Genomic DNA, 115,343 nt, shown 5'->3' with positions numbered 1-115,343 from the left:
CGAGACGCTGAGCTACCACATCGACGCCTTGGCCACCGGTGCTTCGCTCAGCTATACCGGCAACGAAGGCACCCTGGTGCACAACACCGATGGCAGCTGGGACTTCAACGTCGACTCCAGCCACTATGACGGCGCCGCGTCGCTGAACCTCAATGTGGCCCAGGGGACCACCGGCTTTGACGTCCACATCACCGCAAATGCCACCGAGACGTCCAACCTGGATGTGGCGGGTGTCGGTGATGTTGTCCATTGCGACGGCGCCATCGGCGGCGGCTCGGCCATTCCCGGCATCACCCTGGTGGGTAATTCCGGCAATGACGACCTGTTCGGCACCGACGGCAACGATCTGCTGCTGGGCGGCAAGGGCGGCTATACCTACCGCTATTCGGGCGGCAGCCATGGCGGCAATGTCGGGGGCTGCGGCTACAGCCTGGTGGATAACGGCACCAATGACGTGATCAGCGCCGGGGCGGGCGACGATATCATCTACGGCGACGCCAAGATGGTGAACGGCAGTATCCAGGTCACCGGCGCAGGCAACGACATCCTGGATGGTGGTGCGGGTAACGACCAGATCCATGGCGGCGGCGGCAACGACACCATCACCGGCGGGACCGGTGACGATGTCATGTTCGGCGATCAGGGCAGCGACACCTTCCTGTTCGACTTCGGCTTCGGCCACGACGTGGTGGATGGCGGCCGCGGTTCCAACTGGACCGATACCCTGGATCTGACCCACGATAACCAGATCTCTGCGGTCAATATTGAAGGCGTGTCGGGTTGGGCGGTTTCGGTGGATGCCCAGGGCCATCATGTGGCTCAGGCCACCAACGGCGCCCACGATGCCAGCGGTACGGTCATCGTCACCAACCATGACGGCAGCCAGGACACCATCGAGTTCCACAATGTGGAAAAGGTGGTCTGGTAGTCCAAGGTTTGGGATTAGGATCGGGGGCCGTCCTTTGGGGCGGCCCCTTTTTCTTGGAAAGGGGCGGATATGGAGACGATCGGGCGATACACCGTCACCCGCCATCTGATCGACACGGTGTTTTCGCGCCTGTATCTGGCCTCGGATCAGGCTCTGGGCCGCCCTGTGGTGATCAAGGTCTTCGCCGTGGATGCGGCCAAACCGGAACCGCCTTTCAGCCGGGCCGAGTGGCTGCGCCGTTTCGTGGCCGAGGGGCGGATCATGGCGTCGCTGGACCATATCAATATCCTGCGGGTCCATGAGATCGGACGCATGCCCGACGGCGCGCCTTATCTGGTGTTGCCCTTCATGCGGGCCAATCTGCCGCGTCTGACCGGCTTTGACACGGACGAGCCCGGCATGGCCGAAGACGAGAGGCCGCAGCGGCTGGCCGTCTCCGTCGCTTTGCCGATCCTGTTCCAGGTCCTGTCGGCCCTGGCCTATCTGCATGGCCGGGGCATCGTTCACCGCGATATCAAGCCGGCCAATATCTTGCTGACGGCGCGGCAAGAGGGCGTGGTCAAGCTGTGCGATTTCGGCATGGCGCGCCAAGGCGCCGCCACCGATGCCGCCTCCAATGCCTGGTTCGGAACCTTGGACTATATCAGCCCGGAGCAGCGCGGCGGGACGGGGGCGGTCGATGGGCAGACGGATATCTATTCCACGGCGGCCATGGCCTATCGCCTGCTGAGCGGGCAATTGCCGGGTGACGAGGCCAGGCCGCCCCTGACGGAGCTTGTTCCGTCCTTACCAGGGGCCCTGGCGGACTGGGTGGCGGACGGAATGGCCCGCGACCCGGCGGCGCGTCCGACCGCCCCGCAATCCCTGGCGCGGATCGCTCCTCTGCTTGGCAGGTGAGAAGGGTTCGTGGATCGGCCCTATCTCGTGCTAAACTCTTCCGGGCGGAAAAATTTATCGCTTTCGGCTCCTTATTCGTGAGCCAGAGAGGGCAAGCCCCATGGTCGCGATCAAAGACAAGGTTCTTTCGACAGCGTCCTCGCTTTCAGCCGATGAATTGCCTTCGGCGGAGAGTCTCCTCCACGAACTGCGCGTTCATCAGATTGAACTGGAGATGCAGAACGAGGAACTGCGCCGGGCCCAACTGGCCTTGGAGGAGTCCCGTGACCGCTATGTGGATCTCTTCGATTTCGCACCGGTGGGATATGTCACCCTTTCCGAAAAGGGTCTGATCGAGGGGATGAACCTCACGGCCGCCAGCCTTCTGGGGCGCGAGCGCGCCGCGATGCATCAAACGCGCTTCAGCGTCCTGGTGGCGCCCGAGGATGGCGATGATTGGCACCGCTTTCTGCTGTCCATGATGCGGGACGGCGAACGCAGCCGACGGACGATCGAGCTTCATCTTGTCCGGGGCGATGGGCTTTGGTTTCCCGCCCAATTGGATTGCGTGCGCATCACGGGCGATGATCACGAGGCCAATCTCCGTCTGGCGCTCATCGATATCTCTGTGCGCAAGCAGGCCGAGGCGGAGCAGCTTGCCGCGGTGCGCATGGAGTATCTGCGCCAATTGGCGGTGGAGGAAATGCTGACCGAGCAGAGGGAGCGCCACGCCATCGCCACCGACCTGCATGACGGTCTGGGCCAGACACTGCATGTGGCCCGCATCAAGTTGGAGACCCTGGCCAAGGGATTGCCGCCCGAGACTCCTTCCCGCGCCCTGCTCGATGATCTGAGCGGCCTGCTGTCGGAGGCAAGCCGGGACGTGCGCGCCCTGACCTCCAAGCTCAGCCCCCCGGCGCTGATGGATTTGGGGCTGGTGCCAGCGCTTTCCTCCCTGGCCGCCGAGATGGAGCGGGTCTACGGCCTGGAGGTCGCGGTGGAGGATGACGGTGCGCCAAAGCCCCTGACCCCATCGCAGGCGGCCATATTGTTCCGGGCCGTGCGCGAGCTTCTCATCAATGTGTCAAAGCATGCCGGGGTCGGTACCGCAACGGTCAAGGTCAGCGCCGCCAAGGGACGGCTTGTCATCGCGGTGGCGGACAAGGGGCGCGGAATCGGCGATTGGCGTGATACGGCCCTGGCCGGAAAAGGTTTCGGACTGCCCAGCGTCCATGAGCGGCTGGTCTTTCTGAAGGGTGCCATGGGGATCTCGAGCGGTGTTCGTGGCGGCACCACGGTTATCTTGGAAATGCCCATGGACACCTAGGAGGTGGCGCAATGACCATTCATGTGATGCTGGCCGATGACCACCGCATGTTCCGCGAGGCCCTTCGGGTTCCGCTTGAGGCCGAGTCGGATCTGGAAATCGTCGCCGAGACGAGTACGGGATCGGACACCCTTGCCGCACTGGAAAATGTTCGTCCCGATGTTTTGGTCCTCGATATCGCTCTTCCCGATATCAATGGCATCGAGGTGGCGCGCGCGGCCCTGAAACGTCATCCGGGTCTGCAGGTCGTCGCCTTGTCCGGTTTCGCCGACCGGATCTATATCGAGGAGATGCTGAAGGCCGGGGCTCATGGCTATGTGGTCAAGTCGGCGGGGGCGGATGAACTGGTCTCGGCCATCCGCGCCGTGGCGGCGGGGCGCAGTTTTCTGTCTCCGGACGTCACCCATACCATGCTTCGTCACGTCCAGCCCGGCGAGATCAGCGCCGCCCCGCCGCCCAGCGTGCTTGGCAAGCGCGAGCGGGAAGTGCTGGGATTGCTGGCCAGCGGCAAACGGTCTTCCGAGATTGCGTCCCTGCTGGGCATCGCCGTGGCGACCGTCGAAGTGCATCGCCGCAACATCAAGCAGAAGCTTAAGTTGAGCGGCACCGCGGACCTGACCCGTTATGCCGTTCATGAAGGTCTCATTCCCCTTGTAATTTAAGCGGTTCCCCGTATCGGGCCTAAGGGGTTGAGGGAATTTGTGGGGGGGCGCCGTTAAGATAAGATCATTCCCCGTATCAGCGATCCGCAGCCCAGGAACGATCGCTTCATGCATCTGCTTTTGATCAATCCGAAATTCCCCGAAAGCTTTTGGAGCTTCCGTTGGGCCATCGATCAGGTTCTGCCGGGCAAACGGGCGGTCAATCCGCCCCTTGGTCTGGCGACCCTGGCCGCCCTTTGCCCGGCCCACTGGCATGTGGAAATCATCGACGAGAATATCGAGCCGGTTCCGCTCGAGACCAAAGCCGACATCGTCGGCATCTGCGGCATGGGGGTGCAGATGCCGCGCCAGCGGGAGTTGCTGGTCCATTTCCGCCGGCAGGGGCATTACGTGGTGGCGGGTGGCAGCTATGCCTCGCTTTGCCACGGGGACTACGCCGAGGACGCCCATACGGTGGTGGCCGGAGAGGCCGAGTATGTGTGGAAGGAATTCTGCCGCGACTTCGAGGCGGGATGCCCGAAATCCCTGTATCACGAGACGGGGACGGTGGCCTTGGCCGATTCGCCGGTTCCCCGCTTCGACCTGCTGAAGCTGGGGGTCTATTCCAATGTCACGCTGCAGTTTTCGCGCGGTTGCCCGTACCGCTGCGAATTTTGCGACATCATCGTCATGTTCGGCCGCCGCCCAAGGGTCAAGGGTCTGGATCAGATCGAGCGGGAATTGGATCAGTTGCGCCGCTTTGGCGCCCGTAGCGTCTTTTTCGTCGACGACAATCTGATCGGCAACCCCAAGGAGGCCAAGGAGTTGTTGCGTTTCCTGGCCGCGTATCAGCGCCGCCACGATTATTTCTTCAGCTTCGGCACCGAGGCCTCGCTCAACATGGCCCAGGATGACGAATTGCTGGACCTGTTTAGCGCCGCCAATTTCGGCTGGGTGTTCATCGGCATCGAGACCACCGATCCCGAAGGCCTCAAGGAAACCGGAAAGGTCCAGAATCTGCGCGAGGACCCTTTGACGGCCGTCCGGCGGATCTATGCCCACGGCATCGATGTCCTGGGCGGGTTCATCATCGGTTTCGACCACGACACCATGGCGACCTTCGAGCACCAGTACCGGTTCATCACCGATGCGGGAATCCAGTCGGCCATGATCGGTCTGCTCATGGCATTGCCGCGTACGCCGCTGCACGAGAGAATGCAGCGCGAGGGCCGCCTCCTGCCCCTGGACGGCCATGCCGACAATACCTGTCTGACCACCAATATCGCGCCCAGATCCATGAATATCGACGCCATGGTGGCAGCCTATCAGGAGCTTTACCGCAGGCTGCTCACCGGGCCCGAGATCGGGCGGCGGATTCGCAACAAGATGAAGTACCTGCAGGCACCGGTCTATGGCAGCGGCTATTCCATGGGCCAGAGGGCAGGCATCCTGGCCCGCCTGATGGTCCGGGGGATTGGGGCGGGCGGACTATCCACCCTGGTGGCGTTTCTGCGCAGCTTTCCCTTCCTGACCCCGTCGCGCATTCCCATGGTGATTTCCGATTGGATCATCGGATTGTCCATGAAGGCCTTTGCTGAAACCAGCCTCCTGGGTCGATCCACCCAGGGCTTGAACAACGCAGCGACCGGCATTTCTACTGGATTGCGGGATCCGTGACGAAAGCGATCTTGGTGAGGCCGGAGCGCTGAGCCCCCGCCATGACCTCCGCCACCCGCTCATAGCGGGTCGCCCGGTCCGCCCTGAGATGGAGTTCCGCCTCCCTGCCCGCGGCGACGGCCGTGCGGCAGCGGGTCTCGAATTGCTGGCGGTCGCTGGGCTGTCCGTCGAGGATGAGGGTTCCGTCGGCCTGCAGGTCGGCGTGCACCACATTCGGCTTGTCGTCCAGGGCCGTGGCATCGACCTTGGGCAGATCCACGGGAACCGCCTGGTTGAACAGCGGGGCGGTGATGATGAAGATCACCAGCAGGACCAGCATCACATCCACCAGCGGCGTGGTGTTGATATCGGCCATGGGGGCATTGCCCGCGCCTTCCCCGAAAGATCCGAACGACATGATCCGCCTCCTCTTCTCCGTTCAGTGGCCGCCCGCGACCCGCGCGCCCGTGGTCAGGAAGGCGTGCAGGTCATGGGCAAAGCCGTCCAGATAGGCCCCGATCAGGCGGTTGGCGCGATTGAGCGCGTTGTAGGCCAGGACGGCGGGAATGGCCACGAACAGCCCGGCGGCGGTCATCACCAGGGCTTCGCCCACCGGTCCGGCCACCTTGTCCAACACCACCTGGGTGGCGCCCGACAATCCGACCAGGGCGTGAAAAATTCCCCAGACCGTTCCGAACAATCCAATGAAGGGCGCCGTCGATCCCACCGAGGCCAGGAAGGTCAAACCGCTTTCCAGCCGGGCCTGGGAGCGGACCATGTAATTGCGCATGGCCCGCGTCAGGAATTCACTGCTGGAAACACCCGAGCCGATGCCGCGCTCTTCGTGCTGGGCATGGATGCGGGCGGCCTCGACCCCGATCCTGGCGAGGCCCGCCAGGATGCCGGAATAGTCGCGCCGGGTCATCCGCTCCACCGCCTCTTCCAGCGTGGGGGCGGACCAGAAGGTTTCCAGCGCGCCGTCGACGCTTCGGTTGACGCGAATCTGCGCGACGAAGCGAAGGGCGATGACCGACCAACTCGCCACGGAGAGAAAAGCCAGGATGATGGCCACGGTGTGGCTGACGATGTCGCCTTGTTCCCAGAAATGAGCCAATCCGATTTCGGTTCTCACGTCGTCATTCTCCAATGGATCAATTCAGGTTGAACTCGATGGGCACCACCACCCAGCTTTGCAGCGGCGTTCCACCGCGATGGGCGGGCTGGAAGCTCCACGTCCTGACCGTCTCCAACGCCGATTGGTCCAGGCGCGCCGAACCGGAAGAACGCTTCAGCATGACCTCGATGGCCTTGCCGTTCTCGGAGACCAGGACCCGCAGGAAAACCGTTCCCACCTCGCCCATCCGCCGCGAGGCGACGGGGTAGGGGGGCTTGGGGTTATTGAGATAGGCGGCGTCGAAACGCGCTTCGACCACGGGCGATGGTGCGGGCTCGGCCACAACGGAAGCCGCCGGGGCGGCAGGAGAAGCCGGAGCCGCCTCGGCAACGGGCAAGGTGACGGTGGGAACCGGTGGAGACGGAGCCTTCACCACTTTCGCCGCGGGCGCCTTGGGGGGCGGCGGCGGAAGCGGCTTTTGCGGGACGGCCTGCGGGGCCTGGGGCGGAACGGGACGTGGCGGCGCGGTGAAGCGGACCTCGATCATGGAGGCTGCGGGCGGCTTGGGCCGTTCCGCCGTCTCGAAACCCATCATCAGGAGTCCGGCCAGCACAAGATGGGCGAGGGCGGCGATTCCGGTCGAGGCCGGTCCGCCGAAACCCCGTGGCGATCCCAGACCCAAGCTTCCCATGGTGAACATGTCCGGCGCTCCCCTTCTTAAAGGCCCAGGCCGCGCCAGATGCCCAGCAGACCGGAACCGATCAGCAGGGCGGCGCTTGTCCTCTCGATGCCGGTTCGCCAGCGACCCAGGGCATTGCGCAATTGCGCGCCGATGAAGGCGCCTCCGATTCCATAGGCAATGGCCGGAACCGTAATGGCTCCGAGGCCGAAGCACAGGCCGAGAACGCCTCCCCAGACCGGGTCCGAGGAGGCCGCGGCGGACACCAGGACGGCTCCCAGGGGTGCGCAGGGCGTCATGCCCAGTCCCAGCCCCATGAGGACCAGCCCGGCGGGCCGCGTCGTCTCGGCGGCAAGCGAGCATAGCCGGTGCCCCTTGCGTTCACCGGCCAGCAGGGCAACGCCCATAAGAAGCGCGGCGCTTCCGACCAGGAAGCGGATGGCCGCGATGCCAATCATGTCCTCGGCCAGATGACCCACCAGACCCGAAGCGATTCCCAACCCGCCATAGCTTCCCAGCCGCCCCAGCGACAGGGGAAGCATGATGCGCCACGATCTGGCGACGCCCTCGTCCGAGCCGAGGAAGACCGGGCCGAGATAAGGCAGGCACGACAGCAGGCAAGGCCCCATTCCGAACACCAGCCCCATGGCCATGGCCATGGGCAAGCCGATCGCCAGGGGGGATTCGGGGCTCACGCCTCGTCTCCCTGTTCGGCCAGGTACTCGCTGCGGGCCAGGATGGCGGCACCGAAGGCCGTGGTGGTCTGGGGATGTTCGGGCACCACCAATTGGCGGCCCAGTTCGTCCTCGATGGCCGCCACCAATCCCTTGTTCAGGGCCGGGCCGCCGTCGAAATAGACGCGGTCCTCGATCCCCACCCGCTTGGCAAGGCGCACGGTCCGGCGCGCGATGGAATAATGGATACCGGCGACGATCTCGCCTTTTCCGTGGCCATTGGCCAGCAGCCCGATGATCTCGGATTCGGCGAACACGGTGCAGGTGCTGTTGATGGAAAGCGCCGCCCCGGCTCCGTTGAAGTGGATGTCGCCCAAATCCTCCAGATCCAGATCCAGGTTGCGGGCGGCCACATCGAGGAAACGCCCGGTTCCGGCGGCGCATTTGTCGTTCATGGCGAAGTTGACCACACCGCCTTCGCCATCGATCTGGATAGCCTTGGAATCCTGGCCGCCGATATTGATGATGGTGCGCACGCCGCCGAACGCCTTTCCGGCCTCGTGCGCGCCGATGGCGTTGGCGGTGATTTCGCTGATGGAATCATCGGCCTCCTTGAACAGCTTGCGGCCATAGCCGGTGGCGATCAGGTAGCGGACCTGTTCGCGGCGCAGGCCATGGCGGTCCAGCAGGCCTTGCAGCGCCTCCTTGGCGTTCTTGTGGAACAGGCTTCCCGAGGCGGTCACATGCGCCCCGGCCAGGGTGCCGTCCCCATGGACCAGCGCCACCTTGATGGCGGTCGAGCCGATATCGATCCCGGCGAAATAGGTCATTTCCGGTTCCTCTTGCGCGTCTTGATGGATTCGAGGAAGGCTTCGATGCGGGTGGACAACTGCCCCATGTCGTCGGGGCTGTAATCGGTCTCGACGTAGAGCATGGGAATGCCCTGGGCGTTCAGCAGGTCGGCGATGGACTTCTGCTCCATCTCGTAGACCTGGCAACCGGCGAAGGACTGATAGACCACGCCATCGGCGGAGAATTTGGCGGCCAGTTCCAGCAGGCGGCGCTGACGGTCCTCGTTGCGGGTGAAGATGGGGCAGGTGCAGGGCTTCAGGTATTTGTCGGCCAGACTGTCCACCATGTCGTTGACCAGCCATTCATCCACCGCCGTCATGTCGTAAAGCATGCGGTTGGCCGAGCAGGTCTCGTCGGCCACCACCACGCCGCCCGCCTGCTCGATCAGGATCGGCAGTTTGAGATTGGGAAAGATCGGCGGCGACCCGGTGAACACGATGCGCGGCGCCTTGCGCTGGGCGGCGGTGACGCCCGATTCGGCGCGTGCGGCCAGTTCCTGGTTCAGCGCCTCGACGGCCTCGGTCCAGCGTTCGATATCGTCGAAGAAGAAGGCGTTGGTGACCAAGAAGACATCCTTGCCCAGCAAGACGGCCGGTTGCCGCTGGCGGAAGGTGTCCATGGTTCGAAAGGCCATCTCGGCCCGCCTAGTCTTGGCCATGGCGGCCAGGAGGTTCTTGCGGGTCAGGCGCTTGCCGGTCAGCGCCCGCAGACGCTCGGCGAATTCGCGCACCGACCGCTGCCAATAGACGCGCGACGCCTCGCTTTCCTTGACGTTGGGAAGCTCCAGATCGAAGACCGTATGGCCCATGCCTTCCATCATGGCGCTGGCCTTCTTCTTCTGGTCGCAGGTGGTGGGGTTGACGACCAGATCCAGCTTGCCGACGCGAGGAACCGGATTTTCCGAGCACAGCATGCCCAGCGTCGCCTTGACCAGGGAGCACGACTTGGCGGGCATGAAATCGGCGCCGATCTGGTCGTAATGATACGAGCCATTGCACAGCCGCACCGGATGGGCGCCAAAGGCGTGGATCAGTTCCTCGGGGGCCTGGATGCAGGTGGTGCCCACCTGAATGCCTTTTGGCCGGATGTCCTCTCCCTGGATGTAGACGCGGCGGAACAGGTCGTAGAAATAGGTCATGCTGGCCAGGTTGTCGTCGAAGTCATCGACGATGTGGTCCAGCATGTTCTCGGCTTCACGCGCCTGCTTGCTGCGCGCGAAATCGTTGGGAGCGGCGGCGGTCATGCCTTGCATCCTTTGTTCATTCGCTTGATGAAACCGGCCTCGGTCGCCTCGAAGATCGCCCGGCCGGCGAAATTCGCCTTCAAGGCCCCGGTCTCGGGGCAGGCGGCCACGCATTTCAGGCATAAGGTGCAGTCGTCCATCATGATGTCGCCGACCCGGATATCGTCGGCGATCTCCTTGATCTCCATGTCGCAGACCCGGTAGCAGTCGCCGCAGCGGGTGCACTTTCCGCCGTCCTTGACCAGCCGCAGGACGGCCAGCTTGGAGAACAGGTAATGCAGCGCGCTCATGGGGCAGTAGAAGCACCAGAAGCGCTTCTTGACGAACGAGCCCACGAAGAACAGCCCGGTGGTCAGCATGCCCAACGCGCTCATCACCATGGCCGTCTTTGTGGAGAAGTCGACGGTGAAGTACTGGGTGTTACCAGTGAGCAGGGGAATGATCATCTTACCGGGGCAGATGGAGCAGAAGGGCAGCTTCATGTCGTTGTGGAACCAGCCGCCGCCGACACCCAGCGGGATCAGCACGGCCAGGGCCAGCAGGACGTATTTGATCCGGGTCAGTTGCTTGAACTGGCCCAGCGTATAGCGGGAATAGCGGATTCCCAGTCGCCGCCGCAGGGCCGTCATCCAGTCCTGCAGCGTGCCCAGCGGGCAGACGAATCCGCACCAGCCCTTGTTGATGGCCACAAACCACAGAACGAATACGGCGAAGGTGGTCAGAAGCGAGGTGATGGCCCAACTGAACAGCTTGGCCCAGGTCCAGCCCAGCTCGTGCTGCAACGGCATCAGGAAGCACATGCCAATGCGGCCTTCATTGTTGTAGCCGCATGACAGCATGGGCAGGGAATTGCCCAGTTCGATGCCCAAATAGCCGCCATAGATCACCAGGACGAAGAAGAACGCCTGGAGCCAGAAGCGGAAGCGGTTGAAATTGACGCCGTCGACGGCGGCCTTAAGCCTGCTCATTGAACCGGATCTCCTGGAAGGGCTTCACCCGGCGTCGGCGGTACAGGTAGATGGCCGTCCCGAGAAAGAGGGCGATTCCACCGCTGATTCCCAGCCCGAAGGCGTAGGAGCGGTAGTCGTAAGGCGAGGGCGAATACTTGCCTGACAGCGTGGTGCGCAGATGGGCCGAGCGGTATTCCTGGCCGTTCCACATGCCGGGCGTGTCGGTTTGCGCCTCGGCGGTGATCAGGAAGGTCTGCTTGGTCAGCCGTTTGAAGTCGTCCCAGCCGGGGAAATAGTCGCGGATCAGGGTGAACTGGACGCGTCCCTGGTCGTCGCTGGTGACGGTCTTGCTCCAGCCCTGCTGACTGCAGAAGGTTACCTTGGCGCCCGCCAGGGGTTTGCCGAAACTGGTGACGGTGAAGTTGATCTTGTCGCCCGACACCAGACGGGTGAACAGCTTTTCGTCGGGCATGTGGTCGCGGACCAGCTCCATGGGCTGGGTCGGATCGCTGATCGCCTTTTCCTGTTCGGGATCGACGCCCTTCTTGCAGCAGGTTCCCTTCAGCACCTCCGCCTTGGCGACCTGCGCTTCCAGGCGGTCGCCGGTAAGCGCCGCCTGTGTCAGATAGGCGTTGTAAAAGCCCATCATGGCGATGGGGATCTCGGCCAGATAGCGCCCGCCATCGGAAACCGGGGCAACGGTCCAGCTTTCGCCATCGGCGCCCAGAACCCGGATGGTCGAGGCGATGGTGGCGACGCCCATGGCGGCGGCCCGCGCGGGGTCCGCTCCGGTCCTCAGCCACAGACGCTTGTTGTTCGTGCTGTTCTGAGCCCGCTCGCCCAGATCGACGACCGCGGCCTCGACGCTTTGAGCGCCCTGGGCCCCCGGTTCCGGCGCGGGGGCTGCAGCTGCCGCCTTCTTCTGGAAGGGTGGCGAATCCGAGAACCAAAGCACATCGGGAACCGGATGGGACACGACCGGCGCCACCAGGGCGACAGCCGGCTTTGCGCTTGGCTCGCCACCGTCGTGGTTGTGCGCCGCCATGACCATGGACGGCATCGCCATCCACGGCAAACCGCCAAGCAGCGAGAGGGCGAGAGATATGGGCTTAGGCATGGCCATCTCCTTATGCGGGTTAGAATTGGGCGCGCAGCGAGCCGAAGAAGGTTCGGCCCGATGCGGCGTAATAGCTGAAGTACTGCTTGTCGGTGATGTTGTTGACCGCCAGGCTGGCCTGGTAGTTCTCGGTGATGTTGAAGCCGAGCTTCAGGTTGGCGATCGTGTAGGGGTCGTAGGCGCCGAAGACGTTCTTGGCGGTATCCGCGCTATTGTTCGTTCCGAACTGCTTGGCGACGTGCTGGATGTTGAACGAGCCGAAGGCGCCCTTGTATTCACCGTCGAGGCCGATATTCCAGATCTGGTCGGGCATATAGGTGACCCGATGGCCCACCGAACTGGGGACGCTGGGGTTGTTGACCACATAGGCGTCCTGATAGATCAGATTGGCAAACGCGGTGAACCGGCCCAGGAATTTCTGGCGGATTTCCCCCTCATAGCCCTGGATATGGACCGATCCCGCATTGACCCGGTTGGTCACCGACGGGCTGCTTCCCGTCGAGTAGGAATAGATCATGTCGGTGATCTGGGTGTTGAAATAGGTGCCGCGCAGGGTCGTTCCTGTGTCGAAGGCCTGTTCCGCGCCGATTTCCCAAGACCGGGCCTTTTCCGGCTTCAGGTCGGGATTGGCGTTGGTGGTGCTGGAACTGGTCTGGGTGGTCGAATAGAGGTCCGACAGATTGGGCGTGCGGAAGGCGCGGCCCCAGGCGGCGCGCAGCACCGTTCCGGTATCGAACTTGTAGACCGCCGCCAGTTTCGGACTGAGCGCGCCCTTGGTCCGCTCGCGATAGCCCTTGTTGTACGCGGTATAGGTGGTGCCGCTTTGAGTATAGGCCGAGCCGCTGGTGGCGCCATTGGTGGACCAGATGTCGTAGCGGAACCCAGCGGTCAGGGTCAGCGGAGGAATGGGGGAATATTCGTCCTGGGCATAGGCGGCCTTGGTGGTGGTGGCGCCGCGCATGATGTTGACCACGCGGCCCAGGGTGCCGACCTCGCGCCAGCTCCCCATGAGGTAGTCCTGCTTGTACAACTCGTTGCGATTCCAGGCGATGCCGCTGATCAGGTAATGCTGTGTGCCGATGGGCATGCCGATATTGGAATCCACGTCCAATTTCGTCGTGGGGATATCGCTGTACTTTCCGCCACCCAGATAGTCGTTGGACGTGGTCGTGTCCGGCGTGACGTACCAGTAATTGTTCCGCTGGTGGTTGACCGTGATCTTGGTGGTGACGTCACTCCAGATCTTGGTCTCGTAGCCGATTCGGTAGCGCTGAACCTCCTCGCCATTGGGACCGGCGACGAAATCGCCAGCCTTGGTCTGGACATTCGCGCCCGCGCCGCCGAGCGTCAGATTGTTGGTGGCAAGTCCGCTGGGATAGTGGTTCCCTGCTGCATCCGTCAGGTAATAATTGCTTCTGTCGAAGATGGTGAACGAGTTGTGATAGGACCCTTCGAGGGTCAGTTTGCTGTCGTCGTCAAAGTCGAGGAACAGCTTCAGTCCCGCATTGTCCTTGTTCCAGCCGCGCCGCCCCTTGTCGCCGATCGTGTACTGGGCCGCCCCGGTATTGCTGGTGGTCGCGGCCCATCCGGTCACATTGGTGCCGCCAGCGCCCGCTGCCGACTTGTTGACGTATTCGTTGACGTAGCCCCCGCTGGCCTCGTGATCCAGATTGGCGACAATTCCCAGCTTGGCGCCGCCCAGCGTCCAGAGGTCGCGGTAGGTGCCGCTTTCCAGGTGATGATCATTGCTGCCATAGCCCAGGCGGCCGATGACTTCGCGCTTGGTGGGGGCCTTGGTGATGATGTTGACCACACCGCCCATGGCCGATCCGCCATAGAGGGACGAGAAGGGGCCGGGAACCACCTCGATCTGTTGGATGTTGTCGATGGGGACCACCGACATATTGGCACCCTGGCTGAAGCCATCGGTCATGCTGACGCCGTCGATCATCACGCCGGTCCGGCTATAGCTCGGCACGCCACGCATGGTGACCTGATTGCTGAAATTGCTGGTCTGTCCGTCGCCCAGCCCCTTGACGTAGACGCCCATTGTGCTGGTCAGCGCTTCATCGATGCGCCTGACATTGTTGTGCTCGATCTGCTTGTCGGTCACCACACTGACCGTCGCGGGCGCCTCGGATACCGGCTTTTCCGTCTTGGTCGCGGTCACCGTGACCGGAGCCAGATCGACGTCATTCTCCTCGGCCTGCGCGGCCATGGCGCACGGCAGCACCGCGGAGGCCGCGGCGGCGATCATCCAAACTTTGTTCATCACGACCCCTGAAGTCCCAACCGGCTATCCAAAGCCGGACATATCCCGAGCGTCCCGTCCGCCGTGAAAAGGCGGGCGGGGACTGACAATCCGTATTCGGGCTTCAGATGGCCGGGGGGGCCCGAGGGGGCTGGGAGGTCCAGGGGCGCAGAGGCGAGACGAGCCCGACCACCGGGGGAGGGGCCAGCCGCTGGATGATCGTGGGGGTGGGCGAGACGGAGGATACGGAGCGCGCCACGTCCACGCCGCCATGCAGCGACGGCAGGCAGCACAGGCAATGGGTGGGGGTGGAGTGTTCCGCCGCCGGGAATTGCTGGGTGGCGCCGGGATCGACGGTCACCATGCCTTGCGACGTGCATATGACGATCTGGTCGCCATCCCCGGCGGGGAGTGTCCCCGAAACGGTCGTGGCGCCGAACAGCAGACCGAGAGACAGCACGACGCAGATCAGGCGGGAGAGAAGGGTCTCTCCCGATTTTCGCGTTGTGAAGATCCGGACTGCTTGCCGTTGACGTGCCATGGGCTAAAGCAGATGCCCCAGCCGCCCCCCCAGCGTCAACGCCGAGACTCGGGGTATTACCCTAGAATCGACATCGGCTTGACTTTTGTAAATTCTCCCCCGTTTCATGAGGGGGAGGTGTCGGCATATGCGGTGGGCCATGGCGTCCAGGAAAAGCGGAACAAGGACGGCGGGGTTGGGTCGGGCGGCCTGGGGGATGGCCATGGCCTTCGCCCTGCTTTTGCAAGGCCTGCTGCCCTTCGCCGTGGTTCCGGCCGAGGCCGCCTTCGTCTTGGATGCCGCGTCCATTTGCTCGGCCAAGGGCAATACAGTTCCCGACGGGCCGGTCAAGGTCCATTGCCCACTATGCCAGAATACCGCCGTTTCGCCCGCAATGGTCCCGCCAGGGAATTTCTGGGAAGCGGTGGCGCCCGTTCCGGTCCGGGTTGCCGCAATCCCCACGGCATGGCCGGAATCCACGCCCCGTCCGGCAGCTTTTCGCTCCCGCGCACCTCCTGTTCCCGTCTGAGCCCTTTCGTCGACACAGCGTCCGCGGACTTCATGGAAATCCGCCGGTGCGCCGAATCCTCACGAATATGTTCCGGGGAGCCGCAAGGACATGCGCGATTCCATTTCCGTTTCCGGCCGCGCCAGGGCGCGCCGGGCCGAAACTCTCGACCAGACCAGCCTGGCGATCCTTTCTAGAATTCCCCTGCTTGCCGAAGTGGCGCAATGGCCCGCCGCGCAGGTGGACAGGGCCATAACACCGCTGCGCCAGAGTCTTGGCGGTATTTTATACCGGCAGGGCGAGGGGGGAGGCCGTCTATACGTGATCGTCTCGGGCGGGGCGATCATGACATCCTCGGTCGTCGCCGGGGGGGCGGCCTGCATCATCGAAATCCTGCGTCCCGGCGACTGCTTCGGGGAAGAGGCGCTTCTCGGCGTCGAGCGGCTCAGCACGGCGACCCTTTTGCCGAAAAGCCTGCTCCTGGCCGTGGATGCGGCACTGTTACCCATCGGGGGACAACGCGTTCTCAACCATGTCTATGGCAGGCTTTCTGCCCTGACAGCGGAAGTCGCGGCCCTCAAATCCCTGTCTCCGGCCCAGCGCCTGGCCCGGCTGTTGTTGTCGCTGACCGACGCCACCCTTGGCCCCGCGGTGATTGTCCTGCCGCCCAAACACAAGATTCTGGCGGGATGGATCGGAGTCAGGCCCGAGACGTTTTCGTCACGGGTGTTGCCGAAACTCCGCTCGGTCGGCGTCAGTTTCGACGGCAACCGAATCGCCATCAATGATGTGGCTGCCCTGGACGATTTTTCCCGTGGCCGGGGGCGGGAATAGTCCCACGAAGTTTCTCGACGCCATTGAGCGGGTCAGCGATATTCGCGCCGAACCCTTGCTGATATACGATATCCGAGCGCCTTGTCGTTATCTGAGGCTTTCGGGGACGTAATCCGGGGGGACGATAGTGATGCCTGGCAATTTTCCGATCCGCACTTGGACATCGAGGATTTCATGACCGACCGCCCCCTAACCGTCTACAGCGATGCCTTGCTGCGGCGGATTCTTGCCGATACGCGGACCATCGCCATGGTGGGGGCCAGCACCAACTGGAACCGTCCCAGCTACTTCGTCATGAAGTACCTTCAGACCAAGGGATATCGGGTGATCCCGGTCAACCCGGCCGCCGCCGGACAGGAGATCCTGGGCGAGACGGTGCGGGCCAGCCTGTCGGAGATCACCGAGCCGGTGGACATGGTCGATGTCTTTCGCCGCTCCGATCAGGTGGGGCCGGTGGCTGATGAAGCCATCGCCATGGGCGCCAAGGTGCTGTGGATGCAGTTGGGGGTGCGCAACGACGAGGCCGCCGCCAAGGCCGAGGCGGCGGGGCTTCAAGTGGTGATGGACCGCTGCCCCAAGATCGAATACGGCCGCCTGGGCGGCGAGTTGGGGTGGAGCGGGGTCAATACGGGGCTGATCCGCAATCAGGCGCCCGAGGCGCCGCGCGCCCAGGGCCGCAAGGACCGCCCCATGCCGCCGCGCAATCAAAGCTATGGCTTCGAGACCCGCGCCATCCATGCCGGAGCCGCGCCCGATCCGGCCACGGGGGCGCGCATCACCCCCATCTACCAGACCTCGTCCTATGTGTTCGAGGACGCCGAACAGGCGGCATCGCTGTTCAACCTGCACACTTTCGGCAACATCTATTCGCGGCTGACCAATCCCACCGTTTCGGTGCTGGAGGAGCGGGTGGCGACCCTGGAAGGCGGGCGGGCCGCCGTGGCCGCCGCCTCGGGCCATGCCGGGCAGTTCCTGACCTTCTTCACCCTGCTGGAGCCGGGTGACGAGTTCCTGGCGTCGCGCAATCTCTATGGTGGCTCGCTCACCCAGTTCGGCCTGACCTTCCGCAAGTTGGGCTGGACCTGCCATTTCGTCGATCCCAAGGACCCGGACAATTTCCGTAAGGCGATGACGCCCAAGTGCAAGGCCATCTTCGTGGAAAGTCTGGCCAATCCCGGCGGCGTGGTGGTGGATCTGGAAGCCATCGCCGCCGTGGCGCACGAGGCCGGTATTCCCCTGGTGGTGGACAACACCCTGGCCACGCCCTATCTGTGCCGCCCGTTCGATTGGGGTGCGGACATCATCTGCCATTCCACCACCAAGTTCCTGGCCGGGCATGGCAATTCATTGGGCGGCGTGGTTGTGGAATCGGGGCGTTTCGACTGGGCGCAGAACGACAAGTTTCCGTCCATGACCAAGCCCGAGCCCGCCTATCACGGCCTGACCTTCTACGAGACCTTCGGCGATTTCGGCTTCACCACCAAGGCTCGCGCCGTGGCGCTCAGAGATTTTGGCCCGGCCATGGCGCCCATGAACGCCTTCCTGACCATCACGGGCATCGAGACCCTGCCGCTGCGCATGGAGCGCCATGTGGAGAATGCCCGCAAGGTGGCCGAATTCCTGGAAACCCATCCCAAAGTGGCCTGGGTATCCTATGCCGGGCTGAAATCCAGCCCCTACTTTGATCTGGCGGCCAAATACCTGCCCAAGGGCGCAGGTTCGGTCTTCACCTTCGGGGTCAAGGGCGGTTACGAGGCGGGGATCAAGATGGTGGAAGGCGTGCGGCTGTTCTCCCATCTGGCCAATGTGGGCGACACCCGCTCGCTGATCCTGCATCCGGCCTCGACCACCCACCGCCAGCTCAGCGACGAACAGCGGGTGGCGGCGGGCGCCGGTCCCGACGTGATCCGCCTGTCGGTGGGATTGGAAACCGCCGACGACATCATCCGCGATCTGGATCAGGCCCTGTCGGCCATTTCATAGACCGAGGGCTTGGCTCAGGTCATTGTAAAGGTCGTCCACCGCCTCGAGCCCCACGGACAACCGCAACAGGTCATCCGGCACGGGCGAGTCGGCCCCTTCCATGCTGGCGCGGTGTTCGATCAGGCTTTCCACGCCGCCCAGGGATGTGGCCCGAGTCCAGACCTGGGTGGCGGCGGCGGTGGCGATGGCGGCCTCGCGGCCACCCTTGACCCGGATGGACAGCATACCGCCGAAGCCGCCTTTCATCTGGCGGCTGGCGGTCTCATGGCCTGCGAAGCCGGGAAGACCGGGATAAAGCACCTCAGCCACATTGGGATGGGCGGACAGGCGCTGGGCCAAATCCAGGGCCGAGGTGCACTGCCAGCGCACGCGGGCAAACAGGGTGCGCAATCCGCGCTGCAGCAGCCAGGCTTCGAACGGTCCCAGCACGCCGCCGATCTGGGTCTGGACGGCCTTGATCCTGGCCCAGGGATCGTCCTTGACCTTGGTGGTGAGCGTGCCGGCCACCACGTCTGAATGGCCGTTGAGGTATTTGGTGGCCGAATGCATCACCAGATCGGCGCCCAATTCCAGCGGCCGGGTCAAGACCGGCGTGGCGATGGTGGAATCCACGGCCAGGCGGGCCCCCGCTTCGTGGGCCAGTTGGGCCAGGGCAGCGATGTCGCTGATCACCCATAGCGGATTTGCCGGGCTTTCCACCCAGATCAGCCGGGTGAGGCCGGGCCGCAAGGCGCGGCGGACCTCGTCCAGATCGGAGGTGTCCACCGCCTCCACGCGCAGCCCCCACCGCGTGGCAAAGCCGTGCAGCCAGCCGCGCAGCGCCCAATACATCACCTCAGGGATCAGCACATGGTCACCGGGCTCCAGCGCCTGGAACACCGCCGTGGCGGCGGCCATGCCGGACGCGAACAGCAGGGTCTGGGCGCCACCTTCCAACGCGGTCAGCGTGTCGGCGGCAGCGTCGTAGGAGGGATTGTCGGCGCGGGAATAGCAGCGGCCTCTGGAGTAACCCAGATCGGCGTCGCGCTCATAGGTGGCCGACGGATGGATGGGGGGAATGACCGCCCCCGTCGCCCCGTCGATCCGCCCCATGGCGTGCGCCGCCAGGGTCTCCGGCCTCCTGCTGTCCTCAGCCATGGCTTTTCACGGTCAACGCCAGGACCGGCGGCTTGGCCAGGGTCTGGAACACCACGCAATAGCGTTCGGTCAGCTTGGTCAGTTGGTCGATGCGCTCCTTGGACTCGGAGGTCTCCAGGTCGAAGGTCAGACGAATCTCGCCAAAGCCCACCGGCGCGTCCTTTGCGACGCCCAGTGTGCCGCGGAAATCCAGGTCGCCCTCGGCCGAGACGGTGCCGCCTTTCAGGTCGAACTCGATGGCGATGGCCACCGCCTTCAAGGTGACGCCAGCGCAGGCCACCAGGGCGTCCAGCAGCATATTGCCGGAACAGGCGAAGGCGCCGGTGCCGCCAGTGGCCGGGTGCAGCCCGGCTTCCACCAGGGCGCGGCCAGTCTCGACGCGGCAAACCACATCGTCGGAATCCAGCTCGCCCTTGGATTTCAGGGTGATCTTGGCCACGTCAGGGGTGGATTTGTAGCTGTCCTTGAGCGGTGCCTGAAGGCTGCGCAATTCATCGGCGTTCATACCTGTTCCCTTTCAAGAGTGTCCTTACGGCTTTGAACAATGTCGCCGACGACGGCGGGGTCGGCAACGGTGGAGGTGTCACCGAAATTCTCGAAATCGTTGGCGGCCACCTTGGCCAGGATGCGGCGCAAAATCTTGCCCGCCCGGTTCTTGGGCAGGGCTGGGGCCCATTGGATCACATCGGGGCTGGCGATGGGGCCGATACGGGCGCGGACCCAGGCCACCAGTTCCTTGCGCAATTCCTCGGACTCGGTGATGCCGTCCTTGAGTGTGACATAGGCGAACACGCCCTGGCCTTTCAAGTCGTGGGGAAAACCGACCACCGCCGATTCCGCCACGGCCCGGTGCGACGAGATGGCGCTTTCCAGCTCCACCGTACCCAGCCGGTGGCCCGAGACGTTGATGACGTCGTCCACCCGGCCGCTGATGCGGTAATAGCCGTCCTCGTCACGGCGCACCCCGTCGCCGGTGAAGAACAGGCCCGGATAGGGGGCGAAATAGGTCCGGATGAAGCGTTCGTGGTCGTGGAGAATAGTGCGCGCCTGTCCCGGCCACGAGCCTTCGAAGCACATATTGCCCTCGGCCACGCCGTCCAGGCGGTTGCCTTGCGCATCGACCACCACGGGGCGGATGCCGAAATAGGGCTTGGCCGCCATGCCCGGCTTGTTGGGAATGGCGCCGGGAATGGGCACCAGCAGCACCGCTCCGGTCTCGGTCTGCCAATAGGTGTCGACGATGGGGCAGCGCCCGGCGCCGATCACCGAATGGTACCAACGCCAGGCTTCCGGGTTGATGGGCTCGCCCACCGAACCCAGGACCCGCAGGCTGGAGAGGTCGTGGCGCCGCACGGGCCCTTCGCCCTCGCGCATCAGGGAGCGCAGCGCGGTGGGCGCGGTGTAGAAGATGGCGACCCGGTAGCGCTCGATGATCGACCACCAGCGCGAGGAATCCGGCCATGTGGGCACGCCCTCGAACAACACGCTGGTGGCACCGTTCAGCAGCGGTCCGTAGATCTTATAGGTGTGGGCCGTGACCCAGCCTACATCGGCGGTGCACCAGAACACATCGCCCGGATGCCAGTCGAAGATGGTCTTCCAACTGGTGCCCGCATGAACCAGATAGCCGCCGGTGGTGTGGACAAGGCCCTTGGGTTTGCCGGTGGAGCCGGAGGTGTAAAGGATGAACAGCGGGTCCTCCGCTCCCACCTCCACCGGCTCGCACCAGGGCTGGGCGGCGGCCAGGGCGTCCTCGTACCAAAGATCGCGGCCCGGCGAGAAGGGCACGGGGGCGCCGGTGCGGCGCACCACCACCACATGGGCGACACCGGGCTGAGAGGTCAGAGCCTCATCGGCATTGCGCTTCAAGGGCACAGCCCGCCCGCCGCGCTTGCCCTCGTCGGCGGTGATCAGCACTTTGGCACCGGCATCGGCGATGCGGTTGGCCAGGGCCTCGGCGGAAAAACCGGAAAACACCACCGAATGGACGGCGCCGATGCGCACGCAGGCCATCATGGCGACGAAGGCCTCGGGGATCACCGGCAGATAGATGGTGACCACGTCGCCCTTGGCCACGCCCAGGCTCTTCAGCACATTGGCCAGCCGGTTGACCCGGTCGGACAATTGGCCCCAGGTGACGGTGCGGCGCTCATCCGACGCGTCACCTTCCCACAGAATGGCGGGCAGGTCGGCCTTGGCGGGAAGGTGGCGGTCGATGCAATTGACCGAGGCGTTCAATGTGCCGTCGGCGAACCAGCGGATGCGCAGATCATCGGGATCGAATCTGGTGTCGCTGACCTTCGTAAACGGCTTGATCCAGTCGAGGAAGCCCGCTTGTTCGCGCCAGAACCCCTGGTTGTCGTCCAGGGATCGCCCATAGAGATTTTCATAGGCCGCCGCATCCACATGGGCGCGGGCGGCGAAATCCGGGGGAACCGGAAAAAGATCGGACATTCTTCTCTCAGATGGCTACGGCGGGGAAGGATTCGTCGCCGGTGGGCGGACGGCTGGCATGGTCCAAATCGCCCAAGAGTTTATACTTCCACTGCAAGAACTCGGCATCCAGGCGATCGCGCGGCCGCGCCAGGGGCGGCGTGACCTCGATCCGCACCCGGCCGGGATTGGGCTGCATCACCACGATACGGTCGGCCAGGACCAGGGCCTCCTCGATGTCGTGGGTCACCAGGATCATGGTGGGGCGGTCATAGGCCCACAGATCCAGCAGATGGTCCTGCAAATCGCCGCGGGTCAGCGCGTCCAGCGCCGAGAACGGCTCGTCCAGCAACAGCACCTTGGGCCGTCCCACCAGGGCGCGGGCCAGGGCGACGCGCTGGGCCTGCCCGCCCGACAATTCGCGCGGCCAGTGCCCCACATGCGACGCCAGACCGACGCGGGCCAGCGTCTCCGACACGCGGGCTTTCTGCTCCTCGGCGGGCAGATGGCGGATGCCGAAGGCGACGTTCTGGTCGATGGTCAGCCAAGGCATCAGGCGGGGTTCTTGAAACACCATGCCGATCTCGGGACGCGGCTCCTTGACCGGGGTGCCGTCCAGGGTGACGGTTCCCGTGGTGGGCGTGTCCAGCCCGGAGATGAGGCGCAGCAAGGTGCTCTTGCCGCAGCCCGACCCGCCGACGATGGCCAGGATCTCGCCCTCGGCCACGTCGAGATTCAGGCCGGACAGGGCCAGCAGGCCGTTGGGATAGCGCTTGTCCACATTGGAAATGCCGAGCATGGCTCTACTCCGCCGGCTTGAAGGAATCTTGCCAGGTCAGGAACCGGGCCGAGGCCGAGGCCAGCAGCCAGTCGGTGATCTTGCCCAGGATGGCGAAGGCGGTAATGGATGCCAGGATCACCGCCGGACGTCCGGTCTGCTGGCCATCGACCAGCAGGAAGCCCAGGCCCTCCTCGGCGCCCATGAACTCGGCGGCGACCACGAACATCCAGCCCAGCCCCAGGCCGGACCGCAAAGAGATGACGTAGGCGGGCAGGGTGGCGGGCAGCAGGATGCGGGTGATCATCTCGGCATGGCTGAAGCGGAAGATGCGCCCGACCTCCACCAGCTTGCGGTCCACGCCCAGAATAGCGCCCGACAGGCTGAGATAGATGGGAAAGAACACGCCCACCGCGATGAGGATCACCTTCGAGGTCTCGAAGATGCCGAACCAAAGGATGAACATCGGCACCCAGGCGATGGAGGGAATGTTGCGCAGCGCCTGCAATGTGGGGTCGATCAGCCGCCGGGCCAGACTCCAGTAACCGCTGACGGCGCCCAGCACTGTGCCCGCCGCCACCCCGAACCCGAAGCCGAGCGCCACACGCTGCAAGGTGGCCAGCACGTGATTGGTCAGTTCACCGGTCTTGGCCAGAGCGGCCAGGGTGGTGAAGACCCGAGACGGCGTGGGCAGCAGGCGGCCATCGGCCCATTTCAGGGCGACCGCCACTTCCCAGGCCAGGGCCAGGCCGACCGGCAGGATAAAGCCCAGCAGCCATTTGAAGCCGGGGCGTTTGGAAGACGGCAGCGCCGCCTCCACGGAGGAGGCGGCGCAAGTTTTCACGGATGACAAGGTTACAGCCTCACTTCACGCCCAGCTTGGTAACGAAGCTGGAGTCTACCAGGGCAGCGGCGACGGAGGGAACATTCACGTCGGCGGGAATGACGCCCGCCTGCTGCAGGGCGATGCCGGCGCCCTCAATGGTCTTCTTCTGGCGCTCGCCGATGGCGGCGGTGGACAGATCGGTGCGCTCGAGCTGGCGGGCGGCGACCGCGTCATTGAGCTTGGCCTGCTCGACGATGGTCTTCTTCAACTCGGCCGGGTTGGCAATGGCGAAGGCGCGGGCCTTCTCGTAGACCGCCAGGACGCGGGAGACCAGTTCCGGATGGTCGGCGATGAAGTCCTCGCGGGTGTTGAGAACGCCCCAGGTGTTGATGTCGGCATTGCGGTAGAAGATGCGGGCGCCGTCATCCAGTTCGGCCTGGGCCATCAGCGGGTCGAGACCGGCCCAGGCGTCCACGTCGCCCTTGGCCAGGGCAAGACGGCCATCCTGATGCTGCAGCAGGACGATCTTGACGTCCTTCTCGGTCAGGCCGTTTTCCGCCAGGGTGCGGGTCAGGAAGATGTGGGGATCGGTGCCCCGCGTGGCGGCGACGCGCTTGCCCTTGAGGTCGGCAACCTTCTGGATGGCCGAGTCCTTGCCCGTCACCAGGGCGGTCCATTCCGGCTTGGAATAGACATAGACGGACTTCACCGGGTTGCCGTTGATGCGGGCCAACAGGGCTGCCGCGCCAGCCGACGAGCCGAAATCAAGGCTTTTGGCGTTGAGGAATTCCAGGGCCTTGTTCGAGCCCAGGGACAGAACCCAGCGGACCTTGATGCCGTCCTTGGCGAATTCCTGCTCGAGCCAGCCCTTATCCTTCAGCACCAGGCTGACCGGATTGTAATAGGCGTAGTCGATCTTGATCTCTTCGACCTTGTCGGCGGCCATGGCCGCCCCGGACAGGCCGAGCGCCGCCGCCGCCGTCAGGCCAGCGCGAAGGGTACGGGTCCAAAGCGTGGAAAAAAGCATCGAGCGCCCCTCAAATAACAAGTTGATACGGTTAATTGTCTGGAAACAACACTACGGACTGTTCGATGGGGCGTCAATGAGAAAACCATTAATCTATGGCGTCTGTAGATTTACGGTTGCGGTCCATGTTCGTCATGGTCTGAACGGTGGTCTCGGAGCCTGGGATTCCTGAAGAGGAGCCACCAAGGGCGGGGACACTTCGCACCTGCCGAGGGCGGTGTCGGCCAGACGGTCGAGATCGCGGCTGTGCAGAGGGGAACCCAGGGGTGTCTCTTCATGCAACGCGTCTGGTTCCAGCAACAATGACCAACTGGCCTATAGAACCAACCTGCTTGATATGATCATGCCGCGTGTTCAGAAAGGGGGCGCCGATGGCTCCCTTGAACCGTTCCATATCTATGTGGGCGCCCCGGAGATTCGGGACGGCGTTCATGCCTGCCTGTGGTGGTGCACCGGATTTACGGGATCGTTCTGGCAGGGAGGGGCTTCGCCTGAACAAGCGTATCGCGAGGCTTTCAAAACGGTCGCGAGGGCGATCGAATTGGTTGTCTTGAACCGACTTCAAAGCGGCCAAAACGGGCTTCATCGGAAATCATTCCGAATCAACGGCCTGAAAATTTTCACCGCCATCCATTGTGCGGCTGCCGCCATCTATAATCCGTTACCGCCATTTAAAGCCCGAACCGACAGCGGCGCTTGAAACTTGTCGCACCGCATCAAATATGCAAAGACTTACCGAATTAACCGGGAGAGTCTTGCCGTGAGCCGTTCGACCCTGATCCATCCGCTGACCGAGCCTCCGATGCATGGGCATTTGCTGGAGGTGGCGCCGGGGGTGCGGTGGATTCGCATGCCGTTGCCCTTTGCCCTCGATCACATCAATCTGTGGGTTCTCGACGATGGCGAGGGTGTGGTGTTGGTCGATACCGGCCTGGGCAATGACGTCACCAAGGCCTTATGGGACGAGATCTTCGCCGGGCCGCTGGCCGGAAAGGCGGTCAACCGGCTGATCGCCACCCATTTCCATCCCGACCATATGGGCCTGTCCGGCTGGCTGTGCGAAAAGCTGGGGGTGGACCTTACCGCCATGATGCGCGAATGGCTGTTCGGCCGCATGCTCTGGCTGGAAGACAGTGCCGACTTTGTCGCCAACCAGCTTCATTACTACACCCGCATCGGTCTGGATGCCGAGCAGTTGGAGGGGGTCAAGGAACGGCGCAACACCTATCGCTCGCGCATCGACGTCATTCCGGTGCGCGTCATCGGCATCCGTCACGGTGACGAGATGACCATCGGCGGTCGCATCTGGCGGGTGATCGAGGGCGGAGGGCACTCGCCCGAGCATGCCTGCTTGTATTGCGAGGAAGCCGGGCTGCTGATTTCCGGCGATCAGGTTCTGCCGCGCATTTCGCCCATCGTCGGCGTCTGGCCGCAGCAGCCGGAATCCGAGCCGCTTTCCCTCTTTCTCGACGCCCTGGACCGTTTGCGTGCACTCCCCGAGGACACATTCGTTCTGCCGTCCCATGGCTTGCCGTTCCAGGGGCTTCATACCCGCATCGACGATCTCAAGGCCCATCATGCCGAGCGTCTGGAGAAGACTCTTGGGGCCTGCTCGGAGGCCGTCACAGCGGTTCAGGTGCTGAAGGTGCTGTTCACCCGCCCGTTGGACGCCCACCAGTTGGGCTTCGCCACGGGAGAGACCCTTGCCCATCTCCATCATCTGATGAAGCTGGGGAGCGTGGTGCGGACCTTGGATTCGAACGGGGTGTGGCGGTATCGGCAGGCCTAACCGGCGCAGCCACCCTCGGGCTGGCAGTACAGACCATACAGGGTGTCGATCACCGCGCGGGCCTCGACCCCGGCCAGGGAATAGAAAATGGTCTGGGCCTGGCGCCGGGTGGTGACCAGGGTGTCGCGGCGCAGGCGGGCCAGATGCTGCGACAGCGCCGACTGGCTGAGGCCGATGATGCGCTCGAGCTCGCCCACCGACTTCTCGCCGGGAAGCAGCTGACACAGAATCATCAGGCGGTGTTCGTTGCTCATGGCCTTCAGCAAGGCGCTGGCCCGGCGGGCGCTTTCCTGAAGTTTTTCCAATTCCATGACCGCATACCTCAGAACTCGAATGTTACATATATAATATCACTGATTCGCGGTATTTCAATCCATATACAAAACGGCGCCACCCGAAATGGGGCGGCGCCGTAATATTACGTAAGAAATAGTGTGTATTGTCAGGCGCTGACCATGGAACGGGTTTCCCCAAGGGTGGCAAGCACCGTGGCCACGATGCCCGAAGCATTGAGGCCGATCTTCTCGTACTGGATCATCGGGGCATCATGCTCGACGAAGACGTCGGGAAGAGCCAGAGGGCGAACCTTGAGGCCGCGGTCCAGGGCGCCCTTGGACGCCAGCAGATGGAGTACATGGCTGGCGAAGCCGCCCACCGAACCTTCTTCGACGGTGACCAGCATTTCGTGTTCGCGCGCCATGCGAAGAATCAGCTCCTCGTCCAGCGGCTTCATGAAGCGGGCATCGACCACGGTGGGGGCAAGCCCGCGGGCGGTCAGATCGTCGGCGGCCTTCAGCACTTCGGCCAAGCGGGTGCCCAGCGACAGGATGGCGACCCGGTTGCCTTCGCGCACCACGCGGCCCTTGCCAATGGGCATCACCGTGCCGCGTTCGGGCAGTTCGACGCCCACGCCCTCGCCGCGCGGATAGCGGAAGGCCGAGGGACGGTCGTCGATGGCGACGGCGGTGGCCACCGCGTGCATCAGTTCCGCCTCGTCCGACGGGCACATGATGACGATGTCGGGCAGGCAGCCCAGGAAGGCCATGTCGTAGGAGCCCGCATGGGTGGCGCCGTCGGCGCCCACCAGACCGGCGCGGTCGATGGCGAAGCGCACGGGAAGTTTCTGCAGCACCACGTCATGCTGCACCTGATCATAGGCGCGCTGCAGGAAGGAGGAGTAGATGGCGCAGAACGGCTTGAAGCCCTCGGTGGCCAGACCGCCAGCGAAGGTCACCGCATGCTGTTCGGCGATGCCCACGTCGAAGGTCCGCGCCGGGAAACGGTCGCCGAACTTGTCGAGACCGGTGCCGCCCGGCATGGCGGCGGTGATGGCGACCACGCGGTCATCCACCTCCGCCTCGGCGATCAGCGCCTTGGCGAAGACCGAGGTATAGGACGGCGCATTGGCCTTGGGCTTTTCCAACTGACCGGTCAGCACGTCAAAGCGGCCGACGCCGTGATACTTGTCCGCGGCGGCCTCGGCCGGGGGATAGCCGCGGCCCTTCTTGGTCACCACATGCAGCAGGACCGGCCGGGTTTCCTCGGAATCGCGCACGTTCTTCAGAACGGGCAGCAGATGCTCGAAATTGTGGCCGTCGATGGGGCCCACGTAATAAAAGCCCAATTCCTCGAACAAGGTGCCGCCGCCCGAGACCATGCCGCGGGCATATTCCTCGGCGCGGCCAACGGCCCGTTCGAGAGGAGGGGGCAGCAGATGGGCCAGATCCTTCACCAGATGGCGCAGCGAGTGATAGGACGGCGACGACAGCAGGCGTGACAGATGGGCCGACAGCGCGCCCACCGGCGGCGCGATGGACATGTCGTTGTCGTTGAGGATGACGATCAGGCGCGAGCCCGCCGCACCGGCATTGTTCATGGCCTCATAGGCCTGACCGGCGCTCATGGCGCCGTCGCCGATCACCGCGATGACGTTGTTGGTGGCGCCCTTGAGGTCGCGGGCCACGGCCATGCCCAGCGCCGCCGAGATGGAGGTGGAGGAATGCCCGGCGCCGAAGGGGTCGTACTCGCTTTCCGACCGGCGGGTGAAGCCCGACAGACCCCCGCCCTGGCGCATGGTGCGCATGCGCTGCCTGCGTCCGGTCAGGATCTTGTGGGGATAGGCCTGATGGCCCACATCCCAGATCAGACGGTCGCGCGGCGTATCGAAAATGTGGTGGATCGCCACGGTCAGTTCGGCGACTCCCAGACCGGCCCCCAGATGGCCGCCGGTGAAGGAGACCGACTGGATCATCTCCTGACGGACCTCATAGGTCAGCTGCTCCAGCTCCTCGATGGAGAAGTCGCGGATATCGGCCGGGCTCGACACGCCGTCAAGAAGGGACGACTTGGGCTTACCGGTGGCGGGGGGGGGAGTCATTCCTTTAGGACCTCACGAACGGCGGCGAACGACGAAGCGGGCCACGTCCCGCATCAGATCGGCCTTCTCGCCGAAAGGATCAAGATGGCGGCAGGCCTGTTCGGCCAGCATGTCCGCCTGGGACTTGGCGCGCTCGAGGCCCAACAGCGACACGAAGGTCGCCTTTCCGGCATCGGCGTCCTTGTTCAGGCGCTTGCCCACCTCGGCCACGTCACCTTCCACGTCGAGGATGTCGTCGGCGATCTGGAAGGCCAGACCCAGGTCATGGGCGTAATTGCGAAGCGCCAGCCGCAGCTCGCCATGGGCCTTGCCCAGGACGGCGCCCGCCTCGCAGGAGAACGAGAACAGCCGGCCGGTCTTCAACTGCTGCAGGCGGGTGATGCCCGCCACGTCCAGGTCCAGGGTATGGGCCTGAAGGTCGATCATCTGGCCGCCGACCATGCCCTGGCCGCCCGAGGCGTGGGCCAGATCGGCCACCAGTTCGCAGCGCACAGCCGGATCGGCATGGGTGGCGGGATTGACCAGCACCTCGAAGGCCTTGGTCAGCAGGGCGTCGCCAGCCAGCAGGGCGGTGGCCTCGTCGAAGGCCTTGTGGCAGGTGGGACGGCCGCGGCGCAGGTCGTCATCATCCATGCAGGGCAGGTCGTCGTGAACCAGCGAATAGCAGTGGATCATCTCGATGGCGCAGGCTACGCGGATGGCGGCGCTTTCCGCCACATTGAACAGGCTGGCGGACTGCATCACCAGAAAGGGGCGAAGACGCTTGCCGCCATCCAGTGTGGAATAGCGCATGGCCTCGTGAACCCGGGAATCGGGGGATTCGGAAACCGGCAACAGGCGATCCAACTCGGAATTGACGGCCTGGCTGACGACGGTCAGAGCCTCGGTGAGGCGCGAAGACATGGGAGAATCAGTCAATGGTTTACTCGACTTTCTTAGGATCACACACTCTCTGCGGCCTGAAGAGCCACACTTCCGTCGGGACCCGACACGATCCGCTCGACCTTGGTTCGCGCCTCTTCCAGCTTGGCCTCGCAGTGCTTTTTCAGCAGCGCGCCGCGCTCGTATGAGACGATGGAGTCATCAAGCCGTCCCTTGCCCTCCTCCAGGCGGCGCACGATAAGATCCAATTCGGCCAGGGCCTCCTCGAAACTCATGGCGGCGATGTCGGTGGAGTTTTCTGCCATGGGGGCTCGTGATTCAACAACCTGTTATCGGGTCTTCCAACGAAGCGCGGAAGTTTACGGGCGCAGGCCTGCGAAGGCAAGCTTCACTGCGCACAATTCGAAAAAAGCCGTGGGTATCAGACGAAATTATTGGTCTTGTCTCCGGCATCGGCCATTTGCCGCAAGGTTGAATCCTGCGGCCATCTGGAAAGCGCCTGGGCGAGGGCTTTGCCCGCGGCTTCGCTCTCTCCCAGCCGCGACAGCATCATCACCAGATAGATATGGGCCTCGCGGTAATCGGGGTCTGCCTGGATGGCCTGGCGCAGGAGCGGCGGCGCCAGGGGCAGTTGTCCCAACTCGGCTTGGGCCATGGCCAGATTGAACAGGCTGCGGGCATGGCCTGGTTTGAGGCGGAGAACCTCGCGGAATTCGTCGGCGGCCTCGGCGAAACGGCGCAGCAGGAACATTTCGCCGCCCTTCTGGAACCGTGCCTTGGCCTCGGAATCGGCATCGCCGGTGGCACCGGGATCAGGGCGGCCCAGCCCCGATTCGCCCAGTAAGGCCGCGTCGGCCTCCAATCCCTGGCGCAGCAGGGACATCTGCCATTGCAGCAAGGCGGGGTGGCGCAGCAGTTTGACGGTCGCCTCGAAGGTGCGGCCCCCGGCGGAAAGGGTCACCGTCTGCTTGATGACGTCTTCGGGGCGGTGCGAGGTGGCGTGCAGGATGCGCACCTGGCCGTCAGGGTGGACAAAGCGGGGCGTCTCGCCAACCGATTCCTCGATGCGGACCGAGGACAAGGCGTAGGCGCACAAATTCCATTGCCACATATCCAAGGACTGAAAGCCCGCCGGGTGGGCCACCAAATTAAAGGCGTTCTGTTCGAACAGATTTTCGTCGGGCATCTCTCGGCATTGCCGCTCCCAGTCGGCGAGAAAGCCCGGCGACGAGCAGGCGAAAAAGCCGGAGTTCAAATAGGTCGTCCCGGAGACGATGCCACGGGACGGCGCCTTGGCCTCGAAATGGGGGGCGGGCGCAATCCGCACCGCCTCGCCGGTGGTCAGGGAATCGATGCACACGGCCAGTGGCTTTCCCCCAGCCAGCAGGCGTTGTGCGATACCTGACAGCAGATCGCCGCAAGGTGCGACGGCCATCATGTCGGCGTCCAGCCAGAAGGCCACATCCCACGGCCGGCCGTCCAGATAGCGGCCCAACGCGGCCTTGCAGCGCCAGGGATGCGCCCCGGCCAGATCGGGCGGGGCCTCGAGCAGCAGGCCCTTGCGCTCGAGGAACGCTCGCTGCGGCGCGGTCAGGCCGAAATCGCACACCTCGACCCTGATCTCGGGCGCGAAGCGCCGCAACGAGGCGAATAGCGGAAACAGAATGAAGAAGTATTCGGCATTGACGCCGGTGACGTAACGGATGACGGCCATGGAAATCGCTACATCCCCATCAGCGCCCGCACATGCTCGCGGGCGCTGGCGGCCAGGGCGCGCAGGTCATAGCCGCCTTCCAGGATGGAGACGACCCGGTTGCCCGCGGTTTCCTCCGCCACCTGGAGCAATTGCCGGGTGATCCAGCCGAAATCGGCGGTGGTCAGCCGCAGATGGGCCAGGGGATCGGCGGCATGGGCGTCGAACCCGGCCGAGATGATCAGGAAGTCGGGGGCGAATTCGCGCAGACGGGGCAGCAGGATGTCGGTAAAGGCCATGCGGTAATCGTCGGAATTGGTTCCGGCGGGCAGCGGCACATTGACCATGATGCCCTCGCCGCCGGTCTCTTCCATCAGACCGGTATTAGGGAAGGCGTGTTCCTGATGGGTGGAGGCATAGAGCATGCCCGGCTCATCCCACAGGATGTGCTGAGTGCCGTTGCCGTGGTGCACGTCGATATCGACCACCGCCACCCGCTTGTAGCCGTGGGCATCGCGGGCGTGCAGGGCGGCGATGGCGGCGTTGGAGAAGAAGCAGAAGCCCATGGCATTGTCGCGCTCGGCATGGTGGCCCGGCGGGCGCACGGCGCAAAAGCAGTTGCGCACCTCGCCCTTGGCCACGGCGTCCACCGCCGCGATGCCCGCCCCGGCCGACCTCAGCGCCGCCTCGCCCGAATAGCGCGACAATATGGTGTCGGGGTCCAGATGATGGTGGCTGTCGCTGGTGGGGACCGAATCCAGCACGTAATCGATATGGCTGAGCGGGTGGGCCCGCATCAGCTGCTCCATGGTGGCGTGCGGCGCTTCGTCGCGCAGCAGCATCATGAACTCCTCGCTTTCCAAAGCGGCGAGGACGGCCTTGATGCGATCGGCGCATTCGGGGTGATAGTCGCCCGTGTCATGCTGAAGACAGACGGGGTGCGTGAACAGCAACGTTGTCATTATGGCTTGGACGTCCCGCGATTATATAAATTTTCTGTATTCTCGGGGAAAGGGGGGGCAATTTCCATCCCTGATTTTTGCATGGGGCAATGGCGTATGAGTGCGAAAAAGCGGGTCGATCAACTGCTGGTGGACAGAGGGCTGGTGGAAAGCCGTTCCAAGGCCCAGGCTTTGGTCATGGCGGGGCTGGTCTATAGCGGCGATCGGCGGGTGGATAAGCCGGGCACCAATATGGCCGAGGATTGTGCGCTTGAGCTCAAGGGCCAGGACCATCCCTGGGTCTCGCGCGGCGGCCTCAAACTGGCCAAGGCGTTGGAAGCCTTCGCCCTCGATCCCTCGGACAAGGTGGCCGTCGATGTGGGGGCTTCGACCGGAGGTTTCACCGACGTGCTGCTGACCTATGGGGCGGCGCGGGTCTATGCCGTGGATGTGGGCCACGGGCAATTGGCCTGGAAACTGCGCAGCGATCCCCGCGTGGTGGTGCTCGAGCGCACCAATGCCCGTCATCTGACGCAAGAGCAGATCCCCGAGCCGGTGGATATGGTGGTCTGCGACGCCAGCTTCATCGGACTGGAAACGGTGTTGCCCGCCGCCCTGGCCCTGGCCCGGCCCGGCGCCTGGGTGGCGGCTTTGATCAAGCCGCAATTCGAGGTGGGCAAGGGCCGGGTGGGCAAGGGCGGCGTGGTGCGCGAGCCCGAACTGCATGCCGAAGTGTGCGAACGCATCCGCCTCTGGCTGGACGGCTTGCCCGGCTGGCGGGTGGAGGGCATCACCGAAAGCCCCATCCTCGGCCCCGAAGGCAACAAGGAATTTCTGATCGTCGGCCGCTTCGAGGGCGCCCCATGTGCTCCCGCTTCGAACTGAACGCCAATTCCCATGAGGTGATCGGGCGGTTTGGTCTGACCGTGGCGCCGCCATGGCCGCGGGGATCGGAGATGCGTCCGACCGACCCCGTCCTGGTTGTGGGCGGCGGTGGCGCCCGCCTGATGCCCTGGGGATTGCGCGTGGAGTGGCAGGCGGCGCCGCTCATCAATGCCCGGTCGGAAAGTCTGGCCGTCAAGCCCACCTTCCGCCCCCTCCTGACCGGGGGACGGGTGCTGATCCCCGCCACGGGCTGGTGGGAGTGGCCGGGGCGGGTCAAGACCCGCATCGCCCCGGTCGGCTGCGATCTCTTCGCCTTGGCTGGATTGAGCGATGGTGCGCGCGTGGTGATCATCACCTGCGGCCCCGCCGATGATCTCGTGGCGGTTCATGACCGAATGCCGGTCGTGCTTGCGCCCGAGGCCGGGGCGGCCTGGGCCGATGCCGCCAAACCTTTCGCCGAGGTCGAGCCGCTGCTGCGGCCTCACGAGGGGCCGTTCGCCATCACCGCCGAGCCTGGCCCGCCATCCGCCCAGGGCGACCTTTTCGGCTCATAAGCGCGACTTCAGTGGATGGCATGGTCACGCAGGAACTGATCCAGGCCCTGCGACCAGCCGTCCAGGCGGTCCTTATGATGGATGATGGCCGCTTCCACTTCCTCGGCGAGGATGGCGGCGACCCTGGCAAAGCCGTCCTCGGCGTCAAGCACCGTCTCGGCCCATTCGGCGACGACGATCAGCGGCAGATGTTGGTGGCAGGCGACGGCGTCCAGTTGCTCGACCGTCAGGCCGCTAAAGGCGATGCAGTCTTCCAGGCTCAACATGGCGGACTCTCCTCGCTACACCCACGCTATCAAGGGAGAAGCCTATCATATTTCCGCCCGAAAGGGGCGTGCGCCCACGGCGTGGCCGTCCTGCGCGGGGGGAGGGGCGGTCTGGAGGCCTCGATCATTACGAAAGGTTAATCGCGGTGAAATGCTGCCGTAACCTCGCCCCTGTCATGATCCGCTTCATAAGGTCGGAGAGGCGGTTGGCGGCAAGTTTGCGCTCCTCGCCACAGCATCTCGGACCCGGCGGAATCCGAACTCCCCGCCGAAGGACGGACCACTCTCTCCCCCCCCCCGAGTGGCTTCGTCGAAGACCGGCAGCGTCCCCCCGTTGCCGGACACCGGAAAATGGCCCCCGCGTCCTCCCCCCTGGCGCGGGGGCTTTTCCGTGAGGGCCGATGATTGTATGGTCCTCGCGCAATGGAATATCGGACACGATGCGAATCCTTCTGATCGAGGACGACAGCGAAGCGGCGGCCTATATGGCCAAGGGCCTGCGCGAGGCCGGGCATGTGATCGATCATGCCGCCACGGGCACCGACGGGCTGTTTCTGGCGACCTCCGAGCGCTGGGACGCCATGATCATCGACCGCATGCTGCCGGGGCTGGACGGGCTGTCCATCATCCAGGCGCTCCGGGCCGCTGGCAACACCACGCCGGTCCTGGTTCTCTCGGCGCTGGGCAAGGTGGACGACCGGGTGCGCGGCCTGAAGGCGGGCGGCGACGATTATCTGGTCAAGCCCTATGCCTTCGCCGAATTGCTGGCCCGCATCGAGGCCCTGTCGCGAAGGGTGTCAAGTACCCAGCCGGAAACCCGCCTCAAGGTCGAGGATCTGGAAATGGACCTGCTGGCCCGCGCCGTGACCCGGGGCGGCCAGGAAATCGATCTGCAGCCGCGTGAATTCCGTTTGCTGGAATATCTCATGCGCCACGCCGGTCAGGTGGTGACCCGCACCATGTTGCTGGAGAATGTCTGGGAATATCACTTCGACCCCCAGACCAATCTGATCGACGTGCATATCAGCCGTCTACGCCAGAAGGTGGACAAGGATTTCGAACTGCCGCTGATCCATACGGTCCGCGGCGCGGGATATACGCTTCGTGCGGCCCGCTAGTCTCCTTCGCACCACCACCTTCCGGCTGGCGCTCAGCTATCTCAGCATCTTCACGGTCTCGGCCATCGCCTTGCTGGCGTTGGTGTCGTGGAGCACCTCCATGTTCATCGAGTGGCAGGTGCAGGAAACGGTGGAAGCCGAGGCCACCGGCCTGTCCGAGGTCTATCACTCGCGTGAGCTGAGCGGTCTGGCCGAGATCATCGGCAGCCGCATGCGCCAGGATGTGGAAGGGCGCAACACCTATCTGCTGATGGGGCATTCAGGCCATCTTTTGGCGGGCAACATCAAGTCCTGGCCCGCCGAAGTGTCCAGCCAGGTGGGGTGGGTGCGGTTCCGGCTGCTGCAATTGGGCAGCATCGGGCCGGGGGTCGAGGTCCTGGCCCAGGTCTATGAGCTCAATGACGGCTATCGCCTGCTGGTGGGGCGTTCCCTGGCCGATGCCAAGCGGGTCAAGTCGGCCATCAACCGGGCCCTGGGCTGGGGTCTGGCGCTGACCATCCTGCTCGGCGTGGTGGGTGGATATTTCACCAGCCGTCATCTGTTGCAGCGGGTTGAGGAGATGAGCCGCACGGCGCGGCGCATCTTCGGCGGCGATATGAGCCAGCGCATGCAGCTTTCCGGCACCGACGACGAGTTCGATTCCCTGGCCGAAAGCTTCAACGAGATGATGGACGAGCTGGAGCGTCTGCTGGAAGGCATCCGTACCGTCTCGGACAATATCGCCCATGATCTGCGCACGCCCTTGAACCGGCTGCGCTCGCGCATCGACCTTGCTCTGTTGGGGACTCCCGACAGCGAGGGCTATCGCCGGACCTTGGAGGAAACCCTGGCCGAGGCCGACCATCTGCTGGCCACGTTCAATGCCATTCTGACCATCTCCCACGCCGAATCGGCGGCCAGGCTCGAACGCTTCGAATCCATCGATCCCGCCACCCTGGCCAGCGATGTGGTGGAACTCTACGAGCCCCTGGCCGAGGAAAAGGGCCTGCGGCTTGCCTGCCGGGCCGATACCGGCCTTTCGCTGAAGGTCGACCGGCATCTGCTGTTCCAGGCACTGGCCAATCTGGTGGACAATGCGGTGAAATACACGCCTTCGGGCGGCGAGGTGTCGGTAACCGTCACGGGCGGTCCAGCTTCGGTGGTGGTGTCGGTGGCCGATAGCGGCCCGGGCATCCCCGAAGAGTCGCGTGAAGCTGTGCTGGAACGCTTTGTCCGTCTCGACAGCACTCGTACGACGCCGGGCAACGGGCTGGGCCTGTCGCTGGTTCAGGCGGTGGCGCGGCTGCATTCGGCGCGGTTGTCCCTGGACGATAACCGGCCGGGTCTGGTGGTCCGCCTCGAATTCGGGATCAAAGATCGCCCGGCTTGAAACGCAGCATCATGTGACGGGGCCAGGGCTTGCCGTCGTCCGGCGGCAATTGCAGGGGCTGAGCCATGCGCAGCGCCACGAGGAAGGTTTCCATCATCTGCTTGGTGGTGCCCTCGGGCAGGCGGGAATAGCCCCGGATCGCCGCATCGGGATTCCAGGGCGCATCCTTGTGCATGGGGCCGGACAGGGTGCCGTCCCGGTTGACCAGCAACGATGCCGACAAAATGATGTCGCTGCCTCTGAGTGCCGCCGAGTTGAAGTGCCACATGCGCACCACCTGGGCCAGAACCTTGTCCTGAATGTTTTGGGACAGTTCACCGGCCGCTGGCGCCGAGCGCGTGAATGTTCCGGTATCCGTCGACAGTCCCGGCGATTGAAGGGCCGGTTTGGCGGGTTCGGATTTGGGCGCCTTGGACTTTTCCGCCAAGGGGGCGGGCTGCAACTGCGGCCTCTGGATGGGCAGGGGAGGCGGCGGCGGAGCCGTTTGGACCTTTGGCGCTTCCGGCGGCGTCTCGGGAAGCGGTGGTTCCTGCGGCGGGGGTGGGGCGACGGGTTTGGGAGGCTCGGGCTTGAGAGGCTCGGGGATCACCTCCACCTCCATGCTCCGCTCGGTCCGCTCGGGGATCAGGGCCGACAAACTCTCGATCTGCAGGATCAGGGTGACCAGCACATGCAGCAGGGCCGACAGGGCAAGGGCGGCCATCAGCCGCCGATCGGGCATGACGGAATGCATCAGGACTTTTCCGCCCGACAGGCCGGGATTTGCCAGATCAGGGCCGCCAGGATGGACAGGGCCGGAACCCCCAGTCCCACCGCCCAGGCCTCGGGCGGCCAGCGTCCGTCCACCTTGTCCCACAGGCCGATCAGGGCGCCCAAGCCCCACTGAATAATAAAGGCGGCCACGAAGATGGTCAGGTTGAGGCTGGTATTGACCCGCCCGGCGAGGCGCAGGGGAAAACGCCGGGTCAGCACCGCGTAATTGATGGAACACGCCGTTCCGGTCAGGCCGAAAACAGCCGCCAGGGCTAGGGGAGCCGCGCTCCACCCGGCGGCCATGGCGCCCAGGGCCAGCACATAAAGGGCCATGCCCACCGCGCCTTGGGTGATGGGGGCAATGCCCCGCTTTTCCAGCCGTTCCGCCATGGCGCCCACCGAGAGGTAGCCCAGGGCCATGGCGCCCGCCATGACCGTCAGGCCGGTGGCGATCCGGTCCGGGGCAAAGCCTGCCATGTCGCGCAGCCATGGTCCCGCCCACAATCCCTGGATGGACATGAAACTGCCCATGGACAGCATGGTGGCCGGAGCCACCCGCCAGAAGCCGGGATCACGATAGATTTCCGCCACTTCGGCGATCTGGACCCGCAATCCCCCGGCGCCCGCCGTCTGGTGACGATCCGGGACGGTCAGCCATAGAAAGGCGGCGGAAGCCAGGGTCAGGACGGCCACCCCCCCATAGACGCCGCGCCAGTCGGTCAGATGCAATGCGGCCTGGACCGGCGCTGTGGCGGCGATGGCCCCCAGTCCGCCCGCGCCTAAGATGATGCCGTTCATCAGAGGGATGCGTTGCGGCGGAAAGAACTGCACATTGGCCTTCAGCGCCGCCATCAGGCACGACGAGACGCCGAATCCCACCAGGGCGCGGCCGACCACCAGGGCGGGCACCGACTGGGCCAGGGAAAAGGCGAAGGCTCCGGCGGCGGCGAAGCACAGAAGGATGGCCTCCACCCTTCGGGGGCCGAAACGGTCCAGCAAGATGCCGAGCGGAATCTGCGCCGCCGCGAAGGTCATAAAATAGATCCCTGTCATCAATCCGATATCGGAGGCATCCAGCGAGATGGCGCGGCCGATCTCGGGAGCCAGAACCGCATTCACCGTCCGATAGAGGTAGGACAGGAAATACCCGGCCGCAAAGGGCAGGACAACCCGACCCAGCATGGTGGACGCGGAATGCGGGGCGGTTGAGGGCAATGGTTGGATCCTTAAGTCCTGCGAAGCGCCCATGGAAAACCGCGGGCAGGGGCGGGGGCAACAGAAAAATTTTCCTGGCGTCACAAGCCTTGGCGGCGGACCATCGGATAACCGCAATCGACAGGTCCTGGTCCAAAGGGTACGAAAGCCAAAACACCATCCATAATCGAGGAATACGCCGATGAAGCGCCTGACAAGCCACCTGTATTTCTGGGTTCTGCTCGCCATCTTTGCCGGCGGCACTCTCGGCTTCTTCTACCCCGATCTGGGCGTCAGCCTGAAACCCCTGGGCGACGGCTTCATCGCCCTGGTCAAGATGCTGATCAGCCCGGTGATCTTCTGTACCGTGGTGCTGGGCATCGCCGGTGCGGGCGACATGAAGAAGGTCGGCCGGGTGGGCGGCAAGGCGCTGCTGTATTTCGAGGTGGTCTCCACTTTCGCGTTGGTCATCGGCCTGATCGTCATGACCGTGCTGCGCCCTGGCGACGGCTTCCACGCCGATCCGGCCGCGCTGGACGCCAAGGCGGTGGCCAAATACGCCAAGGCCGCCACCGAGCAGAGCACCGTCGATTTCATCTTGCACATCATCCCCAAGACCCTGGTGGATGCCTTCACCGGTTCGGGTGATCTGTTACAGGTTCTGCTGGTGGCCATTCTGTTCGGCTATGCCATGACCCATATGGGCCGGGCCGGTCAGGGCGTGCACATGTTCATCGAGGAATGCTCGCACATCTTCTTTGCCATGATGAACACCATCATGAAGGTCGCCCCCCTGGGCGCGGGCGGCGCCATGGCCTTTACCATCGGCAAGTACGGCGTGGCCGCGCTCAAGCCCCTGGCGGCGCTGATGGGCAGCTTCTATCTGACCTGCTTCCTGTTCGTGGTGGTCGTGCTGGGAACCATCGCCTTGCTGGTCGGCTTCAACATTTTCAAGTTCATCAGCTACATCAAGGAAGAGCTGCTGACCGTTCTGGGTACTTCGTCCTCGGAATCGGCCCTGGTTCCCCTGATGCGGAAGCTCGAAGCCATGGGCTGTTCCAAGTCGGTGGTCGGTCTGGTGGTTCCGTCGGGTTATTCCTTCAATCTGGACGGCACCAATATCTACCTGACCATGGCGGCGCTGTTTGTCGCCCAGGCTCTGGATATCGATCTCACCTTCACCCAGCAGGCCACGCTGCTTGGCGTCGCCATGCTGACTTCCAAGGGGGCTTCGGGCGTCACCGGTGCCGGTTTCATCACCTTGGCCGCCACCCTGGCGGTGGTGCCCAGCGTTCCCGTCGCCGGTCTGGCGTTGATCCTGGGCATCGACCGCTTCATGTCCGAGGCCCGCGCGCTGACCAACTTCGTCGGCAATGGCGTCGCCGCCGTGGTGGTCTCCAAGTGGGAGAAGGAACTGGACTCCGAAAAGATGAAGGAAATGCTGGGATAATCAGCCTTCATCAGATTCTAGAAAGGGCCCGTTCGGTAACCGAACGGGCCCTTTTGTTTTACTCTGCGGCCAAAGTGGGCCGGGCCAGGGCCACACCGGGCCAGGCCCGCGTTCCAGCGGCAAGGTATTGAGGCGGATAGGTCATCTGGGCGCCCAGCGCCTGCGCGGCGTGCCACACCCAGCGGGGATTGTCGAGGAAGCCGCGCCCGATGGCGATCAGATCGGCGGCGCCTTCAGTCAGGGCGGTTTCGGCCTGATGCGGCGTGGCGATCAGGCCGACGGCGCGGGTGGGAATCCCGGCCTCGCGCCGGATGCGGGCGGCCAGCTCGATCTGGTAGCCGGGGCCGACGGGAACCTTGGCATAAGACACCAGACCGCCCGAGGACACGCAGACGAAATCGATGCCCGCCGCCTTGAAGGCCTTGGCATAGTTCACGGCCTGATCGGCGTCCCAGCCGCCCTCGACCCAATCGGTAGCGCTGATGCGCAGGCCCAGCGGCTTGTCGGCTGGCCAGACGGCGCGCACCGCGGTGATGACCTCCAGGGGGAAGCGCATGCGGTTTTCCAGGCTGCCGCCATACTGGTCGTCACGCCGGTTGGACAGCGGCGACAGGAACTGGTGCAGCAGATAGCCGTGGGCCGAGTGCAGTTCGATGAAGTCGAAGCCGATGCGCAAGGCGCGCTGGGCGGCGATGACGAAAGCCTGTTTCAGTCGGTCGAGGTCTTCGATGGTCGCGGCTTTGGGGGAGGGCCAGCCTTCGTCGAAGGCGATGTCGCTGGCCGAGATGGTCTGCCAGCCGTCGGGCGAGAACTTGCCGCCCTCCCAAGGCGCCGCAGCGCCGCCCTTGCGCCCCGCATGGCCCAGTTGCACGCCGATGGCGCCATTGCCGCCGAAGCCCTTGATGGCGGCCACCAAACGGATGAACCCGGCCTCGGTGGCATCGTCGTAAAGGCCCAGGCATTTGGGCGAGATGCGCCCCTCGGGCGTCACGCCGGTGGCTTCGATCACCACCATGCCGGGGCCCGAGGCCGCCAGGGAGCCGTAATGCATCAGGTGCCAATCCTGGACCACGCCGTCTTTGGCCGAATACTGGCACATGGGGGCGACAGCAACGCGGTTGGGCAGTGTCAGGCCGCGCAGGGAAAGCGGCTGGAAGAGGTGGGGCTGAGTCATGTGGGCCTCGACAATGTTGCAGAAAGATGGGCCTGGATGAGGATTTCGGCGGCCGCCGCCACCGAGGCGGAGGGACCCGCGCCCCCTAGGGTGGAACAGGCGGAATAGGCACCCTCCAGCAAGACCATCAACTGGTCGGTGAGGGCGGAGGATTGGGGCAGGCCGATTCCTTCGGCCAGGGCGCCCAACCGGCGGCGCAGTTCGGCGAAGTGACGGGCCACCACGGCGCGGGCCGGGTGGTCGGGATGGGGGAATTCCACCGAAGTGTTGACGAAAGGGCAGCCCCGGTAAAGCGGGTCCGAGGTACGCCGCGCCACCGTCTCGAACAGGGCAAGCAACTGACGGCGGGGATCATTGGGATGGCGGGCCAGCACCGCGTCCCACCAGTCCCAGTACATGCTGTCGCGCATTTCCAGAAAGGCGGCGATCAGATCGTCCTTGGAGGGGAAGGCGCGGTAGAGACTCATCTTGGCCACACCGGCCCGCTCGATCACCGTATCGATGCCGATGGCGCGGATGCCTTCGCGATAGAACAGGTCGTTGGCAGCGGCCAGGATGCGGTCGCGGGCGGTGAGTTTGTCGGAGGTTTCAGTCATGCTCTGGTCGGGGAAGCGGTTTCCATGGTTGACATGATACAGACCTGTCTGTACAAGTCAAATGATACAGACTTGTCTGCCTCATTTTTCTGGAGGACCCCATGTCGGAAGCTGCCAAGCCGGAAGTCCCGGGTCCTGTCCGTCTGCATTACGGCTGGATCGCCGCGGGCCTGACCTTCGTCACCTTGCTGGTGGCGGCGGGCATCCGCTCGGCGCCGGGCGTGATGATGGTTCCGGTGGAGGCCGAATTCGGCTGGAGCCGGGCCACCATCTCCTTCGCGGTCTCGGTCAATCTGGTGCTCTACGGTCTGATGGCGCCCTTCGCAGCGGCCGTCATGGACCGCATCGGCGTGCGGCGCACCATGGCCTTGGCCCTGGCCGTCCTGGCGCTGGGCGTCGCTGCCACCACCTTTATGCGCACGCCCTGGCACATGGTCCTGCTGTGGGGATTCGTGGTGGGTGGCGGCTCGGGCACCATCGCCCTGGTGCTGGGCGCCACGGTGGTCACCCGCTGGTTCGACGCCCATCGTGGCACGGTGATGGGATTGCTTTCGGCGGCCACCGCCACCGGGCAACTGATCTTTTTGCCTCAGATGGCCATGCTGGTGGAGCATTGGGGCTGGCGCGAGGCGGTGCTGCTGATCGCGGCGGCGGCGGCGGTCCTGGCCCCCGTCATCTGGATGTTCATGCGCGACCGGCCCGCCGATCTGGGCTTGTGGCCGGTGGGGGCCACCCAAGCCCCGCCGCCCGCCATCCGGGCTGGCAATCCGGCGGTGGCGGCGGTCATGGCGTTGCGGGACGGCATGCGGTCTCGCGATTTCTGGTTGCTGGTGGGGACCTTCTTCGTCTGTGGCCTGTCCACCAATGGTTTGATCGGCACCCATCTGATCTCGGCCTGTTTCGACCACGGCATCCCCGAGGTCAAGGCAGCCGGTCTGCTGGCCGCCATGGGTGTCTTCGACATTCTCGGCACCACGGCTTCGGGCTGGCTGTCGGATCGCTGGGATTCGCGCAAGCTGTTGTTCTGGTATTACGGATTGCGCGGATTGTCGCTGATCTTCCTGGATTTGGCCTTTGGCCCCGATGTGTTCGGCCTGTGGCTGTTCGCGGTGTTCTATGGCCTGGACTGGATCGCCACCGTGCCGCCCACCGTCAAGCTGACCACCCAGGTTTTCGGGCGGGAACGTGCGGGTGTGATGTTCGGCTGGATCTTCGCCTCCCACCAATTGGGCGCGGCCACGGCGGCCTTCGCCGCCGGAGTGATCCGCACCGATCTGGGCGATTACTGGCTGGCCTTCGTTCTGTCGGGGGCGACCTGTCTGGTGGCGGCGGCCATGTCGCTGATGATCGGCCGAAAGGCCGGGCCGCAGGCGGTGGCCGAAGGTGCCACCGCCTGAAGCGGAGGGGGGCTGGACAAGACTGCCAAGAATGATCAGGATTTTCGGATCGGGGAATTCGGGGACGATCATGCGCCGTCTTATCATTGCTCTATGCGTCCTGCTGGTGCCGCAAGGCGCCTTGGCCTGGCCAAGCTGGCTTCCTTTCGGGCCCAAACCCTCGGCACTCTCCGCCAAGCCGCCGAGCCTCGATTTCGGGGACAAGGCCAAGGCGGGCGATTGCGCCATCACCTTCGACGACGGGCCGGGGCCTCATACCGGCGCTCTGCTGGATCTGCTGGCGGCGCGCAAGGTCAAGGCGACCTTCTTCGTGCTGGGCCAGCATGCGCGGCGCTATCCCGATCTGATCCGCCGCATGCTGACTGACGGACACGAGGTGGAGAACCATTCCTGGGACCATCCCGATATGCGCAAGCTGGATGAGGCGGCGCGGCGCAAGGAGATCGAGGATACCCTGGCCGAGTTGAAGGCCCTGGGGGCCGAGCCCCATTACTTCCGTCCCCCCTACGGTGCCTATGACCCCGATCTGGTCGGCCTGGCCCGCAAGGAGGGGCTGGAGCTAGTGCTGTGGTCGCGTGACAGCGAGGATTGGCGCTATCACACGGTCAGCGCCCTGGAAGGCAATATCTTGCCGGTGGGCCAGGGCGCGCACGGCATCTTCCTGTTCCACGACATCCATGACAGCACCATCGCCGCCATGGGCGGGGTGCTGGATGATCTGGGCAAGCGCGGCTGCCGGTTCGTCACCGTCTGGCAGTTCCGTTCCGCCAACGCAACCCCGCAGCCCCTGGCTCAGCCTCAGGCCCCAGACCGGCCGATTCCGCCCCAATAGCGGTAAAGATCGTCCCGGCTGCCAGCGAAGACCGAGCGGTCGCAGCGCTCGATGCCTCGGACCTCGCGGGCGCGGTCGCGGAAGGGGCCGCCGGTGCGGGCATCGTCACCGGCATATTGCCACATGCGCCAGCCCCGGCCGTTCCAGGCATTGGGCAATTCCGGCTCGTAGCGGTAATCGGCCAGCCATAGGTCGCAGGCGGCCAGCGCCGATCCGGGCAAAATGGCGCCGCCCAGGGATCCGCTTCCCTTGGAACTGGGCAGGGTTTCCCCATCGGCCCAGGCGGGATGGCAGTATAGCAGCGGCAGGCGGCCGGTGGTGGCGGCGATCTCGCGCACGAAATCCTCGGCGGCGTCGATCTGCATGGTGTTGCCCGGCGCCCGCTCGTTCAGTTCCAGGTCGAGGACCAGCAGGGTGGCCGGGTCGGGGCGGGCGGCGGCCAGGAACATCTGGGCCTGACTGCGTCCCGGATGCTGCCTTGTGCCGAAATGATAGGCGCCCCACAGCAGACCGGCATCCATGGCCTGGGCGCGGCGCTCCTCGTAGCGGGGATCTTGCCAGTCGCCCTCGCTGGCCTTGTGGATCACCGCCAGCACGCCGCTGGAATCGCGCGCCATGGCAAAGCTCTTGACCCCATTGGCGTGGTGCAGATCGATGACGGCGTTCAAGCCCACCAGGGCGGGCTCGTCCACCATGCCCGGCGTGGCCCTGGCGCGCGGGGGGCGCGCTGTGCGGGCGGGTTCACTGGCGCAGGCGGCCAGCCCAAGGGCCAGACCCAGGGAGAGAAAGCCCCGGCGGCGCATTACTCGTCCTTCTTGACGGAAGCCGGTTTGGGCTTCCAGGCGGCGACGGTGACCGGCTTGCCGGTCTGCGAGCGCATCATGCGGGGCTTCATCACCGTATCGATGGAATCGACGTTGGAGGCCGGATTGTTGCGGGCGGCGGCGGCCTCGGAATAGTACTTCACCATGTCGGCGAAGGGGATTTCCTCGTTCTGGCCCTTGGCCATGGCCAGGGCGACAGGCGCATGCTCGATGATCTTCTTGGTCAACTGGTCGGCGGTATAAGGGCCATAGCGGCGCCAGATGCCGTCCAGGAAGTGGCTGACCTGCTCGCTCAGCATATTGCCCTCGATCATGGTCGGCCGCCCATAGGCGAAGGCGTGGAACACCGTCGGCTCGACGGGTCCGAAAGCGTCGGTGACGAAAGTGGCGGGCATCAGCTTGCGGCCGTGATAGGCCACGGCGAAATAGGCCTGCGACAGATAGAGCAGGCGGTGCAGCTTTTGCGGCTGGATGTACTCGCGATCATTGAGCGCCTGATCGGAGATCCAGAATACCACGTCGAGGCAGGATTTAACGGCTATGGGCATCGGGACCGGTTTCCTTGAAGCGGTGCCGATGATAGCGTCGTCTTGATCGCAAATCAAAGGAGCGTACCCATGCGCGTCGCGTTCACCCTGAACGGCCGCAAGGTGGAGGCGGAGGTCGAGCCGCGCACCTTGCTGGTGGCCTTGCTGCGCGACGGCTTCGGCCTGACCGGAACCCATGTGGGCTGCGACACCGGCCAATGCGGGGCCTGCACGGTCCATCTGGACGGCCGCGCGGTGAAATCCTGCCTGGTTCTGGCCGCCCAGGCCGATGGGCGAGACGTGCTGACCATCGAGGGCGTGGCCGAGGGCGAGACGCTGCACCCGCTTCAGGCGGCCTTCCGCGACCGGCACGCCTTGCAATGCGGTTTCTGCACGCCGGGCATGGTGATGAGCGGCCTTGATCTGGTGGCCCATCTGGACCGCGCCGACGAAGACGCCATCCGGCACGGCCTGGACGGCAATCTGTGCCGCTGTACCGGCTATCGCCCCATCGTCGAAGCCATCGCCCAAACCATCCGGGAGAAGGGGTGATGTTTCCCTTCGATTATCTCCGCCCCCAAAGCCTCACCGAGGCCATCGCGGCTCATGACGGTGAGGAGCGGCGTTATCTGGCGGGCGGTCAAAGCCTCCTGGCGGCGCTGAAGCTGCGCCTGGCCCAGCCCTCCGCCCTGATCGACGTGGCCCGTCTGCCGGAACTGGCGGGGATGCGTCAGGACGATGGCGCGCTGGTGGTGGGCGCGGCGGTGACCCATGCGCAGATGGCGGCCATCACCGCCATTCCCGCCCTGGCCGATCTTGCCGGGTCCATCGGCGATCTCCAGGTGCGTAATATGGGCACCTTGGGCGGCGCGCTCGCCAATGCCGATCCGGCCAGTGACCACGCCGCCGCCGTGCTGGGCCTGGGAGCCTTGATCCGGACCGACCGGCGGGTCATTCCTGCCGACGCGTTCTTTCTCGGCATGTTCGAGACATCGCTGGAGCCGGGCGAACTGATCGTCTCAGTGAGCTATCCTCTGCCGCGCCGCGCCGGTTATGCCAAGACGCGCAATCCCGCCTCGGGCTATCCGGTGGTGGGCGTCTTCGTCGCCGAGACTGAAAGCGGCGTGCGGGTGGCGGTCACCGGGGCGGCGTCATGTCCCTTCCGCCTGACCGGTTTCGAGATGGCGCTGGAGGGGGACTATTCCACGGCCGCCCTGGAGGGACTGACCTTTACCGCCGACGATCTCAGCCGTGACCTGCATGCCAGCGCCGAATACCGCGCCGCGCTGATTCCCGTTCTGGCGCGCCGCGCTCTCGGATGTGGTTCGTGAGCATCGCCGGTCTGATCCTGGCGGCCGGGCGGGCCAGCCGCATGGGGGGCGATAAGCGCCTGATGCGGGTGGAGGGACGCAGCATGCTCGACCTCGCCGTGGAGGCGGGTTTGAGGGGCGGTCTGTCGCCGGTCCTGGTGGTCACTGGGCCCGAGCCGCAGCCTGATTTGGGGCCCGGTGTGGTTCAGGTGGTCAATGCCGATCCTTCGCGGGGGATGGCCTCGTCCCTGGCCGAGGGCGTGGCCGCCCTGCCCGAAGACGCCGAGGGCGTGATGGTCCTGTTGGCCGACATGCCCAGGGTGACCTCCGCCCACGTGGCCGCCCTGATCGCCGCCTTTCGCCCCGACAGCATCTGCGTGCCGGTCTTTCAGGGGCGGCGGGGCAATCCGGTGCTGTTGTCGCGGCGCTTTTTCCCGTCCATGCGGGATCTCACCGGTGACAAGGGCGCGCGCGGCTTGATCGCCGAAAATGCCTTGGCTGTCATCGAGGTGGCGGTGGCCGATGACGGTATATTGATCGATGTGGATACGCCCGAAGCCTTGCGGGCGCTGGGAGGCGAGGAATGAGCCAGACCATTCGCGCGGCTTTTCCGGCGCTGTCGCGACCGGGTTTTCATTATCTGGACAACGCCGCCATGGCGCAGATTCCGGGACTGGTGTCCGAGGCCATCGCCAGCCTCAACCGCGTCGCCCGTTCCAATGTGCGCCGGGGGCTGCACGAAGCGGCCCTTCGCGCCGATGAAGCCTATGATTCCGCCCGCGCCACGGTGGGGCGCTTTTTGAACGCTCCGGCCGAGGAGGTGGTGTTCACCGGCGGCTGTACCCTGGCGCTGAACATGGCGGCCTGGGGGCTGGGGCGCAAGCTGGGGCCCGGCGACGAGGTGGCGCTCAGCCGGTTGGAGCATCACTCCGCCTGCCTGCCCTGGATGAGCCTGGCCGAGGACCGGGGATTCGCCATCCGCTGGTTGCCGGTGACCCATGAGGGGCGGCTGGATCTCGACCATCTCGGCGCCATCGTCACGCCTTGCTGCAAGGTGGTGGCGGTGACCCATGCCTCCAATGTCACCGGCGCCGTCAGCGATCTGCCGCGTCTGGCCGAGGCCGCCCATGGGGTGGGAGCCCGGCTGGTGGTGGACGGCGCCCAGATGGTGCCCCATGGCCGTGTCGATCCCCGGTCCCTCGGGGCTGATCTCTATGCCTTCTCTGGGCACAAGGCCTATGGGCCGACGGGAATCGGTGTGTTGTGGGGCCGGGCCGAAGTTCTTCAGTCCATGACTCCCATGGTAGTTGGCGGCGGCATGGTGGATGCGGTGGGTGACGATGACGTCACCTGGGCCGATCCACCTCACCGCTTCGAGGCGGGAACCCCGCCCGTGGCCCAGGCGGTCGGTCTGGCCGCCGCCCTGGACTGGATGATGAGTCTGGATGGTCAGGAGATACATCAGCAGGAAGCGGCCCTGACCTGGCATCTTCTGGATGGGCTGGGCTCGATGGCCGGAGTGAAAATCGTCGGCCCGCGAGGGTTGGAGGCCCGCGTGCCCGTCGTGTCCTTCACCGTGGAGGGCTGTCATCCCCATGATCTGGCGCATCTGCTGGCCGAGCGGGGCGTGGCGGTGCGCGGTGGCGCCCATTGCGCCCGGCCGCTGATGGCGGCTTTGGGGCTGGAGGAGGGGACGTTGCGCGCCTCGCTGGCGCCCTATTCCGACCGCTCCGACGTGGAGGCCCTGCTTGTGGGGCTGGCCGAGGCGGTGAAGGTGCTGCGATGAGCGACGAAATGTATGGCGCGGCCATCAAGGACCTTGCCGCCCGCGAACCCGTTTCGCTGGCTCATCCAGATAAGAGCGTGACGCTGGACAACCCCCTGTGCGGCGATCGGGTGAGTCTCGGTCTCAGGCTGGAGGGCGGCCGGGTGGCGGCGCTCGGCCATGGGGTCAAGGGCTGCCTGCTGTGCAAGGCGGCCAGTTCGGTGGCGGCGGAGCAGGCATTGGGGCTTGATGCAGCCGGGGCGGCCCAGTTGCTCGATCAGGTGAGGGGCATGCTGAAGACGGGGGGCGAACCGGCCTTCCCCGCCCTGGCGGCCTTCCTGCCGGTGCGTCCGCACAAAAGCCGCCACGACTGCGTCCTGCTGCCGTTCAAGGCCCTGAGCAAGGCTCTCAGACCGTGACGCCGATACTGGCCAGGGTCTTGGTCAGCAGCATCATCTTGCGTTCCTTCTCCTCGCCCGAAGCCGTGCCGAGATAGTCGGTCATGAAACCGGGATCGCGGATATAGGTGTTCAGCAACTGACGGACGGCTTCCATGTTGACGCCGTCGATGAAGGTTCCCTTGCGGCACAGGTCCAGCAGGGTGAGAACCTTCTGGGCCGGGCCGCCGCCCTTCTTGTCGATTTGATCGAACAGACGGGAGTTTTTCAGCAGCTGAATTTGCGCCGCTTCCATCTGGGCCATGTAGGCGGCCTTGTCGCCATCGGGCAGCCACGAGGCCTTGATGGTGCGATGGATACCCGCCAGGGTCTGCAGCTTGGGGACGGGGGGCTCCTGGCCCGTCACCACGCGGGGCACGAAATCCTTGTCGCCGAAATAATGGTCGATGAAGGTCTTGAGCATGGCCCGGTTGCCCTGGCCCACGGTGATCGTGCTGAGTTGCATGAGGAAGGCATAGCGGTCGGACAGGACCTTGCGTTCGCGCAGCAGGTCGGTGACGCCTTCCTTGTTGAGGTGGCGGGCCTGGCGCCGTTCCAGGGAGGTCAGGGCCTTGGCCCCGCCGATCAAGGTGGTGCCGGTCCACATGCGCTTGAACAGGTCGAACAGCGCGGTGATCTCGATCTCGGGCTCGGCCGAGCGCAGCGGCATCTTGCTGGCCAGGGTGCGCAGCAGGGAATACTCGACCGAAGCCTTGCAATTGGGGGCGGAACCATCATTGATCATGGCCGCGATGGTTTCCATGGCGGCGTGCGCGGTATCGCGCTGCTTCCACTCACCCTTCCACAGATCGGCCAGATCGTTGCAGCGCTCCTCCAGCGTTTCGCACAGGCCCAGCATCTGATCCAGGGCGGGGTCGCTCTTCAGACATTCGGACAGAACCTGTTCGATATGGCGGTTCTCGTCCTTGCCCTTGGTCAGGCCGAACATCTTCACCAGGATGGAGACTTTGTCCTTCCACACCTTGTGAGAGAACAGCAGTTCGGTCAGGGCGCGGTTGGCCGCGTAATCCTTCTCGACCTGGCTGCCCTTGAGGGTGGCGCAGTAGGCGGAAAAACCTTCGGCCGTCACCGTGGGGGCCGGTTTGTCCTTCTCGTCATCCCACAGCTTCTTCATGCCAGCGCTGATCAGGGTATTGAGATCGCGCAGCCGTTGCGCCGCGCTTTCACCTTTCAGCTTGGCCTGAAGGGTGGCGATCTTGTCCACGGCGTTCATCATGACGCGGCCAGCGTCGTTGAGCCGTTTTTGGTACTTGGCCGAGAACACCAGTTCCGTCGGCGTGATCACCAGGGATTCCGTAAAATTGGTCAGGAAGCGCCCGATGAGGTCCCGCGAACCGGGGGAGAAGAAGTCCTCGACCTTGGTGCAATACGCCCCCTCCAACAGGGCCTCGGGTGCCGCTTCCACATCGTCTTTGGTCGGTATTGCCATTGAATGATAATCCGCTGCCCGTTTCCTGGTCCCTCGCCCCGACATCATTATCTTTGGGGTCCCGTGGCATCAAATGATTTCTGCAAGGAACGCCCATACAATCGGATGATTACTTATATGCCACCCACTTCAGGGGGTGCGGCTGAGTTATCGGTTGCCGTCAATGAAAGAATTAACGCGGGAATGGTATTTGTGCGACTGGGCATTCCTGTTTGCTTGAGGTAAACTGTAGTTCATACGCTATTGTCCTTATCCGGGGAGTGAGGTCAAAGGTGTCTGGCTCATCGACGGATTACAACAGGTTCAGGGCGTCGCGCTGGCGTTTGGTGGCGCTGTTGTTGTTCGTCAACACATCGGTTCTTGGTTTGGCCTGGATGTCCCTGGATTCCAGCTATCGCCAGTACCAGGACCGCGCCGCCGTTTCCTCGCGCAATACCAACCGTCTCGTCTCGCAAAGCATCGCTGGCGATATCGACCAGATCGATCTGGCTCTGCGCGCGGTGTCGGATGAGGTAACCCGGCTCCATGCCAGCAAGGCGATCGCCGGGCCGGAGTTGACGGTCTTTCTGGCGCGATTGCAGAACCGGCTGAAAATGGCCGACGGTCTACGCGTCACCGATGCTGCGGGAATCGTGATCGCCAGCGGCGACAAGGCCGGATTGGGAACCAACCTTTCCGATCGCGCCTATTTCACCGTTCATCGTGATGACGCCAATTCCGGGATGGTCATTTCGCCGCCCACCCTGGGGCGTATCAGCAACAAATGGGTGCTGATCTTCGCGCGAAGGCTAAGCCTTCCCGACGGCGGCTTCGCCGGAATCGTCTTTGCGCCGGTGACCATCGCCTGGTTCGAGCAGAAGTTCAATAATCTGGAGGTGGGGCCGCAGGGAACCGTGGTGATGCGCGGCGACGCCTCGCGCAATTTCGACCTGCTGGCCCGCTATCCCCATGCCGGTTACGTGGGCCAGACGACGGTTTCCAGGACTTTCACGGAGCGGATTACCGCCAATCCCAAGGGGGGAACCTATGAAGCATCGGCGGGGGCCGACAACATCCGTCGCACCTTCTCGTACCAGCCCATTGCCGACTATCCGCTCATCACCCTGGTGGGCATGGCCACCGAGGATTATCTGGGCGAGTGGCGCAAGGAAAGCGTCAAGGTGATCGTCCTGGCGGGCGCCTTCATCATTGTGACCACCTTGGGTGGTTTCGGCATGCTGCGCAGCTGGCGGACGCTGGAGCGCCAAACCGACGAACTGGCCCGTTCCAACGCCGATCTGGAGCAGTTCGCCTATGTAGCGTCCCATGATCTTCAGACGCCGCTGCGCAATATCGCCAGTTATGCCCAATTGCTGGCGCGGCGCTATCAAGGGCGGCTGGACAAGGATGCGGACGAATTCATCGGCTATATCGTCGGCGGCGCCAAGCATATGTCCTCGATGATCCCCGATCTTCTGGACTATGCCCGCGTCTCGCGGTCGCCGCCGGAACTGGTGCCGGTGGATCTCAACGCCGTGATGACTTCGGTCCTGACCAATCTGGGCCCCGATTTGCAGGCTTCGGGCGCGACGGTCAAGATGGATGCGCTTCCCGTGGTATTGGCCGAAGCCCGTCAGGTGGAAAGCCTGTTCCAGAATCTTCTGGAAAACGCCCTGATCTACCGCCAGCCCGACGCCGCGCCGCAGATAGAGATCACCGCCACGCAGGAGCCCAAGGGGCTGTGGCGAGTCTCGGTGCACGACAATGGAATCGGTATCGAACCGGCCTATTTCGAGAAGATCTTCGTCATCTTCCAGCGCCTGGAACCCGCCCGCTTTCCTGGTGGCACCGGAATCGGCCTGGCGCTGTGCCGCCGTATCGTCCATCGCTTCGGCGGCACAATCTGGGTGGAGTCCGAGCCCAAGAAGGGCACGACCATCAACTTCACCTTGCGACCCTCGACCGGAGGCTCGGCGGCGGGCTGAGCCTGTCAGCGTTCCGGGGTGATACGCACCTCAAGCTCGCCCACGCCGTCGATTGTTCCCCGCAGCACATCGCCCGCCACCACCGGGCCGACGCCCTCGGGCGTGCCGGTGAAGATCAGGTCGCCCGCGCCCAGATGGTAATACTGGGACAGATGGGCGATCACTTCCGGCACCGACCAGATCATCTCGTTGATGTCGCCGCTTTGGCGGATCTGCCCATTGACCTCCAGCGCGATGCGTCCCGACAGCTTGGGGCTTTCCGCGCGGACCAGGGCCGAGATGGGGGCCGAGAATTCGAAGGCCTTGCCCAGGCACCAGGGACGGCCCTTGTCGCGGGCGGCGAATTGCAGATCGCGCCGCGTCATATCCAGACCCACCGCATGGCCGAAGACCGCCGTCTGAGCCTCTTGGGGCGTGCATTTGTAGACCGGGCGCGACAAGGCCACCACCAGTTCGATCTCGTGATGCAGATTGCTGGTGCCGGGAGGATAGGGGATGTCGCCGCCGCCCGGAACCAGGGCGTCGGCCGGCTTGGTGAAATAGAATGGCGGCTCTCGGTTGGGGTCGCTGCCCATCTCGCGCGCATGGCCCGCATAGTTGCGCCCGACACAAAAAACGCGGCGGACCGGATAGAGTCCCGCTTCCCCCTTGACGGCGACGGCGGGTAGGGCAAGCTCGAAAAGATGGATGGTCACGGCACCGCGCTCCTTCGGTCAAATCTGATGGAGCGAATGGTGGACCGACCGCCGGTCAAGATCAACACCCCTTCAAAGGGGGGTGAGATTGCATTCGGATAAAATACGCATTAGGATGCCGATTTATATGGATCCGTATCCGATGCGGTGTCGCCTCGTTCCGGTGGAGCGGAACAGAAGCGGGAAGAGGAGCGGCCGGGATTGCCGGGGCTTCTTCAACGAGACAACGGAACGGGCCGAATAAGGTCCGCATGCCTGGGAGGATGTTTATGGATCATTTGAAGGGAATTTCCCGCCGCGCCGCTTTGCGCACGGGCGCCATCGTGGCTGCTGGCATGGGCGGTTTCGTGCCGACCCGCTTTGCCATCGGTAACACCGCCAAGGTCAGGGTCGGCTTTCTGCTGCCCTATTCCGGCACCTATGCCGGACTGGGCGAGGCCATCACCAACGGCTTCAAGCTGGCGCTGGAAGAGCGGGGCGGCAAGCTGGGCGGCCGCGAGGTGCAGTTCATCGCCGTTGATGACGAATCCAATCCCGCCAAGGGGCCCGAGAACACCAACAAGCTGGTGACGGGCGAGAATGTCGACTTCGTGGTCGGGCCGGTCCATTCCGGCGTGGCGCTGGGCATGGTCAAGGTGGTACGCGAGACCGGCACCATCGCCATCATCGCCAATGCCGGGGCTGGCGCCGCGACGGGTCCGCTCTGCGCTCCCAATATCTTCCGCACCTCGTTCACCAATTGGCAGACCGCCTATCCCATGGGCAAGGTCGCCATGGATCGCGGCATGAAGAACGTGGTCACCATGTCGTGGAAATACGCGGCGGGCGAAGAGGCCGTGACTGGCTTCGAACAGGGATTCACCAAGGCGGGCGGCAAGGTGGCCAAGCAGATCCTGGTGCCTTTCCCGCAAGAGGAGTTTCAGGCCAATCTCACCGAGATCGCCGCTCTGAAGCCCGACGGCGTCTTTGCCTTCTTCGCCGGATCGGGCGCGCTGAAATTCGTCAAGGATTACGCCGCGGCGGGTCTTAAATCCATTCCGCTGATGGGGCCGGGTTTCCTCACCGACGGCGTGCTGAGGGAGCAGGGCGAGGCGGCCGAGGGCGTTCTCACCACCCTGCATTACGCCGATGCGCTGGATACGGCGGATAACAAGACCTTCCGCGCCGCCTATCGCAAGGCCTTCACCAAGGAGGCCGATGTCTATGCGGTACAGGGCTATGACGCGGCCCAGTTGATGTTCCAGGGCTTGGGAGCGGTCAAGGGCGACAGCGCGGCCAAGGCTGATCTGATCGCCGCCATGGAAAAGGCGGTGATCAAGAGCCCGCGCGGCACCTTCACCCTGTCCAAGGCCCATAACCCGGTTCAGGACATCTATCTGCGCCAGGTCAAGGGCGGCCAGGAAGTGGTGGTCGGCGTGGCGGAAAAGGCCCTGGCCGATCCCGCCATCGGCTGCAAGATGGGCTGAGGACAGAGCCAGGCGTTTTCCCTGTTTCGTCATTCCCGCGCAGGCGGGAATCCATGTGGCCTTCCACTTCACCCCTTGTGGTTGGGATCGGAAGGTGTCGGGCATGGACCCCCGCTTGCGCGGGGGTGACGAGAAAGGGCGTTCAAGAGCTGGTCGGTTTCTGGCGGTCTGGAGCCACGATGGATTTCTGGTTTTTTCTGATTCAGGTGCTGAACGGCGTCCAGTACGGGCTGCTGCTGTTCCTGGTCGCCTCGGGGCTGACCCTGATCTTCGGCATCATGGGCATCATCAATCTGGCCCACGGCGCCTTCTATATGCTGGGTGCCTATCTGGCCTATTGGCTGGCCCGGACCACGGGCAGCCTGACGGCGGCGGTCGTGCTGTCACTGCCCATTTCCGCCGCCATCGGCTATGTGATCGAGGCCCTGCTGGTCCGCACCCTTTACCGCCGCGACCATCTGGATCAGGTGTTGCTGACCTATGGCCTGATCCTCATCTTCAACGAGGCGACCCGCATGATCTGGGGCGCCGATGTGCACGGCGTGACGGTGCCCGCCGCGCTCAACTGGTCCATCCGGCTGACCGATACCTTGTCCTATCCCGTCTATCGCCTGATGCTTTCGGGCGTCTGCGCCGTGCTGGCGGTGGCCATGTATCTGGTGATCACGCGGACCCGTTTTGGCATGTGGGTGAGGGCGGGTGCGTCGAACCGCGACATGGTGGCGGCGCTGGGCATCAATGTGAAGCTGCTGTTCGGCGTGGTCTTCGCTCTGGGCGCCGCCCTGGCCGGGCTGGCAGGCGCCATCTCGACCCCCATCACCTCGGTGGCGCCGGGCATGGGCGATTCCGTCCTGATCCTGTGTTTCGTGGTGGTGGTGATCGGCGGCGTGGGCTCCATCAAGGGCGCCTTTCTCGGCGCCATGTTGATCGGTCTGGCCGACACTTTCGGCAAGGTCTTCGTTCCCGATTTCGCCAGCTTCACCGTCTATGGCGTCATGGCGGCGGTGCTGTTGTGGAAGCCGAGAGGGTTGTTCGCATGACCCGGCGGCTGTCCCTGATCCTGCTGCTGGCCCTGGCGGTCCTGGCCCTGTTTCCGGTCTGGGGGCCGCTGGCCTTTAGCGCCAAATACGCCTTCCTGCTGCAAAAGCTGACCGGCATCATGATCCTGGCCATCCTGGCCATGAGCCTCGACCTGCTGGTCGGCGTGGCCGGGCTGGTCAGTCTTGGCCATGCCGCCTTCTTCGGATTGGGCGGGTATATGCTGGCAATACTGAGCCCGCAATACGAGGCGGCCAATGTCTGGGTGGCGCTGCCCGCCACAATGGCCGTTGTCGCTGCGGCCTCGGCGGTGGTGGGCTTTCTAGCCATTCGCACCGCTGGCATCTACTTCATCATGGTGACCCTGGCCTTCGGCCAGATGGGCTATTATTTCTTCAACGATTCCAAGCTGGCGGGGGGATCGGACGGGGCTTACATCTACGTCAAGCCCAGCGTCGAGGCCTTTGGCCTCACCCTGATCAATCTGGAGAACAAGCAGGCCTTCTTCTTCACCGTGCTGGGCGCATTGGTGGCGGTCTATGCGTTACTGCGCGTGGTGCTGGCCTCGCCCTTCGGCCGTGTCCTGGCCGCCATTGGCGTCAACGAGGGCAGGGTGCGAGGCCTGGGCTTCAATCCCACCGCCTACAAACTGGTGGCCTTCACCATCGCGGGCGCCCTGGCCGGGTTGGCCGGATTCCTGGCCGCCACCCAATATGGCTTCGTCAGTCCCGCCATGCTGGGTTGGCATCAGTCGGGCCATGTGCTGGTCATGGTCATCCTGGGCGGCATGGGCACCCTGTTCGGTCCCGTCCTGGGAGCCTTCATCCTGGAACTGGCCCATTTCGGTCTGGAAGCGGTGACCGAGCACTGGCTGCTACCCATGGGCGCGCTGGTCATCGCCATTGTCCTCGCCCTGCCCAAGGGCGTGGCGGGCCTGCTTTTGCAGTGGTGTGGAACGAGTGAGGCCTTGGCCGAGCGCGGCGCCAATGAGGCGCCCGAAGCGCAGCGGAGGAGCCAAGGGAGCGAGAGCGACCGCCCGGCGCTTGAGGGACAAACAGAACCGGCCAAGAAAGGGGAGGGCGAGCCATGAGCGTCTCTCCCTTCCTTTTCGAGACCAAGGGCCTGACCAAGTCCTTCGGCGGCCTGATCGCGGTCAATGCGGTCTCCATCGGCTTCAAGGAATGCGAGGCCCACGCCATCATCGGTCCTAACGGTGCGGGCAAGAGCACCTTCGTCAACCTGCTGACCGGGCATCTCCCCGCCTCGGGCGGCCATGTGATGTACAAGGGCTCGGACATCACCCGCTTGCCCGCCCACAAAGTGGCGCGGCTGGGCATCGGGCGGTCGTACCAGAAGACCAATATCTTCCCCAGCTTCACCTGCTTCGAGAATTGCCGTCTGGCGGCGCAGTCGCTGCTGCCCCATTCCATGCGCTTCCTGCGCCCCGCCGCCGCCTATCGCGAGGTGTCCGCCCGGGCGTCCGAGGCCCTGGAGCGGGCCGGGCTGGCGTCCAGGGCGGGGCGCATGGCGGGGACCATGTCCTATGGCGAGCAGCGTCAGTTGGAGATCGCCATGGTTCTGGCCACCGCGCCCCAGGTTCTGGTCCTCGACGAGCCCCTGGCTGGCATGGGCAAGGAGGAATCCGAGGGCATGGTCCGTCTGCTGCAGGATCTGGCCCGCAGCTATACCCTGATCCTCATCGAACACGACATGGACGCGGTCTTCGCCATCGCCAAGGTGCTGTCGGTGATGGTCAACGGCACCTTGCTGGAAAGCGGGCCCTTGGACCAGATCCGCGCCAGCAAGGCAGTGCAGGACGCCTATCTCGGCGACGGGGCGGAGGCCTATTGATGGAACTCTTCCTCGAGGCTTCCGGCCTGCACACCTATTACGGCGCCAGTCATATCCTGCATGGCGTGGATTTCCGCGTCGGCGAGGGCGAAACTCTGGCGCTGATGGGCCGCAACGGCATGGGAAAGTCCACGCTGCTGAAAAGCCTGCTGGGCATCGTCACTCCCCGCCAGGGTAAGGTTTCGGTCCGGGGCAAGGATGTGACCGGCCAGGAGACCTCGGCCATCATCCGCCGTGGCATCGCCTATGTCCCCGAAGGACGCGGCATGTTCCATAACCTCACCGTGCGCGAGCATCTTGTGATGGCGGCGCGCAAGGGCGTGGACGGGCGGGACGACTGGACCTATGAGCGGGTGCTGGAGACCTTTCCCCGTCTGGCCGAGCGTCTGGACAATCTGGGCACCCATCTGTCGGGTGGCGAACAGCAGATGCTGTCCATCGGCCGCGCGCTCATGACCAATCCCCATCTGCTGATCCTGGACGAGGCCACCGAGGGCTTAGCCCCGCTCATCCGCCGCGAAATCTGGCGGGTGGTGCGCCATGTCAAGGAAACCGGCATCGCCACCATCGTGGTGGACAAGAATGTGGGGGTCCTCTTGGACCTCGCCGACCGTCATGTCATCCTCGTCAAGGGCGAGGTGGTGTTCGATGGCGGCCCACAGCAACTGAAAAGCGATTCGAGCATACTCGAACGGCATATCGGATTGTGACCGACAAAGCAGTCGCAAAATGATTGAGAGGAAGGAGAATACGTCATGACGTCCCCCAATGCCTCGTCCGAGCATGCGCTCGACATTCCGCGCGATTATAACGCCGCCACCTGGTTCATCGACCGCCACATCAAGGACGGTCGGGCCGACAAGGTGGCCTTCGTCGATGCGGATGGCAGCCACACCTATGGCCAGTTGGCCGAGAAGGTGAACCGGGCGGGCAATGCGCTCAAAGGTCTGGGCCTGCACATGGAGAACCGCATCGCCATGATCATGCTCGACACCGTGGATTTTCCCTCGGTGTTCTGGGGCGCCATCAAGGCGGGGATTGTCCCCATTCCGCTGAACACCTTGCTGACCACCGGCGATTACGGCTACATGCTGTCGGACTCCCGCGCCCGCGTCCTGGTGATCAGCGAGGAGCTGTTCGACAAGGTCGAGCCCATCCTGCCTGATCTGCCCACGCTGGAACATGTGATCATCTCGGGCAAGAACGGCCATGGCCACAGGCTGCTCTCCGACCTGATGGCGGCCGCCGAGCCCAAGCTCAAGACCGCCGAGACCACCCGCGATGATGTGGCCTTCTGGCTTTACTCCTCGGGTTCCACCGGCGCGCCCAAGGGCGCCGTTCACCTCCAGCGCGACCTGCCCGCCACCGCCGTTCATTACGGCCAGCAGGTCCTGGGCATCCGCGAGGACGACGTCACCTTCTCGGCGGCCAAGCTGTTCTTTGCCTATGGCCTGGGCAACGGCATGACCTTCTCGCTGCATGTGGGCGCCACTTCGGTGCTGCTGAAGGATCGTCCCACCCCCGAAGCGGTGATGAAGATCCTCAAAGATCATCAGCCCACCATCTTCTACGGCGTGCCCACCCTGTACGGCACCATCCTGGCCGATCCGCAGTACAAGCGCGAAACCTCGTCCACCCGCCTGCGCGCCTGCGTCTCGGCGGGCGAAGCCTTGCCCGAGGATGTGGGCCGCCGCTGGGAGGAACGCTTCGGCGCCGCCATTCTCGACGGTCTGGGTTCTACTGAAATGCTGCACATCTTCCTGTCCAATCGCCATGGCGAGGTCCGCTACGGCACGTCGGGCAAGCCGGTGCCGGGCTACGATCTCAAGATCTGCACCGATGACGGGCACGAAGTTCCTCAGGGCGAGATGGGTGAACTGGTGGTGCGCGGTCCCAGCTCGGCGGTGGCCTATTGGAACCAGCGCGAAAAGTCGCTCAAGACCTTCCGTGGCGAATGGACCCATACGGGTGACAAATACTACGTGGATGAAGACGGCTATTACCGCTATGCCGGTCGTGGCGACGACATGCTGAAGGTCGGCGGCATCTGGGTCTCGCCCTTCGAGGTGGAGGCCGCGCTTATCTCCCACGAAATGGTTCTGGAAGCCGCCGTGGTCGGCGAGGCCGACGCCGAAGGCCTGGTCAAGCCCAAGGCCTTCGTGGTCCTGGCGCCCGGCGAGACCGGCTCGGAAGTCCTGAAGGAACAGCTTCAGGCCTATGTCAAAGCCAAGCTGGCGCCCTACAAATACCCCCGCTGGATCGAATTCGTCGAGGCGCTTCCCAAGACCGCCACCGGCAAGATCCAGCGCTTCAAACTGCGGGGCAGCTTGGCGCAGATGTAGGGAGCCGCCTAACGTTTAAGGTCTTTGTGGGCTCCGCCCACACCCGCAAAGGGCCTTGGGCCCTTTGATCCCCTTCATCGGAATGGGGTCCAGGGACTAAGTCCCTGGCGGGTGCAGGGCCGGGCCCTGCAGTTAACGCCGGGGAGGCTCGGTCCTTAGCCCTATCGACATTCCCGGCGCCCCGGCTCACACTGAGCGCTCGTTAATCATGGTCGGGGGCTTTCCATGCGTAAGCTGCTTATTGGTGCCGGTGTTGTGGTGACGGTGATCATCGGGGCGGCGGTGTTCCTGCTGTCGTCGCTGGACTCCATCGTCAAGAAGGTGATCGAGGATGTGGGCTCCCAGGTGACCGGGGTGAAGGTTTCCGTCGGCGCGGTGAAAATCTCGCTGTCCGAGGGCAAGGGCTCCATCGCGGGCCTGACGGTCGCCAATCCGCCCGGTTTCTCGTCGGATCCCGCCATCCGGCTGGGCGAGATCGCCCTGGCGCTCGATACCGGTTCGCTCAACAAGAACCCCATCGTGGTCAAGGACATCACCGTGGCCTCGCCCTTCGTGGCCTATGAGATGGCCTCAGGCGGCAGCAATATCGACGCCATTCAGAAGAACGTGAAGGCCTTCACCGCCAAGCATGGCGGCAGCGATGCCAAGGCCGAACCCGCCAAGACTGCTTCCAAGGACGAAGAAAAGAAGCTGGTCATTGAGCGTCTGGCCATCACCGGCGGTCAGGTCAAGTTGGCGGCGGGCGGCATTCCCGGCGCCGAGGGCACGGCCAAGCTGGGCGATATCGTGCTGACCAATATCGGCAAGGATTCGGGCGGCGCTTCTTCCGCCCAGGTGGCCCAGAAGGTCATGGATTCCCTGGTCAATGGCGCGCTGAAATCCGCCACCAGCTTCGGTAATCTGCTGGGTGGGGTCGGCGACAAGGCCAAGGCCCTGGTTCCCGGCGACGCGGCCGGTGCGGTCAAGGGCCTGTTCGGGAAGTAGGATCGGCTGAAGAAAAGGCCCCCCGGATCGCATGGTCCGGGGGGCTTTGCTTTGAAGATGAAAGAAAAGGCCGCGGAGTGCTGCCCTGCACCCGCCGGGGACCTGTCGCGTCGTGTCTTTTTAGTCTGCCCGACTTGAGGCTGTACCACTTTGCCTCGTCGTCCCGGGCTCGACCCGGGACCCAGGAGTCGCGAGCAGTAACGCTTGATGTTGCTCCCCCTGGATCCCGGCTCAAGGCCGGGATGACGGTGAAATGGTGTTGATTCAGCTTGCTTCAGACAAGCTCTAAGTCCCTCGACCCATTCCCAATAATCCAAGGGGATCAAAGGGCCTTGGGCCCTTTGCGGGCGTGGGCGGAGCCCACAGAAACTACCCCAGCACGACCTGATTGGCGCCGCGCAGGCGGGACAGGGAATTGCCCAGACGGGACCATTCCTCGAATCTGCGCCTTGCGTCGGCCTCGGCCTGGCGGCGCGAGACGCGGCCCAGATAGGTGACGCTCATCTCGGCGCGGCCGTCCTGGGCCGGATTGCCATCGGCGGTGAAGCCGAAGCGAAGGGGGCGAAAGCTTCCCATTTCAGTAGCTCCGAAGCAGGCCGACGAGGCGGCCCTGGACCTTGACCCGGTCGGGGGGCAGGACGCGGGTCTCATAGGCCTTGTTGGCGGGTTCCAGGGCGACCGAGGTGCCCTTGCGGCGCAGGCGCTTCAGCGTCACCTCGGTGTCGTCCACCAGGGCGACCACGATGGTTCCCGTTTCGGCGCTGTCGCAGGAGCGGATGACCACGGTGTCGCCGTCATTGATGCCAGCCTCGATCATGGAATCGCCCTCGACGGTGAGCGCGTAGTGATTGCCGCTGCCCAGCATGGAGGCGGGGATGTCGATGCTGCGGGAGTGATCGCTCAGCGCCTCGATGGCGGTACCGGCAGCGATCTTGCCGTAAAGCGGCAGGCTGACCGAGTCCGACGGCACGGCCACCGGCGCGCCCACCAATTGCTGGCTGGCGAAGCCGCCCTTGATCACATTGGGGGCAAAGGCCTTTGCGGGTGGCGGCAGGGTCTGGTCATGGCGGTTTTCCGGCAGGCGGACCACTTCCAGGGCGCGGGCGCGGTGGGCGAGGCGGCGGATGAAGCCGCGTTCCTCCAACCCGGTGATCAGGCGATGGATGCCCGACTTGGACTTGAGGTCCAGTGCGTCCTTCATCTCGTCGAAGGAGGGGGAAATTCCGGTGGCGCGAAGCCGTTCGTCGATGAACATCAACAATTCATATTGCTTGCGGGTCAGCATCGCGGTTTTCCCCCTTCCGTGAGTCTGTTCCGGGAACAAAGAACAAACCATCTGCTTTTGTTCTATTCGCGTTCCTCCTGATGGTCAAGGGGAATTTGCACGGATGATTCCGTTTTGTTTCCCTAAGAGCCTGGGGAACTCAGAGAACGGCGGGCAGCGGAATGACCTGCACCATGTCGCCCATCTGGGCGGTGGGGGCATGGGGGGGGCGCACCACCAGACAGGTGGCCCGCGCCAATCCCGAGATGACGGCGCTGTCTTGCTGTTCGAAGGGCAGGGCCACCACCAGACCGTCATCGGTGCGTTCCAGGGTGCCGCGCATGAATTCCATGCGGGCGTCATTGGGCGGCAGATCGCGGCCCAGCAGGGCATTGATGGCCTGGGTGACGGTGGACCGCCCGGTCAGTGCCCGGATGGCGGGCTCGAGGAAGATGATGGCGCAGACCATGGACGAGACCGGATTGCCCGGCAGGCCGAGAACGGGAATGCCCTTCATGTCGCCGAACATCAGCGGCTTTCCCGGCCGCATGGCCACCTGATAGAAGCCGAGATTCATGCCCGCGCTCTTCAGCGCGTCCTGCACCAGATCATAGTCGCCCACCGAGGCGCCGCCCGTGGTGACCAGCATATCGGCGCCCGCCGCCGCCTTGATCATGGTGTCCAGCGAATCCCGGGTGTCCTTGGCGATGCCCAGATGGATGGCCTCGGCGCCCAGCGCGGTGACCATGGCGGCCAGACCGGGGCCGTTACTGCCGACGATCTGGGAGGGGCCGGGCTGATCACCGGGCAGGACGATCTCGTCACCGGTGGACAGGATGGCGATACGGGGCTTGCGGCGCACCAGCAGGTTGGGAATGTTCATGGCCGCCGCCAGACCGACGGTGCGCCCGCCCATGACCGTTCCCGCCGGAATCAGCATGTCGCCAGCCGCGAAGTCGAGACCGGCGGGGCGCACATGGCGGCCCGCAGGAGCGGAGGTCAGGATCTCGATGCGCTCGGCGTCCCGGCGGGTGTTCTCCTGCATGATGACGGCGTCGGCGCCTTTAGGCACCGGGGCGCCTGTGAAGATGCGGATGCATTGTCCAGGCCCCACCGTTCCGGTGAAGGCGGCTCCGGCGGCGGATTGGCCGATCATCTGGAGGGTATGAGGAACCTGGGCCAGATCCTCGGCCCGGACCGCATAACCGTCCATGGCCGAGACCGCCACCGGCGGATGAGAAACGCGCGCCGTCAGGTCCTCGGCCAGGATGCGGCCCGTGGCCTGGGACAGGGAAATCACCTCGGTGCCCACCGGCTTGATGCCGGTCAGCAGGGTTTCGCGCGCCACCTCGACGGAGATCATTCCTTGGCCTCGTAGATGCCTGATTTGCCGCCCGATTTGTGAATCAGGCGGATATTCTCGATGCGCATGGATTTATCCACCGCCTTGCACATGTCGTAGACGGTGAGCGCCGCCACCGAGACGGCGGTCAGCGCCTCCATCTCAACCCCGGTGCGTCCTACCAGCTTGCAGGTGGCTTCGATATGGACGGCCGAGGCGTCGGTATCAAGGCTGAGCTCGACGCCGACCGAGGACAGTGCCAGCGGGTGGCAGAGCGGAATCAGGTCGGGGGTGCGCTTGGCGCCCATGATCCCGGCCAGTTGGGCGACGCTCAGTACATCGCCCTTCTTCATGCCGCGCGCCGCGATCAGGGCCAGGGTTTCAGGCGCCATGACCACCGAGCCACGCGCCACCGCCACACGGGCGGTTTCCGCCTTGGCCGAGACATCGACCATGACGGCATTGCCGTCCGGGTCGAAATGGGTGAGGCCATCCTTGGTCGTGGGGGCGCCCATCAGGTGGCCGGACCCGCGCCAGCCAGCAAGATCTTGACCGCCTGTTCCACATCGGGGCGACGCATCAGGGCCTCGCCGATCAGGAAACGCCGGACACCCACGGCGGCCATGCGGCGCAGATCGCCAGGACCTTCCAGGCCGCTTTCCGAGACGACGATCTTGCCCTCGGGGATCAGAGGGACCAGACGCTCGGTGGTGGCCAGATCGGTCTTCATGATCTTGAGGTCGCGGTTATTGATGCCGATCAGCGGGGATTTGAGCTTCAAGGCCCGCTCCAGCTCGGCCTCGTTATGGACCTCGATCAGCACATCCATGCCGTAGCCGAGCGCGATGTCTTCCATCTGGCTGAGCTCGGCATCGGTCAGCGAGGCGACGATCAGCAAGACGCAATCGGCGCCCAGCGCGCGGGCTTCGACGATCTGGTAGGGATCGACCATGAAGTCCTTGCGCAACACCGGGATGTCGCAGGCCGAGCGCGCGGCGCCCAGATCGGCGTCGGTGCCTTGAAAGAACTTCTGATCGGTCAGCACCGACAGGCAGGCGGCCCCGCCGCGCTGATAGGCGCGCGCCAGGAATTCCGGCTTGAAGTCGGCGCGGATCACACCGGCCGAGGGCGAGGCCTTCTTGATCTCGGTGATCAGGCCCCAGCCGATTTCGGCGACCTTGCGGTCCAGGGAAGCGGCGAAACCGCGTGGCGGCGCCTGATCCTGGGCGCGCTTCAGCAGTTCCTGGATGGGGCGTCGGCTCTTCTGTTCGGCAACCTGTTTGCGTTTTTCGGCGCAGATGCGGTCGAGGATGGTGGGGGTGGCGTTCATGGTGTCAGGCCGTCCGGTTGGTGATGGCGATCATGCGGTCAAGCACGGCTTCGGCCTCGCCCCGATCGATGGCCTGTTCCGCCGCGCGCGCACCCTCGCTCAAGCTGCCGACCTTTCCGGCCACCACCAGGGCGGCGGCGGAATTTAGCACGACGATATCGCGATAGGCTCCCTGTTCCCCTTTGAGGAGGCCTTTGAGCGCGGCGGCATTGGTGGCGGAATCTCCGCCCTTCAGATCGGCGGCGGCGGCGCGCTTGAGCCCCACCTCCTCCGGCGTCACGGTGAAGAGGCGGACCTCTCCCCCTTTGAACTCGGCCACCTTGGTGGGGCCGGTGGTGGTCAGTTCGTCCAGGCCGTCGCTGCCGTGCACCACCCAGGCATGCTCGGCGCCCAGGCGGCCCAGCACACGGGCCAGCGGCTCGACCCAGCGCTCGGCGAAGACGCCCACCACCTGACGGGTGGTTCCGGCCGGATTGGACAGCGGCCCCAGCAGGTTGAAGATGGTGCGGGTCCCCAATTCTCCCCGCGCACCGGCCACATGGCGCATGGCGTTGTGGTGGCGCGGCGCCATCAGGAAGCCGACCTTGTTCTCCCACAGGGTTTCGCGCACCAAAGCGAAATCGGCGTCGATATTGACGCCCAAAGCGGTCAGCACATCCGAGGCGCCCGATTTGGACGACACCGCCCGGTTGCCGTGCTTGGCCACGGGCACGCCGCAGGCGGCGACCACGAAGGAGGCGGCGGTGGAGATGTTGTAGGTCCCGGCCTCGTCGCCGCCCGTGCCGACGATGTCCACGGCGCCGGGCGGTGCTTCGATCTTCAGGGCCTTGGCCCGCATGATGCGCGCCGCCCCGGTGATCTCCTCCACCGTCTCGCCCCTGACCCGCAGCCCCATGAGCAACCCGCCGATCTGGGCCGGGGTGGCGTCGCCCGACATGATGATTTCGAAGACTTCCTCGGCCTGGGTTTCGGACAGGCTGGCGCCGACGGCGATGCGGCCCAGGATTTCCTTCATCAGGGCAAGGGTAACGGGGGCGGTACTCATCAGGCGGCCTGTCCGGTTCGGGTCGTGGTGAAGTCGATGAAATTGCGCAGCATGGCGTGGCCGTGCTCGGTCTCGATGCTTTCGGGATGGAACTGGACGCCCCAGATGGGCAGTTCCTTATGGGTCAGACCCATGACCAGCCCGTCACCCGCCCAGGCCGAGACCTGCAGGCAGTCGGGGAAGCTTTCCCTCTCCACCACCAGCGAGTGGTAGCGGGTGGCGCGGAACGGGCTGGGCAGGCCCTTGAACACGCCGGTGTCGTTATGGGTGATGGTATCGACCTTGCCATGCATGGGCTTGGGTGCGCGCACCACCTTGCCGCCGAAGGCCTGGCCGATGGCCTGATGGCCCAGGCAGACCCCGAACAGCGGGATGATGCCGGCGGCGCGCTTGATGAGATCCAGGCAGATGCCAGCCCGGTCGGGGTCGCAGGGACCGGGCGAAATGACGATGCCCTGGGGCCGCAGGGCCAGGACCTGATCGACGGTGAGCGCGTCGTTGCGCTTGACCACCACCTCGGCCCCCAGCTCGCCCAGGTAGTGCCAGAGGTTGTAGGTGAAGCTGTCGTAATTATCGATCAGAAGAAACATCGGCGTCACGCCTGCAAGAAATCCAGGCCGGAAGAATGCAGAGGCGGCTTCGGCGCGTCAAGCTTGGCACACGCCGTTTGACGGATTCCACGGGCAGGGTAGCATGATGGCGAAATACAAAGGCCGGGGTGCCATGCTCGATACCATTCTTTTGCTGGCGGGAGAAGCCGAACGCCCGGTTCTGGCCGACAGGCTGCGCCGTGCCGAGCCCATGATCCGGGTGATGGAGATCGCCTCGGTGAAGGACTTGCCTGCGGAACTGGGTTCGGCCCGGCTTTTGGCTTTTCTCTTTCCCGAGATCGTGCCGGTGGCGGCGCTGGAGGGCCTGGGTTACGGCGCCTATAACATCCATCCCGGCCCGCCGGATTATCCCGGCTGGGCTCCGGTCAGCTTTGCCCTTTACGACGGCGTCACCCAGTTCGGCGCGACTTTGCACGAAATGGCGGCGCGGGCGGATTCCGGGATCATCTGCGATGTGGAAAGCTTTGCCATTCCGCCCGATGCGGATATGACGCGCCTGTCGGAACTGGTCTATGGCGCCAGTCTAAGGCTGTTCGAACGATGGGTGGAGGGCGTGGTCTCGCCCTTGCGTCTGCCCCGCCTGCCAATCCCCTGGGGCGAGCGCCGCTGTACCCGAAAGGGATTCGCGGAACTGTCCCGCATTCCCGAGGATGCTTCTGAGGAGGAGAGACTGCGCCGGATCAGGGCTGTCGGCGCCGAGATTCGGTGATCGTCGATGCGTTCCGGGGGGAAATGGTGGGCGATGCAAGGATTGAACTTGCGACCCCTCCCGTGTGAAGGTGGCGATAGATTGTAACTTCAATCCCTTACAATTTTTAGCGATGACCGTAGAGTGCCGTTTAGAGCCGTGTGTTTACCTAGTTTCGGGACAATTGTCCTGATTCAATCAGTCGGATATTCCTGGATTTCCGGACAAGGGTGATGTCAGGCGGCCGCATCCTTGGACAGGAGGAGGGCGGTCGTGGGCTGCCATTCAATCCGCTGAATATGCTCATCCAATGCCACTGCATCGGCGACGTCAGCCGCCGCAGTCAGGTCGGCATGGGCATAAGTGCGCCTCAGCGTTGCGGCAGAGGTATTAAGGATCAGGGCGATATCCTCGAACGCCTTGCCGCTTTGTACCATCCACGAGACAAAAGTATGCTTCATGATGTGCCCAACCACGTCCTCGGTGGGATCGACGCTCTTCAGCCCAGCCTTCTCGATGGCGGCGCGCACGGACTTTTTCACGTTACCTGCGCAGCGGCCGCGAAATTCAATGACATGGTTGGAGCAAGCCACCTGCTGAGCATTCCAAAGCTCCCTGCGGATTTCCGAAGTCATTTGGATCAGCGGGCGCTTCTTGTTGTTGTCAGTCGCGACTTGGCCGAAGTCGATGAGGTTCCGATCGAAATCGATCTGATCCCACCGCAGTTGTTCGATTGCTTCCTTCCTGGCACCAGTCGCCAGGGCAATACGGAAAAACAACCGGATATGGGGCAGGTGGCAACTGGCGATCAGCTTGGCCGCTTCGGTTTTGGTCAACCACCGGATCCGGGCCCGGGCGCCAGACACAGGCATGGTGAAGGCCGGGGCTTCAACACCTGCAAGCCAACGGATGCGGTCATCTTTTTCGGCCCAGCGCAAGGCAGCGCGCAGGATTACCAATTCTTTTTCAATTGTTGCGTCAGCAATTCTGCGGATAACTTGGCCGGTGGATCGCCGGGAGATGCCAGCGTCCCGGCGGCGGATGGCGTATTCCTCGACCACCGATTGGCTGATGTGCCCGGGCCGCAATGGGCCAAAATATTCCTTCAAATGCTTCATGACGAAGCGATCATTGCCGATGGTGGTGACGTCTGCTTCCGCCCGTTTGGAGGCCAAGTCGGCCTGTGTATGTGCCTCGGCTTCGTCAATCCCCTGCTTCAAAAGGGCGATCCGAGTCTCACCATAAACCGCGCGATTTTTCTTCTTCTTCAGATCATTAAGGCGGCTGACCTCATATCCCTCAAGGATGTGTTTGATCAGCACATCTGCGTTCGCCGATGGAACGCCAGCCTTTGCGCGATGGTTTGCTGTTGCCTTGCCAGCTTCGTATTGCGCCAGGGCGCGCCGAGCCTCGCCTTCGTCGCGGGTGCCGCAGGCGATCTTCTGGCCTTCATCGACGATGTACCAGCTGGCTCCCCTTATTACGAGCCGTGGTGGCTTCGATGCTCGTCCCATGGCGGACCTCCATCATGATGTGAAGGCGCCATTGTAGCATGAATCAGATTCCAGGACAGATTTCAGGACAGAGTTTGTCCTGAAATGCGCTAAAGGCTCTTTCCGGCCCGACGGCCCTCGGCGCCCAGGGTGAAGAAATCCGGCTTGAGCCGCAGGCGAGGGGAGGAGCCATGATCTTCCTCAATGGTGGGGCAAGGAGGCTTCAAAGGCCGCCGAGCTGATAGCTGTCCGCCCTGGGTGAACAAGCTATCCAGGAAGATGGCCCAGTCACCGCGGTGGATCCGGTATTCGGTTCCGCCGGGCAGGATGCCAGCCCGCACGAGGCCAGACTTGATCCATTCATAAACGGTTTTGCGCTGGACCTGGAGCTCGTCAGCTGCCTGGCGCACGGTCATATAGGTGAATGCCGCCGACGTTGTGCGGGGCATCTGAACCACGGCCCCAATGGCCGTATCGGTACCAAAGCTTGCGGCAGGGTTCTCGGTGAACTGGACCGCGATCAGATGGCTTGAAAATGTTGGCCCGAGTGAAAGTTGAGAAAAAATGTTCTGGGTTGTCATGATGAAATTCACACGCTGTTTCAATCTAATCAGTATGGCGATTTGAGTTGTGTTGAGAGAGTCCATCATGTGGAAAGAATGTTGTTTTCTGCACTGCCATTGTCCGGATGGGTAGAAGTAGCTTTAATTCTCAGCGCTGCACACGCGGCTCCGACCGGTTTGCGCCCGCCCAAGACGTATGGCATGAGGCTGCACAACTTTGAAAGTGGACATGGTCGCCCCCCATTATTGGATAGAAAGATTCAAGCTGCAACAGCCTATAGATGTTACTATGGTGATATTGACCACTGGTAGTGCCATCATCATTGGCCGGAGAACACCATGCGCATACGGGGGCACAGCGACGTCTTCCTTATGGGGAATAAAGGCGACAGCTTTTCTATGATCAGCGCCTACGAAGGCCTGATCCGGCAAGAGGTCGAAAAGTTCCCCGCCAATCAAGTCCTCGCCACCCCCGAAGACGATCTCCTCGGCTACCTCATCCAAAAATATACGTTGGATGTCCCCACGTTTAAAGCTGACGAGGCCTACATCGAGCGCCAAGGCGAAACCCAGATCGACGTCAGTCACCGCTTCGATTACGGTTTCCACGATGGGCGGGGCGGACAGCATGTCCCGGGACACGAGGTGGTGATTGGTGTTCCTCATACCGGCGACCCCGATCTTTTCCACGTCCGGGGCTCCACCTTCACCATGTCGCCGCCCAGGATTTCCGTTGAAAACGGCACCGTTATTTTGCGCTTTTCCGATGTCAAACTTGATGGCGAACGCATCAAGGCCGATATGAACAGGCTGATCAAAGACATAAATGCACACCTGGGCTACCTAAGGAGCGACTTCGACGCCTGGAATAGACGGATGCCTAGTTTTGCCCGACAGGTATTGGCTAACCGTAAGCAACGCCTCATGGAGCAACACAATATTGTGGCCGGCATTGGCCTGCCGATGAAGCGGCGGCCCGACGACGCATTGACCTATGCCGCCCCCGAGGTTCGGAAGAGGATCAACCTCACTCCGCCGCCGGTCCCGAAGCAACCTTTCAAGCCCGAGCCCGTGCTGGAGATAGCCGAGTTCGAGCACATCCTTGAGGTGATCGGCAGGCTGGCCGTAATGTTGGAACGCAGCCCGTCGACATTTGCAAAGTTCGGAGAAGAGGAACTGCGCGACAGCATCCTTGTTCCTCTAAATAGTCATTATGATTCTGTGACTGGAGAAACATTCAACGCCGCCGGAAAAACGGACATCCTCATTCGTTCTGGCGAGAGAAACGTCTTTATCGGCGAATGCAAGTTTTGGCACGGAGAAAAAGGATACCTGGCAACCATCGACCAGTTGCTCTCGTACTTGACGTGGCGCGATACCAAGGCAGCGATTATTATCTTCAATCGGAATAAGAATTTCTCTGAGGTCCTGGTAACCATCCGGGCGGCTACCGAAAAGCACCCAAGCTTCAAACGGGCACTCCCCGCGGCATCGCCGACATCGTACCGCTACGTGTTTTGCCAAAACACCGATGATGTCCGGGAACTGCACCTGGCTGTACTGGTCTTCGACATTCCAACGCCGGCTTAGCGGGCACCCACCTGCTGCCGGCGATCGAGAGCCACCGGCAACAGCTCGGCGATGGACTTGGCTTTGTCCCGCGCCACCGGCTGGGCAATTTGCCGTCACCGGGACACCCTACCGGCGACGCGGTGGAATGCGCCCCTTCATCTCCTCGGCCCGGATCGGATGGATATAGACCTGTTCCACCATGGTCTCCACCGTATCCAGCAGGGTGTCGATATCCTGATCCGAGGGATCATATGCCCGGTGCATGGTGGCGTGCCCAGCTTCCAGGATCACCTCGAATACCCCCTTCGCGGCTGCGCTGATGTGTCCTGCCTCGTGGAATGCCCGAAGGTTGATGCCGAAGCTCCCCTGGTCCCCCACCTCCTTCACCATAACGTGCTCGACAAGCGCGCGAATCCCCATGGCCGCCAGCCGATTCAGATCGTTTTGCGTCGCCACATAGATCTGCTCAAGCAGATCCCTTGAGGTGTCGTCCCCCAGATCGTCCAGCCAGATCGGCACCCGCCGCGACGTCGTTGGGGGGAAATAAGCCTCCCTCACATTGATGGCCTGATCCTCGCCTGGGCGCCTGGTTGACGTAGTTCGCCGGAGGACAACGGTTTCGCATCCGGCGCACTGGAGAACCTCATTCCGCTCCACGCCTTCCTCGTCAACCTTGGCGATCGGCACCTCGACGACAAGAAGGATCTCGTGGTTGCGCTCACCGAAGCAGGTACTGCATGGCGCCTTGATGGTTTCAGTCATGGCTGTGCGGCAGCAGTGATCGAAGTCGGCGGAAGATGACGTTGACCGGGCCAAATGGCGTTTGAATCCCGGCGGCAGCCTCACTGCGCCGAAGATCGTCGGGGACGGCCGCCTCGATTTTGAAGGTATAGGGGCGCTGCTGTGCAGGAACCCCTTGCACCAACTCCACGCCGGGCGGAACGGTAGCGGTAATTTTCAGGACGACCCGACGCCTTTCCGGGTCCTCGTAGAAGATCCCGTCGTAGGCCACCCCGCCCGAATCCGCGCCAACGATGGCGCCATTGTTCAGCACAATGACCCCCACGCCAAAGTCATGCGTGCCACGAAACAGAATGGAATAGAACCCGTCATAATGCGTCATTTCGGCCCCCAGCGATCGGCCAAATCTAGCACCTCTGGTTCCACACCAGAAGCTGTTGCCTGCTTTTCAACAGCAGATGGGCCACACGAGGGCGACCGGAGCGGAACTTGACATTTTCCAGAAGGGGTTCCCGTGACGTTGCATGCAATTGAATGTCAGCTTAACCGCCACCGCCTCCAAGAGCTGTCCTTCCGCTTTCGGCCCGTTCAAGTCGGTTTCGCGCGCAATCTTGCCGTTCAGGGGATCGCATCGATGTCGCGGAAAACCCCTTACATCAAGCCCCTTCATCCGAGCCGGTATCTCTCGTCCCTCTTCCTGAATGCCTCGGCGCCACCTTCCAGTATCCGGCAGACCTGCCCCCGTATGTCGGGTTCGTCCGGAGCCGCGTTTTCCAGAGATCCGCTGACATATCTCATCGAAGGAAGGCCGTCCTCGCCCCGTTCGCAGTGGGCGACGACAACCTGCTCGGCGTCCGTGTTCACCACGAGGTTGGGATTGTGCGTGATGAGAATGATCTGGCGATGGTTCTTCGCCTCCCGGAAATAGGCTGCAAGGTCCGCAAATATCGACTCGTTGTCGAGGTTTTCCTCCGGCTGGTCGACGATGAGCGGCCGGCGCTCGTTCTGCACCATCGCCAGATACAGGATCAGTAGGACTATGCCCTTGGTTCCGGGGGACAGCTTTTCCAGCGGCGTCTTCTGATATACGAGGCCGTAGTTGAGGCTGATGTGCTGGACCTCATGAAGCCAGGCGAGGAAATCGGTGTAAGTGCGGTTCTTCTTCATGAAGCTGCCGTCCCCCTGGGGGCGGGTCCGGATTTCTGTCAGGAGCAAGGCGAAAGCCGTTTTGACAAGTTCCCTGTCGCCAGCCTCCCATGCAGGCGCCAACGCCTCGCGGGCAAAGGCGGCGAAATCCTCAAATCGCTTGATGTTCCCGAAGTCGAGGGTCTTTCTGGTATCCACCAGCCCCTCTCCCCGTTCGAGCCACGCCTCGACGTCCACCCGACGCCGGATTTCGAACTCAAGCTGGCGCTCGTTTCCGCGCCCATGGCTGAGGCGTTCGCGCACCGGCTTGTAGAGTTCGTCCAGAATGCGGGCTTCCTGGTCGAGGGAATCGAAGTGCTCCAGGTAGGCTTCCAGGCGATCTTGACGGGCGGCCTCCAAAGCCGCTGCATCCCCGGTCTCGATCTGCCCGATCTCCGTATCCAGACGCTGCGCCTGGGCGCGTATCTCCGACATGCGGACTTGAGCTGTCTGGATCAGGGTGCGGCGGGCGTGGTCGTCGGACTGCCGCTTAGCCAGCAAGTCCAACGCGGCGGAGGTCGCACGGATGGTCCCTTCCGCGGGCGGGTCGCCTTCGCCCTCGATGCCCGCAAGCTCGGTCGCAAACGCGGCCTTGCGGGCGTCGATCATCCTTTCGGGATCGCCAGCGAAGGTCGGCCTGAACGCCCCGATCTCGTCCTCGCCGAGTCCGACGGCCTTGAGCGAAACCGACACTTCGTTCAGGAACCTCGCTGCCTCCCTGCGGAAAGCCTCCACACGCCCGGCGACGTCGTCCAGCGTCACGATCCGCCGCTTCACGTTGGAAGCCTTCGCCTGGGCCTCGGCGAGCGCGGATTGGAGCGCAGCCATATCCTCCGCGAACTTGGCCTCCGCGTCGGTCGCCCCGGCGGATACCTGGGCGGTCAGCGCGATGAGCTCCTCTTCGAGGGCCTTTTTCTGCGCCTTCTTGTCGTCCAGGGTCAGCCTCCGTTCATGGATGGCCTGGGAGACCCTGGTGGCGGATTCGATCCTCGACTGGATGTCCTGCCGGCGCCGCTCGACCCGCTCGACCTTCAGCTTCCGCAACTCGTCGAAGTTCGACGCGTTCAGCCGTTCGGTCGGATCGAGATGCGCAAAGACGATGGCTTCGATCTCCGACGCCAGCTTCGCCGCGCCGTCCTCGGCTCCGCAAAGCTCCTCGACGAAACTCTGGGAGAGGTATCTGACCCTCGGTTCGCTAAAACCGTTGGCCGCCTGGAGCACCTGTTTCGTCTCGGAACCATCCGCCCATTTCACGGTGGCGGTGGCCGATTTCAAGTGCCCCTTCGCCCGTTTGAGGAAGCTGCGGGGATCATTCTTCGACGGAGGCTGTTCAGCCGCGACCGCGACGATCTCGGCGAGAGCGGATTTGCCCGACCCCTTCTTGCCTATGATCGTCACCAAGCCCGGATTGACCGGGATGGTCGCCTCGGGAAACCAGCCGTCGGAGTCGGCGATGGTGATGGAGGAGATCAGATTGGCCTTGGAAAGGGCTATCTCCGGAGAGCTGGGTCCGATGTGGACGCGTTCGGCGGGCTCAAAAAGAATCTGCCGGAGACCTTCGAAGGTGGGGTCGGCCTTAATCCAGCAATAGCGTTGCTCGTCCGGCTCGAAGAGCCTTCCGAAGTCATGGGCGTCGCACCCGTGGATGCACGGCTTTGGCCCCCCGTATCGGCGAAGGATATCGTCCGCTGCCTTCTTCCCAGTCTTTCCGAGCCAGAACTTCAGGTCCGACGGAGTCGCGGTGAACAGGGCGTGGACGAAGTGGGACAGCTTGTCATGCACCGCCTTCCAACCGTCGTCTTTCCGCAAGCCGGACAGACCGTCGTTGCCAGCCGCCACCGCGACGATGGAGTTCTCACGGAGCCATCGCTGGCCTTCGAACCATTTCTTGAACACGTCGAATTCGATCTTGAAGACGTTCGCCCCGGCCCGGATGGCAGCCTCCTGGTCGAGGTCGGCGCCGCCCGTCTCCCTGCCGAGCTTGGCCAAATCGGCCGGCAGGCATTTGAATTTATCCTCGAAGGCGCCCTCGAACACCAGGTAGGACAGGGCGTTCTCGATCCGATCGACATGGTCGGGATCGTCAGGGGAGATGAGTAGATGGATGTTTACCGCGTTTCCCCTTGCCGTCTTCGGGGAGATGCGGAATTCGATGTTGGGGATCAGGAGGATGACATTTCCGAGCCTTCCCGCCTCCTTGTGCTCCTTCATCCGGACGTATGAGCGGATTGTGAGGTAGTCGGTCACGCCGACGACGGCGACGGGGCTAGCCTCGACGGCGGCGAGGTAGTCTGCCCACCTATCGCCGAAGCCGTCGTTCAGCAACGTGCCTGGCGTGTGGACATGCAGGTCCCACCGGCGCCATTCCGAACCGCGTGCATACATAGCACCCCCAAAGGGCAACCCAAAAAGTCAATCATTGATACACCATAGACGGATGGACGACAACGATTGGCGGATGACGATTTGGTTTTCCAGCCTGGGGCTGAGGTCCAGCGAGACGGAAGGCGTCATGGAGATCAGATCTGTCCCAAACTTCGTTATCCGATAACGCAACATCCGGCTCAACTTGCGATTGTCTGCTATACACGACCGCACCCCCATTACCGCCCGTCCGCTTCCGGCCCAACCAGGTCATTAGTGGGGGGCACTCGCGTCTTCGGGCTTTGGGGGGGGCGGCTACGGTGCTGGGTAGTCGTCAGGATCCAACAGAGTTTCATTTAGGTCTGACCGGGCGTCTTCCTGGCAAGGATCGTTGATCTGGTTATCCCCACTATTCGGCTGGGGATGAATAAGCGCATCATCCAAAACCCCAATGAATTCGATTCTTTCGGTTGTGATCTCAGCCTCATCTGAGGCCATTGCATGAGCGAAAGCGACCTCGACGGTCGCAGCCATTGGTCCTGGCACATGCGGTTCCATGGTCGTGTCGGGAATGCGCTCTATGGAATGGCCGGCATCTTCCAGGCGGGTTGACAGCCACGGGCTGTCGACGACCTGAATGAGTGCAGAGGGGTGGCAGGCGAGCATATGGCGAAGGGCTTTGCTCTCGCCGTCTCCACCGGTTGAGACATATAGAGTAGCGGCAGGTAGTTGCTCCGCCTGCGCGCTTTGCAGCGCGGATACCGCATTGTCAAAAATTACGATCCTTTCCGGAGACTGGGTGTCGCCCATGGCGATGATGCCATTCCGGCTTCCGCCTACAGACAACCGATCCTGACGGATATGGTGATAGCGTTCATACCCCGTCGAATGGCCACGTTCATCCCGTCGTTGGAAAACAGCATAGCCGAGATCGTCACAGCGGCAGACATCACCGGCCCAGCCCTTGGTCGTTTCGGTGATACCCATTTCCTTCAAGTAGCCGCGCAACTCGTAAGGATCAGCCGATGTCCATTGCTGCCGTGCCGAGGTGTGGTCGTGCCTGACCTCATCGCGTCGCATGGCCATGGACTGGCGGATGGCATCGGCCTGGAGGAGCGTGATTTCCTCGTCCAGTTGCTTCATTGCGTCGGCCATGTTGTGCGCGAACCCAAAGTGGATGAGGAAGTGCGCGGCATTTCCCGACGCATTCCTGAGGCCGAATGGGGCGTCAAAGGACCATTGAACCCAATGCCATATTCCGACAGTGTTCCTTTGAACGAATATGGTGGTGAGGCTGCCATCGGCTGTGCGCAATGAGAATGGAAGCCCAGACTCCGGGGCCGCATCATTGTCGGGGACGAACCCATACCTTGGCAGAATCTCCGTTAGATCGATCATGTTGATGGCGAACCGGCGCTCACTTTCGGACAAGCGCGCGCCGAGCGCGGGATCGTCCGACATCGGGGAATTATTCACACAAATCCCAGCGGAGAGGGCAATCTGGGCAGCTCGCCGAATGAACGATGGTTCGCCGAACGTCTCGATCCCTGAAGGCCATTTGATACGTGCAACATCTAGGGCCTGAGTCAGCGTCGGCTCAGAGACGTCGTAGATGACGAGCCTGTCTCCATGGTCAATGAATCCGAGGTGCCGTGGTAACCGATACTCGATACTGCCATCGTGATGACGCTGATACCCACAGCCTGTGATGGTGACCAGTCTGGGCATGGTGCCATCGATTCCCGGGCGGGCAGGTCTGACATTAGGGAGATTGATTTCACCTTCGTCCAGTGAGGTGGCCAATGCCGAAAGACGTGTCAGCGCTCGGACCGATGCCGAATCGCCGGTTTTGGCTCTTGCATCAAGCCAAATACGGAAAGAGGTCTCCACAGGCAACGGAACCGCGCGACGATAGGGTGCCATCGCCTTGTTTAGCCTAGCGTTGCCGCGCTCCAAGGCCCACAACCTCCAAAGTGGCTCGAGAGCAGGATCGTGCGGTTGGCGAAAGTCGATGGCGGCGCCCGATGCCGCAGTTGAAGATTCGAATTCTCCAAGCTTTCGGATCAGGGCAGGCCATGACGCAGCCTTACCCAATAACGATGCCTTTGCCTGGTGCCGGGGATCATCTCGGGCGGCAAGGGAGATCAGCAACCCACCGCCGTCGCATGGTCTCAGGCCGACACCATTCATTGCCAGCAGATCATGGAGTTCTGACCATCCCGCACCTTCATGCTGGAGCACGTGGGCCACCGCGCCAGTGAGTCTCCGAATAGACTTTTGGAACGAATTGCCGCTCCAGGTCTCTGCCTGGACGGCACCCCGCGACGGTTTGGACATCGAGTCTACACGAACTGTTGGAACGATCACCGACTGCCCTTCGATCTCGACCGATTCGTAACATCCCCTGTCTTGCGGCCAGCCAAATTCCAGTTCCACGACGCGGCAGGCATGGTGCAGCCGGGGCCAGTCCTGCCAAATGCTTGCGGGCCTGAGGGATAGGGGGTGGATCAGGCACACGGAGCAATGGAGATGGACGTGCTGCGTATTGTGGTGAGCCGCCAATACGCATAGATGCGCTCCAAGATCCATCAGATCGAGGATCATCCACCCGGCCGCCATCATCTCCGGCCAAGAGGGGCAGGTCTCGGTTTCCCAGGCCAGTACGAAATGATAAACAGGATCGGCGTCTGACCGGGCTTGCATCGCCAATGCCTTCATTTCGATGGCCGCGGTTTCCGGGCTTCGCGCGAGAACGGCCGCCGAAAATGCTATGTGTGGCTCCCCGCCGGTCGGCGGCAGAGTTTTTTCCGCTTCGCTGATATAGCGAATCAAGGCATCAAAACTGGATTCGCCCACATTGCGCTCGGCGACCTTGGGCAGCATCAGGTGCTCTTTCGCTGGTCAATGCACCAGCGTGCGATCGCCTCAAGAAGATCACGGGCGACCTGATTGATGTTGGTTAGGCGCTCGTCAATGCCCTTGAGGTCGTCGGGGAATCCCAGGTCTATGGCCATACGCACATCGGCACAGAGATCGGCTAGTGGAGCTGCTACCGCACGTATACTCGCGACGAGGGCAAGGTCATTGTGATCACGAATCGGGTGACTGAGCAGGGCCCGCCGCATGAAATCACTCAGCCCGAGTCCTGCTGCCTTGGCTTTGCCCTTCACCACCTCGCACTCGGCCTGGCTCGCCCGACAGCGCAGCCAATCACCCCGGTTTAAATCAGTTTCGCAGGTCCGAATCTTCGCCATCTCGCTCAATGCCTAGAGTAAATTGTGGTACAAATATCTATCCTGTCGCAGCAAATTGCGCGGAAATTTCAGTCGCCAATGTATGATGTGAATATGTGACACATCTCTATATCCTGCCGCGTGACTAGACAGTCTATCCATAAGCGGCATTCAACTGGAACTGGATTGGCGTGCAGTTAAAGCTTTTCTGCCGATATCAGTGATTGAATTTATTTGTCTATTGTGGATTGGGCGATCCGGTGCTGCCCAAGGCTGTGAGGTGGGCGCGAGCATTTATCGAGATCACAATTGGTTTATTCCAAATGGATCCCATATTCGCCGATGCGCTGTTCCAATCGGCGAGCGAGAAACGGGCTGTCAACGCGCAGGGCGGACAGGATGGCCTCTGCTTCGGCCCAGTATCCAATTTCTTACCGAAATATTTCCGGGGCCTCAATCATCGCTCTGGTCTGGTCCAGCCTTCTTCCGCAGGCTCCCAGGGCTGTAGCCAAATTTCTTTTTGAACGCGGTCAGGAAGTGATTGGTGTGGGTATATCCGAGGCGCAGAGCCACCGACTTCAGCGGAATGTCCGTGCTGATGATGGCCGCGTGGGCTTCGTTGAGGCGGTGCTCGGTGATGAAGGTCTGAATGGGCTTTCCGTATTCGGCCTTGAATTCATCATTCAGCGTTCTGACCGACAGGTTGAACTGTCCGGCAAGCTCTTCCAGCGTCGGAACCTTGCCCTGCATATTTATAAGTTGTTCATGAAGCGCCCTTACCCGATTGCGCGATCCCGCGCCTATTACGTGGCGATCAGAGTTTGTCCCCATGTGATCAATCAAGGCTGATAGATATATCAGCGCTTGCGACTGAGATGTCAGCCGTTGGACGGCACCGGAAAGAGTGCTGGAGAATGCGGTATGCAGGTGGGCGGAAATAGCTGCTGGTATAGGCCGCACTACGACGCTAGGGGCAGGGATCAGCCCCAAGGCGGTCAGTGTGGCTTCGGCTACTCCCTCGCCAACGAGACCCGCCATGGCAGCTCGACTGACGGTTAGGGCGGTCATGACGCTACTGGCGGAGCCATCGACCGAAGGAACCAGCTTCAGCCTATCTGACAATCGAAACAGGTCGAAGCCCGGGCGGAAAACAACTTCTTTCGCAGGATATTCCTCGTGGTGGATGACAATCCCGGCGTTGACCGTCTGAGCCATAAAGGATTCGGATGGGAAGCTTCCCTCAACCATGGCCATACGGACCATCTGCCCGAGCGCAGCCGGGGTGAACTTATGGGTCGCACGAAACAGCGTCATTCCGTATGCCATTTCAAGTTTGGCAATCCCGCATTCGCCGATCTCGGGCGGCAGCGGGTAGGGAAGAATTTCGATTTCCTTGTGCCATGGCTGGAAACTGACCCCGTCGCCCTCGATGTCGTCGACGAGCCAGCTGAATTTTAGGAATTCGTACGCGGAATGCATCCCGTTTCTCCGGTTGCCACAGCCGTAGATAAGCATTGGTTATCGTTCTAGTCCACGGTCCTAATGTGGGTTTTGCTAAATTTTCCTGATCGCGTAGCATTTTTACCAGAATGCGAATATCGGCGCTGTCGCATTTCTATCCCAATGAAAATACAGTCGCAATCTGGCGGCATAGACACTTTGTCATCGCCAGCTAAATGCTAGATTTGGGGACAGGCCATGGGCCACATCAAACACAAGCGTCGGAAGAACAATTTGGGCCTGATGGCCTTGGAGCCGCGCTGGATGTTTGACGGTGCCGCCGTGGTGGACGCCGCCCATGCCGCGCCCGACGCCAGCTCAAAGGCGTTGATCCCCGAAGCACCCGCTCCGGTGCAGGTCCGTGCCGCCGATCCTGCTCAGGATGGCGGGCGGAAGGAGGTGGTATTCGTCGATACCGCCCTGTCCAATTACCAGGCGCTGGAAGCGGCGGTCAAACCAGGTGTCGAGATCGAGGAGATCGGTGGCGGCCAGGACGGCCTGGCCCAGATGGCCAAGTGGGCAGAGACCCATACCGGCTACGATTCCATCTCGGTGATCGGCCAAGGGACGGATGCGGCGATCCAGATTGGTACCCATACGCTCACCGATGCCAATCTGTCCGACGGTGCGACTCGTGCTGAACTGGCCGAGATCGGTTCGGCGCTGAAGGCCGGGGGCGAGCTTCTGGTGTTTGGCGAGAATGGCACCTCAGACACGCAGGGGCAGCAATTTGCCCGCGATCTCGCCGCCGCTACCGGAGCCACCGTAGGCGTATTCGGCGATCCTACCGATTCCACGGGGGGTGACGGCAACTGGATTTTGCAAACCTCCACCGGGGTCATCGAGCTTCAGGCCGCTCAATCGGCGCTGGACGGAAACAGGACCGAGGTGGTGTTCGTCGATACCTCGGTCACCAATTACCGCGATCTGGTGGCGGCGGTGAAGCCGGGCATTGAGATCGAATTGATCGACGGCGGCCAGAACGGCCTAGCGCAGATGGCCGCGTGGGCTGGAACGCATTCCGGCTATGACAGCATCACCATCCTGTCCCATGGCGGTGAAGCTCGTTTCGATCTTGGCAACGCCATCGTCAACGAAGCCAGCCTGGGCGATGCGACGACAAAGGCTCAACTTGTCCAAATCGGCGCGGCGCTGAAATTAGGCGGAGATCTCCTGCTTTACGGTTGCAACGTTGCCATTGGAACGGATGGGCAGAAATTCGTCGATGATCTTGCCAGTGTCACCGGGGGCGTAGTGGGGGCGTCCTCCCACTCAATTGGCAAGGATGGCGGCTGGAGCTTGGATGACGCGACAGCCCCCCTTGACGCGACCCTGTTTTCGGCCCCGGCCTTTAATGGCGACCTGAACAGCCAGCAACAAATCGGTGGCGGTGCAACCATTACCGCCGGCAACAATGTCGTCGATGCCGCAGGTGATGCTTTCGTTTCTGGTTATGTGGTCGGCAGTCTGAGTGGTCTGCCTTCCGGCTATACGTTCGGCTACACCACCGATCAAAGCGGTGGTGTCTTTACCGCGTACAGCTCTGGCGACACCGTCATCGGCTATTCCACCAGCCATCTGGCTCTGAAGACCACCACTGCCGTCTATAACGGCTATCATCAGTTTACGGTCAATCTGACTGGCTATACCGGTCACCCCGATTACGACATCGTTTTCAGCTTCAGCATCACGGGTGGCTTCACGCCGACGCTGACCACGCCGTCCATCAGCACCAGCGGTGGGGTAAAGACTGCGACCAACCTCACCATTTCGGGCTCTTCCAGCAGCACCGATGCCGGCGCCACCATCACGCTTTACGATGGCGCGTCGTCGATCGGCACCACCACTGCCGACAGCAGCGGCAACTGGACCTATACCGGCAATTTTTCCACTGGGACGCACTCCATCACCGCCAAGGCGTCCGAGACCGGCTATAACGATTCCACCGCATCCGGCGCGCTTAGCATAACCGTCGATCCCGGACCGGCCTTTAGCAACGCCAGTTCGGTCACGGTCAACGCCACCCATCCGTTTGCCCTGACCGCCCAGGCCACCGACGCGGCTTCGTCCAGCATCACCTACGCCATCCAGTCCCAGCCCGGTCACGGCAGCGCAAACATCAATCCCAGCACCGGTGTCATCAGCTATTCCCTCAGCCCCGCCAGCTATGTCGGCTATGACAGCTTCGTGATCAAGGCGACCAGCAGCAACAACGTGGTCACCACCCAGACCATCACGGTCCTGATGGACAATCCGCCGACCCTGACCACCTCGGCCACCAACGCCATCTATATCGTCGGGCAGTCGGCGCAGGTGGTGGACGGCAGCATCGCCATCACCGATGCCGACACCCCCAGCAGTGCCGCGGCCTTGGGCGGTGGCACCCTGCGCGCCAGCATTTCGGGTGGCGATTCCGCCAATGACAGTTTGGCCGTGGCCGCCATGACCCTGGGCAACGGCGATGTCATTGCCGTATCCGGCAGTTCCATCACCGATACCGGCACCACAATCGGCACCTTCACCGGTGGATCGGGGGGGGCCGATCTGGTGATCACCTTCGCCAGCGGCGTCACCTCCACCCAGGCCACCGATGTCGCCAAGGCCATCAAGTTCAGCGGCGGCAATACCAGTTCTTCGGCGCAGCGTACCATCACCTTCACCGTTACCGACGGGGTGGGGGTATCGGCGTCGGGCAGCGATACGGCGCGTGCCCTGCTGGGGCCGACCATCCTCAGCTCCAGCTATGATCCCGCCACCGGCAATCTGGTGCTGACTGGCGGTGCTTTCACCACCAGCGTCGCCGATTACACCCTGAATAAGCTGACGCTGAGCGGCGAGGGCAGTTCCACCTACACCCTGGGCAACGGCGACGCCATCACCGGCACGCCCACCAGTACCAGCGTCACCATCCATATCGCCAGCGCCAATCAGGCGGCGGTGGATGCCTTGCTCGACAAAAGCGGCACCAATGCGGTCGGCGGCAACGCCTTCAACATCAATGCCGCCGCAAATTGGGATCAGAACAGCACCTATCACGCCCCGGCAGTGGCGACCAATGCGGTGACGGTTACCAGTAGCGGCACGCCGACATTGACTGATACCAACTGTCCTGCACCCGGCGTGGCGTCCACAGACACCTCGCTCGTCACCATAGAAAGCGGCACGGTGACGGTTGCCGATGCGCCCGATTTCTCGGGCCAGGGAATGTGGAATCGCGGCAATCTGACGGTGTCCATCGGCGCCACCAACAAGGATTACAGCCACGACCAACTGACCATCGCCAGCAGCGGCGGCATTACCCTATCAACGGGAATGAGCACGGGGTCGACGGTATCCTATAACGGCACCGCCATCGGCATCATCGCCAATGGAGCCACCGGCATTCCCGGTCAAAACCTGACCGTTACCCTGAACGCCAGCGCCACCGACGCGGCCCTGGCCGCCCTGGCCCAGGCCATCCGCTACAACGACACGGCCACCACCACCGGCGGTGACCGCACCATCAACTTCACCGTCACCGACATGTACGGGCGCAGCAGCGCCACCCTGTCCAACGTGGTGCATGTCTATACGCCGCCTATCATCTCCAGCGTGGCCTATGACGTCGCCACGGGGCTGTTAACCATCAACGGCACCAATCTGACCCTCAATCCCGGCGACTTCACCCTGTCCAAGTTGACCATCACCGGCGAGGGCAGCGGCAGCTATACCCTGGGGGCGGCGGATTCTGTTTACAGCACCAGCACCACCAAGCTGGTGATCCAGATCGACACTAGCAATCAGGCGACAATGGTCGCGCTTCTGGACAAGGTCGGCACCACGGCGAATATCGATGGCCACACCTTCAATCTGGCGGCGGCGGCGGCTTGGGACGTCAGCGGCAGCATCATCACCGAGGTTGCATCCGCCACCAACACCATCACCGTCAGCAGCAGCGGTACGCCGACCCTGACCGACAGCGGCGCCGTCACCATCTATGACATGACAGTGGGCAGCATAGCGACCAGCGTCGCCAGCGGCGCCACCACCGTCACCGGTAGTCCCGATCTGTCGGGCCAGGGCGTGTGGAGCGGCGGCAACGTCACCGCCACCGTGGGCGGGGCGGCGCGTGACACGGCAAACGACCAGTTGACCGTGGGCACGGTCGGCGGCATCACCACATCGGGCAGTGGCGCCGGTCAGATCATTTCCTATAACGGCCATCAGATCGGCACGGTGGACAGCACCAACACCGGCCTGCCCAATCACAGCCTGACCGTCAGATTCAGCGGCACCTATGCCAACGATGCCGCCGTTGCCGCCCTGATCAAGGCCATCCAGTTCAGCGACGCCTCGGGCACCAATCTTGGCGCCCGGACAGTCGGGTTCGTCGCCACCGACGCCTACGGGAAGACCACCTCGACGCTGACCGAAAACGTCACCGTGGTGGCAACGCCGGCCATCAACGGCAACGGCGCGGTGGTGGGTGTCGGTTGGAGTAATGCAGGTGGCGCGACCTTCGCGACGACGTATTCTTACTCCGTCCCCCTTGCCGTTGCCGCAGGCCCTAATGGCGCGCTCTATGCGGCGTTTTCAGCAAATGGCGGGATCGGCCATGTATATTCCTACAATGGCAGCTCGTGGAATGAGATATTTACAGTAGGGCTTAATGATCCTAACGCAATCAGCATGGCCGTGGCCCCAGCAGGCACGCCAAACGCTGGGACGCTTTATGTTGCATCATCAAGTAGTTATCAAAGTTTTTACTATAATGTCGACATAACGACATACCTCAATGGCGTCAAGACATCATCTATTGTGACGTCATCGGGGACGGCTGTGAAGGGTGTCGGCCCCTCGATTGCCGTTTCATATGATGGCACGGTCGATGTTGCATATTTTGGTGTCTCTGGCTCGTCGTATCTGTATTACGCGACGGTCATGACATATAACGCCTCGGCCAATTCGTGGACGCAGGTTGGGCCCGGGACGCAAATCCCCCTCAATACGGTGGATAATAGCGCACACGATCCCGCGTCATTATATTACTTCGGATTCGCCCCAGGAACTGATAATATATACATCGTCGATGCTTCATATATTGGCGGAATAGGAAACATTGTAAACGCATACTATAACAATGGTGGCTTCTATTGGAACCAGATCCTTTCAAATAGCCCATTTTACTTTAAGCCTACCTTTGCCTTTTCCTCAAACGATACACTTTATTATGCCGTAAGACCTGACATGAGCAGTCCGGAGGTGGTCAAGGCATACAGTAATGGAAGCTGGACCCAGATAGGCACCAATACGACTCTTACCCCCTCTTCCCAAGTGGCGTTGGCCGTCGGTTCCGACAACACGGTCTATCTTGTCGATGGAACAACGGTATACACCTATAACAGCGCGGCAAATTCATGGAATACGTTTGGCCCCGCCGGTAGCATAAGCAGCTACGGTAATGTGGGGATGGCCATCGCATCTACCGGCTCTGTGTTCGTTGTCGGCGTCGATTTCAGCAACAATCTGAGTGCCTGGACCTATTCCTATCCCGGTGTCTTCTACGATCCCTACACCGGCAACATGACCATCAACGGCACCAACCTCACCACCAACATCGCCGATTACACCCTGGGCGACCTGACCATCACCGGGGCGGGCAGCGGTTCCTACACGCTCGGCAATGGCGATGCCGTCACCAGCGCCACCAATAGCGCGGTGACCATCAACATCGCCAACGCGAACCGGGCGGCGGTCGTGGCGCTGCTGAATGCCGGCGGCACCTTCGCGCTTGATAATCACAATTTGAACCTGGCGGCCCTTCGCGGCTGGGACACCAGCGGCGGCATCATCGCCCCGGCCTACAGCATCAACACCATCGACGTGGTCAGCACCGGCACGCCGACGCTGACCAATTCCAGCCCGATTCCGCCCGCCGATTCGTCGACCGGCAGCACGGCGATGACCATCGACACCAGCGCCGTCACCGTCACTGATCAGCCCGATTTCTCGGGAACCGGCGTGTGGGCCGGCGGTAACCTGACGGTATCGATCGGCGCCACCAACAAGGATGCCAGCCATGACGAGTTGCTGGTGGGGAACGTCGGCCAGATCAGCATTTCCGGCACCACTGTGTCGTATGGCGGCACCGTCATCGGCAGCGTCCAGACCGGTGCCACCGGCATTCCCGGCCAAAGCCTGACCATCAAGTTCAGCGGCTCGGCCGTTACCGACACGGTGGTGGCTGCCTTGGTCAATGCCATCCAGTTCATGGATACCGGCACCACCACCATCGGCGACCGTACGGTGACCTTCACCGTCACCGACGCCTATGGCCGCAGCAGCGCCGGGATGTCGGATATCGTCCATGTGGTGTCCGGCCCCACCATCTCGGGCGTCACCTATAATCCCTTTACCGGCGTCCTGACCCTGGTCGGTGGCAATTTCGTCGGCAGCACCGGCAATGTCACCTTGGGCGACCTGACTGTCAGCGGCGAAGGCGGCGCGTCCTTGACCCTGAGCGGCGCCAATTCCAGCGTGACCGCCATCACCTCGACCAGTTGCACCATCCAGGTTGCGGCGGGCAGCCTTCAGGCGGTCAATGCCATCCTCGACAAGAATGGCACCACAGCCTGGGGCGGGCAGAGCTTCAACCTGAACGCCACCTCGTCATGGGATGCGTATAACGGCGTCACTGCACCGGCGTCTCCCACCAACGCCATAAACGTCAGCAGCACCGGCACGGTGACGCTGACCGACACCGCGCATGCCACGCCCACCGATACCAATATCCAAAGCACGGCGGTCACCGTCGATTCCAGCACCATCACCGCCAATGACGCAGCCTATTTCAGCGGCACCGGCATTTGGAACTACGGCAATCTGACGGCCACCATCAGCGGCGCCAATGCCGACAGCGCCCATGACCAGCTGGCCATCGCGGCCATCAACGGAATCACCACGTCAGGCAGCACGGCGGGATCGACGGTTTCCTATAACGGCAACCAGATCGGCACTATCGCCACCGGAGCCACCGGTACACCGGGACAAGCCCTGACCATCAAGCTCTCCGGCCAGTACGCCACCAATGCCGCCGTGCAGGCTTTGGTGGGCGCCATCCAGTTCAGCGACAACGGCACTACCAGCAGCATCGGCAATCGCACGGTTACCTTCAACGCCTCGGATGCCTATGGCCGCAATGCCTCAATTGTCGACACGGTCAATGTGCTGGGCGTACCGCAGGTCAGTTCCGTCGCCTATAATCCCGCTACCGGCATTCTGACGATTACCGGCGCCAACCTCACCACTCTGGCCGCCAATTATACCCTGTCGGGCCTGTCAGTGACCGGCGAGGGCAGCGGCACCTATACGCTGGGCAATGGCGATTCCATCAGCGGTTCGCCCACCGCCACCAGCGTGGCGATCCAGATCGCCAGCGCCAATCAATCGGCGCTGGATGCCATCCTGGACAAGAGCGGCACCGCCGCCCTGGTATCTACCACCCATACCTTTAACCTAGCAACCACTGATGGCTGGGATGCCAACGGCACGGTCTCGGCCTTCGCTCAGGCCTCCAACACTATCACGGTGACCAGCACCGGCACGCCGACGCTCGCCAACAGCAATCCGACCATCGCATCGGGCACCACCATCGGCAGCACGCCACAGACCATCGACACCAGCACCATCACCGTCACCGACGCCCCCGACCTATCGGGCCGCGGCATGTGGGCCGGCGGCAATCTGACCGTGGCGTTCGGCGCCACCAACCACGACATCGCCCAGGACATGCTGAACGTGGGGACACGGGGCGGCATCACCATTGCTGGGTCTTCGGTTTCCTATAACGGCAATGTCATCGGCGCGGTGCAGACCGGCGCCACGGGGGCGCCCAACCAGAACCTGACCATCAAATTCAGCGGTTCCTATGCGACCGACGCGGCGGTGGCGGCCTTGGTCAACGCCATCCAGTTCAGCGATGCGGCAACGACCACGGCCGGTACCCGCAACCTGACCTTCACCGTCACCGACGCCTATGGCCGCAGCAGCAATGCCTTGGCGGAAAAGGTCTATGTGACGCCGGATACGCCGCCCACCTACGTCAACGGCAACGATACCCAGACCCTCAATACCGGCCGTAATAGTGCGGTGACCATTTCGTCGTCCACGCTGTCGGTCAAGGATACCGACGTCAATCAGAACGAGACCTGGTCGGCCAGCATCAGCCCCAGCCACGGCACGCTGTCTTTCTCGAAAACCCTGGCCAGTTCCGGCAGCACCAACATCGCCGGGCCAGTGGTCACTTACACCCCCACCACCGATTATGTCGGCAGCGACACCTTCACCATCCAGGTCAGCGACGGCCAGGGCGGCGTGGTGGCCAAGACCTTCAACATCAATGTGATCGCCCCGGTGGTGCAAAGCATCGTGCGCACCGGCTCGGGCACGGCGACCAAAGCCACCACCGAATCCTTCACCGTCACCTTCAACGAGGCGATCAGCGGCCTGAGTACCGCCAATTTCAGCTTGGGCACCACCGGCTCGGTGACCGGCACCATCGGCACGCCCACCAGCGGCGACGGCGGCAAGACTTGGACGGTGGCGGTCACTGGTGTGACGGGGACTGGCACGCTGGGCCTCAATCTGCTCAACAACCTGACATCCATCACCGACAGCTACAGCCTGTCGCCCAGCAGCGGCTTTACCGACACCGCCAGCCTTTACACCATCGACAACACCGCGCCGGTGATCAGCAGCGTCACCCTCAACGCCGCCACCTACAAGATCGGCGGCACGGTGACTGCCACCATCACCACCGACGCCCATGACGGTAACGGGGCCTATACCCTGACGGCGGGCAGCACCATCGATGGCGCGACCCTGTCCGGCTGGAGCTACAACACCACCACCCATTCCGGCACCGCCAGCTTCACGGTAACCACTTCGGTGGCCGATATTCTGAGTGGCTCGGTGCCGGTCAGCGTCCAGGTGGCCGATGCTGTGGGCAATACCAGCACCGCCTATACCACCGGAATTGCCAGCACCATCATCGACAGCCACGCACCCACCGCCATTGCCGCGTCCAGCACGACGGCGCCGTTGGCGGCCAATGGCGTGGTGGGGACGCTGTCCACCACCGATGCCAGCACCGGGGCGGAAAGCTTCACCTATGCCATCACCGGCGGCGCCGATGCCGCCAAGTTCCAGATCACCGGCGGCAATACGCTGGCGGTGGCCAACGCCACCACCCTGACCGGCAACACCAGTTATACCGTCAACGTGCGCAGCACCGATGCGGGCGGCAATGCGTACACCCAGACGCTGACCCTGACCGGGGCCAGCGGCCCGTCCTCCTCGGCGGGCGGCACACTGACCTATAACGAACGATCCTCAGCGGCGGTGATCGACACCGGGGTGACTCTGGTCAACGCCACCGGTGCTGCCAACATGACCGGGGCGACGGTGCGAATTTCCTCGGGCTTCGTAGCGGGCGACGTTCTAGGCTTCACCAACCAGAACGGCATCACCGGCAGCTACAATTCCGGCACTGGCGTGCTCACCCTGTCGGGGGCTGCCAGCTTCGCCGATTACCAGACGGCGCTGCGCTCGGTTACCTTCGCCGCGCCCAATCTTTACGAAACCGCCACCTCCAGCCGCACGGTCACCTGGGCCGGCACCGACACCAACGGCACCGGCGCCACCGCCGCCAGCACGGTCAGCGTGGTCTATGTCAATGCTCCGCCGACCCTGTCCTTGACGTCGGCGGCCAGCGCCTCGATCAATACGGCGGCCGGGGCCAACGGCGGCACCACCCTGTTTACCGGGGCCAATAGCTCGGCCGTTGAGGCGGGGCAAAGCATTACCGGCGTAACCCTGTCGGTTAGCGGCTTGGCCGATGGATCGTCCGAGCAGTTGCGGATCGGTGGCACCTGGGTGTCGCTCACCTCGGGAGCCAGCGGCACGGCGGGCGGCATCGCCTATTCGGTGGGAACCATCACCGGCGGCGCCGCCACGGTGACGCTCAGTAAGACCGATACGGCCAGCAACTGGAACACCACGATCGGCGGCCTGTCCTACCGCGATACCGCCGCCGGCTCGTCTACGGTGGGGGCACGCAGCTTCACCCTGACCGGCATCAGCGACAGCGGCGGCACCGGGGCGGGCGGCAGCAGCACGACCACGCTTTCCAATCAGGCGACGGTCACCCTGTCGGCCAACGATATCCCGGTGGTGACGGTGCCGGGTGGCCAGACCATCAGCAACACCAGCGCCAACGCCATTAGCGGTGTCAGCGTCGCCGATACGGTCAGCGGCGGCTCGGTCTCCGCCACGGTCAGCGCCCTGCATGGTACGCTGGGCTTCACCGGGGCCGGCATTACCGCCAACAATTCCGGGTCGGTGACCATTTCAGCCGCCAGTGTCAATGCGCTGAATACCATTCTGGGCACCCTGACCTATACGACCAGCCTGACCACTTCCGGGGCCGACACCATCACCGTGTCGATCAACGATAATGGCGGCAGCTTTATCGGTGGGGCCAAGACCGCCTCCAACACGATCGCGGTCAGCGTCACCAACGGCAATCCGGTGGTCAACGCGCCCACCAGCCTGACCGATACCCTGAGCGGTCAGTATTCGGTGACTGGCATCAGCGTCGCGGAGGCACTGTCGGGTCCATCCATGACCGCCACGCTCAGCGACAGTCGAGGCAATCTGCATGTGACGGCGGGCGGCGCCACGATCAGCGGCAATGACAGTGCCAGCGTCACCATCACCGGCACCCTGGCGCAGTTGAACGCGGCTCTCGCCAGCCTGACCTACACCACCAGCCTGACCGCCACCGGCAGCGATGTCATTTCCATCGGTGTCAGCGATAACGGCAAGAGCGCCAGTTCCTCGGTCAATGTTACCGTGAATGGCAACGATACCCCCATCGTGACCGTGGCCGGAGCGCAGAGCTATCACGACACCAATTATCACGCCATTTCCGGGGTATCAGTCAGCGATTCGCTGGGCGGCGCCAGCGTTACCGCGACTCTGACGGCCAATGGCGGCACGCTTCAGGTCACGGCGGGCAGCGGCATCACCATCACCGGCAATGGCACGGGCAATGTGACCATCAGCGGCACTCAGGCGGTGGTCAATACCGCCTTGGGCACCTTGAAATACGCGACGACGGCCACCGCCACCACCAGTGACCTGATCACCGTCAGCTACAACGACAACGGCACCAATTTGGTGAGCGGCGCCAAGAACGCCAGCGCCACCATCTTCGTAAGTCTTACTGGCAATGAATCGCCGACCATCACCACGCCCGCCGCGCAAAGCTATACCGACGCCCTTCAGCACGCCATTTCCGGGCTGGCCCTGGCCGACACCTACAGCAATTCCAGCATCACGGCAACGATCAGCGATCTGCACGGCAATCTGAATTTCACCGCCAGCGGCGGCGCCAGTATCGGGTCCAACAACAGCGGTAGCGTCACCATCACCGGCAGCCTGGCCGATGTCAGCGCCACCCTGAACAGCCTGAAATACACCACCACCGCCACCACGACCACCAGCGACACCATCAGCCTGTCGGTCAACGACAATGGCGCCAACGCCAATCTGATCGGTGGCAGCAAGACGGCCAGCACCAGCATCGGCATTGCGCTGACCGGCAATGACACTCCGGTGGTGACGGCGCCCGGTTTGCAGAGCTACACGGACACCAATCAGCATGCCATTTCCGGCGCTTCGGTAACCGACACGCTGTCGGCCGCCTCGGTGACCGCCACGGTGACGGCGCAATCGGGCAACCTCAACTTCACCGCCAGCGGCGCAGCCGGTATTGGCAGCAACAACAGCGGCAACGTCACCGTCAGCGGCAGCCTGGCCGATGTCAACGCCACCCTGGCCAGCTTGAAATACACCACCACCGCCACCGGCACGGCCACGGACACGGTGAGTGTGTCGATCAATGACAACAACACCAACGGGGTCGGCGGGGCCAAGACCGGCAGCGCAAGCTTCCAGATCAACCTGACCGGCAACGACGCTCCCGTTGTGACGGTTCCGGCCACCCAGGACATCACCGATCTGAACGCCCATGCCTTGAGCGGGATCAGCGTCAGCGACACCTATACCGGCACTACCGTCACCGCCACGGTATCGACGGCAGGCGGCACACTCACCGGGACCGGCTTTACCAGCTCCGGCCCCAGGACCATGACCATCACCGATACCCTGGCCAATGTGAATACGGCCCTGGCGACGGTGCAATATGCCGCCGCCGACAATGGCTCCGGCGGTCCCACCGCCGACGTGGTCACCGTGCAGATCAATGACGGCAACAGTACCGGCGTGGGTGGGGCCAAGACCACCAGCCGCACCATCGCCATCACCCTGGTCAACAACGACACGCCGTCCATTACGGTGCCGGCCCAGCAGGTTCTGACCGATACCAACGCCCACACCATCTCCGGGATATCGGTCACTGATAGCCTGGATGGCACGAATTATTCGGCGACGGTCTCCGATACGTCGGGCCTTCTGTCCGTGACTACGGGCAGCGGCGGCGCCACCATCAGCGGTTCCGGCTCCACCAGCGTCACGGTTTCCGGCAATACCCTGTCGGACGTCAACGCGGCGCTCGCCACCCTGACCTATACCGCCACGGCTACCACCTCGGGTGACGATACCATCACCGTTTCCGTTGGTGACAACGGCAGCACCAAGGCCCGCCTGACCGGCGATCATACCGGTACCGCCACGGTGGGCGTGGCGTTGCTTGGCAACGATACTCCGGTGCTGACAATGCCGGCCCGTCAGTCGGTAACCACCAGCGCCGCCAACGCCATCTCGGGCATTGCGGTGTCTGATACCTATAGCGGTACCAGCCTGACCGCCACGGTGAGTGTCTCCAATGGCACCTTGTCGTTCACCGGCAGCGGCATCACTGGCAATGGCACCGGCAGCGTCACCATCAGTGCCGCCAGCGTCAGTGCGCTGAACACCATCCTGGGCACGCTGAACTACACCACCACTCTGACTGGCACTGGGGCTGACTCCATCACGGTCACGGTGGATGACGGTGGCGCCAGCCGCATCGGTGGCAACAAGACCGCCACCGCCTCGGTGAACGTGGATGTGATCGGTAACGATAGCCCAGTGGTCAATGTCGCCAGCGGCCAGACGGTCAGTGATTCCCTAGCCCATGCCATTTCCGGAGTCGCCTTCACCGATGGGGCGAGTGGCGCCAGCGTCACCGCCACGGTGACCGCCCAGCACGGCACTCTGAATTTCACTGGCAGCGGCATCACCGGCAATGGTTCGGGCAGCGTCACCATCAGCGGGACGGCCTCGGCGGTGAACACCATCCTGGGCACGTTGTCTTACACCACGACGGCCACGGCCACCGGGCTGGACACCATTTCGGTCACCGTCAATGATGGTGCGACCACGCTGGTGGGCGGCGCCAAGAGCACCACCAATACTTTCCTGGTCGATTTGATCGGCAATGATGCCCCGACGCTGGCGCTGGCATCGGCGCAATCCTTGAGCGACATGAACGCCCATGCGTTGTCCGGGATCGGCATCACCGATGCCTATAGCGGCGGCACGGTCACGGCGACCATTCACGACACCACCGGTCACTTGCATGCGACCAGCGCGGCGGGTCTGACCGTTTCTGGGGACAACACCGCCAACCTGACCTTGTCGGGCGCTCTGTCCGTGGTCAACACGGCGCTCGGTACCCTGACCTACAGTGCTACCACGTCAGGCGCCGACAACGTCACCATCAGCATCAATGATGGTGGCACCAGTCTGATCGGCGGGGCCAAGACCACCAGCGGCATCGTGGAAGTCTCGGTGGCGGGCAATGACGCGCCGACCATCACGGTGCCGACCGCCCGAACCTTCAACGACACGATCCAGCACGCCATCGGTGGCGTGGTGGTGGCCGACACCTACCACAACACCTCAGTGACGGCGACGGTGACCGCCCAGTACGGCAACCTCAATTTCGTCAACGGGGGAGGCGCGGCGGTTGTTGGTGGGAATGATACGGGGTCGGTGACCATCACCGGCTCGTTGTCCGACGTGAACATCGCGCTCAGCACCCTCAAATACACCACGACCCGTTCCGTGCCGGGCAATGACGACATCGCCGTCACCTTTAATGACAATGGCACCACCGCCAATCTGCTGGGCGGCAGCAAGAGCAGCACCGGCTATGTCTTCGTGGCCGCCACCACTGCTCCCACCGGGCCGGCGACGTCTGGCACGTCGTCTGTGCCGCTCAGTGGCTCCGGTGGCGTTCCAGGGTCGACGGTGAGCATCCGTGATGGCGGCACCGTCATCGGCACGGCGACCGTGGGCGGCGACGGCACCTGGACGTTCTCGGCCACCGCGCCCGAGGGCAGCCACAGCTTCACCACCCAGCAGACCGATCCGCACGGCAATGTTGGGCCGCAATCGACTGCATTGACCACGGTGGTTTCGTTGCCGAAGCCGCCACCGCCACCCCCGCCACCGCCGCCGCCTCCACCGGTGGTCGAGGCCCCCAAGCCAAGTGGTCCCACTGGGCCCGAGGCGCCGACGATGATCAACTCTATCAGAGCGGCTGTGTCGGACACTGCCGGATTCAATCAAGGCAGTCAGGGGCGCGGTGATGCCGTTGCCGCCAAGGTTGCGGCCTTGACCTCGGGTGGCGGTTTCCAGGTCGTCGTATCGACGGCTGCAGTGAATGCGGTGCGTGATGGCGCATTGTTCGTGGCCAAGGGCATTCCGACCGTAGAGGTGACCTCCAACGTCATCAGTTTCGCTGTTCCGTCCGATGCCTTTGGTCATTCCAACGCTGATGCAGGTATCCAGCTTTCCGCCAAATTGACCGATGGACGTTCGCTACCGCCTTGGGTGTCGTTTGATCCCACCAAGGGGACGTTTGTCGGCGAGGCGCCGATCGACTTCAAAGGCACGCTGTCGGTGGTTGTGGTTGCCCGTGACAGCGCTGGCCATGAGGTGGCCACCACCTTCCGTATTCAGGTTGGCGGTGGCGCGGCAAGGGATGGCCAGCCTGCGGCCAAACCAGCAGCGCCTGGTGAGGCTCCCGCCAAGGCCGTTCCGGCTGGCCGCACTGGTGATGCCGGATCAACCCATGACGGGAAGGTGATCAAGCTCGGTAACGCTCCGGCCGGGAAGCTCGCCTTCACCCAGCAATTGAAGCAGGCCGGACGCAATGCCGCCTATATCCGCAACGCCGCTCTGGCGGCACTGGTGGCGCGGTCATGAGCATCATGAAGCGTAAGGAGGACCTCCCTCTGACGCCTGGAACTCGCTTCGAGAAGGTTGGCCTGTGGGGGTCGGTCTGGACGGTCGAGGATGTCTTCCGACCTCACGGCCTGCCGAACCATGCCCGGTTGGTTGAGACAAATTCGGGCCGACGGATGACGGTTGCCGAGTCGGTGCTCCGCGATCCGGAATGTTTTGCTGCTGCAGGCGTTGCTACGCGCTTTGGGGACATTGAACGATGAGCACCACGACCCTTTCCTCCACCCGCTTGACCCGATTGCTGGCCGCCGTATCCACCGTCGCCCTGCTGTCGGCCTGCGCGCTGACCCCAACCCCTTACAGCCAGGATGAATTCGCGGCCCGTGCCAAGGCTGATCGCGCCGCCATGTTCAATGGCCAGGAAGCCCTGTCCAAGCCTCTGACCCTCAACGAGTCCGTGGCCCGCGTGCTGATGTACAACCTGGACAAGCGTTCCAAGATGATGGAGGAGACGCTGGCCCTGGGCCAGCTTGATCTCGACCGCTTCGACCTGCTGCCCAAGCTGGCGGCCAATGCCGGCTATACCGAGCGGTCATCGCCCAACGCGACGAAATCCCGAGACCTCTATACCCAGACGACCAGCACCTCGAATCCAAGCTATTCCGCCGACAGGTTTTCCATTACCACCGATCTTGGCCTGACCTGGAACATCCTGGATTTTGGAGCCAGCTACTTCACCGCTCACCAGAATGCTGACCGTGCCCTGATCGCCTCCGAGCGTCGCCGCAAGACCGTTGCCAATCTGGTGCAGGAAGTGCGTTTCACCTTCTGGCGCGCCGCCGCCGCCCAGACGTTGAAGGGCAAGGTTACCGAGATCATCACCACTGCCGAAAAGGCTTTGCTCGATTCAGAGCGGGTGGAAAGCGAGCAGCTTCGCAATCCGATCGAGGGCCTTCGCATCCAGAAGACTCTGCTGGAAAGCATCCGCCAGTTAGAGGCGATCGATCAGGAACTGACCACCGCCAAGGCCGAGTTGGCAGCCCTGATCAACATCCCGCCGGGAACGGATTTCAAGTTAGACGTGCCGGAGAAGGGTGGCATGACCATTCCAGAATGGATCATGCCCATCGAGCAGATGGAAGAGGCGGCTCTGATTAACAACCCGGACCTGCGCGAGCAGGACTACCAAAGCCGCATTGCCGTCGATGAAACCCGCAAGGAAATCCTCAAGCTTTTTCCCGGCATCACCCTGTCATTCTCGCGGCAATACGATCAGAACTCGTTCCTGATGGATAATCGCTGGAACGAGGTGGGCACCAAGCTCAGCTGGAACCTTATCAATCTGCTATCGGCCCCCGACCGCATCGCCCATTCGGAAAGCGCCGAACAGGTGGCCGATGCCAAGCGGTTGGCACTCCGCATGGCAGTGCTGGCCCAAGTCCATGTGGTGTCGCACCAGTTCATCAGCGCCGCCAAGCAGTTCGAGCGGGCAGACAAGCTGTGGGGGATCGAAAAGCGTCTGGCCGAGACAGCCGGCAACCAGAGCCGGGGCGGCACTACCAACGAAATCGAGCGCATCAGCACCGAAACCTCTGCCATCGCCGCTGAACTGCGGCGTTTCCAGACCTATGCCCAGATGCAATCATCTTATGGGAAGCTACAGGCGACAATCGGTGCCGATCCGATTCCCAACCGGGTGGCCTCTCATACGCTGGATGGATTGTCGGGCGCCATCGTGCTGTCCATGCCTCCCGTGGTGAAGGCCGATCCCGTTCCTTTGGCCGCCCCCGCCATCATCGAGAGTGTAACTCCCGCAGGAGAGCCCGAACCCACGCAGCCAGGAACCATGGCATGGCTGGGCTCATTCATCTCCAATGGCCTGGCCAAGCCGGCCGATGTCGCCACTGAGACTCCGTCTGAGGCCGAACATAAGGATGTGGTCCGTGACGGCCTGGTCTGGCTGGGTGACAAAATCGGCCGCATGGCGGATCGGGTCGGCGAATGATGAGCTCCCGCCCAGACTCGGGAAAGGGCGGGCTTGCAGCCCACTGGGGATGGGCGGTCCCGGTCCTGTGCCTGCTGTCCTTCGGGGCAGTGGCCCAGGAACCGGTGATTCCGGTCCAACTGGTGGCGGTGCAGTACACCACCTTGTCTGCAGAGCTGCCGGGCAAGATCGATCGGATCAGCGTCAAAGAGGGCGACCGCTTTAAGGAAGGCCAGCAACTGGTGGCCTTCGACTGCGTCATCCAGCGGGCGCAGTTGGATGAGGCGCAAGCCGTCCTGGGGGCGGCGGAGAAGTCCAAATCGGTGCACAAGCGCCTGCTGGAACTGAACTCCGCTGGCACGCTGGAGACCGAGAAATCGGCCTCTGACGCTGCCGTGGCCCAGGCCAAGCTCAACTCGGCCCGCGCTGTCACCACCAAATGCGGCATCACCGCGCCGTTCTCAGGGCGGGTGGTGGAGCAGAAGGCTCGGGCTCATCAATACATCCAGGCGGGCCAGCCCATCCTCGACATCCTCGACGATTCTGCCCTGGAAGCTGAATTCATCGTACCATCCGGCTGGGTGCGCAACCTCAAGCCCGGTCTGGTGGTCCAGGTGGCGGTGGACGAGGTCAAGAAGGTCTATCCGGCCAAGATCGCCCGTGTCGGCGCCAAGGTCGATGCCGTCAGCCATTCGGTCAAGGTGGTGGCCGAGGTAAGGGGTGACTATCCCGAGCTGATCGCCGGCATGACCGGGCGGGTCCAGATGCCCGCCCCATGAATGACAACCCGCTGCTTGCCCTGCTGGGATTGGAAGAACACGCCCGAAAGGCGGCCAATTCTACCGAGCTGGGCTTCGTCATGGTCAATGACAGCCGGGCGCTGGCGTCCTATCGCCAGGCGGCGCTACTGATCGACGGTGAGGGCCTGAAGGCGGTGTCGGGTGTCGCTGGCATCGAGACAGGGGCGCCCTTCACCCTATGGCTGGAGCGGATTTACAAGCACCTCGCCTCGGACGAAATCCGCAAAGCCGATTCCGCTGATCTTGACAGAGCCGATGCCGAGGAATGGGCGGAATGGCTGCCGCCCCATGCCCTGCTGTTGCCGTTGAAAGATCGAGATGGCAAACGGCTTGGCACGTTGCTGCTGGCCCGTGATGAGGAATGGACCGATCAGGACATCGCCCTGTTGGCCCGCGCCTCGGATTTCTACGGCCATGCCTGGGCGGTGCTGCATCACCCGTCGCCCATAACGCAATGGAAGCAGAAGCTCACCGGCATTCCCAAATGGCATCTCAAGCTGGCAGCGGGGATCATCCTGGCCCTGCTGTTCCCGGTGCGCCTGTCCGTGTTGGCTCCAGCCGAGGTGGTGGCCCATAACCCGGCGGTGATCCGCTCGCCCATGGATGGCGTCATCGAGAAGGTGCATGTGCGGCCCAATCAGCCAGTGGCCGAAGGTGATCTGCTGTTCGAACTGGACCGCACCACGCTGACCGGCAAGCTGGAGGTGGCCAAGAAGGCGCTGTCCACCGCCCAGGCGGAACTGGATCAGGCGACCCAGCAGGCATTCTTCGATACCAAGGCCAAGGGCACACTAGCGGTGATCCGCGCCCGTATCGAGGAACGGAGCGCCGAGGCGGCGCAGTTGGAAGACCTGATGGCTCGCTCCCAGGTCAAGGCACCCCGTGCCGGTGTCGCGGTGCTGGATGACCCCGCCGAATGGCAGGGCCGTCCGGTCAATGTGGGCGAGAAGGTTCTGGCGGTGGCGTCCCCCAATGACGTGGAGGTGGAAGCCTGGCTTGCCCCGGCCGATGTCATCGCCTTGGAGAAGGGTGATCCGGTCAGCCTGTTCCTCAATGCCGAGCCGCTGTCGCCGGTTTCGGCCAAGCTGCTTTACGTCACCTATGAAGCGATCCCCCAGCCCGACGGCACCCTGGGCCACCGGGTGCGCGCCGAACTAGCCAAGGGGGAATTGGGGCCGCGTCTCGGTCTCAAGGGAACCGCCCGCCTCGACGGCCATCGGGTGGCGCTGATCTACTGGCTGGCGCGGCGCCCCCTGGCGGTCGTGCGCAATTTCCTCGGGATGTAGCGATGGACGCCGCCACCATGCCATTGCCGGGTTTGCGTGATGAGCTGTCGCTGCATCCCGGCCCGGCCTCCCTCGACGGCTCGCCCACCTGGACCATCCGGGATCCGGTGAGAAACCGATATTTCCGCATCGGCTGGGCCGCCTTCGAGGCCCTATCCCGTTGGGGTGGCACGGCGGGTGAGGTGGCCGAGGCGGTGCGGGCCGAGACCACCATCGACATGACTGATGACGAGGTGATGGACGTCGCCAAGTTCCTGTACGGCAACCAGCTTACCCAGGCCAACAGCCATGCCGACACTGCCCGGCTGGCCGAGCAGGCGGCGGCCGAGAAGCACTCGGTGTTCAACTGGCTGCTCCATCATTACCTGTTCTTCCGCATCCCCCTGGTGCGGCCGGATCGGTTCCTGGGCAAGCTGCTGCCGCTGGTGGCGTGGCTGGGCAGTGTCTGGTTCCGTTGGACCACCTTGGGCGCGCTGTTGCTGGGTTTGGTGCTGGTCGCTCGGCAATGGGATGTCTTCACCACCACCCTGGTTGATACCCTCTCGGTCAGCGGCATGGTCAGCTATGGCATCGCTCTGTCGCTGGTGAAGGTGGTGCATGAACTGGCCCACGGCCTCACCGCCAAGCGGTTCGGCTGTCGGGTTCCCACCATGGGAGCGGCCTTCCTGGTGATGTGGCCGGTGCTCTATACCGATGTCAATGAGACCTGGACCCTGGCCTCGCGGCATCAAAGGCTGCTGGTCGGTGCGGCGGGGATCATGGCCGAATTGGCGGTGGCGGCCTGGGCGACCCTGTTGTGGGCCTTCCTGCCTGAGGGGGCGTTGCGCCAGGGCGTCTTCGTGTTGGCCGCCTTCACCTGGGTGTCTTCGCTGGCCATCAATATGTCGCCGTTCATGCGCTTCGACGGCTATTTCCTGGCCATGGACGCCCTGGAACTCCCCAACCTCCACCCCAGGGCCTTCGCCATGGCGCGGTGGTGGTTGCGCGAAGTGCTGTTCGATCTGGGCGAACCTGCCCCCGAAGCCATGGATGTCCATCGACGCCGGGCCATGGTGGCCTTCGCCTTCGCCGTCTGGATCTACCGGCTGGTGCTGTTCCTCGGCATCGCCGCCTTGGTCTACCACTTCTTCATCAAGGCGGTGGGCGTGCTGCTGTTCTGCGTCGAGATCGGTTGGTTTGTGTGCCTGCCCATCTGGAATGAGGTGAAGCAATGGGGCAAGCGCCGAGGTGACATCCTCAAAGGCACCCGGTGGAGGCGTCCGCTGATCGGCCTCGGCCTTGCCCTGCTGGTAGCGATCATTCCCTGGCGCACGCGGGTCGAGGCTCCGGCCTCGGTTACTGCCGAGATCGTGGCACCGCTCTTCCTGCCGGCACCAGCCCGACTGGAGCAGGTGCTGGTCGAGCGCGGCCAGCATGTGGTGGCTGGAACCAAGCTACTGACCTTCATCGCTCCCGACATCGACGCAAGGCGCGCCATCACCGCTGCCCGGCTGGAGGGCAAGGCGGCCGAGTTGGAGGCGGTCAAGCTCGATCCGTTCGGCCGTGAGCGCCTCTCGGCCTTGACCGAGGAATTATCGCGGCTCGGCTCAGAGAAGGCGGCGCTGGATGCCGAGGCCGAACGGCTGACCATCATCGCCCCCCATGCCGGTCTGTTCCTCGATCCGCTGCCGGACCTGAAGCCCGGCGCCTGGCTGTCACCGAAGCAGCAGTTGGGCCTGATCCGCGCCGACGGCGCCGCCATCGCCACAGCCTATGTGGCCGAGGATGATCTGGAACGGATCAAGGAAGGTGATGACGCCCGCTTCCTCCCCCACGGCCTCGACCATGCCGGTATGGCGGGCAAGGTGCTATCCATCGACCGCAATCCAGTCAAGGTGCTGACCGATCCGGCCCTGACCTCGCTCCATGGCGGCGACATACCGGTGCGTGCCGCCGGCCAGGCTCTGGTGCCCCAGGGCGGATTCTTCCGCGTCACCATCCGTCTTAACGGCCCGGCGCCCGATATAAAGTTGATTGGACATGCTATCATCAGTGGGCAGGGCCAGAGCATGATCGGTCGCGCCGTCCGCTCCGCCCTCGTGGTTCTGGTCCGCGAATGGGGTGCCTGACGTTGGATGGTGCAAAGACCGATACGGTTGAATTGATGGAGGACGATGACATGGAAATCCGGCAGACCGTGGTGGCCATGTTCGCCGTGGCGGTGCTGTCATCGTCGGCGGTGGCGCTGGCCCAGCCTGCGCCCATCGACAAGGCCTATGAATCATCCAAGTCGGCGGAATTGGAATCTGTAAAGCTGCAACTGGCCACCAGTTCCAGCCCCACCGCGTTGGCCGAGTTGAACGAGGCCGAAAGCGCATTACGCCATCTCAGGGAGACCAAGGCCCCAGACCAGCGTCGCAAGATCGCCGCCGAACTGGAATCCGCCTTGATCCGGTTACGCTTGGAAGCCAACAACACCAGCCTGAAAAGGTAGACCTCTATTTGCCCCGTTTTATACCACGCGGGGCTGCTGCCCCTATCGGCTGCGAAACAGCACAAGCGCATCTGACTGTTTATGGCACATCTGGGCCGTAGCGCACGTTCCAGCCGAGTGACGGTTGTCGGGGGGGTAAAGCGGACAGGTGCCATGCTGGTGGCTATTCGAGCCGGGGCACAGAGCCGTCTCCGCTGATGAGTCAACTGTCAGCCCTTTTTCGAATGGCAACGGCGTTACTTTTATCTTGGGCGCTTAGTAACGCGTTACTAGGTGGCTGGTGTTGCCATGTGCGTCGTGGGAGATGCCGATATGAAAGCGGATGTCGGAATAAACAGCGATATTATTGGGCGAGTGTCGCCACACCAGCGTGGGGGCTTAGGCCGTCTTTGACCATGTTACGGTTCACGCGGCTGCCTTTTTCTTAAGTTTCCGGGTGGATATCCGAACTTCCTGCGAAATGCCGCGAGGAAATGATTGACGTGGGAATATCCAAGGCGCTCGGCCAAGGTCTTAAGGGGAATATCGCTTCTTTCTATCGCGACGTGGGCTTCTGACAAGCGATGTTCGGCGACGAACGCATGGATGGGCTGCCCATATTCGGCTCGGAAGTCATTGTTCAAGGTGCGAACCGATACATTGAACTGGGCTGCGAGCAATTCCAGCGTTGGCAGCTTTCCGCAGGTGTTGACTAGATATTCGTGCAGGTCTTTAGCCCGTTGGGTTGCGACTTTGACAGGCGGGGCATCACTCTCATTGGTGCCCAAATGATCAATCAACGCGGTCAGGTAATCAAGGACCCGAGCCTGGATGAACAGGGTGCGCATTAAGCCCGTCATGTTGTTTGGAATGGCTTTCTGCAAAATCGATGAGATGCTTGGGGGCATGGCCCGAACCACCACAGTGGGGGCTACCTCCAACCCCAGGGCGACCAAGGTTCTATCGGCGACCGTCGCTCCCAGAAGGTTGGCCAAGGCGGGCCGTCCCACCGCCAGGACCGTGGCGAGGCAGTTAAAGGTGCAGTCAACGGCTGGGGTCACGGCTACTTCTTGGGCGTAGCGAAACAGGTCAAATCCAACGCCATAGCTGAAAGTTTCTTTCAAGATGTGATCGTCTTGGATGCTGCGGCCATGACTCAGCGTATGCAGCATCAGCGTTTCTACGGGCAAAGAGGCTTCCAGCCTTGCGGTCTGCACCAGTTTTCCAGTGGCCGAAGAGTTGAAGCGATAGTCAGCGCGCAAGACTGACATTCCCATGGGCAGATCGTATTTGGATATCCAGCCCACGCCCAATTCAAGGGGCATGGGGGCCTGTCTGCATTCTATATCTCGATCAACGGCGCGAATTTCCGTCCAGCTTTGCTGGGGGTCGATCAGCCAATTCAGAACGATGCTGTCGTATCCGGGTTTCATCCTGACGGGTGCCTTTTTTGGGCCTGCCATACCAATTCGCCACAATAGGTCACTACTCGTGCCATACGTCCATCTGAAGATAAACAGACTTGCTGGGCATTGCCTGATCTCGTTGAAATTTGGGCGTTTCTCGTAGAACGAACGGGTCGAGTTGCCCCTTCCGAATGGCGTACACAATACGAACGAATTATGCCTTGTCGTGCGCGGGAGAGCCACGCTATGAATTTTTCTGCTTTCAGAGTCGGCAGTCTGCTGGCCTCCGTCTCTCTGGCCGCCCTACTGGCCGCCTGCGCAGTGACGCCCGAACCGTTCACCAAGGATGAGTTGGCCACCCATGCCAGGGAGGATCTCGCTGACATGTTCAAGGGCGGCGAGCTCCTGACCAAGTCGTTGACGGTATCGGACGCCATTGCCCGCGCGGTGCGCTACAACCTGGACAAGCGCTCCAAGATGATGGAGGAGGCGCTGGCCCTCGGCCAGACCGATGTGGACCGCTGGGACCTGCTGCCTAAACTGACCGCCAATGCCGGCTACAACGAGCGCTCCGAACCCAATTCCACTAGGTCGCGTGATCTCTACACTCAGACGACCTCGACCTCCAATCCCAGCTATTCCGCCGATCGCGTCGCCAAGACCGCCGATCTGACCATGTCGTGGAACGTCCTGGATTTCGGCCTGACCTATTATACGGCCAAGTCCAACGCCGACCGCGCCCTGGTGGCGACCGAGCGCCGACGCAAGGCCGTCCACAACCTGATCTCCGAGGTGCGCTTCGCCTTCTGGCGTGCCGCCGCCTACCAAACCCTCAACGGCGAGGTCGATGCGGCGGTGGCCGAGGCTAAGGTAGCGCTGGACAAGGCCCGTCTGGTGGAGCGGGAGAACCTCAAAGCCCCGGTCGAAAGCCTGCGCTACCAGAAATCCTTGCTGGAAACGCTCCGTCAGCTGACCGCGATCCAGCAGGAATTGTCCACCGCCCGCATTGAACTGGCGGCACTGATCAACGTGCCGCCGGGAACCAATCTGGTCCTGGATGTTCCAACCGATATGAAGCTGCCCGACTGGCAGATGGGCTTGGAGCGCATGGAAGAGACGGCCTTCGTCAACAATCCCGATCTGCGTGAGCAGGGCTACCTGACCCGTATCGCCCTGGATGACACCAAGAAGGCCATTATCCGCATGCTGCCCGGCGTCACCTTCTCCGCCAGCCGCAATTACGACTACAACAGCTTCCTGATGGACAACCACTGGTACGAGGCCGGGGCCAAGCTGTCGTGGAACCTGATGAACGTGATTTCGGGCCATGATGCGTTGAAATACGCCGACGCCAACGAAGAGACCGCCAAGGCCCGGCGTCTGGCGTTGCGCATGGCGGTTCTGGCTCAGGTCCATGTCTCGGAGCGGCAATTCCGCAATGCCAGCAGCCAGTTCACGCAGTCGGACGATCTGTGGAAGGTGGACAGGCGGCTGGCAGAGTTGTCGGATGCCAAGGCGGCCAATGACGCCAGTGGTATTCTGGAGCGCGTGGCCGGTCATGCCTCGGCCATCGCCTCGCAATTGCGGCGCTTCCAGACCTACGCCCAGGTGGAGCAGGCCTACGCCAAGATGCAGGCCACGCTGGGCGATGATCTACTGCCTGACAGCATCAAGGTCTCCGATCTCAACGGCCTCAGCACCATTATCGCGCTGCGGTTGGAGCAATGGGGCAAGGGCGAGATGGCTGCCCCAATGGTGGCAGAGGAGACGCCCGTTGCGCCGCCGCCTTCGGCTATCGAGGCCGTTGCACCCGCCAAGGACACGCCCGATCTGTTGTCCGGCGTGGTCCGCTTTTTCCAGGATGGACTGAAGCAGCCCCAGGCGGTTGCCGCTCCTCCCGCGAGCGCCCCCCAGGATGCCATCAAGCTCTCGCCGCCCTCGACGCTGGAAGATGCGCGTGATCAGCGCCCAGGCATTTTCGACAAGGCGTTTCGCTTTCTGAAGGACGGTCTCGGGAAGGATCAAGCCGCTAGGCCGGAAGATCTCGCATCAGTGCGGTAAGCGCGATGATTGATCCCGTGGGTGGCTGTCCGAATAACGGCGAACCACCTGGATGCCGGTTAAGAATCGAGGAACACAGTCATGAGCCACATCAAGCGCAAGAATTCGCGAATCAATCTGGCGGCAGGTATTCTTGCCCTGGAACCGCGCATGATGTTCGACGGCGCCGCCGTGGTGGATGCCGCCCATGCCGCTGCCGATGCGGCCGCCAAGGCGTTGATTCCCGATGTTACCGCTCCCGCCGTGGTCCGCACTGCCGACCCGTCCAAGGATAGCGGCAAGAAGGAGGTGGTGTTCGTCGACACCGCGCTTGCCAATTATCAAGCGCTGGAGGCGGCGGTGAAGGACGGCGTAGGAATCGTCGAGATCGACGGCGGCCAGAGCGGCTTGGCGCAGATGGCGAAATGGGCGGAAGCCAATACCGGCTATGATTCCATCACGGTGATCGGGCGCGGCTCCGAGGCGTCGCTGCAACTCGGTACCGACACCATTGCCGATGCCAGCCTGTCGGGCGCCGCCACCCAGGCGGAGATGGCTGAAATCGGCGCGGCGCTGAAGTCGAGCGGTGAACTGCTGATCGAGGCCAATAGCGTCGGGCAAGGCCTCGACGGACAGCTTCTGGTGAAGGATATGGGCATCGCTACGGGCGCGACGGTGGGCGCGTTCAGTGACACCACCGATCCCAGCGGCGCCGACGGTCATTGGACGCTTGATACCTCTACCGGTGCCATTCAGGTGCAGCCTGCTGATCCCTCGTTGAACGGCGGCAAGACCGAGGTGGTGTTTATCGACACCAGCGTTGCCGACTACCGCACATTGATGGCTGCCGTAAATCCGGGCGTCGAGATCGAACTAATCGACGGCAGCCAAGATGGCTTGGCACAGATGGCAAAGTGGGCGCAGACCCATGCTGGCTACGACAGCATTTCCATCTTGTCGCACGGCGCTGAAGCCGCTGTGAGAATTGGGACTAGCACCGTCAATGACTCATCCCTGGGTGATGCCGTGGTCCAAGCGGAACTGGACCAGGTTGGACATTCCCTCAATGCCGATGGTGGTTTGTTACTCTATGGCTGCGATGTGGCCAAGGGAGATGATGGACGGCAATTTGCCACGGACCTTGCGGCGGCGACTGGAGCGGACGTGGCGGCCTCTACCGACACCACCGGCAACAATGGGAATTGGACTCTCGAATACGTGAGTAGCTCTAATAAGTATCTCACAGGGACACTGAGTGACGGAGTGTATCAGTACGCGCATGATCTCCTCTCGGTTGGCAACGGGACCTTAACGATTTATAGTATTTGGAATGTATCGCAAACCGCAACCGGTCTAAAATTCACATTCAATATCTATAATTCATCTACAAATACGGATGGGCCGTTCACGATAAAGGGGCAGTGGGGATCTCAAACTGAATACACTCTTATCACACACTTTAACAGCGGATGGGGTGACTTCACTGGGCATGACTGGGGCGTCACATGGGCAGACCTTGGCGGTGCTCCCACTGGCGGAGCAGGCACGAAATACGTCTCATTCTATTTGTATGCCAGTGGCACTGGAATACCTCTGACCGGCCTTTCAGATCAGGAAAGCTTTGGTTACAACCCCAACGTTACACCTGCCTTTGTTAGCAGCGGCACCACCAATCTGACGTTTGCACCTGGTGCCACAGCGCACGACATCACCTCGTATCTCGGCATTACCGATTCGGACTCCAGCCAGACCGAGACGTGGTCGCAAAGCGTTGCGCCCAACAATGGCGGCAGTTTGCTTTTCACCTCCGCCACCGGCACTTCGGGCGCTGGCACAATCTCGCCCACAGGTGCCGTCACCTATACCCCCAACGCCTCATTCGTCGGCACCGAGACGTTCACCGTTCAGGTCAGCGACGGCACCGCCACGGCGACCAAGAGCTTCAGTGCCCTGGTGGACAATGCGCCCACGGTGACGGCGGGCGGCACCACCGCCTACACCGAACGCACCCCGACCGCAGTTGCTCCCGCCATCAGCATTGCCGATGCCGACGGCAATACCGAATGGAATGGCGGGACGCTCGCGGTGAATATCAGCGCCAATGCCGATGCCACCGACAAACTGTATCTGGCCACCAGCCAGCCGGGATCGGCGGGGTACTGGGTCGATGCCGCCAGCAGCAATGCCATCAAGTATTGGGACGGCAGTGCCAACACCGCCATCGGCACCGCCAGCGCTACCCAGGTGACCGGTTCGTCCACCTGGACCATCACCTTCAACGCCAGCGCCACCAATACCCTGGTTAGTGGCTTGGCCCAGGCGATCTTGTACGACGACAATACCCACGCTCCCGGCACGTCGAGCCGGACGGTGCATTTCGTCGCCACCGACAAATGGAACCTCGCCACAGCCGCCGACCAGACCGTCACCATCGCCGCCATCAACGAGGCGCCGAGCCTGTCGGGCATGACCAACGCGGTGTCCTGGTACCAGGGCGTCGGAGCCGCCACCCTGGATTCCGGAGCGACCATCGCCGATGTGGAACTGGACGCCGCCAATGGCGGCAGCGGCAATTACGCCGGGGCCTCGGTCAGCATTGTCAACCATGCCGGGGCGGATGCCAACGACGTGATCTCGGTGGCCAACGGCTCGGGCTATACAGTCAGCGGCGGTAATGTTTCGGCAGGCGGCCACGTCATCGCCACCTTCTCCGAGACCGGCGGCACTTTCACGCTGACCTTCGCCGACAACGGCACCAAGCCGACCACCGTCCTGGTCAACGACGTGCTCGACCACATCACCTATTCACGCACCAGCCCGCCCTCGGCCGATGGTGCTCAGACGGCGCAGTTGGACTGGACCTTCCATGACGGCAACAGCGGTGGCCAGGGTTCCGGTGGCGATCTGACTTCTGCGGGTTATTCCACCGTCACCCTCAACCGCGCTCCGGTGGTCAGCGCCGCCCAATCCACTCAGACCTCAGTGACCGGCGTCGCCTTTACCTATCAGGTTCCGTCCGGCACCTTCCATGACGCCGATGCCGATGCCCTGACCTATAGCGTCCAGCGGGTCGATTCGTCCGGGACGCTGGTCAATGGCGGAGCCTTGCCGGGATGGCTGAGCTTTACCGCCGGAACCCGGACCTTTTCCGGCACCTCGGCTGCATCGGATGCGGGGGCGTCCTATTTCAAAGTCACCGCCTCGGACGGCCACAGCACCACCACCGATACGGTCCGGATCGACGTCTATAACGGCCCCAGCGTTTCATCCCTCGACCGGGCCGCCGGAGCCACCGCCTACACCAACGCCACCAGCCGTGACTGGACGGTGACCTTCAACGCGGCGGTCGCCGGGGTCGATACCTCTGATTTCGCGCTGGCCACCACATCGGGAACGGCCACAGGCGCGGTCACGTCCGCCACCACCGCCGCTGGCACCATCGCCAGCGTGACCGACAGTGGCGACCACAAGACCTACACCGTCACCGTTACCGGAATCACCGGCGACGGCGATCTGGCGCTGAACCTCAATAATGCCGGGACCGGTATCACCGATATCGCCTATGGCAAGGCTGTCACCGGCGGCTTCAGCGGCCAGGCCTATACCGTCGATCATACCCTGCCGGTGATCTCGTCGATCAGCATCCCCAACGCCACCAACAAGGTAGGCGACGTCATCACCGCCACCATCACCCTGGCCGCTGACAGCGGTAATGACAGCTACTATAGCCTGGGCACGGCGAAGACCGTCGACGGCTTCACCTTGGGAAGCCTGAGCGTTGTGGACGCCACCCATCTGAGCGCCACCTTTACCGTCGCCGATGGCGGCGGCGATGTGGCGGCCAGTGGCGGGCAGATCCCGGTCAATTTGGTTCTGGTGGATCGCGCCGGAAATTCCAGTGCGGCCTACACCACCGCCATGGTGACGACCACCGGGCGCATCGACGCCAATGCGCCGTCGAACCTTGCCCTATCCACCACCGACATCAACCAGGCGGGGAACGCCAACGCCACCATCGGCACCTTCTCCACCACCGATCTGTCGTCCAATTCCACCTTCACCTACGCCCTGGTGGCCGGGGCGGGCAGCACCGACAACGCCAAGTTTTCGATTTCGGGGAACTCCCTGTCGGTGAATAACCAGACCCTGACCCCTGGGAGCAGCTATTCCGTCCGGGTCCGCACCACCGATATCGGCGGCAACAGCTTTGACAAGGTTCTGACTCTGCGCGCCAACACGACGCCACAGAATGGGCCGGTGCCCAGCGCGCCCAAGGGGGTGCAGGGTGTTAATTTCAACTATCCCCTGCCGCCCGGCACCTTCACCGATGGCGACAGCGATCCATTTACCTATACCGCTACCAATCTACCGCCGGGTCTGACCATCAATCCGACCACCGGCGCCATTTCAGGCACTCCCTCCGGGACAGGTACCTATACGGCTACCATTACCGCCAGTGACGACCACGGAGGCACGACCTCGCAGACGGCGACGTTCAGTTTCGACGCCCCGCCCCATGCCTCGCCGCCGCCGTCGACCTCTGGAGGCATCGGCCTGAACGGCGGCGCAGCCTTGGGTGGTGGCGGAGTCACCCCCGGAACCGGTACCGGCGCGGGAACTGGGACAGGAACATCCTCTGGTGGCGGCTTTGGTTTGCCCAATGAGGGCGGCGGATCGGGGTGGGGAGGCACGTCTGGCGGCGTGGGCTTCAGCGGCGGTGCCACGGCTGGCGGTTTCAGCTTTGGTCCATCCACGGGTGGGACCGGAAGTGGAGCGGGCGGAACATCTGGCGGTGTAGGCTTCAGCGGCGGTGCCTCGGCCGGAGGATTCAGCTTCGGCCCGTCCACGGGTGGGACTGGAACTGGAACGGGCGGAACATCTGGCGGTGTGGGCTTGGGCGGGGGAGCAACGGCTGGCGGCTCGGGCGTCGGCTTCGCCGGTGGCACTGGCGGGACCGGAACTGGAACCGGCGGCACGACCACTGGCGGGACCGGTGGTGAGAATGGCGGTGTCGGAACCTCGGGCGGTGCCACAGCTGGTGGCACGGGCGTCGGCTTCGCCGGTGGCCCTGGCGGGACTGGAAATGGAACCGGTGGCACGACCACTGGCGGCACCGGTGGCGAGAATGGCGGTACCAGGACCGGTGGAACCGGTGTGGGCGTTGCAGGGGGAACCGCGACAAGCGCAGGGACTGCTAATGTCGGTGCGGGTTCGGGCACTGCGGCGGGCGCGAGCGGCAGCGGTGAATCTGGTGGGGCGACTTCCGGCGCCGGTGTCTCGGCGGCGGCCCGCGCAGCGACAGCTGGTGTACCGGTGGTGCCGGATGCCAGAACGGTATCCGCCCCCAGTGCCTTCCAGGTGGCCGTGGCGGCTCGGGGAACTGGAAGTGGCGACGCTCTGGTTGTCGCCGCGCCGATCCGGGACGCTGCCGTGGATGCGGGCAGCCGGATTTCGGTGCAGATTTCCGCCGAGTCCTTCGCCCATACCAAGGCCGACGCAACGGTGACCCTGAGCGCGCAACAGGTCAACGGCGCCGCTCTTCCGGGATGGATGAGCTTCAATCCCCAAAACGGCACCTTCGAAGGAACTCCGCCGCCCGGCTTCCGGGGCGAGGTGACGGTCAAGGTGGTAGCCCGGGACGCCGAGGGACGTGAAGCGGTGCAGACCTTCAGCATCAAGGTGGGCGAAGCCGGGCAGGGGCAAGTCGCTCCCAGTAGTGACGGCCAACCTCAGGGCGGCGCCGCCCCTGGCGGTGGTCGCCAAGGCCTGCTGAAGCCCGTGGGCAAGCCCTCGCTAACCCAGCAACTGCGCGACAGCGGCCATCAGGGCCGCATCGCTAAGCAGATGGCTCTGTTCCGGGCCGCGACGCCGAGCGGACACGCCGCCTAGGCTGGAGAAGATGATGCTGCGACGTTTCCTCCTTGTCCTGGCGGTCACCCTGCCAGGTGCCGCCTGGGCTCAGGCCCCGCAGGGTGACATCCGTGCCCAGCTGACGCCGCGCGATTATACCACCCTAGCCGCGGAGATCGGCGCCAAGGTGGAAAAGATCGCGGTGCGTGAAGGCGAGCGATTTACCAAAGGACAAACGCTGATCGCCTTCGATTGCTCGGTGCAGCGGGCGCAACTGACCGAAGCCCGCGCGACCTTAAGCGCTGCGGAAAAGACCGTGGCGGTCAATAAGCGGCTGCTGGAGCTTCAGACCATCGGCAAGTTGGAATACGACCTCGCCCAGGCCGAAGTCGATAAGGCCCGCGCCAAGGATTCGGCTGGAGCTGCCGTGGTCGCCAAGTGTCAGGTCCCCGCTCCATTTGATGGGCGCGTGGTGGAGCAGAAGGCCCGTTCCCAGCAATTTGTCCAGCCGGGGCAAGCCCTGCTGGACATCCTGGACGACACCGAACTGGAGGTTGATTTCGTGGTGCCCAGCAAATGGCTGATTTGGCTGAAGCCAGGGTACGCCTTCCAGGTGGTGATCGACGAGACAACCAGGACCTATCCGGTCAAGCTGGTCCGAGCAGGTGCCCGCATTGATCCAGTCAGCCAAACGGTGAGGATGATGGGCACCATCGGCGGGCGGTTCCCGGAGCTGTCTGCGGGCATGAGCGGCAAGGTGCTGCTTACTCCCCCGCCATGAACGAGGATTTTCTCTCTCTCCTCGATCTACAACAACGTATCCTCGCCGCCAAGCGGCCTATCGAGGTGGCCTTCCTGGCTGTCAATCTTGCTCACACCCTGATTCCTTACCGGCAAGCGGCCTTGTGGGGAAGGGCCGACGGAGTGATCGCCGTGTCGGGAGCGGCGACGGTGGAAAGCGGCAGCCCCTATTTGCTGTGGCTGGGCCAGGTCTTTCGTCATCTGTCCAATCTGAGTATTCCCACCGCCCTGACGGCTGCCGCCTTACCCGCCGGCCTGACCGAGCAATGGAGTGACTGGCTGCCTGTCCATGCCCTGGGCCTGCCCATGGACGGCGAGACGCTGCTCTATGCCCGTGATGAGGCGTTTGCCGAGCAGGAGATTGCCCTGTTGGCCCATCTCGCCTCCCTGGTACGGGTGTCGCGCTTGGCGCTCTTGCCACGCGCCACCCTGAGCCAACGCCTGAAGGCGGCGGACGGCCGCCGCACCCGCATCGGTGCCATCGCCGCGCTGGCTGTGGCGCTGTTTCCGGTGACTGGCTCAGTGTTGGCCCCCGCCGATTCCGTTCCAGCGCATCCCATCATTGTTCGTGCGCCGCTCGATGGTGTCGTTGACCATATCGCCGTTCAGCCCAATGACAGCGTGAGCGAAGGCCAGCCCCTGTTTGAACTAGATGCCACACAGTTGACGGGCAGGCTGGACGTGGCCCGTCAGCAATGGGCCACCGCCGAGGCGGAATACCGTCAGGCTGCTCAGGCCATGGTATTCGATGGCAAGGCCAAGGCGCAGGTGGCGATCCTGGCCGGCAAGGCCGAGGAAAAGGCCGCCGATGTTCGCCTGCTGGAAAGTCAGCTGGCCCGTATTTCCGTCAAATCTCCTCGCGCCGGTGTGGTGGTGTTCGATGATCCCACCGACTGGATCGGCAAGCCGGTGGCGGTGGGCGAGAAAGTGATGGCGGTGGCCGACGAGAAGGATACCGAGATCGATGCCTGGGTGGCCGTTGCCGATGTGGGCGAGGTTACGGCGGGAGCACGGCTGACCATGTTCCTCAACACCGCCCCGTTGTCGCCTGTGCATGCCACGGTGCGCAGCATAGCCTACGAGGCATCGGCCCGGCCCGACAGCACCATCGTCCATCGGGTCCGCGCCAGTCTGGCTGATCCGGCCGACAGGCCACGTCTGGGCCTCAAGGGAACGGCTCGCATCGACGGTGATGCCGTGCCGCTGGTGTGGTGGCTGTTCAGGAAGCCGTTGGCGACCATTCGCCAATATGTGGGCTTCTGATCATGTCGGCCGGCGCCGCTCTCCCGGCCCTGCGCGATGAACTGGCGCTTCATTCCGGCCCGGTCGGCCATGACGGGGCGCCGACCTGGCTGTTGCACGATCCTTTGCGTAACCAGTTCTTCCGCCTGACTTGGCCTGTTTTCGAGGTGCTGTCGCGGTGGCATCTGGGACACTCCGAAGCCATCGCTCTCTCCGTATCCGCCGAAACGACCTTGGCCTTGGAGGCCGACGACGTGAGTGACGTGGTTGAGTTCCTGGCACGCAGCCAGTTGCTCAAGCCGTCGGGGTCGAGGGATGTAGAGCGCCTGTTGGCCATCCATGACGCCCACAAGACCGGTTGGCTGACCTGGGCGTTGCATCATTATCTGTTCTTCCGGGTGCCTCTGGTGCGCCCCGACCAATGGCTCGACGCCATCCTTCCCTTCGTGGAGTGGATGGGGCGGCGTTCCTTCCGCCTCATCACCTTGGGGGCGTTGGTGGTCGGCCTGTTCCTGGTCGGCCGACAGTGGGGCATCTTTACCACGACCTTCGTTGATCATTTCTCCATGGAGGGGCTGGCCTCGTTTGGCATCGCCCTGGGCTTTGCCAAGATCGTCCATGAGCTGAGCCATGCGCTGACGGCCAAATCCTATGGACTGCGTGTCCCCACCATGGGAGTGGCCTTCTTGGTGCTGATGCCGGTGCTGTATACTGACGTCAACGAAGCCTGGAAGCTAACCTCGCGCCGCCAGCGGCTGATGGTCGGCGGAGCCGGTATCCTGTCCGAATTGGCTTTGGCGGCTTGGGCGACCTTGGCCTGGGGGCTGCTCCCCGACGGCACGGCCAAGTCCTTAGCCTTCACCTTGGCGGCGACAACCTGGATTTCATCGCTTGCCATCAACCTTTCGCCGTTCATGCGCTTCGACGGCTATTTCCTGGCCATGGACGCGCTCGACATGCCCAACCTGCACAATCGCGCCTTCGCCTTGGCCCGCTGGCATCTGCGCGAGGTCCTATTCGGGCTTGGGGAAACCATCCCCGAATGCTTTCCTCCCCGTATCCACGCCGGGGTGATCGCCTTCGCTTGGGCGATATGGATCTACCGCCTGACGCTGTTTCTCGGCATCGCCATGCTGGTCTATCACTTCTTTATCAAGGTGGTCGGGGTGATGCTGTTCTGCGTCGAAATCGGCTGGTTCGTGGCCCGGCCATTCTTCGTCGAGTTCAATCAATGGTGGGAGAAGGCGAGGGCAATTCGGACGACCAAGCGCAGCCGGATCACCTTCGGCCTGTTTTCCGGGTTGGTTCTGTTGGCCGTGGTGCCATGGAGCAGCCGGGTATCGGCTCCGGCGCTGCTCAAGGCCAAGGATCACATGGTGGTTTACGCCCCATTGCCAGGGGTGATCGGTGAACTGGTTGTCAAAGCCGGGGACAAGGTCACCATCGGAACGGTTCTGGCTCGCCTTGACAATCCAGACATGGCGCTACGTCTGGCGCAGATCGAGCGCCGTATCGGTGTGCTGAAATATGAGATCGAGGCCGTTGGCTTCGACGACAGCTTCCGCAGTCGCGCCCAGGCCATTGTCCAGGAACTGGGATCGGTCATGGCGGAGCGCACCGCGCTCACCCGCGATCAATCCCGCCTGATGCTGACCGCTTCCATCGATGGTACCGTCATCGACCTGTCGCCCGTGGTGCAGCTCGGTCAGTGGATCGGCCCCAGGGAGCCGATGATGGCCCTTCGCTCAGGCACGCAGATCGAAGCTTACGTCGCCGAGGATGATCTGCCCCGTATCGCGGTTGGCGCATCAGCCACCTTCATTCCCGAAGGCTCAGGTGGGGCCCGCTCCGCCACGGTCATCGGTATCGACCGCACCGCCGTCAAATCTCTGGCCGACCCGGAACTGGCGGTTCTTTATGGCGGTGCGATCTCCGCGCGTTTCGACAATAAGTCTCTCGTGCCCGACCTGGCGGTCTATCGTGTTCGCTTGACCGTGGGCGGAGAGGACATTTTTACACCTGTGCGGGGCCAGGTGCTGATGAATGGCGAGCGCCGTTCCCTAGTTGGCCGGGTTCTTCGCTCTGTAGCAGCCGTGGTGATCCGCGAATGGGGAGCCTGATCTGTTATGCTTAAACATTAAGTCCTGGAGGTACATGATGCGCATTTTGGTCCGTCTGGTCGCAGTGGCGGTGTTGCTGGCCTTAGCTCCCGTCGTCATGGCGCTGGCCCAGCCTGCGCCCATCGACAAGGCCTATGAATCCTCCAAATCCGCCGAGTTGGAATCGGTGAAGCTGCAACTGGCCACACGCCAGGATAGCCGGGGCGTCGGCGAATTGAACGAGGCGGAAAGCGCACTGCGGCGCTTACGTGAGACCAAGGCCGCCGATCAGAGGGCCAAGATCGCCGCCGAACTGGACTCGGCCCTGGCTCGGCTGCACCTGGTCGCGGATGGGGTGGGAAAATAGCCGCCATTTATCCAGCCCGTCATCCGCATAGGCTGCGAAGAGAAATGATGTTCTCGGAAAATGGCGGTGTTCCCATGGGTTGCGTCGGCAACTAGGATTCTTCGCCACTGACTGGATCTGGCACAGACCCGGCATAGCGGACGCTCACGCTGGATGGCGGCTGCCGGGGGCACAGCGGTCTCCCGCCTCGCCCCGACCAACTGGCTCAACATGACCCAATCCGGACGTCCAGACAACCACAGCGCAAACGCGCGAGGCCGTTGTTGTCGCAAAATCACTTTAGTATTACCATGTGAGCTACTTCAGGTTCTTTGAGCTTAAAATGGTTATGAGAAGCGAGCGTCCTGTCGTTCTTATCGTCGACGACGTTGCCGAGAACCTCCAAGTTCTTGGCGAGTTATTGCAGCCATCATATTTGGTCAAGGTGGCGACATCGGGCGAGCGTGCGTTAAAAATCGCCTCAACCTATCCACAGCCCGACCTCATTCTGCTCGATGTGATGATGCCGGTTATGGATGGCTATGAGTGCCTTCGGCGGCTCAGGGAAAATCCCGAGACGCGAAAGATCCCAGTG

At 63.1% G+C, this 115,343-nt stretch carries 93 protein-coding genes (1 of these 93 running past the window's edge); 46 read left to right on the top strand and 47 right to left on the bottom strand.

Annotation, left to right across the window (positions count from 1 at the left end; genetic code table 11):
- The 5 genes from CCC_RS07285 to CCC_RS07260 form a co-directional block, all read left to right on the top strand.
- Window positions 1–928, top strand: partial view of a beta strand repeat-containing protein gene (locus tag CCC_RS07285; protein ID WP_152619730.1) — the final stretch only. The gene continues 3,071 nt to the left of window position 1, outside the view; 928 of the gene's 3,999 nt are visible here — the last part of the coding sequence; its start codon lies beyond the left edge, outside the window; it ends in the stop codon at window positions 926–928.
- 69 nt (window positions 929–997) lie between these two features.
- On the top strand, window positions 998–1,825 hold the full coding sequence (locus tag CCC_RS07280; protein ID WP_009869453.1) for a serine/threonine-protein kinase: 828 nt from the start codon (window positions 998–1,000) through the stop codon (window positions 1,823–1,825).
- Between the two features lie 100 nt (window positions 1,826–1,925).
- Complete coding sequence (locus CCC_RS21120) at window positions 1,926–3,131, top strand: PAS domain-containing sensor histidine kinase (protein ID WP_052472993.1); 1,206 nt, start codon at window positions 1,926–1,928, stop codon at window positions 3,129–3,131.
- A gap of 11 nt (window positions 3,132–3,142) precedes the next feature.
- Window positions 3,143–3,793, top strand: coding sequence for a response regulator transcription factor (locus tag CCC_RS07265; protein WP_009869451.1), 651 nt, complete (start codon window positions 3,143–3,145; stop codon window positions 3,791–3,793).
- 108 nt (window positions 3,794–3,901) lie between these two features.
- Window positions 3,902–5,449 (top strand): radical SAM protein, encoded by a 1,548-nt coding sequence (locus tag CCC_RS07260; protein ID WP_052472992.1) that lies wholly within the window; start codon window positions 3,902–3,904, stop codon window positions 5,447–5,449.
- Here the strand turns inward: CCC_RS07260 and CCC_RS07255 are convergent.
- The 10 genes from CCC_RS07255 to CCC_RS07210 form a co-directional block, all read right to left on the bottom strand.
- Window positions 5,427–5,846: an ExbD/TolR family protein gene (locus CCC_RS07255; protein ID WP_009869448.1), complete on the bottom strand. Its 420-nt coding sequence runs from the start codon at window positions 5,844–5,846 to the stop codon at window positions 5,427–5,429. The two genes, CCC_RS07260 and CCC_RS07255, sit on opposite strands and share 23 nt — an antisense overlap.
- 21 nt (window positions 5,847–5,867) lie before the next feature.
- Window positions 5,868–6,560 carry a MotA/TolQ/ExbB proton channel family protein gene (locus tag CCC_RS07250; RefSeq protein WP_082036537.1) on the bottom strand — a complete coding sequence of 231 codons (693 nt, stop codon included), beginning with the start codon at window positions 6,558–6,560 and terminating at the stop codon, window positions 5,868–5,870.
- Window positions 6,561–6,579: 19 nt separating this feature from the next.
- Window positions 6,580–7,242 carry an energy transducer TonB gene (locus tag CCC_RS22110; protein ID WP_041040554.1) on the bottom strand — a complete coding sequence of 221 codons (663 nt, stop codon included), beginning with the start codon at window positions 7,240–7,242 and terminating at the stop codon, window positions 6,580–6,582.
- A gap of 17 nt (window positions 7,243–7,259) precedes the next feature.
- A complete protein-coding gene (locus CCC_RS21115) occupies window positions 7,260–7,916 on the bottom strand; it encodes a sulfite exporter TauE/SafE family protein (protein ID WP_052472989.1) in 657 nt (218 codons plus the stop codon).
- The gene (locus CCC_RS07235) at window positions 7,913–8,725 is read right to left on the bottom strand and encodes an acyl-CoA dehydratase activase (RefSeq protein WP_009867043.1); all 813 of its coding nucleotides are present in this window, start codon (window positions 8,723–8,725) and stop codon (window positions 7,913–7,915) included. The genes CCC_RS21115 and CCC_RS07235 overlap by 4 nt, the downstream gene beginning before the upstream one ends.
- Entirely contained in the window at window positions 8,722–9,990 is a 1,269-nt protein-coding gene (locus CCC_RS07230) for a double-cubane-cluster-containing anaerobic reductase (RefSeq protein WP_009867042.1), read from the bottom strand. The genes CCC_RS07235 and CCC_RS07230 overlap by 4 nt, the downstream gene beginning before the upstream one ends.
- A complete protein-coding gene (locus CCC_RS07225; protein WP_041040550.1) occupies window positions 9,987–10,958 on the bottom strand; it encodes a 4Fe-4S binding protein in 972 nt (323 codons plus the stop codon). Before CCC_RS07225 ends, CCC_RS07230 begins: the two co-directional genes overlap by 4 nt.
- Window positions 10,945–12,057, bottom strand: coding sequence for a hypothetical protein (locus CCC_RS07220; protein ID WP_152619729.1), 1,113 nt, complete (start codon window positions 12,055–12,057; stop codon window positions 10,945–10,947). Before CCC_RS07220 ends, CCC_RS07225 begins: the two co-directional genes overlap by 14 nt.
- Before the next feature lie 19 nt (window positions 12,058–12,076).
- Window positions 12,077–14,329: a TonB-dependent receptor gene (locus tag CCC_RS07215; RefSeq protein ID WP_082036534.1), complete on the bottom strand. Its 2,253-nt coding sequence runs from the start codon at window positions 14,327–14,329 to the stop codon at window positions 12,077–12,079.
- Window positions 14,330–14,432: 103 nt separating this feature from the next.
- Window positions 14,433–14,768, bottom strand: a complete 336-nt coding sequence (locus CCC_RS07210; RefSeq protein WP_009867357.1) for a DUF2946 family protein — start codon at window positions 14,766–14,768, stop codon at window positions 14,433–14,435.
- Between the two features lie 283 nt (window positions 14,769–15,051).
- Here CCC_RS07210 and CCC_RS07205 point away from each other — a divergent pair, with 283 nt between their 5' ends.
- The 3 genes from CCC_RS07205 to CCC_RS07195 all read left to right on the top strand — a co-directional run bounded on the left by CCC_RS07205 (window position 15,052) and on the right by CCC_RS07195 (window position 18,153).
- The gene (locus CCC_RS07205; RefSeq protein WP_152619727.1) at window positions 15,052–15,357 is read left to right on the top strand and encodes a hypothetical protein; all 306 of its coding nucleotides are present in this window, start codon (window positions 15,052–15,054) and stop codon (window positions 15,355–15,357) included.
- A 90-nt stretch (window positions 15,358–15,447) separates the two neighbouring features.
- Window positions 15,448–16,170 (top strand): Crp/Fnr family transcriptional regulator, encoded by a 723-nt coding sequence (locus CCC_RS21110; RefSeq protein WP_052472987.1) that lies wholly within the window; start codon window positions 15,448–15,450, stop codon window positions 16,168–16,170.
- Between the two features lie 174 nt (window positions 16,171–16,344).
- Window positions 16,345–18,153, top strand: coding sequence for an O-acetylhomoserine aminocarboxypropyltransferase (locus CCC_RS07195; RefSeq protein WP_041040583.1), 1,809 nt, complete (start codon window positions 16,345–16,347; stop codon window positions 18,151–18,153).
- On the opposite strand, the gene CCC_RS07190 is transcribed toward CCC_RS07195, so the two are convergent.
- Genes CCC_RS07190 through CCC_RS07165 form a run of 6 tightly spaced genes read right to left on the bottom strand, consistent with a single transcriptional unit; the run spans window position 18,148 to window position 24,354 of the window.
- Window positions 18,148–19,290, bottom strand: a complete 1,143-nt coding sequence (locus CCC_RS07190; protein ID WP_041040542.1) for a trans-sulfuration enzyme family protein — start codon at window positions 19,288–19,290, stop codon at window positions 18,148–18,150. The genes CCC_RS07195 and CCC_RS07190 overlap by 6 nt on opposite strands.
- The gene (locus CCC_RS07185; RefSeq protein WP_041040540.1) at window positions 19,283–19,795 is read right to left on the bottom strand and encodes an OsmC family protein; all 513 of its coding nucleotides are present in this window, start codon (window positions 19,793–19,795) and stop codon (window positions 19,283–19,285) included. The genes CCC_RS07190 and CCC_RS07185 overlap by 8 nt, the downstream gene beginning before the upstream one ends.
- On the bottom strand, window positions 19,792–21,744 hold the full coding sequence (gene acs, locus CCC_RS07180; RefSeq protein ID WP_009868140.1) for an acetate--CoA ligase: 1,953 nt from the start codon (window positions 21,742–21,744) through the stop codon (window positions 19,792–19,794). The genes CCC_RS07185 and acs overlap by 4 nt, the downstream gene beginning before the upstream one ends.
- Window positions 21,745–21,751: 7 nt before the next feature.
- Window positions 21,752–22,522, bottom strand: coding sequence for an ABC transporter ATP-binding protein (locus CCC_RS07175; protein WP_009868139.1), 771 nt, complete (start codon window positions 22,520–22,522; stop codon window positions 21,752–21,754).
- Between the two features lie 4 nt (window positions 22,523–22,526).
- Window positions 22,527–23,345, bottom strand: coding sequence for an ABC transporter permease (locus CCC_RS07170; protein WP_236686329.1), 819 nt, complete (start codon window positions 23,343–23,345; stop codon window positions 22,527–22,529).
- Between the two features lie 19 nt (window positions 23,346–23,364).
- A complete protein-coding gene (locus CCC_RS07165; protein WP_009868137.1) occupies window positions 23,365–24,354 on the bottom strand; it encodes an aliphatic sulfonate ABC transporter substrate-binding protein in 990 nt (329 codons plus the stop codon).
- A gap of 343 nt (window positions 24,355–24,697) precedes the next feature.
- Between CCC_RS07165 and CCC_RS22105 the strand changes: the two genes are divergently transcribed.
- Both CCC_RS22105 and CCC_RS07160 read left to right on the top strand, forming a co-directional pair.
- On the top strand, window positions 24,698–25,054 hold the full coding sequence (locus tag CCC_RS22105) for a hypothetical protein (RefSeq protein WP_162484139.1): 357 nt from the start codon (window positions 24,698–24,700) through the stop codon (window positions 25,052–25,054).
- A gap of 60 nt (window positions 25,055–25,114) precedes the next feature.
- Window positions 25,115–26,143 (top strand): MBL fold metallo-hydrolase, encoded by a 1,029-nt coding sequence (locus CCC_RS07160; RefSeq protein WP_152619725.1) that lies wholly within the window; start codon window positions 25,115–25,117, stop codon window positions 26,141–26,143.
- Here the strand turns inward: CCC_RS07160 and CCC_RS07155 are convergent.
- From CCC_RS07155 to CCC_RS07130, 6 genes are all read right to left on the bottom strand, one after another.
- Window positions 26,140–26,454 carry an ArsR/SmtB family transcription factor gene (locus tag CCC_RS07155; RefSeq protein WP_041040538.1) on the bottom strand — a complete coding sequence of 105 codons (315 nt, stop codon included), beginning with the start codon at window positions 26,452–26,454 and terminating at the stop codon, window positions 26,140–26,142. The two genes, CCC_RS07160 and CCC_RS07155, sit on opposite strands and share 4 nt — an antisense overlap.
- Window positions 26,455–26,585: 131 nt before the next feature.
- The gene (gene dxs, locus CCC_RS07150; protein WP_041040536.1) at window positions 26,586–28,520 is read right to left on the bottom strand and encodes a 1-deoxy-D-xylulose-5-phosphate synthase; all 1,935 of its coding nucleotides are present in this window, start codon (window positions 28,518–28,520) and stop codon (window positions 26,586–26,588) included.
- A 12-nt stretch (window positions 28,521–28,532) separates the two neighbouring features.
- Complete coding sequence (locus CCC_RS07145) at window positions 28,533–29,423, bottom strand: polyprenyl synthetase family protein (protein ID WP_041040534.1); 891 nt, start codon at window positions 29,421–29,423, stop codon at window positions 28,533–28,535.
- Window positions 29,424–29,461: 38 nt separating this feature from the next.
- Window positions 29,462–29,707 carry an exodeoxyribonuclease VII small subunit gene (locus tag CCC_RS07140; RefSeq protein ID WP_041040532.1) on the bottom strand — a complete coding sequence of 82 codons (246 nt, stop codon included), beginning with the start codon at window positions 29,705–29,707 and terminating at the stop codon, window positions 29,462–29,464.
- Between the two features lie 116 nt (window positions 29,708–29,823).
- Entirely contained in the window at window positions 29,824–31,116 is a 1,293-nt protein-coding gene (locus CCC_RS21105; RefSeq protein ID WP_052472985.1) for a tetratricopeptide repeat protein, read from the bottom strand.
- 8 nt (window positions 31,117–31,124) lie between these two features.
- Entirely contained in the window at window positions 31,125–32,057 is a 933-nt protein-coding gene (locus CCC_RS07130) for a histone deacetylase family protein (protein ID WP_041040530.1), read from the bottom strand.
- A gap of 96 nt (window positions 32,058–32,153) precedes the next feature.
- Here CCC_RS07130 and CCC_RS07125 point away from each other — a divergent pair, with 96 nt between their 5' ends.
- Both CCC_RS07125 and CCC_RS07120 read left to right on the top strand, forming a co-directional pair.
- Window positions 32,154–32,921 (top strand): TlyA family RNA methyltransferase, encoded by a 768-nt coding sequence (locus CCC_RS07125; protein ID WP_009867321.1) that lies wholly within the window; start codon window positions 32,154–32,156, stop codon window positions 32,919–32,921.
- On the top strand, window positions 32,900–33,475 hold the full coding sequence (locus CCC_RS07120) for an SOS response-associated peptidase (RefSeq protein ID WP_009867322.1): 576 nt from the start codon (window positions 32,900–32,902) through the stop codon (window positions 33,473–33,475). The genes CCC_RS07125 and CCC_RS07120 overlap by 22 nt, the downstream gene beginning before the upstream one ends.
- A gap of 8 nt (window positions 33,476–33,483) precedes the next feature.
- On the opposite strand, the gene CCC_RS07115 is transcribed toward CCC_RS07120, so the two are convergent.
- Window positions 33,484–33,741 (bottom strand): hypothetical protein, encoded by a 258-nt coding sequence (locus CCC_RS07115; RefSeq protein ID WP_009867323.1) that lies wholly within the window; start codon window positions 33,739–33,741, stop codon window positions 33,484–33,486.
- Window positions 33,742–34,181: 440 nt separating this feature from the next.
- Between CCC_RS07115 and CCC_RS07110 the strand changes: the two genes are divergently transcribed.
- The gene (locus CCC_RS07110) at window positions 34,182–34,859 is read left to right on the top strand and encodes a response regulator transcription factor (RefSeq protein ID WP_009867324.1); all 678 of its coding nucleotides are present in this window, start codon (window positions 34,182–34,184) and stop codon (window positions 34,857–34,859) included.
- Window positions 34,846–36,228 (top strand): sensor histidine kinase, encoded by a 1,383-nt coding sequence (locus CCC_RS07105; RefSeq protein ID WP_041040528.1) that lies wholly within the window; start codon window positions 34,846–34,848, stop codon window positions 36,226–36,228. Before CCC_RS07110 ends, CCC_RS07105 begins: the two co-directional genes overlap by 14 nt.
- Here CCC_RS07105 and CCC_RS07100 read toward each other — a convergent pair.
- Complete coding sequence (locus CCC_RS07100) at window positions 36,209–36,961, bottom strand: hypothetical protein (RefSeq protein ID WP_009869704.1); 753 nt, start codon at window positions 36,959–36,961, stop codon at window positions 36,209–36,211. The two genes, CCC_RS07105 and CCC_RS07100, sit on opposite strands and share 20 nt — an antisense overlap.
- A complete protein-coding gene (locus CCC_RS07095) occupies window positions 36,961–38,196 on the bottom strand; it encodes an MFS transporter (RefSeq protein WP_009869703.1) in 1,236 nt (411 codons plus the stop codon). The genes CCC_RS07100 and CCC_RS07095 overlap by 1 nt, the downstream gene beginning before the upstream one ends.
- 181 nt (window positions 38,197–38,377) lie before the next feature.
- Here CCC_RS07095 and CCC_RS07090 point away from each other — a divergent pair, with 181 nt between their 5' ends.
- A complete protein-coding gene (locus tag CCC_RS07090) occupies window positions 38,378–39,625 on the top strand; it encodes a dicarboxylate/amino acid:cation symporter (protein ID WP_009869702.1) in 1,248 nt (415 codons plus the stop codon).
- A 58-nt stretch (window positions 39,626–39,683) separates the two neighbouring features.
- Here CCC_RS07090 and CCC_RS07085 read toward each other — a convergent pair whose 3' ends face one another.
- Both CCC_RS07085 and CCC_RS07080 read right to left on the bottom strand, forming a co-directional pair.
- Window positions 39,684–40,799, bottom strand: a complete 1,116-nt coding sequence (locus CCC_RS07085) for an NADH:flavin oxidoreductase/NADH oxidase (RefSeq protein WP_009869701.1) — start codon at window positions 40,797–40,799, stop codon at window positions 39,684–39,686.
- Window positions 40,796–41,395 (bottom strand): TetR/AcrR family transcriptional regulator, encoded by a 600-nt coding sequence (locus CCC_RS07080; RefSeq protein ID WP_009869700.1) that lies wholly within the window; start codon window positions 41,393–41,395, stop codon window positions 40,796–40,798. Before CCC_RS07080 ends, CCC_RS07085 begins: the two co-directional genes overlap by 4 nt.
- A gap of 101 nt (window positions 41,396–41,496) precedes the next feature.
- On the opposite strand from CCC_RS07080, the gene CCC_RS07075 reads away from it, so the two are divergent.
- On the top strand, window positions 41,497–42,792 hold the full coding sequence (locus tag CCC_RS07075; RefSeq protein WP_009869699.1) for an MFS transporter: 1,296 nt from the start codon (window positions 41,497–41,499) through the stop codon (window positions 42,790–42,792).
- A 70-nt stretch (window positions 42,793–42,862) separates the two neighbouring features.
- Window positions 42,863–43,624: a polysaccharide deacetylase family protein gene (locus CCC_RS07070; RefSeq protein ID WP_009869698.1), complete on the top strand. Its 762-nt coding sequence runs from the start codon at window positions 42,863–42,865 to the stop codon at window positions 43,622–43,624.
- Here CCC_RS07070 and CCC_RS07065 read toward each other — a convergent pair.
- Window positions 43,591–44,427, bottom strand: coding sequence for a glycoside hydrolase family 25 protein (locus tag CCC_RS07065; protein ID WP_009869697.1), 837 nt, complete (start codon window positions 44,425–44,427; stop codon window positions 43,591–43,593). The genes CCC_RS07070 and CCC_RS07065 overlap by 34 nt on opposite strands.
- On the bottom strand, window positions 44,427–44,996 hold the full coding sequence (locus CCC_RS07060; protein WP_041040525.1) for a Panacea domain-containing protein: 570 nt from the start codon (window positions 44,994–44,996) through the stop codon (window positions 44,427–44,429). The genes CCC_RS07065 and CCC_RS07060 overlap by 1 nt, the downstream gene beginning before the upstream one ends.
- 69 nt (window positions 44,997–45,065) lie before the next feature.
- Between CCC_RS07060 and CCC_RS07055 the strand changes: the two genes are divergently transcribed.
- The 5 genes from CCC_RS07055 to CCC_RS07035 are packed head-to-tail and all read left to right on the top strand — an operon-like array spanning window position 45,066 to window position 48,469.
- A complete protein-coding gene (locus CCC_RS07055) occupies window positions 45,066–45,527 on the top strand; it encodes a (2Fe-2S)-binding protein (RefSeq protein WP_009869695.1) in 462 nt (153 codons plus the stop codon).
- Window positions 45,527–46,306: an FAD binding domain-containing protein gene (locus tag CCC_RS07050; protein WP_009869694.1), complete on the top strand. Its 780-nt coding sequence runs from the start codon at window positions 45,527–45,529 to the stop codon at window positions 46,304–46,306. The genes CCC_RS07055 and CCC_RS07050 overlap by 1 nt, the downstream gene beginning before the upstream one ends.
- Window positions 46,303–46,872 carry a nucleotidyltransferase family protein gene (locus CCC_RS07045; protein ID WP_041040573.1) on the top strand — a complete coding sequence of 190 codons (570 nt, stop codon included), beginning with the start codon at window positions 46,303–46,305 and terminating at the stop codon, window positions 46,870–46,872. The genes CCC_RS07050 and CCC_RS07045 overlap by 4 nt, the downstream gene beginning before the upstream one ends.
- Window positions 46,869–48,071 (top strand): aminotransferase class V-fold PLP-dependent enzyme, encoded by a 1,203-nt coding sequence (locus tag CCC_RS07040; protein WP_009869692.1) that lies wholly within the window; start codon window positions 46,869–46,871, stop codon window positions 48,069–48,071. The genes CCC_RS07045 and CCC_RS07040 overlap by 4 nt, the downstream gene beginning before the upstream one ends.
- Window positions 48,068–48,469 (top strand): iron-sulfur cluster assembly scaffold protein, encoded by a 402-nt coding sequence (locus tag CCC_RS07035; protein WP_009869691.1) that lies wholly within the window; start codon window positions 48,068–48,070, stop codon window positions 48,467–48,469. The genes CCC_RS07040 and CCC_RS07035 overlap by 4 nt, the downstream gene beginning before the upstream one ends.
- On the opposite strand, the gene CCC_RS07030 is transcribed toward CCC_RS07035, so the two are convergent.
- On the bottom strand, window positions 48,459–49,937 hold the full coding sequence (locus CCC_RS07030) for a hypothetical protein (RefSeq protein ID WP_236686327.1): 1,479 nt from the start codon (window positions 49,935–49,937) through the stop codon (window positions 48,459–48,461). The genes CCC_RS07035 and CCC_RS07030 overlap by 11 nt on opposite strands.
- A 272-nt stretch (window positions 49,938–50,209) precedes the next feature.
- Here CCC_RS07030 and CCC_RS07025 point away from each other — a divergent pair, with 272 nt between their 5' ends.
- Window positions 50,210–51,901 carry an ATP-binding protein gene (locus tag CCC_RS07025; protein WP_041040521.1) on the top strand — a complete coding sequence of 564 codons (1,692 nt, stop codon included), beginning with the start codon at window positions 50,210–50,212 and terminating at the stop codon, window positions 51,899–51,901.
- Window positions 51,902–51,906: 5 nt separating this feature from the next.
- On the opposite strand, the gene CCC_RS07020 is transcribed toward CCC_RS07025, so the two are convergent.
- Window positions 51,907–52,596 (bottom strand): fumarylacetoacetate hydrolase family protein, encoded by a 690-nt coding sequence (locus CCC_RS07020; protein WP_009869688.1) that lies wholly within the window; start codon window positions 52,594–52,596, stop codon window positions 51,907–51,909.
- 269 nt (window positions 52,597–52,865) lie between these two features.
- Here CCC_RS07020 and CCC_RS07015 point away from each other — a divergent pair, with 269 nt between their 5' ends.
- The 7 genes from CCC_RS07015 (at window position 52,866) to CCC_RS06985 (ending at window position 60,277) form a co-directional block, all read left to right on the top strand.
- Window positions 52,866–54,062: an ABC transporter substrate-binding protein gene (locus CCC_RS07015; protein WP_009869687.1), complete on the top strand. Its 1,197-nt coding sequence runs from the start codon at window positions 52,866–52,868 to the stop codon at window positions 54,060–54,062.
- A 179-nt stretch (window positions 54,063–54,241) separates the two neighbouring features.
- Window positions 54,242–55,102, top strand: coding sequence for a branched-chain amino acid ABC transporter permease (locus CCC_RS07010; protein WP_009869686.1), 861 nt, complete (start codon window positions 54,242–54,244; stop codon window positions 55,100–55,102).
- Window positions 55,099–56,190, top strand: a complete 1,092-nt coding sequence (locus CCC_RS07005) for a branched-chain amino acid ABC transporter permease (RefSeq protein ID WP_009869685.1) — start codon at window positions 55,099–55,101, stop codon at window positions 56,188–56,190. Before CCC_RS07010 ends, CCC_RS07005 begins: the two co-directional genes overlap by 4 nt.
- Window positions 56,187–56,951: an ABC transporter ATP-binding protein gene (locus CCC_RS07000; protein ID WP_009869684.1), complete on the top strand. Its 765-nt coding sequence runs from the start codon at window positions 56,187–56,189 to the stop codon at window positions 56,949–56,951. The genes CCC_RS07005 and CCC_RS07000 overlap by 4 nt, the downstream gene beginning before the upstream one ends.
- Window positions 56,951–57,661 carry an ABC transporter ATP-binding protein gene (locus CCC_RS06995; RefSeq protein WP_009869683.1) on the top strand — a complete coding sequence of 237 codons (711 nt, stop codon included), beginning with the start codon at window positions 56,951–56,953 and terminating at the stop codon, window positions 57,659–57,661. Before CCC_RS07000 ends, CCC_RS06995 begins: the two co-directional genes overlap by 1 nt.
- Window positions 57,662–57,706: 45 nt before the next feature.
- Window positions 57,707–59,293, top strand: a complete 1,587-nt coding sequence (locus tag CCC_RS06990; RefSeq protein ID WP_009869682.1) for a benzoate-CoA ligase family protein — start codon at window positions 57,707–57,709, stop codon at window positions 59,291–59,293.
- Window positions 59,294–59,518: 225 nt separating this feature from the next.
- Window positions 59,519–60,277 carry an AsmA family protein gene (locus CCC_RS06985; protein ID WP_041040517.1) on the top strand — a complete coding sequence of 253 codons (759 nt, stop codon included), beginning with the start codon at window positions 59,519–59,521 and terminating at the stop codon, window positions 60,275–60,277.
- A gap of 369 nt (window positions 60,278–60,646) precedes the next feature.
- Here CCC_RS06985 and CCC_RS06980 read toward each other — a convergent pair whose 3' ends face one another.
- From CCC_RS06980 to CCC_RS06950, 7 genes are all read right to left on the bottom strand, one after another.
- Window positions 60,647–60,853, bottom strand: coding sequence for a hypothetical protein (locus CCC_RS06980; RefSeq protein WP_009869680.1), 207 nt, complete (start codon window positions 60,851–60,853; stop codon window positions 60,647–60,649).
- 1 nt (window position 60,854) lies between these two features.
- Window positions 60,855–61,562 carry a transcriptional repressor LexA gene (gene lexA, locus CCC_RS06975; RefSeq protein WP_009869679.1) on the bottom strand — a complete coding sequence of 236 codons (708 nt, stop codon included), beginning with the start codon at window positions 61,560–61,562 and terminating at the stop codon, window positions 60,855–60,857.
- A gap of 139 nt (window positions 61,563–61,701) precedes the next feature.
- Window positions 61,702–62,904, bottom strand: a complete 1,203-nt coding sequence (locus tag CCC_RS06970; protein ID WP_009869678.1) for a molybdopterin molybdotransferase MoeA — start codon at window positions 62,902–62,904, stop codon at window positions 61,702–61,704.
- Window positions 62,901–63,398 (bottom strand): cyclic pyranopterin monophosphate synthase MoaC, encoded by a 498-nt coding sequence (gene moaC / locus CCC_RS06965; RefSeq protein WP_009869677.1) that lies wholly within the window; start codon window positions 63,396–63,398, stop codon window positions 62,901–62,903. The genes CCC_RS06970 and moaC overlap by 4 nt, the downstream gene beginning before the upstream one ends.
- Window positions 63,398–64,213, bottom strand: coding sequence for an indole-3-glycerol phosphate synthase TrpC (gene trpC, locus CCC_RS06960; RefSeq protein ID WP_009869676.1), 816 nt, complete (start codon window positions 64,211–64,213; stop codon window positions 63,398–63,400). Before trpC ends, moaC begins: the two co-directional genes overlap by 1 nt.
- A 4-nt stretch (window positions 64,214–64,217) precedes the next feature.
- A complete protein-coding gene (gene trpD / locus CCC_RS06955; protein ID WP_009869675.1) occupies window positions 64,218–65,258 on the bottom strand; it encodes an anthranilate phosphoribosyltransferase in 1,041 nt (346 codons plus the stop codon).
- Window positions 65,258–65,848 (bottom strand): anthranilate synthase component II, encoded by a 591-nt coding sequence (locus tag CCC_RS06950; protein WP_009869674.1) that lies wholly within the window; start codon window positions 65,846–65,848, stop codon window positions 65,258–65,260. Before CCC_RS06950 ends, trpD begins: the two co-directional genes overlap by 1 nt.
- A gap of 133 nt (window positions 65,849–65,981) precedes the next feature.
- Between CCC_RS06950 and CCC_RS06945 the strand changes: the two genes are divergently transcribed.
- Entirely contained in the window at window positions 65,982–66,578 is a 597-nt protein-coding gene (locus CCC_RS06945) for a formyltransferase family protein (RefSeq protein WP_041040569.1), read from the top strand.
- 215 nt (window positions 66,579–66,793) lie between these two features.
- Here CCC_RS06945 and CCC_RS06940 read toward each other — a convergent pair whose 3' ends face one another.
- Together CCC_RS06940 and CCC_RS06935 are read right to left on the bottom strand one after the other, a co-directional pair.
- On the bottom strand, window positions 66,794–68,071 hold the full coding sequence (locus CCC_RS06940; protein ID WP_041040514.1) for a site-specific integrase: 1,278 nt from the start codon (window positions 68,069–68,071) through the stop codon (window positions 66,794–66,796).
- A gap of 89 nt (window positions 68,072–68,160) precedes the next feature.
- Window positions 68,161–68,631 (bottom strand): helix-turn-helix domain-containing protein, encoded by a 471-nt coding sequence (locus CCC_RS06935; protein ID WP_160295525.1) that lies wholly within the window; start codon window positions 68,629–68,631, stop codon window positions 68,161–68,163.
- Window positions 68,632–68,952: 321 nt separating this feature from the next.
- Between CCC_RS06935 and CCC_RS06930 the strand changes: the two genes are divergently transcribed.
- Window positions 68,953–70,203: a hypothetical protein gene (locus CCC_RS06930; RefSeq protein WP_041040511.1), complete on the top strand. Its 1,251-nt coding sequence runs from the start codon at window positions 68,953–68,955 to the stop codon at window positions 70,201–70,203.
- A 108-nt stretch (window positions 70,204–70,311) separates the two neighbouring features.
- Here CCC_RS06930 and CCC_RS06925 read toward each other — a convergent pair whose 3' ends face one another.
- The 6 genes from CCC_RS06925 to CCC_RS06900 all read right to left on the bottom strand — a co-directional run bounded on the left by CCC_RS06925 (window position 70,312) and on the right by CCC_RS06900 (window position 79,187).
- Complete coding sequence (locus tag CCC_RS06925; protein WP_052472980.1) at window positions 70,312–70,947, bottom strand: DUF4145 domain-containing protein; 636 nt, start codon at window positions 70,945–70,947, stop codon at window positions 70,312–70,314.
- Window positions 70,940–71,308 (bottom strand): hypothetical protein, encoded by a 369-nt coding sequence (locus tag CCC_RS06920; RefSeq protein WP_009866524.1) that lies wholly within the window; start codon window positions 71,306–71,308, stop codon window positions 70,940–70,942. The genes CCC_RS06925 and CCC_RS06920 overlap by 8 nt, the downstream gene beginning before the upstream one ends.
- A 284-nt stretch (window positions 71,309–71,592) precedes the next feature.
- Window positions 71,593–74,496 carry a TrlF family AAA-like ATPase gene (locus CCC_RS06915; protein ID WP_041040509.1) on the bottom strand — a complete coding sequence of 968 codons (2,904 nt, stop codon included), beginning with the start codon at window positions 74,494–74,496 and terminating at the stop codon, window positions 71,593–71,595.
- A gap of 294 nt (window positions 74,497–74,790) precedes the next feature.
- Window positions 74,791–77,358 carry a relaxase/mobilization nuclease domain-containing protein gene (locus CCC_RS06910; RefSeq protein WP_041040507.1) on the bottom strand — a complete coding sequence of 856 codons (2,568 nt, stop codon included), beginning with the start codon at window positions 77,356–77,358 and terminating at the stop codon, window positions 74,791–74,793.
- A complete protein-coding gene (locus CCC_RS06905; protein WP_152619723.1) occupies window positions 77,358–77,729 on the bottom strand; it encodes a plasmid mobilization protein in 372 nt (123 codons plus the stop codon). The genes CCC_RS06910 and CCC_RS06905 overlap by 1 nt, the downstream gene beginning before the upstream one ends.
- Window positions 77,730–78,161: 432 nt before the next feature.
- Window positions 78,162–79,187 carry a helix-turn-helix transcriptional regulator gene (locus tag CCC_RS06900; RefSeq protein WP_041040503.1) on the bottom strand — a complete coding sequence of 342 codons (1,026 nt, stop codon included), beginning with the start codon at window positions 79,185–79,187 and terminating at the stop codon, window positions 78,162–78,164.
- Window positions 79,188–79,406: 219 nt separating this feature from the next.
- Here CCC_RS06900 and CCC_RS06895 point away from each other — a divergent pair, with 219 nt between their 5' ends.
- Genes CCC_RS06895 through CCC_RS06865 form a run of 7 tightly spaced genes read left to right on the top strand, consistent with a single transcriptional unit; the run spans window position 79,407 to window position 100,985 of the window.
- Entirely contained in the window at window positions 79,407–94,463 is a 15,057-nt protein-coding gene (locus CCC_RS06895) for a DUF4347 domain-containing protein (RefSeq protein ID WP_041040501.1), read from the top strand.
- Window positions 94,460–94,705 carry a hypothetical protein gene (locus CCC_RS06890; protein WP_152619722.1) on the top strand — a complete coding sequence of 82 codons (246 nt, stop codon included), beginning with the start codon at window positions 94,460–94,462 and terminating at the stop codon, window positions 94,703–94,705. The genes CCC_RS06895 and CCC_RS06890 overlap by 4 nt, the downstream gene beginning before the upstream one ends.
- Entirely contained in the window at window positions 94,702–96,447 is a 1,746-nt protein-coding gene (locus CCC_RS06885; protein WP_009868110.1) for a TolC family protein, read from the top strand. The genes CCC_RS06890 and CCC_RS06885 overlap by 4 nt, the downstream gene beginning before the upstream one ends.
- Entirely contained in the window at window positions 96,444–97,205 is a 762-nt protein-coding gene (locus CCC_RS06880; protein WP_236686326.1) for an efflux RND transporter periplasmic adaptor subunit, read from the top strand. The genes CCC_RS06885 and CCC_RS06880 overlap by 4 nt, the downstream gene beginning before the upstream one ends.
- A complete protein-coding gene (locus tag CCC_RS06875) occupies window positions 97,202–98,512 on the top strand; it encodes an efflux RND transporter periplasmic adaptor subunit (protein ID WP_041040497.1) in 1,311 nt (436 codons plus the stop codon). The genes CCC_RS06880 and CCC_RS06875 overlap by 4 nt, the downstream gene beginning before the upstream one ends.
- A gap of 2 nt (window positions 98,513–98,514) precedes the next feature.
- Complete coding sequence (locus CCC_RS06870; RefSeq protein WP_009868107.1) at window positions 98,515–100,620, top strand: site-2 protease family protein; 2,106 nt, start codon at window positions 98,515–98,517, stop codon at window positions 100,618–100,620.
- Window positions 100,621–100,670: 50 nt separating this feature from the next.
- Window positions 100,671–100,985, top strand: coding sequence for a hypothetical protein (locus CCC_RS06865; protein WP_152619721.1), 315 nt, complete (start codon window positions 100,671–100,673; stop codon window positions 100,983–100,985).
- Between the two features lie 398 nt (window positions 100,986–101,383).
- Here CCC_RS06865 and CCC_RS06860 read toward each other — a convergent pair whose 3' ends face one another.
- On the bottom strand, window positions 101,384–102,397 hold the full coding sequence (locus tag CCC_RS06860) for a helix-turn-helix domain-containing protein (RefSeq protein WP_041040493.1): 1,014 nt from the start codon (window positions 102,395–102,397) through the stop codon (window positions 101,384–101,386).
- A 219-nt stretch (window positions 102,398–102,616) separates the two neighbouring features.
- On the opposite strand from CCC_RS06860, the gene CCC_RS06855 reads away from it, so the two are divergent.
- The 7 genes from CCC_RS06855 to CCC_RS06825 all read left to right on the top strand — a co-directional run.
- Complete coding sequence (locus CCC_RS06855) at window positions 102,617–104,431, top strand: TolC family protein (protein ID WP_236686325.1); 1,815 nt, start codon at window positions 102,617–102,619, stop codon at window positions 104,429–104,431.
- Between the two features lie 81 nt (window positions 104,432–104,512).
- Window positions 104,513–110,299 (top strand): DUF4347 domain-containing protein, encoded by a 5,787-nt coding sequence (locus CCC_RS22925; protein WP_041040491.1) that lies wholly within the window; start codon window positions 104,513–104,515, stop codon window positions 110,297–110,299.
- 10 nt (window positions 110,300–110,309) lie between these two features.
- Window positions 110,310–111,041, top strand: a complete 732-nt coding sequence (locus tag CCC_RS06845; protein ID WP_009867866.1) for an efflux RND transporter periplasmic adaptor subunit — start codon at window positions 110,310–110,312, stop codon at window positions 111,039–111,041.
- On the top strand, window positions 111,038–112,324 hold the full coding sequence (locus tag CCC_RS06840; protein ID WP_009867868.1) for an efflux RND transporter periplasmic adaptor subunit: 1,287 nt from the start codon (window positions 111,038–111,040) through the stop codon (window positions 112,322–112,324). Before CCC_RS06845 ends, CCC_RS06840 begins: the two co-directional genes overlap by 4 nt.
- 2 nt (window positions 112,325–112,326) lie before the next feature.
- A complete protein-coding gene (locus tag CCC_RS06835; RefSeq protein WP_009867870.1) occupies window positions 112,327–114,423 on the top strand; it encodes an HlyD family efflux transporter periplasmic adaptor subunit in 2,097 nt (698 codons plus the stop codon).
- Window positions 114,424–114,457: 34 nt separating this feature from the next.
- Window positions 114,458–114,769, top strand: coding sequence for a hypothetical protein (locus tag CCC_RS06830; protein ID WP_041040155.1), 312 nt, complete (start codon window positions 114,458–114,460; stop codon window positions 114,767–114,769).
- Window positions 114,770–115,061: 292 nt separating this feature from the next.
- Window positions 115,062–115,343 (top strand): response regulator (locus tag CCC_RS06825; protein ID WP_236686324.1); only part of this gene is annotated, 282 nt, incomplete at its 3' end.

Source organism: Paramagnetospirillum magnetotacticum MS-1, from assembly GCF_000829825.1.
In the GTDB taxonomy this organism is placed as follows: Bacteria; Pseudomonadota; Alphaproteobacteria; order Rhodospirillales; family Magnetospirillaceae; genus Phaeospirillum; species Phaeospirillum magnetotacticum.
Note: the sequence above shows the minus strand (reverse complement) of the source record. Positions and strands in the feature narration are given on the sequence as shown.

Bases quoted from the DNA above. Each gene is read 5' to 3' on its own strand.
- CCC_RS07280 (WP_009869453.1), top strand. From the start codon at position 998: ATGGAGACGATCGGGCGATACACCGTCACCCGCCATCTGATCGACACG.
- CCC_RS21120 (WP_052472993.1), top strand. From the start codon at position 1,926: ATGGTCGCGATCAAAGACAAGGTTCTTTCGACAGCGTCCTCGCTTTCA.
- CCC_RS07265 (WP_009869451.1), top strand. From the start codon at position 3,143: ATGACCATTCATGTGATGCTGGCCGATGACCACCGCATGTTCCGCGAG.
- CCC_RS07260 (WP_052472992.1), top strand. From the start codon at position 3,902: ATGCATCTGCTTTTGATCAATCCGAAATTCCCCGAAAGCTTTTGGAGC.
- CCC_RS07255 (WP_009869448.1), bottom strand. From the start codon at position 5,846: ATGTCGTTCGGATCTTTCGGGGAAGGCGCGGGCAATGCCCCCATGGCC.
- CCC_RS22110 (WP_041040554.1), bottom strand. From the start codon at position 7,242: ATGTTCACCATGGGAAGCTTGGGTCTGGGATCGCCACGGGGTTTCGGC.
- CCC_RS07235 (WP_009867043.1), bottom strand. From the start codon at position 8,725: ATGACCTATTTCGCCGGGATCGATATCGGCTCGACCGCCATCAAGGTG.
- CCC_RS07230 (WP_009867042.1), bottom strand. From the start codon at position 9,990: ATGACCGCCGCCGCTCCCAACGATTTCGCGCGCAGCAAGCAGGCGCGT.
- CCC_RS07225 (WP_041040550.1), bottom strand. From the start codon at position 10,958: ATGAGCAGGCTTAAGGCCGCCGTCGACGGCGTCAATTTCAACCGCTTC.
- CCC_RS07220 (WP_152619729.1), bottom strand. From the start codon at position 12,057: ATGCCTAAGCCCATATCTCTCGCCCTCTCGCTGCTTGGCGGTTTGCCG.
- CCC_RS07215 (WP_082036534.1), bottom strand. From the start codon at position 14,329: ATGAACAAAGTTTGGATGATCGCCGCCGCGGCCTCCGCGGTGCTGCCG.
- CCC_RS07205 (WP_152619727.1), top strand. From the start codon at position 15,052: ATGGCCTTCGCCCTGCTTTTGCAAGGCCTGCTGCCCTTCGCCGTGGTT.
- CCC_RS21110 (WP_052472987.1), top strand. From the start codon at position 15,448: ATGCGCGATTCCATTTCCGTTTCCGGCCGCGCCAGGGCGCGCCGGGCC.
- CCC_RS07195 (WP_041040583.1), top strand. From the start codon at position 16,345: ATGACCGACCGCCCCCTAACCGTCTACAGCGATGCCTTGCTGCGGCGG.
- CCC_RS07190 (WP_041040542.1), bottom strand. From the start codon at position 19,290: ATGGCTGAGGACAGCAGGAGGCCGGAGACCCTGGCGGCGCACGCCATG.
- CCC_RS07185 (WP_041040540.1), bottom strand. From the start codon at position 19,795: ATGAACGCCGATGAATTGCGCAGCCTTCAGGCACCGCTCAAGGACAGC.
- acs (WP_009868140.1), bottom strand. From the start codon at position 21,744: ATGTCCGATCTTTTTCCGGTTCCCCCGGATTTCGCCGCCCGCGCCCAT.
- CCC_RS07175 (WP_009868139.1), bottom strand. From the start codon at position 22,522: ATGCTCGGCATTTCCAATGTGGACAAGCGCTATCCCAACGGCCTGCTG.
- CCC_RS07165 (WP_009868137.1), bottom strand. From the start codon at position 24,354: ATGCTTTTTTCCACGCTTTGGACCCGTACCCTTCGCGCTGGCCTGACG.
- CCC_RS22105 (WP_162484139.1), top strand. From the start codon at position 24,698: ATGCCGCGTGTTCAGAAAGGGGGCGCCGATGGCTCCCTTGAACCGTTC.
- CCC_RS07155 (WP_041040538.1), bottom strand. From the start codon at position 26,454: ATGGAATTGGAAAAACTTCAGGAAAGCGCCCGCCGGGCCAGCGCCTTG.
- dxs (WP_041040536.1), bottom strand. From the start codon at position 28,520: ATGACTCCCCCCCCCGCCACCGGTAAGCCCAAGTCGTCCCTTCTTGAC.
- CCC_RS07145 (WP_041040534.1), bottom strand. From the start codon at position 29,423: ATGTCTTCGCGCCTCACCGAGGCTCTGACCGTCGTCAGCCAGGCCGTC.
- CCC_RS07140 (WP_041040532.1), bottom strand. From the start codon at position 29,707: ATGGCAGAAAACTCCACCGACATCGCCGCCATGAGTTTCGAGGAGGCC.
- CCC_RS21105 (WP_052472985.1), bottom strand. From the start codon at position 31,116: ATGGCCGTCATCCGTTACGTCACCGGCGTCAATGCCGAATACTTCTTC.
- CCC_RS07130 (WP_041040530.1), bottom strand. From the start codon at position 32,057: ATGACAACGTTGCTGTTCACGCACCCCGTCTGTCTTCAGCATGACACG.
- CCC_RS07125 (WP_009867321.1), top strand. From the start codon at position 32,154: ATGAGTGCGAAAAAGCGGGTCGATCAACTGCTGGTGGACAGAGGGCTG.
- CCC_RS07120 (WP_009867322.1), top strand. From the start codon at position 32,900: ATGTGCTCCCGCTTCGAACTGAACGCCAATTCCCATGAGGTGATCGGG.
- CCC_RS07115 (WP_009867323.1), bottom strand. From the start codon at position 33,741: ATGTTGAGCCTGGAAGACTGCATCGCCTTTAGCGGCCTGACGGTCGAG.
- CCC_RS07110 (WP_009867324.1), top strand. From the start codon at position 34,182: ATGCGAATCCTTCTGATCGAGGACGACAGCGAAGCGGCGGCCTATATG.
- CCC_RS07100 (WP_009869704.1), bottom strand. From the start codon at position 36,961: ATGCATTCCGTCATGCCCGATCGGCGGCTGATGGCCGCCCTTGCCCTG.
- CCC_RS07090 (WP_009869702.1), top strand. From the start codon at position 38,378: ATGAAGCGCCTGACAAGCCACCTGTATTTCTGGGTTCTGCTCGCCATC.
- CCC_RS07085 (WP_009869701.1), bottom strand. From the start codon at position 40,799: ATGACTCAGCCCCACCTCTTCCAGCCGCTTTCCCTGCGCGGCCTGACA.
- CCC_RS07080 (WP_009869700.1), bottom strand. From the start codon at position 41,395: ATGACTGAAACCTCCGACAAACTCACCGCCCGCGACCGCATCCTGGCC.
- CCC_RS07075 (WP_009869699.1), top strand. From the start codon at position 41,497: ATGTCGGAAGCTGCCAAGCCGGAAGTCCCGGGTCCTGTCCGTCTGCAT.
- CCC_RS07070 (WP_009869698.1), top strand. From the start codon at position 42,863: ATGCGCCGTCTTATCATTGCTCTATGCGTCCTGCTGGTGCCGCAAGGC.
- CCC_RS07065 (WP_009869697.1), bottom strand. From the start codon at position 44,427: ATGCGCCGCCGGGGCTTTCTCTCCCTGGGTCTGGCCCTTGGGCTGGCC.
- CCC_RS07060 (WP_041040525.1), bottom strand. From the start codon at position 44,996: ATGCCCATAGCCGTTAAATCCTGCCTCGACGTGGTATTCTGGATCTCC.
- CCC_RS07055 (WP_009869695.1), top strand. From the start codon at position 45,066: ATGCGCGTCGCGTTCACCCTGAACGGCCGCAAGGTGGAGGCGGAGGTC.
- CCC_RS07050 (WP_009869694.1), top strand. From the start codon at position 45,527: ATGTTTCCCTTCGATTATCTCCGCCCCCAAAGCCTCACCGAGGCCATC.
- CCC_RS07040 (WP_009869692.1), top strand. From the start codon at position 46,869: ATGAGCCAGACCATTCGCGCGGCTTTTCCGGCGCTGTCGCGACCGGGT.
- CCC_RS07035 (WP_009869691.1), top strand. From the start codon at position 48,068: ATGAGCGACGAAATGTATGGCGCGGCCATCAAGGACCTTGCCGCCCGC.
- CCC_RS07030 (WP_236686327.1), bottom strand. From the start codon at position 49,937: ATGGCAATACCGACCAAAGACGATGTGGAAGCGGCACCCGAGGCCCTG.
- CCC_RS07015 (WP_009869687.1), top strand. From the start codon at position 52,866: ATGGATCATTTGAAGGGAATTTCCCGCCGCGCCGCTTTGCGCACGGGC.
- CCC_RS07010 (WP_009869686.1), top strand. From the start codon at position 54,242: ATGGATTTCTGGTTTTTTCTGATTCAGGTGCTGAACGGCGTCCAGTAC.
- CCC_RS07005 (WP_009869685.1), top strand. From the start codon at position 55,099: ATGACCCGGCGGCTGTCCCTGATCCTGCTGCTGGCCCTGGCGGTCCTG.
- CCC_RS07000 (WP_009869684.1), top strand. From the start codon at position 56,187: ATGAGCGTCTCTCCCTTCCTTTTCGAGACCAAGGGCCTGACCAAGTCC.
- CCC_RS06995 (WP_009869683.1), top strand. From the start codon at position 56,951: ATGGAACTCTTCCTCGAGGCTTCCGGCCTGCACACCTATTACGGCGCC.
- CCC_RS06990 (WP_009869682.1), top strand. From the start codon at position 57,707: ATGACGTCCCCCAATGCCTCGTCCGAGCATGCGCTCGACATTCCGCGC.
- CCC_RS06985 (WP_041040517.1), top strand. From the start codon at position 59,519: ATGCGTAAGCTGCTTATTGGTGCCGGTGTTGTGGTGACGGTGATCATC.
- CCC_RS06980 (WP_009869680.1), bottom strand. From the start codon at position 60,853: ATGGGAAGCTTTCGCCCCCTTCGCTTCGGCTTCACCGCCGATGGCAAT.
- lexA (WP_009869679.1), bottom strand. From the start codon at position 61,562: ATGCTGACCCGCAAGCAATATGAATTGTTGATGTTCATCGACGAACGG.
- CCC_RS06970 (WP_009869678.1), bottom strand. From the start codon at position 62,904: ATGATCTCCGTCGAGGTGGCGCGCGAAACCCTGCTGACCGGCATCAAG.
- moaC (WP_009869677.1), bottom strand. From the start codon at position 63,398: ATGGGCGCCCCCACGACCAAGGATGGCCTCACCCATTTCGACCCGGAC.
- trpC (WP_009869676.1), bottom strand. From the start codon at position 64,213: ATGAACGCCACCCCCACCATCCTCGACCGCATCTGCGCCGAAAAACGC.
- trpD (WP_009869675.1), bottom strand. From the start codon at position 65,258: ATGAGTACCGCCCCCGTTACCCTTGCCCTGATGAAGGAAATCCTGGGC.
- CCC_RS06950 (WP_009869674.1), bottom strand. From the start codon at position 65,848: ATGTTTCTTCTGATCGATAATTACGACAGCTTCACCTACAACCTCTGG.
- CCC_RS06945 (WP_041040569.1), top strand. From the start codon at position 65,982: ATGCTCGATACCATTCTTTTGCTGGCGGGAGAAGCCGAACGCCCGGTT.
- CCC_RS06940 (WP_041040514.1), bottom strand. From the start codon at position 68,071: ATGGGACGAGCATCGAAGCCACCACGGCTCGTAATAAGGGGAGCCAGC.
- CCC_RS06935 (WP_160295525.1), bottom strand. From the start codon at position 68,631: ATGACAACCCAGAACATTTTTTCTCAACTTTCACTCGGGCCAACATTT.
- CCC_RS06930 (WP_041040511.1), top strand. From the start codon at position 68,953: ATGCGCATACGGGGGCACAGCGACGTCTTCCTTATGGGGAATAAAGGC.
- CCC_RS06925 (WP_052472980.1), bottom strand. From the start codon at position 70,947: ATGACTGAAACCATCAAGGCGCCATGCAGTACCTGCTTCGGTGAGCGC.
- CCC_RS06920 (WP_009866524.1), bottom strand. From the start codon at position 71,308: ATGACGCATTATGACGGGTTCTATTCCATTCTGTTTCGTGGCACGCAT.
- CCC_RS06915 (WP_041040509.1), bottom strand. From the start codon at position 74,496: ATGTATGCACGCGGTTCGGAATGGCGCCGGTGGGACCTGCATGTCCAC.
- CCC_RS06910 (WP_041040507.1), bottom strand. From the start codon at position 77,358: ATGCTGCCCAAGGTCGCCGAGCGCAATGTGGGCGAATCCAGTTTTGAT.
- CCC_RS06905 (WP_152619723.1), bottom strand. From the start codon at position 77,729: ATGGCGAAGATTCGGACCTGCGAAACTGATTTAAACCGGGGTGATTGG.
- CCC_RS06900 (WP_041040503.1), bottom strand. From the start codon at position 79,187: ATGCATTCCGCGTACGAATTCCTAAAATTCAGCTGGCTCGTCGACGAC.
- CCC_RS06895 (WP_041040501.1), top strand. From the start codon at position 79,407: ATGGGCCACATCAAACACAAGCGTCGGAAGAACAATTTGGGCCTGATG.
- CCC_RS06890 (WP_152619722.1), top strand. From the start codon at position 94,460: ATGAGCATCATGAAGCGTAAGGAGGACCTCCCTCTGACGCCTGGAACT.
- CCC_RS06885 (WP_009868110.1), top strand. From the start codon at position 94,702: ATGAGCACCACGACCCTTTCCTCCACCCGCTTGACCCGATTGCTGGCC.
- CCC_RS06880 (WP_236686326.1), top strand. From the start codon at position 96,444: ATGATGAGCTCCCGCCCAGACTCGGGAAAGGGCGGGCTTGCAGCCCAC.
- CCC_RS06875 (WP_041040497.1), top strand. From the start codon at position 97,202: ATGAATGACAACCCGCTGCTTGCCCTGCTGGGATTGGAAGAACACGCC.
- CCC_RS06870 (WP_009868107.1), top strand. From the start codon at position 98,515: ATGGACGCCGCCACCATGCCATTGCCGGGTTTGCGTGATGAGCTGTCG.
- CCC_RS06865 (WP_152619721.1), top strand. From the start codon at position 100,671: ATGGAAATCCGGCAGACCGTGGTGGCCATGTTCGCCGTGGCGGTGCTG.
- CCC_RS06860 (WP_041040493.1), bottom strand. From the start codon at position 102,397: ATGAAACCCGGATACGACAGCATCGTTCTGAATTGGCTGATCGACCCC.
- CCC_RS06855 (WP_236686325.1), top strand. From the start codon at position 102,617: ATGAATTTTTCTGCTTTCAGAGTCGGCAGTCTGCTGGCCTCCGTCTCT.
- CCC_RS22925 (WP_041040491.1), top strand. From the start codon at position 104,513: ATGAGCCACATCAAGCGCAAGAATTCGCGAATCAATCTGGCGGCAGGT.
- CCC_RS06845 (WP_009867866.1), top strand. From the start codon at position 110,310: ATGATGCTGCGACGTTTCCTCCTTGTCCTGGCGGTCACCCTGCCAGGT.
- CCC_RS06840 (WP_009867868.1), top strand. From the start codon at position 111,038: ATGAACGAGGATTTTCTCTCTCTCCTCGATCTACAACAACGTATCCTC.
- CCC_RS06835 (WP_009867870.1), top strand. From the start codon at position 112,327: ATGTCGGCCGGCGCCGCTCTCCCGGCCCTGCGCGATGAACTGGCGCTT.
- CCC_RS06830 (WP_041040155.1), top strand. From the start codon at position 114,458: ATGATGCGCATTTTGGTCCGTCTGGTCGCAGTGGCGGTGTTGCTGGCC.